The sequence below is a fragment of the Bradyrhizobium sp. SZCCHNS2022 genome, from assembly GCF_032377575.1.
GTDB lineage: Bacteria > Pseudomonadota > Alphaproteobacteria > Rhizobiales > Xanthobacteraceae > Bradyrhizobium > Bradyrhizobium aeschynomenes.
Map to the genome: position 1 here is coordinate 683,825 of NZ_JAUHHZ010000001.1, position 115,343 is coordinate 799,167.

The 115,343-nt window shown below is 65.8% G+C and carries 89 protein-coding genes and 1 pseudogene (1 of these 90 cut by a window edge); 51 read left to right on the forward strand and 39 right to left on the reverse strand.

What is annotated here, in order from left to right:
• Positions 1–261: 261 nt before the first annotated feature.
• Both QXZ94_RS02990 and QXZ94_RS02995 read right to left on the reverse strand, forming a co-directional pair.
• Positions 262–474, reverse strand: a complete 213-nt coding sequence (locus QXZ94_RS02990) for a hypothetical protein (protein ID WP_315719171.1) — start codon at positions 472–474, stop codon at positions 262–264.
• A gap of 23 nt (positions 475–497) precedes the next feature.
• A complete protein-coding gene (locus tag QXZ94_RS02995; RefSeq protein ID WP_315719172.1) occupies positions 498–1,160 on the reverse strand; it encodes an aldolase in 663 nt (220 codons plus the stop codon).
• A gap of 128 nt (positions 1,161–1,288) precedes the next feature.
• On the opposite strand from QXZ94_RS02995, the gene ltnD reads away from it, so the two are divergent.
• The 11 genes and pseudogenes from ltnD (at position 1,289) to QXZ94_RS03050 (ending at position 16,108) form a co-directional block, all read left to right on the forward strand.
• The gene (gene ltnD / locus QXZ94_RS03000) at positions 1,289–2,203 is read left to right on the forward strand and encodes an L-threonate dehydrogenase (RefSeq protein WP_315719173.1); all 915 of its coding nucleotides are present in this window, start codon (positions 1,289–1,291) and stop codon (positions 2,201–2,203) included.
• Between the two features lie 30 nt (positions 2,204–2,233).
• Complete coding sequence (gene otnI / locus QXZ94_RS03005) at positions 2,234–3,016, forward strand: 2-oxo-tetronate isomerase (protein ID WP_315719174.1); 783 nt, start codon at positions 2,234–2,236, stop codon at positions 3,014–3,016.
• Positions 3,013–4,290 (forward strand): 3-oxo-tetronate kinase, encoded by a 1,278-nt coding sequence (gene otnK, locus QXZ94_RS03010; protein WP_315719175.1) that lies wholly within the window; start codon positions 3,013–3,015, stop codon positions 4,288–4,290. Before otnI ends, otnK begins: the two co-directional genes overlap by 4 nt.
• 278 nt (positions 4,291–4,568) lie before the next feature.
• Positions 4,569–6,596, forward strand: coding sequence for a HAMP domain-containing methyl-accepting chemotaxis protein (locus tag QXZ94_RS03015; protein WP_315719176.1), 2,028 nt, complete (start codon positions 4,569–4,571; stop codon positions 6,594–6,596).
• Positions 6,597–6,888: 292 nt separating this feature from the next.
• The gene (locus QXZ94_RS03020; protein ID WP_315719177.1) at positions 6,889–8,913 is read left to right on the forward strand and encodes a HAMP domain-containing methyl-accepting chemotaxis protein; all 2,025 of its coding nucleotides are present in this window, start codon (positions 6,889–6,891) and stop codon (positions 8,911–8,913) included.
• A 27-nt stretch (positions 8,914–8,940) separates the two neighbouring features.
• Positions 8,941–9,369 (forward strand): annotated as a pseudogene (locus QXZ94_RS03025) (methyl-accepting chemotaxis protein); the annotation flags it as partial.
• A 283-nt stretch (positions 9,370–9,652) separates the two neighbouring features.
• Positions 9,653–11,281, forward strand: a complete 1,629-nt coding sequence (locus QXZ94_RS03030; RefSeq protein WP_315726059.1) for a methyl-accepting chemotaxis protein — start codon at positions 9,653–9,655, stop codon at positions 11,279–11,281.
• 252 nt (positions 11,282–11,533) lie between these two features.
• The gene (locus QXZ94_RS03035; protein ID WP_315719179.1) at positions 11,534–13,225 is read left to right on the forward strand and encodes a methyl-accepting chemotaxis protein; all 1,692 of its coding nucleotides are present in this window, start codon (positions 11,534–11,536) and stop codon (positions 13,223–13,225) included.
• A 310-nt stretch (positions 13,226–13,535) separates the two neighbouring features.
• A complete protein-coding gene (locus QXZ94_RS03040) occupies positions 13,536–14,498 on the forward strand; it encodes an MBL fold metallo-hydrolase (protein WP_409998541.1) in 963 nt (320 codons plus the stop codon).
• A 39-nt stretch (positions 14,499–14,537) separates the two neighbouring features.
• Positions 14,538–15,653, forward strand: a complete 1,116-nt coding sequence (locus QXZ94_RS03045; protein ID WP_315719180.1) for a J domain-containing protein — start codon at positions 14,538–14,540, stop codon at positions 15,651–15,653.
• A 116-nt stretch (positions 15,654–15,769) separates the two neighbouring features.
• Positions 15,770–16,108 (forward strand): antibiotic biosynthesis monooxygenase, encoded by a 339-nt coding sequence (locus QXZ94_RS03050; RefSeq protein WP_315719181.1) that lies wholly within the window; start codon positions 15,770–15,772, stop codon positions 16,106–16,108.
• 37 nt (positions 16,109–16,145) lie between these two features.
• Here QXZ94_RS03050 and QXZ94_RS03055 read toward each other — a convergent pair whose 3' ends face one another.
• A complete protein-coding gene (locus QXZ94_RS03055; RefSeq protein ID WP_315719182.1) occupies positions 16,146–17,657 on the reverse strand; it encodes an acetyl-CoA acetyltransferase in 1,512 nt (503 codons plus the stop codon).
• Positions 17,658–17,823: 166 nt separating this feature from the next.
• On the opposite strand from QXZ94_RS03055, the gene yghU reads away from it, so the two are divergent.
• Positions 17,824–18,714: a glutathione-dependent disulfide-bond oxidoreductase gene (gene yghU, locus QXZ94_RS03060; protein WP_315726063.1), complete on the forward strand. Its 891-nt coding sequence runs from the start codon at positions 17,824–17,826 to the stop codon at positions 18,712–18,714.
• 257 nt (positions 18,715–18,971) lie between these two features.
• On the opposite strand, the gene QXZ94_RS03065 is transcribed toward yghU, so the two are convergent.
• Complete coding sequence (locus QXZ94_RS03065; protein WP_315719183.1) at positions 18,972–19,583, reverse strand: flavin reductase family protein; 612 nt, start codon at positions 19,581–19,583, stop codon at positions 18,972–18,974.
• A gap of 182 nt (positions 19,584–19,765) precedes the next feature.
• Between QXZ94_RS03065 and QXZ94_RS03070 the strand changes: the two genes are divergently transcribed.
• A complete protein-coding gene (locus tag QXZ94_RS03070) occupies positions 19,766–20,059 on the forward strand; it encodes a hypothetical protein (protein ID WP_172112019.1) in 294 nt (97 codons plus the stop codon).
• A 114-nt stretch (positions 20,060–20,173) separates the two neighbouring features.
• On the opposite strand, the gene QXZ94_RS03075 is transcribed toward QXZ94_RS03070, so the two are convergent.
• Positions 20,174–21,007 carry an alpha/beta fold hydrolase gene (locus QXZ94_RS03075; RefSeq protein WP_315719184.1) on the reverse strand — a complete coding sequence of 278 codons (834 nt, stop codon included), beginning with the start codon at positions 21,005–21,007 and terminating at the stop codon, positions 20,174–20,176.
• 167 nt (positions 21,008–21,174) lie between these two features.
• A complete protein-coding gene (locus QXZ94_RS03080) occupies positions 21,175–21,954 on the reverse strand; it encodes an SDR family oxidoreductase (protein ID WP_315719185.1) in 780 nt (259 codons plus the stop codon).
• A gap of 178 nt (positions 21,955–22,132) precedes the next feature.
• On the opposite strand from QXZ94_RS03080, the gene QXZ94_RS03085 reads away from it, so the two are divergent.
• From QXZ94_RS03085 to QXZ94_RS03095, 3 genes are read left to right on the forward strand one after another with little or no spacing between them, the layout of a single operon-like run.
• Positions 22,133–22,927 carry an enoyl-CoA hydratase/isomerase gene (locus QXZ94_RS03085; RefSeq protein ID WP_315719186.1) on the forward strand — a complete coding sequence of 265 codons (795 nt, stop codon included), beginning with the start codon at positions 22,133–22,135 and terminating at the stop codon, positions 22,925–22,927.
• Positions 22,924–23,913 carry a phosphotransferase family protein gene (locus QXZ94_RS03090; RefSeq protein WP_315719187.1) on the forward strand — a complete coding sequence of 330 codons (990 nt, stop codon included), beginning with the start codon at positions 22,924–22,926 and terminating at the stop codon, positions 23,911–23,913. Before QXZ94_RS03085 ends, QXZ94_RS03090 begins: the two co-directional genes overlap by 4 nt.
• Positions 23,913–24,299 carry a DUF6285 domain-containing protein gene (locus QXZ94_RS03095; protein WP_315719188.1) on the forward strand — a complete coding sequence of 129 codons (387 nt, stop codon included), beginning with the start codon at positions 23,913–23,915 and terminating at the stop codon, positions 24,297–24,299. The genes QXZ94_RS03090 and QXZ94_RS03095 overlap by 1 nt, the downstream gene beginning before the upstream one ends.
• Positions 24,300–24,546: 247 nt before the next feature.
• Here QXZ94_RS03095 and QXZ94_RS03100 read toward each other — a convergent pair whose 3' ends face one another.
• Complete coding sequence (locus tag QXZ94_RS03100; protein WP_315719189.1) at positions 24,547–25,326, reverse strand: enoyl-CoA hydratase-related protein; 780 nt, start codon at positions 25,324–25,326, stop codon at positions 24,547–24,549.
• A gap of 157 nt (positions 25,327–25,483) precedes the next feature.
• Here QXZ94_RS03100 and QXZ94_RS03105 point away from each other — a divergent pair, with 157 nt between their 5' ends.
• Positions 25,484–26,758, forward strand: coding sequence for an acyl-CoA dehydrogenase family protein (locus QXZ94_RS03105; protein ID WP_315719190.1), 1,275 nt, complete (start codon positions 25,484–25,486; stop codon positions 26,756–26,758).
• Positions 26,759–27,069: 311 nt separating this feature from the next.
• On the opposite strand, the gene QXZ94_RS03110 is transcribed toward QXZ94_RS03105, so the two are convergent.
• Both QXZ94_RS03110 and QXZ94_RS03115 read right to left on the reverse strand, forming a co-directional pair.
• Positions 27,070–28,650 carry a fatty acid--CoA ligase gene (locus QXZ94_RS03110; protein WP_315719191.1) on the reverse strand — a complete coding sequence of 527 codons (1,581 nt, stop codon included), beginning with the start codon at positions 28,648–28,650 and terminating at the stop codon, positions 27,070–27,072.
• Positions 28,651–28,769: 119 nt separating this feature from the next.
• On the reverse strand, positions 28,770–29,645 hold the full coding sequence (locus tag QXZ94_RS03115) for an SDR family oxidoreductase (protein ID WP_006613814.1): 876 nt from the start codon (positions 29,643–29,645) through the stop codon (positions 28,770–28,772).
• A gap of 102 nt (positions 29,646–29,747) precedes the next feature.
• Between QXZ94_RS03115 and QXZ94_RS03120 the strand changes: the two genes are divergently transcribed.
• The 3 genes from QXZ94_RS03120 (at position 29,748) to ppc (ending at position 35,150) form a co-directional block, all read left to right on the forward strand.
• Positions 29,748–30,557, forward strand: a complete 810-nt coding sequence (locus QXZ94_RS03120) for a crotonase/enoyl-CoA hydratase family protein (RefSeq protein WP_315719192.1) — start codon at positions 29,748–29,750, stop codon at positions 30,555–30,557.
• A 126-nt stretch (positions 30,558–30,683) separates the two neighbouring features.
• Positions 30,684–32,228 (forward strand): acyl-CoA synthetase, encoded by a 1,545-nt coding sequence (locus QXZ94_RS03125; RefSeq protein ID WP_315719193.1) that lies wholly within the window; start codon positions 30,684–30,686, stop codon positions 32,226–32,228.
• 138 nt (positions 32,229–32,366) lie between these two features.
• Entirely contained in the window at positions 32,367–35,150 is a 2,784-nt protein-coding gene (ppc, locus tag QXZ94_RS03130) for a phosphoenolpyruvate carboxylase (RefSeq protein ID WP_315719194.1), read from the forward strand.
• A 1,015-nt stretch (positions 35,151–36,165) separates the two neighbouring features.
• Here ppc and QXZ94_RS03135 read toward each other — a convergent pair.
• The 4 genes from QXZ94_RS03135 to QXZ94_RS03150 form a co-directional block, all read right to left on the reverse strand.
• Positions 36,166–37,281 carry an SMP-30/gluconolactonase/LRE family protein gene (locus QXZ94_RS03135; protein ID WP_315719195.1) on the reverse strand — a complete coding sequence of 372 codons (1,116 nt, stop codon included), beginning with the start codon at positions 37,279–37,281 and terminating at the stop codon, positions 36,166–36,168.
• 127 nt (positions 37,282–37,408) lie between these two features.
• Complete coding sequence (locus QXZ94_RS03140; RefSeq protein WP_315719196.1) at positions 37,409–38,323, reverse strand: SDR family oxidoreductase; 915 nt, start codon at positions 38,321–38,323, stop codon at positions 37,409–37,411.
• A 113-nt stretch (positions 38,324–38,436) separates the two neighbouring features.
• A complete protein-coding gene (locus QXZ94_RS03145; protein WP_315719197.1) occupies positions 38,437–39,576 on the reverse strand; it encodes a thiolase C-terminal domain-containing protein in 1,140 nt (379 codons plus the stop codon).
• 4 nt (positions 39,577–39,580) lie between these two features.
• A complete protein-coding gene (locus QXZ94_RS03150; protein WP_315719198.1) occupies positions 39,581–39,994 on the reverse strand; it encodes a Zn-ribbon domain-containing OB-fold protein in 414 nt (137 codons plus the stop codon).
• 191 nt (positions 39,995–40,185) lie between these two features.
• Here QXZ94_RS03150 and QXZ94_RS03155 point away from each other — a divergent pair, with 191 nt between their 5' ends.
• From QXZ94_RS03155 to QXZ94_RS03175, 5 genes are all read left to right on the forward strand, one after another.
• Positions 40,186–40,509 (forward strand): hypothetical protein, encoded by a 324-nt coding sequence (locus QXZ94_RS03155; RefSeq protein ID WP_315719199.1) that lies wholly within the window; start codon positions 40,186–40,188, stop codon positions 40,507–40,509.
• 6 nt (positions 40,510–40,515) lie between these two features.
• Positions 40,516–41,868 (forward strand): amidase, encoded by a 1,353-nt coding sequence (locus QXZ94_RS03160; protein ID WP_315719200.1) that lies wholly within the window; start codon positions 40,516–40,518, stop codon positions 41,866–41,868.
• A 176-nt stretch (positions 41,869–42,044) separates the two neighbouring features.
• Positions 42,045–42,788 (forward strand): 2OG-Fe(II) oxygenase, encoded by a 744-nt coding sequence (locus QXZ94_RS03165; protein WP_315719201.1) that lies wholly within the window; start codon positions 42,045–42,047, stop codon positions 42,786–42,788.
• Positions 42,789–42,793: 5 nt separating this feature from the next.
• Positions 42,794–43,447: a DNA oxidative demethylase AlkB gene (gene alkB, locus QXZ94_RS03170; protein WP_315719202.1), complete on the forward strand. Its 654-nt coding sequence runs from the start codon at positions 42,794–42,796 to the stop codon at positions 43,445–43,447.
• A 74-nt stretch (positions 43,448–43,521) separates the two neighbouring features.
• Complete coding sequence (locus tag QXZ94_RS03175; protein ID WP_315719203.1) at positions 43,522–44,748, forward strand: MFS transporter; 1,227 nt, start codon at positions 43,522–43,524, stop codon at positions 44,746–44,748.
• A 6-nt stretch (positions 44,749–44,754) separates the two neighbouring features.
• Here the strand turns inward: QXZ94_RS03175 and QXZ94_RS03180 are convergent, their stop codons facing one another.
• From QXZ94_RS03180 to hpaH, 5 genes are read right to left on the reverse strand one after another with little or no spacing between them, the layout of a single operon-like run.
• Positions 44,755–46,389 carry a thiamine pyrophosphate-dependent enzyme gene (locus QXZ94_RS03180; protein WP_315719204.1) on the reverse strand — a complete coding sequence of 545 codons (1,635 nt, stop codon included), beginning with the start codon at positions 46,387–46,389 and terminating at the stop codon, positions 44,755–44,757.
• A 15-nt stretch (positions 46,390–46,404) separates the two neighbouring features.
• Positions 46,405–47,277: a fumarylacetoacetate hydrolase family protein gene (locus tag QXZ94_RS03185; RefSeq protein WP_315719205.1), complete on the reverse strand. Its 873-nt coding sequence runs from the start codon at positions 47,275–47,277 to the stop codon at positions 46,405–46,407.
• A gap of 12 nt (positions 47,278–47,289) precedes the next feature.
• Positions 47,290–48,828: a 5-carboxymethyl-2-hydroxymuconate semialdehyde dehydrogenase gene (gene hpaE, locus QXZ94_RS03190; RefSeq protein WP_315719206.1), complete on the reverse strand. Its 1,539-nt coding sequence runs from the start codon at positions 48,826–48,828 to the stop codon at positions 47,290–47,292.
• Positions 48,829–48,843: 15 nt separating this feature from the next.
• Positions 48,844–49,236, reverse strand: a complete 393-nt coding sequence (locus QXZ94_RS03195; protein ID WP_315719207.1) for a 5-carboxymethyl-2-hydroxymuconate Delta-isomerase — start codon at positions 49,234–49,236, stop codon at positions 48,844–48,846.
• Positions 49,237–49,260: 24 nt separating this feature from the next.
• Positions 49,261–50,067 carry a 2-oxo-hept-4-ene-1,7-dioate hydratase gene (hpaH, locus tag QXZ94_RS03200; RefSeq protein ID WP_315719208.1) on the reverse strand — a complete coding sequence of 269 codons (807 nt, stop codon included), beginning with the start codon at positions 50,065–50,067 and terminating at the stop codon, positions 49,261–49,263.
• A gap of 118 nt (positions 50,068–50,185) precedes the next feature.
• Here hpaH and hpaR point away from each other — a divergent pair, with 118 nt between their 5' ends.
• From hpaR to QXZ94_RS03220, 4 genes are all read left to right on the forward strand, one after another.
• The gene (gene hpaR / locus QXZ94_RS03205; protein WP_172134215.1) at positions 50,186–50,701 is read left to right on the forward strand and encodes a homoprotocatechuate degradation operon regulator HpaR; all 516 of its coding nucleotides are present in this window, start codon (positions 50,186–50,188) and stop codon (positions 50,699–50,701) included.
• Positions 50,702–50,868: 167 nt separating this feature from the next.
• Entirely contained in the window at positions 50,869–51,954 is a 1,086-nt protein-coding gene (locus tag QXZ94_RS03210) for a malate/lactate/ureidoglycolate dehydrogenase (RefSeq protein ID WP_315719209.1), read from the forward strand.
• A 130-nt stretch (positions 51,955–52,084) separates the two neighbouring features.
• The gene (locus QXZ94_RS03215) at positions 52,085–52,864 is read left to right on the forward strand and encodes an HpcH/HpaI aldolase family protein (RefSeq protein ID WP_172112050.1); all 780 of its coding nucleotides are present in this window, start codon (positions 52,085–52,087) and stop codon (positions 52,862–52,864) included.
• Between the two features lie 111 nt (positions 52,865–52,975).
• On the forward strand, positions 52,976–54,499 hold the full coding sequence (locus QXZ94_RS03220; RefSeq protein WP_172134217.1) for a UxaA family hydrolase: 1,524 nt from the start codon (positions 52,976–52,978) through the stop codon (positions 54,497–54,499).
• Positions 54,500–54,683: 184 nt separating this feature from the next.
• Here QXZ94_RS03220 and QXZ94_RS03225 read toward each other — a convergent pair whose 3' ends face one another.
• The gene (locus QXZ94_RS03225; RefSeq protein WP_008964013.1) at positions 54,684–54,881 is read right to left on the reverse strand and encodes a hypothetical protein; all 198 of its coding nucleotides are present in this window, start codon (positions 54,879–54,881) and stop codon (positions 54,684–54,686) included.
• Between the two features lie 434 nt (positions 54,882–55,315).
• Between QXZ94_RS03225 and QXZ94_RS03230 the strand changes: the two genes are divergently transcribed.
• From QXZ94_RS03230 to QXZ94_RS03250, 5 genes are all read left to right on the forward strand, one after another.
• Positions 55,316–58,630, forward strand: coding sequence for a transglutaminase family protein (locus tag QXZ94_RS03230; protein ID WP_315719210.1), 3,315 nt, complete (start codon positions 55,316–55,318; stop codon positions 58,628–58,630).
• Between the two features lie 30 nt (positions 58,631–58,660).
• Positions 58,661–61,192 (forward strand): circularly permuted type 2 ATP-grasp protein, encoded by a 2,532-nt coding sequence (locus QXZ94_RS03235; RefSeq protein WP_315719211.1) that lies wholly within the window; start codon positions 58,661–58,663, stop codon positions 61,190–61,192.
• Positions 61,189–62,067, forward strand: coding sequence for a transglutaminase family protein (locus QXZ94_RS03240; RefSeq protein WP_315719212.1), 879 nt, complete (start codon positions 61,189–61,191; stop codon positions 62,065–62,067). Before QXZ94_RS03235 ends, QXZ94_RS03240 begins: the two co-directional genes overlap by 4 nt.
• A 101-nt stretch (positions 62,068–62,168) precedes the next feature.
• Positions 62,169–62,549 (forward strand): hypothetical protein, encoded by a 381-nt coding sequence (locus QXZ94_RS03245; RefSeq protein ID WP_315719213.1) that lies wholly within the window; start codon positions 62,169–62,171, stop codon positions 62,547–62,549.
• Between the two features lie 519 nt (positions 62,550–63,068).
• On the forward strand, positions 63,069–63,611 hold the full coding sequence (locus QXZ94_RS03250; RefSeq protein WP_315719214.1) for a DUF2867 domain-containing protein: 543 nt from the start codon (positions 63,069–63,071) through the stop codon (positions 63,609–63,611).
• A 39-nt stretch (positions 63,612–63,650) separates the two neighbouring features.
• On the opposite strand, the gene QXZ94_RS03255 is transcribed toward QXZ94_RS03250, so the two are convergent.
• The 9 genes from QXZ94_RS03255 to QXZ94_RS03295 form a co-directional block, all read right to left on the reverse strand.
• On the reverse strand, positions 63,651–64,547 hold the full coding sequence (locus tag QXZ94_RS03255) for an SMP-30/gluconolactonase/LRE family protein (protein WP_315719215.1): 897 nt from the start codon (positions 64,545–64,547) through the stop codon (positions 63,651–63,653).
• Between the two features lie 310 nt (positions 64,548–64,857).
• On the reverse strand, positions 64,858–66,939 hold the full coding sequence (locus QXZ94_RS03260; protein WP_315719216.1) for a PQQ-dependent sugar dehydrogenase: 2,082 nt from the start codon (positions 66,937–66,939) through the stop codon (positions 64,858–64,860).
• 13 nt (positions 66,940–66,952) lie between these two features.
• Positions 66,953–68,236, reverse strand: coding sequence for a sodium:proton antiporter NhaD (nhaD, locus tag QXZ94_RS03265; RefSeq protein ID WP_315719217.1), 1,284 nt, complete (start codon positions 68,234–68,236; stop codon positions 66,953–66,955).
• Positions 68,237–68,348: 112 nt separating this feature from the next.
• Positions 68,349–69,875: a cryptochrome/photolyase family protein gene (locus QXZ94_RS03270; protein WP_315719218.1), complete on the reverse strand. Its 1,527-nt coding sequence runs from the start codon at positions 69,873–69,875 to the stop codon at positions 68,349–68,351.
• Between the two features lie 8 nt (positions 69,876–69,883).
• Positions 69,884–70,486 (reverse strand): sigma-70 family RNA polymerase sigma factor, encoded by a 603-nt coding sequence (locus tag QXZ94_RS03275; RefSeq protein WP_315719219.1) that lies wholly within the window; start codon positions 70,484–70,486, stop codon positions 69,884–69,886.
• Between the two features lie 158 nt (positions 70,487–70,644).
• Positions 70,645–71,295 (reverse strand): ChrR family anti-sigma-E factor, encoded by a 651-nt coding sequence (locus tag QXZ94_RS03280; RefSeq protein WP_315719220.1) that lies wholly within the window; start codon positions 71,293–71,295, stop codon positions 70,645–70,647.
• The gene (locus QXZ94_RS03285; protein WP_315726065.1) at positions 71,292–71,837 is read right to left on the reverse strand and encodes a sigma-70 family RNA polymerase sigma factor; all 546 of its coding nucleotides are present in this window, start codon (positions 71,835–71,837) and stop codon (positions 71,292–71,294) included. The genes QXZ94_RS03280 and QXZ94_RS03285 overlap by 4 nt, the downstream gene beginning before the upstream one ends.
• A gap of 205 nt (positions 71,838–72,042) precedes the next feature.
• Positions 72,043–72,663: a GTP cyclohydrolase I FolE gene (folE, locus tag QXZ94_RS03290; RefSeq protein WP_315719221.1), complete on the reverse strand. Its 621-nt coding sequence runs from the start codon at positions 72,661–72,663 to the stop codon at positions 72,043–72,045.
• A gap of 106 nt (positions 72,664–72,769) precedes the next feature.
• Positions 72,770–74,506, reverse strand: coding sequence for a methyl-accepting chemotaxis protein (locus tag QXZ94_RS03295; protein WP_315719222.1), 1,737 nt, complete (start codon positions 74,504–74,506; stop codon positions 72,770–72,772).
• Between the two features lie 437 nt (positions 74,507–74,943).
• Here QXZ94_RS03295 and QXZ94_RS03300 point away from each other — a divergent pair, with 437 nt between their 5' ends.
• Together QXZ94_RS03300 and QXZ94_RS03305 are read left to right on the forward strand one after the other, a co-directional pair.
• Positions 74,944–76,530: a B12-binding domain-containing radical SAM protein gene (locus tag QXZ94_RS03300; protein ID WP_315719223.1), complete on the forward strand. Its 1,587-nt coding sequence runs from the start codon at positions 74,944–74,946 to the stop codon at positions 76,528–76,530.
• Positions 76,531–76,923: 393 nt separating this feature from the next.
• Positions 76,924–79,281, forward strand: a complete 2,358-nt coding sequence (locus tag QXZ94_RS03305; RefSeq protein ID WP_315719224.1) for an efflux RND transporter permease subunit — start codon at positions 76,924–76,926, stop codon at positions 79,279–79,281.
• 235 nt (positions 79,282–79,516) lie between these two features.
• Here QXZ94_RS03305 and QXZ94_RS03310 read toward each other — a convergent pair whose 3' ends face one another.
• Complete coding sequence (locus QXZ94_RS03310) at positions 79,517–80,011, reverse strand: hypothetical protein (protein WP_172112066.1); 495 nt, start codon at positions 80,009–80,011, stop codon at positions 79,517–79,519.
• Between the two features lie 482 nt (positions 80,012–80,493).
• On the opposite strand from QXZ94_RS03310, the gene QXZ94_RS03315 reads away from it, so the two are divergent.
• The 5 genes from QXZ94_RS03315 (at position 80,494) to QXZ94_RS03335 (ending at position 85,114) form a co-directional block, all read left to right on the forward strand.
• A complete protein-coding gene (locus QXZ94_RS03315) occupies positions 80,494–80,727 on the forward strand; it encodes a hypothetical protein (protein ID WP_172112067.1) in 234 nt (77 codons plus the stop codon).
• A gap of 223 nt (positions 80,728–80,950) precedes the next feature.
• Positions 80,951–81,829 (forward strand): squalene synthase HpnC, encoded by an 879-nt coding sequence (gene hpnC, locus QXZ94_RS03320; protein WP_315719225.1) that lies wholly within the window; start codon positions 80,951–80,953, stop codon positions 81,827–81,829.
• Positions 81,826–82,665 (forward strand): presqualene diphosphate synthase HpnD, encoded by an 840-nt coding sequence (gene hpnD / locus QXZ94_RS03325; protein WP_315719226.1) that lies wholly within the window; start codon positions 81,826–81,828, stop codon positions 82,663–82,665. Before hpnC ends, hpnD begins: the two co-directional genes overlap by 4 nt.
• The gene (gene hpnE / locus QXZ94_RS03330) at positions 82,665–83,909 is read left to right on the forward strand and encodes a hydroxysqualene dehydroxylase HpnE (protein ID WP_315719227.1); all 1,245 of its coding nucleotides are present in this window, start codon (positions 82,665–82,667) and stop codon (positions 83,907–83,909) included. The genes hpnD and hpnE overlap by 1 nt, the downstream gene beginning before the upstream one ends.
• A gap of 440 nt (positions 83,910–84,349) precedes the next feature.
• A complete protein-coding gene (locus tag QXZ94_RS03335) occupies positions 84,350–85,114 on the forward strand; it encodes a phosphorylase (protein ID WP_376698580.1) in 765 nt (254 codons plus the stop codon).
• Between the two features lie 277 nt (positions 85,115–85,391).
• Here the strand turns inward: QXZ94_RS03335 and hpnH are convergent, their stop codons facing one another.
• Positions 85,392–86,540, reverse strand: coding sequence for an adenosyl-hopene transferase HpnH (gene hpnH / locus QXZ94_RS03340; protein WP_315719228.1), 1,149 nt, complete (start codon positions 86,538–86,540; stop codon positions 85,392–85,394).
• 34 nt (positions 86,541–86,574) lie between these two features.
• Complete coding sequence (gene ispH / locus QXZ94_RS03345; RefSeq protein ID WP_315719229.1) at positions 86,575–87,501, reverse strand: 4-hydroxy-3-methylbut-2-enyl diphosphate reductase; 927 nt, start codon at positions 87,499–87,501, stop codon at positions 86,575–86,577.
• A 479-nt stretch (positions 87,502–87,980) separates the two neighbouring features.
• Here ispH and QXZ94_RS03350 point away from each other — a divergent pair, with 479 nt between their 5' ends.
• The gene (locus QXZ94_RS03350; protein WP_315719230.1) at positions 87,981–90,569 is read left to right on the forward strand and encodes an MMPL family transporter; all 2,589 of its coding nucleotides are present in this window, start codon (positions 87,981–87,983) and stop codon (positions 90,567–90,569) included.
• A gap of 73 nt (positions 90,570–90,642) precedes the next feature.
• Here the strand turns inward: QXZ94_RS03350 and QXZ94_RS03355 are convergent, their stop codons facing one another.
• Positions 90,643–91,269, reverse strand: a complete 627-nt coding sequence (locus tag QXZ94_RS03355) for a DUF2147 domain-containing protein (protein WP_172134228.1) — start codon at positions 91,267–91,269, stop codon at positions 90,643–90,645.
• Positions 91,270–91,370: 101 nt separating this feature from the next.
• Here QXZ94_RS03355 and hpnO point away from each other — a divergent pair, with 101 nt between their 5' ends.
• Positions 91,371–92,762 (forward strand): aminobacteriohopanetriol synthase HpnO, encoded by a 1,392-nt coding sequence (gene hpnO / locus QXZ94_RS03360; protein ID WP_315719231.1) that lies wholly within the window; start codon positions 91,371–91,373, stop codon positions 92,760–92,762.
• Positions 92,763–93,135: 373 nt separating this feature from the next.
• Here the strand turns inward: hpnO and QXZ94_RS03365 are convergent, their stop codons facing one another.
• From QXZ94_RS03365 to QXZ94_RS03380, 4 genes are all read right to left on the reverse strand, one after another.
• Entirely contained in the window at positions 93,136–93,918 is a 783-nt protein-coding gene (locus tag QXZ94_RS03365) for an anti-sigma factor (RefSeq protein WP_315726067.1), read from the reverse strand.
• The gene (locus QXZ94_RS03370; protein ID WP_315719232.1) at positions 93,918–94,469 is read right to left on the reverse strand and encodes a sigma-70 family RNA polymerase sigma factor; all 552 of its coding nucleotides are present in this window, start codon (positions 94,467–94,469) and stop codon (positions 93,918–93,920) included. The genes QXZ94_RS03365 and QXZ94_RS03370 overlap by 1 nt, the downstream gene beginning before the upstream one ends.
• A 97-nt stretch (positions 94,470–94,566) precedes the next feature.
• Positions 94,567–94,893: a cupredoxin family copper-binding protein gene (locus tag QXZ94_RS03375; protein WP_315719233.1), complete on the reverse strand. Its 327-nt coding sequence runs from the start codon at positions 94,891–94,893 to the stop codon at positions 94,567–94,569.
• 11 nt (positions 94,894–94,904) lie between these two features.
• Positions 94,905–95,849, reverse strand: coding sequence for a metallophosphoesterase family protein (locus QXZ94_RS03380; RefSeq protein WP_315719234.1), 945 nt, complete (start codon positions 95,847–95,849; stop codon positions 94,905–94,907).
• A gap of 217 nt (positions 95,850–96,066) precedes the next feature.
• On the opposite strand from QXZ94_RS03380, the gene QXZ94_RS03385 reads away from it, so the two are divergent.
• Positions 96,067–97,239 carry an acyltransferase gene (locus QXZ94_RS03385; RefSeq protein ID WP_315719235.1) on the forward strand — a complete coding sequence of 391 codons (1,173 nt, stop codon included), beginning with the start codon at positions 96,067–96,069 and terminating at the stop codon, positions 97,237–97,239.
• Between the two features lie 437 nt (positions 97,240–97,676).
• Here the strand turns inward: QXZ94_RS03385 and QXZ94_RS03390 are convergent, their stop codons facing one another.
• Positions 97,677–99,296, reverse strand: a complete 1,620-nt coding sequence (locus tag QXZ94_RS03390) for a GMC family oxidoreductase (RefSeq protein WP_315726069.1) — start codon at positions 99,294–99,296, stop codon at positions 97,677–97,679.
• 185 nt (positions 99,297–99,481) lie between these two features.
• Between QXZ94_RS03390 and QXZ94_RS03395 the strand changes: the two genes are divergently transcribed.
• Positions 99,482–100,651: a M20 aminoacylase family protein gene (locus tag QXZ94_RS03395; RefSeq protein ID WP_315719236.1), complete on the forward strand. Its 1,170-nt coding sequence runs from the start codon at positions 99,482–99,484 to the stop codon at positions 100,649–100,651.
• Between the two features lie 68 nt (positions 100,652–100,719).
• Here the strand turns inward: QXZ94_RS03395 and QXZ94_RS03400 are convergent, their stop codons facing one another.
• Both QXZ94_RS03400 and QXZ94_RS03405 read right to left on the reverse strand, forming a co-directional pair.
• Positions 100,720–102,201, reverse strand: a complete 1,482-nt coding sequence (locus QXZ94_RS03400) for a UdgX family uracil-DNA binding protein (protein WP_315719237.1) — start codon at positions 102,199–102,201, stop codon at positions 100,720–100,722.
• A gap of 109 nt (positions 102,202–102,310) precedes the next feature.
• Entirely contained in the window at positions 102,311–103,549 is a 1,239-nt protein-coding gene (locus QXZ94_RS03405; RefSeq protein WP_315719238.1) for a putative DNA modification/repair radical SAM protein, read from the reverse strand.
• Positions 103,550–103,732: 183 nt separating this feature from the next.
• On the opposite strand from QXZ94_RS03405, the gene QXZ94_RS03410 reads away from it, so the two are divergent.
• The 6 genes from QXZ94_RS03410 to QXZ94_RS03435 form a co-directional block, all read left to right on the forward strand.
• On the forward strand, positions 103,733–104,521 hold the full coding sequence (locus QXZ94_RS03410; protein ID WP_315719239.1) for a DNA repair protein: 789 nt from the start codon (positions 103,733–103,735) through the stop codon (positions 104,519–104,521).
• Positions 104,421–106,010, forward strand: a complete 1,590-nt coding sequence (locus tag QXZ94_RS03415) for a DNA polymerase Y family protein (protein ID WP_315719240.1) — start codon at positions 104,421–104,423, stop codon at positions 106,008–106,010. The genes QXZ94_RS03410 and QXZ94_RS03415 overlap by 101 nt, the downstream gene beginning before the upstream one ends.
• A 364-nt stretch (positions 106,011–106,374) precedes the next feature.
• The gene (locus QXZ94_RS03420) at positions 106,375–109,989 is read left to right on the forward strand and encodes an error-prone DNA polymerase (RefSeq protein WP_315719241.1); all 3,615 of its coding nucleotides are present in this window, start codon (positions 106,375–106,377) and stop codon (positions 109,987–109,989) included.
• Positions 109,990–110,091: 102 nt separating this feature from the next.
• A complete protein-coding gene (locus QXZ94_RS03425) occupies positions 110,092–110,820 on the forward strand; it encodes a hypothetical protein (protein ID WP_315719242.1) in 729 nt (242 codons plus the stop codon).
• An 829-nt stretch (positions 110,821–111,649) separates the two neighbouring features.
• Positions 111,650–112,897 carry an efflux RND transporter periplasmic adaptor subunit gene (locus QXZ94_RS03430; RefSeq protein WP_315719243.1) on the forward strand — a complete coding sequence of 416 codons (1,248 nt, stop codon included), beginning with the start codon at positions 111,650–111,652 and terminating at the stop codon, positions 112,895–112,897.
• Between the two features lie 41 nt (positions 112,898–112,938).
• Positions 112,939–115,343: the 5' portion of a CusA/CzcA family heavy metal efflux RND transporter gene (locus tag QXZ94_RS03435; RefSeq protein WP_315719244.1), read on the forward strand. It continues 718 nt past the right edge of the window; the window shows 2,405 of its 3,123 coding nt (coding positions 1–2,405); its start codon is at positions 112,939–112,941; its stop codon lies off the right edge, out of view.

A 115,343-nucleotide genomic window follows, 5' to 3' on the forward strand; every position in this document is an offset into this window, starting at 1 on the left:
GCGTGACGCCACGGCAGGCGCCGCGATCTCGCGGTCACCCTCCCCTGGAGGGGGAGGGTCGCTCGCGCGCGAAGCGGGCGAGCGGGGTGGGGTGTGAGCCGCGGAAACCGGTGCAAGCGGAGAGATCACCCCACCCCGGCTCACATTCCGCTGCGCTCCATGTGAGCCGACCCTCCCCCTCCAGGGGAGGGTGACAGCGGGGCTCGCCTCAACGGTGCGCGCCGCGAAGCGCGAACGTGCGCCAGAGTTCTTTCGCTTCAGCTAGCGCAATCTTGTTCCCAGCTTGGCGTGGGCAGCCGCCATCAGCATGCGCTCGGCAATGCCGCGCAATTCGGCGGCGCCGACCCGGTCGGACTCGGCGAAGATCTCATAGGACTCGGTCGTGATCGGAAACCAGCGATAGAACCTTGCCTCGTCGAACAGCACGCGGGTGGCGGCTTCGATCTCGGCGGGCGATGGTGCAGGGTACTGCATGCGCTTCCACGGGACCGCTGCGATCAGGGATGATCGGCGTGTTCGGGCAGACTGAGGCCGAACACCTTGACGAGGTCGGCGACCTGCTGCGGCGACAGATGACGCGGGTTGAGCCCGCGTAGCAGCAGATAGAGCCTTGCGGTCTCTTCGAGCTCTTCCATCGCGAACACGGCGGCCTCCAGCGTATCGCCGGAGACGACGGGACCGTGATTGGCCAGCAGCACCGAGGCGTATTTGCCGGCGAGGCCCTTGATGGCGTCGGCCACGGCCGGATCGCCCGGGCGATAATAGGGCACCAGCGCCGTCTGCCCGCAGCGCATCAAATAATAAGGTGTCAGCGGTGGCAATGCGGCGCGGGGGTCGATCTCCGGCAGCATCGAGATCGCGACTGAATGGGTCGAGTGCAGATGCACCACGGCGCGTGCCGCATCGCGCGTCTGGTAGAGCGCGGTGTGCAGCGGCACCTCCTTGGTCGGGGCATCGCCCGACATCAGTCGGCCCGAGGCATCGAGCCGCGACAGCCGGGCGGGATCGAGGAAGCCGAGCGAAGCGTTGGTCGGCGTCACCAGCCAGCCGCCGTCCTCCAGCCGCACGCTGATATTGCCGGAGGAGCCGGGCGTCAGCCCGCGCTCGAACAGCGAGCGGCCGAACCGGCAGATGGCCTCGCGAATCGCAGTGTCCGCCACGCGTCTTTCCTCATCGTCGCCGTTGTGCCGCTTTGTCTCACGCTTTGGCAACCCGGCCAAGCCGTGTTACCCAAGGTCCAGTCCGGGCCAACCGGACATCACCAGGAAACGCTTCAGGGATCTGCCGCATGTCGTCGCCATCGCAATTGAACGTCGCCGTGATCGGGCTCGGCTCGATGGGATTTGGCATGGCGACCTCGCTCAAGCGCGCGGGCTTTGCGGTGACCGGCTGCGACGTCTCGGCGGATGCGGTGGCGCGGTTCGTGGCCGACGGCGGCAAGGGGGCGAGCAGTCCGGCCGAGGCGGCTCGAGGCGCCGACATCGTGGTCAGCGTCGTCGTCAATGCGGCGCAGACCGAAGCGATCCTGTTTGGCCCCGTCGGCGCCGCCGAAACGATGCCGAAGGAGGCCGTGTTCGTGTCCTCCGCGACCATGGACCCAGATGTCGCACGCCGGCTCGCCAAGCAGCTCGAAGCCACCGGGCGGCATTATCTCGATGCGCCGATCTCTGGCGGTGCGCAGCGCGCCGCGCAGGGCGAGCTGACGATCCTGGCCTCCGGCAGCCCGGCCGCCTTCGCCAAGGCGCGGCCCGCGCTCGATGCGATGGCCGCCAAGCTTTACGAGCTCGGCGATGAAGCGGGGCAGGGCGCCGCGTTCAAGATGATCAACCAGCTGCTCGCCGGCGTGCACATCGCCGCCGCCAGCGAGGCGATCGCCTTTGCCGCCAAGCAGGGGCTCGATATCAGAAAGGTCTATGAGGTCATCACCGCCTCGGCCGGCAATTCCTGGATGTTCGAGAACCGCATGCCGCACGTGCTCGACGGCGACTATACGCCGCGCAGCGCGGTGGAGATCTTCGTCAAGGACCTCGGCATCATCCAGGACATGGCGCGCAATCACCGCTTCCCGGTGCCGGTCTCGGCCGCCGCGCTGCAGATGTTCCTGATGACATCGGCCGCCGGCATGGGCCGCGACGACGACGCGTCGGTCGCCCGGATGTATGCGCAGGTGACCGGCACCAAGCTGCCGGGCTCTTCCAAGTGATAGCAAAGTAACAGCACGAGTTCTCACGCCATGCCCCGCTTCGCCGCCAATCTCTCGATGATGTTCACCGAGCATCCCTTCCTCGACCGCTTCGCCGCCGCCGCCAAGGCCGGCTTCACGGCGGTGGAATTCCTGTTTCCCTACGATCATCCGGTCGAGGAGGTCGGCAAGCGGCTGCACGGCAACGGCCTGACCCAGGCGCTGTTCAATCTTCCGCCCGGCAATTGGGATGCCGGCGAGAAGGGCTTTGCGGCGCTGCCGCAGCGCTTCGACGATCTCAAGGCGAGCCTCGAGACCGCGCTGCCCTACGCCAAGGCCACCGGCGTGAAGCGGCTGCACATGATGGCGGGGATCGCCGAGCGCAGCGATGCGAAGGCGGTCGAGGCGTACTACAAGTCGGTCGCGTGGGCGGCGGAGTTCTTCGCGCCCCATGGCCTGGACGTCGTGATCGAGCCGATCAATGCGCGCAACGTGCCCGGCTATTTCCTCAACGATTTCGGCTTCGCCCGCGATCTGATCCGCGAGCTCAAGCTTCCGAACCTGAAGCTGCAGTTCGACATCTATCACTGCCAGATCATCCACGGCGACGTCACGATGCGGCTGCGCGAGATGATGGACATCACCGGCCACATCCAGATCGCCAGCATCCCCTCGCGCAACGAGCCTGACGGCGAGGAGCTGAACTATCCGTTCCTGTTCGCCGAGCTCGACCGGCTCGGCTATGCCGGCTTCGTCGGCTGCGAGTACAACCCGCGCGGCCGCACCGAGGACGGCCTCGGCTGGTTCGCAGCCTACAAGGGAGTGAAGCCGTGACCCTGAAGCTCGGCTGCATAGCCGACGATTACACCGGCGCCTCCGATCTCGCCAACACCCTGACCCGCGCCGGCCTGCGCACGGTGCAGACGATCGGCGTGCCGGCCGCCGATCTCGCGCTGCCGGAGGTCGATGCGGTCGTGGTGTCGCTCAAGAGCCGTTCGATCGAGGCCTCCCTTGCCGTGGCCCGCTCGCGCGAGGCCGATACGTGGCTGCGCGGGCGCGGCGCCCGGCACGTGCTGTTCAAGATCTGCTCGACGTTCGACTCCACCGACGCCGGCAATATCGGCCCGGTCATGGATGCGCTCGCCGGCGATGCCGGTGACGGCATCGTCCTGGTGACCCCGGCCTTCCCGGAGACCAGGCGCACGGTCTATCAGGGCAACCTGTTCGTCGGCGCCGTGCCGCTCAACGAGAGCCCGCTGAAGGATCATCCGCTCAACCCGATGCACGATGCCAATCTGGTGCGGGTGCTGGCGCGGCAGAGCCAAAGGAAGATCGGGCTGGTCGATCTCGCGACCGTGGTGCACGGCCCCGAGGCGATCGGCCATCGGCTCGCCGAGCTGGCGGGGCAGGGCATTGGTGCTGCCATCGTCGACGCCGTGTTCGATGCCGATCTGACGGCGATCGGCGCAGCCGCTCTGAACAACCGCGTCTCCGTCGGCGCCTCCGGCATCGGGCTCGGCCTGGCGCGGGCGCTGGTCGAGGGCGGTCACGTACAGTCGCACGGCCTCGCCCATCATGCGGATGCGCCGGTCGGCGGCCTGGCGGCGTGTCTCGCCGGCAGCTGCTCGCAGGCGACCTTGCAGCAGATCGCACAGGCCGAGACCATCATGCCGGTGCTGCATCTCGACGCGGCGGGCCTCATCGCCGGACCCGACGAGACGCGGCGCGCGCTCGCCTGGGCGCGTGAACGCATCGGCAAGGGGCCGGTGCTGATCGCCTCCAGCGCCACGCCGGATCAGGTCGGCGCACTGCAGGCGAGGCACGGCCGCGACGCCGCGGGACACGCCATTGAGCAGGCGATGGCCGATCTGGCGGAGGGACTGATCGGCGCCGGTGTGAGGCGACTGATCGTCGCGGGCGGTGAGACCTCCGGCGCGGTGGTCGACCGGCTGAAGATCCCCGGCTTCCTGGTCGGGCCGGAGATCGCGGCCGGCGTGCCGGTGCTGCGCGCGATCGGCGCCGAGGCGAGGGATATGCTGCTGGCGCTGAAGTCGGGCAATTTCGGCGGCCCGCAGTTCTTTGCCGATGCGCTGGGGCTGATGCGGTAGCAGCGCATCGGCCGCCGGCCGGCTGCATCAGGGCGTGCCGGATTTTGGAACGCCCTGCAAGGCCTGGAGCCTGATTTCCTCATCTGCATAGTTTGTGAGCCGGAGGATTGCCGGGAGGCATGACTGTGCCGCCATAAGCGCCGTCACGCACACAGAAAAAGCAGAAGTTTTTCGCGTGTAATGCACGTCGACTCCCGTAAATTAACGGTCTCTAGGGACCTCACCTGTATACCGCCGATACGGAGCGTCGCGTGACGCGTCCATCTGTGGGTGGGGCAATGAAACTGAATCGGATCGGCTACAAACTCGGGCTCGCTGGCGCCATCGGCGCAACTCTGGCCGTCGGCATGATCGCAAATCAGATGATCGCAGAGACGGCGGTCAACCGCGCCAATGAGCAGGCCGAGCGCGCCCGGCGCGTGGTCGAGAGCGTGATGTCGGCGAGCATCAACATGCAGCAGAGCCAGCTTGCGGGCCGCTCGGCGCGGCTGGCGCGGCTGCCGGCCGACGCCGAGAAGGCGGCCAGCGACATTCAGCAATTCTCGACCGCCATGGTCACCGACATCGACGGCGCGCTCGCCAATGTCACGACCAGTGAGAACCGCACCCGCCTGACCCGGCTCAAGGAGCTGATGACGAGCTATGCCTCGGGCGCGGTCGAGCTGGCGCAGGCGCAGAAGACGCTGCTGCTGCAGATCGACAAGCGCAGCGCCGTCTCCAACGAATGGACCAAGGGGCTGCAGGCGGTGCTGAGCTCGCCGACGCTGCCGAACCTCGCCTTCCGCGAGCGCGTCGAGCGCCAGCTTCATGCCGCCGACGCCAAGCTGAACTATGTGCGATCGCAGGCGTGGCGCTTCGGCGTGACCGGCGACGCCGCGACGATCACGCTGGTCAAGCAGACCGTGCCGGTGCTGAAGAGCTCGCTCACCGATGCGCGCATGCTCGCCGACGACCGCGAGATTCAGGCCGCGATCACCCGGCTCAACGGCATCGCATCCGAGTTCGTCGCCGCCAACGACGAGGTGGTGAAGACCGAGGGCATCAAGGAGGCGCTGCTGCGCGACCGCACGCTCATATATCTCGGCGAGGCCGGCGAGCTCATGACCGCATCGATCCAGGATGCCCGCGCGCGCAACGCCAGCGCCCGCTACGATGCCAACGAGGTGGCGGCGCAGGCCAGCCGCATCACGCTGATCGTCGGATTGGCCGTTCTCGTCTCGGTGATCTCATCGGTCGTGTTCTCGTTCTTCGGCATCGCCCGGCCGTTGACGCGTCTCAATGCCGCGCTCGGCGAGATGGCGCGGGGCCGGCTCGACATCGCAATCCCCGGCGCATCGCGCGGTGACGAGATCGGCGACGTCGCCAAGACCGTGACCGTGATCCAGAGCAATGCCGAGGACAAGGCGCGCGCCGAAGCGGAGACGAAGAGTGCGCAGGATGCGACCGCCGCGCGCCAGCGCAAGGCCGACATGCAGCGGCTCGCCGAGCAGTTCGAGGCGGCGGTGGGCGAGATCGTCAACACCGTCTCGTCGGCGTCGAGCCAGCTCGAGCAGTCCGCGACAACGCTCACCCAGGCGGCCGAGCGCTCGCAAGGCCTGACCACGGCGGTTGCCTCCGCCTCCGAGGAGGCCACCACGAACGTTCAGTCGGTGGCGTCCGCGACCGAACAGATGGCCTCGTCGGTCACCGAGATCAGCCGCCAGGTGCAGGAATCCGCGCGCATCGCCAACGATGCCGTCGGCCAGGCCCGCAGCACGACCGGCCGCGTCAGCGAGCTGTCCAAGGCCGCGACGCGGATCGGCGACGTGGTCGAGCTGATCAACACCATCGCCGGTCAGACCAACCTGCTGGCGCTCAACGCCACCATCGAGGCGGCGCGCGCCGGCGACGCCGGCCGCGGCTTCGCGGTGGTCGCCTCCGAGGTCAAGGCGCTGGCGGAGCAGACCGCGAAGGCCACCGGCGAAATCGGTCAGCAGATCTCCAGCATCCAGGTCGCGACCCAGGAATCCGTCGGCGCCATCAAGGAGATCTCTGCCACGATCGAGAAGCTGTCGGAGATCTCGTCGGCGATCGCTGCCGCCGTGGAGGAGCAGGGCGCGGCGACGCAGGAAATCTCGCGCAACGTCCAGCAGGCCGCGCATGGCACCCAGCAGGTCTCCGCCAACATCATCGACGTCGAGCGCGGCGCGGCCGCGACCGGCTCGGCCTCGGCGCAGGTGCTCGCCGCGGCGCAGGCGCTGTCCGGCGACAGCAGCCGTCTCAAGCAGGAGGTCGCGAGCTTCCTCGGCTCGGTGCGGGCGGCGTAGCAAAACAAGCGGGACAACGGGCGAGTACTGGTCCGAGACGTAAATGAAAGGCCGGAGCGGCAACGCTCCGGCCTTTCACCTTTGCGGGGGGCGCAGCCTCCGAAGGGGCGTAGTTCTACGTCATTCGCGTCAATCTGCCGCAGCGCGGCTGCTGAACTCCCGTAGATCTCCGGTGCTGTCCGTTAAGGGTTCCCCTACGCGCGAGTTCCAATTTGCACATCTGAATTCTTGCAAATTGGCGCGGCGTTTCCCAGCGATCGGACTTTGCAGCGCCTCACCGGGAAGCGGAGACATGAAGCTCAATCGTATCGGCTACAAGCTGGGCCTCGCCGGCTTGATCGGCATGCTGCTGGCCGTCGCAGCGCTCGTCAACCAGCAGATGTCGCAGAGCGCCGTTGAAGAGGCCACCAAGGCGTCCGATCGCCAAGTGGTGATCAGCAGGCTGACGATGACTGCGGACGCCGACCTGCGCAGCCTTCAACTCGCCAACCGCGGCGTGCGGCTGGCGCGAAGCGTGGCCGAGGTCGACAAGCTTCTTGCCGACGAGCATCAGATCGAGGCACGCGTGAAGTCGAGCCTCGAGAATGCGCAGAACACGGCGGTCCGTCCGGCCAGCAAGGAGCGCTTCGGCAAGGTTCTCGCGCTCACGGTCGACTACAAGAACGGCGCCGAGGAGATCGTCCGGATGCAGAAGGAGCTGCTGGCGACGAACGCGCTGCGCGACACGGAGGCTGCCAGCTGGACCAAGCAGTTCGATCACCTGATCAAGCTGCCGGCGCTGAAGGAGGCGGCGGACGCCACCGCGCTCGAGCGCGATCTGCATGAGCTCAACGCCGCGGGCATCGGGATCCGCACCCATGCGTGGCGCTATCTGGCGACCGGAGACGTGAGATCCAAGGAGACCATGATGGCCCGGGCCAAGGAGCTTGACCAGAGCTTCGTCCAGATCATGGCGCGGGTGCCGCAAGCGGCGAAGACGGACATCGAGAAGCTGCGCGAGGATCTCAAGACCTATATCGAGTCCTCGACCAAGGCGGCCTCCCTCGAGGAGGCCAAGACGAAGCTGCTCGCCGAACGCATGTTTCCCGCGGCCGATCAGGCCGGCAAGCTGATGGCGGAGGCCGTCCAGGCGGCGGACAAATTCGCCAAGGAAGCCAAGGAGGCGGCCGAGGCGACGATTGCGAGCGCAACGCGGGTGAACTTCACGCTCTCGGTCGTGCTCGTCCTCGTGCTGGCCGGCTCCGTGGCGTTCGGCTTCATGGGCATCTCCCGCCCGATCGTCGCGCTGAACGGTGCGTTGGGCCGCATGGCCTCCGGCGATCTCGATATCAAGGTGCCCGGCGCGAACCGCGGCGACGAGGTCGGCGACATGGCCAAGAACGTCGTGATCATTCGCGAGAACGCCGAAGCCAAGGCGCGCGCCGAGGCCGAGCAGAAGGCGCAGGCGGATGCGATCGCCGCCGAGCAGCGCAAGCGCGACATGCGCGAGCTCGCCGACTCGTTCGAGCGCTCGGTCGGACAGATCATCGAGACCGTGTCGTCGGCCTCGACCGAATTGGAGGCCTCGGCGGGCTCGCTGACTTCGACCGCCGAACGCTCGCAGCAGATGGCCGTGACCGTTGCCGCGGCCTCCGAGCAGGCGACGACCAACGTCCAGTCGGTCGCCTCCGCCACCGAGGAGCTGTCGTCGTCGGTGACCGAAATCAGCCGCCAGGTGCAGGAGTCGGCGCGCATGGCGAGCGGTGCGGTCGACCAGGCGCGCATCACCAACGACAAGGTCAGCGAGCTGTCCAAGGCAGCCGCCCGGATCGGCGACGTCGTCGAGCTGATCAACACCATTGCCGGCCAGACCAACCTGCTGGCGCTCAACGCCACCATCGAGGCGGCGCGCGCCGGCGAAGCCGGCAAGGGCTTTGCCGTCGTCGCCACCGAGGTCAAGGCGCTGGCCGAGCAGACCTCGAAGGCGACCGGCGAGATCGGCCAGCAGATCGCGGGCATCCAGGCGGCAACCCAGGAGTCGGTCAGCGCCATCAAGGCGATCTCCGGCACGATCGAGCGGCTCTCGGAGATCTCGTCGACGATCGCCGCCGCCGTGGAGGAGCAGGGCGCGGCCACCCAGGAGATCTCGCGCAACGTTCAGCAGGCCGCGCAGGGCACGCAGCAGGTCTCGTCCAACATCACCGAGGTTCAGCGTGGCGCGAGCGAGACCGGCTCGGCGTCCTCGCAGCTGCTGTCGGCCGCCCAGACCCTGTCGACGGACAGCAACCGCCTGAAGCTGGAGGTCAGCCGCTTCCTGCAGACGGTGCGCGCGGCGTAGCACCGTTCACATCAGCCTCTCCGAATGCGGTCCGGCGAGGCCGGCCGCGGCTTTGCCGCGGTCGCTTCCGAGGTGAAGGCGCCGGCCGAGCCGACCGCCAAGGCCACCGGCAAGATCGGCCAGCAGATCGGCAGCATCCAGGCGGCGCCGCAGGAATCCGTCCGCGCCATCTGCGAAATCTCCGGCACCATTGAGAAGCTGTCGGAGATCTCGTCGGCCATCGCCGCCGCGGTCGAGGGGCAGGGCGCGGCGACGCAGGAGATCTCGCGCAACATCCAGCAGGCGTCGATCGGCACCCGGCAGGTGTCGTCCAATATTGCCGAGGTCCAGCGCAGCGCCAGCGAGACCGGCTCGGCGTCGTCCCAGGTGCTGTCGACGGCGCAGATGCTGTCCGGCGACAGCAACCGGCTCAAGCTCGAGGTCGTTCGATTCCGCGATAGGGTGCGCGCGGCCTGATAGCGGCGCACAAGCTCTCGACGAGATCAGGGCGTGGCCGGAAAGCCGCGCCCTTTATTCATGCGCCGATGGTTTCCCGAGGAGCGGTCGCGCCGATACCCGTGGATCTACTGCCACAATTGTTAACGCCTGCTTTAATTGTCATGGGGAATTGTCGTCACGCCATGTCAAGTCGCCTTCTGCCTGCTGCGGGGGGACCCCAACTCCTTAGAGGATTCGCATGCTCTCGTTTCTGCTGAACATGAAGACGTCGCGCAAGCTTGCCGCCGCCTTCCTGATGACGATGGTCGTGTCCGTGATCGCCAGCATGATCACATGGCAGAACCTGTCCACGCTGGCCCAGAACAATCAATGGACGGTTCATACCTATCAGGTGATCGATCAGACGAAGGCGCTCGTCTCCGCGATGGTCGATGCCGAGACCGGCGTGCGCGGCTTCCTGGTCGGCGGAACCGACAACTTCCTCGAGCCCTACAAAAATTCGGATGCGGCCTTCAAGAAGGCGGTGGCTGAAGTGAAGCGCTTGACGTCCGACAATCCGGCTCAGCAGCGCCGCTTCGAGCAGATCGAGAAGGCGGCGGCCGCCTGGCGCCAGGACGTGGCTGAAAAAGAGATCGCGCTGATGCGCAATCCGCAGACGGTGGCCGAGGCACGCAACCTCGAGGCCTCCGGCGCCGGCAAGAAGTACATGGACGGTCTGCGCGGGCTGGTGAAGGAGGTCATCGACGCCGAAGCGTCCCTGCTGCAGGCGCGCGCGGATGCCGCCGACGCGGCCCTGGCCTCGTCGCGGACGGCGATCGTCACCGGCGGCATCGTCATGGCCGCGATCGCGGTGATCGCGCTATTCGTCCTCAACGGCGCGGTCACGCGCGGTATCACCAGCATGACCGCCGCGATGGGACGTCTCGCGGCCAACGATCTCAGCGTCACGATTCCCTATTTCGATCGCCGCGACGAAGTCGGCGACATGGCGAAAGCCGTGCAGATCTTCAAGGACAACGCGATCCGGGTCCAGGCGCTCGAAGCCGAGCAGAAGGAGACGGAGCGACGTCAGGCCGAGAATCGCCGCCGCGACATGATGGATCTTGCCGGGCGCTTCGAGCAGACCGTCGGCGACATCGTCAACGCCGTCTCCAGCGCATCGGGACGGCTGGAGACCTCGGCCAATATGCTGAGCCGCTCCGCCGATCGTGCGCAGGAGCTGACCACGACCGTGAGCTCGGCCTCGGAGCTCGCCTCGAGCAACGTGCAGTCGGTCGCCTCCGCGACCGAGGAGCTGTCGTCGTCGGTGACCGAGATCAGCCGTCAGGTGCAGGAATCGGCGCGCATGGCGGGCGAAGCCGTCAACCAGGCACGCCGGACCAATGAGCAGGTGAGCGAGCTGTCCAAGGCCGCGGCGCGGATCGGCGACGTGGTCGAGCTCATCAACACCATCGCGGGCCAGACCAATCTGCTGGCGCTCAACGCCACGATCGAGGCGGCGCGCGCCGGTGAGGCTGGCCGTGGCTTTGCGGTGGTCGCCACCGAGGTCAAGGCGCTGGCCGAGCAGACCTCGAAGGCGACCGGCGAGATCGGTCAGCAGATCTCCGGCATCCAGAGTGCGACCCAGGAATCGGTCGGCGCCATCAAGGAGATTTCGGGCACCATCGAGCGGCTGTCGGAGATCGCTTCGACCATTGCTGCTGCCGTGGAGGAGCAGGGCGCGGCCACGCAGGAGATCTCGCGCAACGTCCAGCATGCCTCGCAGGGCACCAAGGACGTTTCCACCAACATCATCGAGGTTCAGCGCGGGGCCAACGAGACCGGCTCGGCCTCGTCGGAGGTTCTGTCCGCGGCGCAGGCGCTGTCGTCCGACAGCAATCGCCTGAAGGCCGAAGTCTCGCGCTTCCTGCAAACGGTTCGCGCGGCCTGATCCACGGCAGCAGCCCATTCGGCTCACGGCGGCAACATGGTTGCCGCCGTTTTTCTTTGGCTGGATCCTCGTGACGGCTGGGTGCTGACTCAACCTATGGGAACCTACCCGAAAAACCGTAGTTTCGCGGTTGTACCGTTTTATCTTGGGTTAATCAGCGGCTGAGACAATTTGCAGACCGATTGCTGAACAATTAATCATGCCAGTGCGGGCATGACCTCCTGGCCATCATTACAAACTGGAAGCCGCGCCATGCGTAAGAACCTGCCCGTCACCAATGTCGAGTATCCGATCACGGATGACACCCTGATCGTGTCGAAGACCGACGCGAAGGGGAAGCTGACATTCTTCAACCAGGATTTTGTCGACGCCGCTGGCTTCACCGAGGCCGAGCTGATGGGGCAGCCGCACAACATCGTGCGCCATCCCGACATGCCGCCGGAGGCGTTCGACAATCTCTGGACCACGCTGAAGGCGGGGCGGCCCTGGGTCGGCGCGGTCAAGAACCGCCGCAAGAACGGCGACTATTACTGGGTGCTGGCGACGGCGTCGCCAATCCGCAAGGACGGCCAGGTCGTCGGCTACACGTCGGTGCGCACCAAGCTGCCGTCCGACCAGCGCGCCGAGGCCGAGCAGGTCTACGCGGCGATCCGCGAGAAGAAGCCGCATGGCTACAAGATCGATGACGGCATCGTCCGCCGCCGCTCGGTGTTCGATCACCTTACAATGTTCACCGGGACGATTGCGTCCCGGCTGCGGACGCTGCTGGGTCTGCAGACCCTGTTCCTGATCGTGCTCGGCGTGATGTCGTTCGGCGGCGGCGGGCTCGCCGGCATGACCGGCGCGGGCATCGCGGCTGCCGGCGTGCTGCTCTGCGGCCTGGTCGGCTTGCGAACGATGCAGGTCATCGTGGGTCCGCTCGATCATGTCAACGAGACCATGGAGAGCATCACGCAGGGCAAGCTCGACACCCGGATGCGCATCGAGCGCGACGACGAGATCGGCCGCGCCTTGCGCAATCTGCAGACCGTGCAGACGATGGTGCGCTTCAATGCGCGCGAGCTCATGGAGCAGGAGAAGCGCGCCGCTGTCTCGCGCAAGCAGGAGATGTCGCGGCTCGCCGACAGCTTCGAAAGCGCCGTCGGCAACATCGTGGAGACCGTCTCCTCGGCATCGAGCGAGCTGGAGAACTCGGCCAACTCGTTGTCGGGCACCGCGACGCGCGGGCAGGAGCTTTCGACCACGGTGGCCGCGGCCTCGGAGGAAGCCTCCGCGAACGTTCAGGCCGTCGCCTCGGCGACCGAGGAGCTGACCTCGTCCGTCAGGGAGATCAGCCGCCAGGTGCAGGAATCGGCGCGCATCGCCTCCGATGCGGTCGAGCAGGCACGCCGCACCAACGATCGTGTCGGCGAGCTGTCCAAGGCCGCCACCCGGATCGGCGACGTCGTCGAGCTGATCAACACCATCGCAGGCCAGACCAACCTGCTGGCGCTCAACGCCACCATCGAAGCGGCGCGCGCCGGTGAAGCCGGCCGCGGCTTCGCGGTCGTCGCCTCCGAGGTGAAGGCGCTGGCCGAGCAGACCGCCAAGGCGACCGGTGAGATTGGCCAGCAGATCGGCAGCATCCAGAGCGCGACCCAGGAGTCGGTGACGGCGATCAGGGAAATCTCGGTCACGATCGAGCGGCTGTCGGAAATTTCGGCCACCGTCGCCGCCGCCGTGGAGGAGCAGGGTGCGGCGACCTCCGAGATCTCGCGCAACATTCAGCACGCTGCGGCCGGCACCCAGGAGGTCTCGTCGAACATCACCGACGTCCAGCGCGGCGCCAGCGAGACCGGCGACACCTCGGGGCAGGTTCTCACCGCCGCCCGCCAGCTGTCGGGCGACAGCCAAAAGCTCAAGCAGGAGGTCAGCCGTTTCCTGCAGTCGGTGCGCGCCGCCTGATCGAACGCGCCGCTTCCATGACGACAGATGACAGCGGCCGGGAACGGCCGCTGTTTGCGTTCGATGCTCGAACGAGGCGTTGGCCCCGGCGCTGCTGCGGATCTGCAAAATCAGTCGCAACGTCTGACACGGTCTGTGTGCGCTGCACCGTTGCAAACATCTCACACAGGACGGACCGGCCACAAACGCCGTCATCGCGCCATAATCCCGCTAAGGTGCAAAGCTTCCTTGTATCCGAGATTTGTTCAACCAGCGGTGCAAATACGTGGCGGGCAATGTGATCGCGTGCGACCCCACGCGCAGGACCTTGGTGCTGTCGGCTGCGATCGCCGCCGCGGCCTTCGGTCTCGATGCGCCGCTCGCCGTCGCCGCCAAGCCACGACGCCGCACCCAGGATCCGGAGCGCGGCTTTCGCCGGATCGCCATCGGCGATGCCGAGGTGATCGCACTCTATGACGGCATCTGGGAGAAGCCGCATGAGGCGGGCTTCCTGAGCAATGCCGGCGTCAATGACGTCAAGGCGGCGCTGCGCGCGGCCGGCCTCAGCCCCGCTTTCGTCCCCGTCCCGATCTGCACCTATGTGGTGCGGCTGAAGGGCAAGACCGTGCTGTGCGACGCCGGCGGCGGCGGGCAGGTGCAGGGCTACAATTCCGACTCGATCTTCGTGTCGGGCCGCATGCTGGACAATCTGAAAGCGGCCGGCCTTCGTCCCCAGGACATCGACACCATCCTGATTTCGCATTTCCATCCCGATCATATTTTCGGACTGCTCGGCGAGGACAGCAATGCGCCCGTATTTCCCAATGCGGAGATCATCGTGGCTGCGGCCGAGTACAAGTTCTGGACCGATCCGTCGCTGACCAGTCGCCTGCCGCCGTGGCGCCAGGCGCTCGCCCGCCGCATCCAGAGCGTCATCCCCGGCTGGAAGAACGTGCTGCCGGTCGACGGGCAGGACGAGGTGGTGCCCGGCATTCATTTCGTCAGCGTCCCCGGTCACACGCCGGGACATACCGCCTTTCATCTCGGCTCCGGCCAGGAGCAGCTGATGATCTCGGGCGACACGGCCTATGTGCCGGCGCTCAGCCTGCGCCATCCCGGATGGCACGGGGCCTATGACCAGGACGGTCCGGCTGCCGAGGTCAGCCGGCGCAGATTGCTCGACAGGGTGGTCGCAGACAGCATGCTGATCTGCGGCTCGCATTTTCCATGGCCCGGATTTGGCCGGCTCGTTCGCGATGGCGCCCATTATGCGCTCGACATGCTGTCCGCATGATTCCGAACGGAGCGCGGGAGGGGGCCGCGAGGCTGAATTATGAAAACCCATTACGAGGTGCTCGGGGTTTCGCCGCGCGCCGATCTCGGTACGATCAAGCGCGCATTCCGGCAGGCCGCGAAGGCGCATCATCCCGATCTCAGAGGGGGGGGCGATGCGGCGTCGGAGCACCAGCTCAAGATCATCATCCTTGCCTACAAGATCCTGAGCGACCCGGGCCTGCGCGCCGATTATGACGATGAGCTTGCCTCAGAGCGCGCGCGCATCCGCCGCGAGCGCTGGGACGCGGTGCTGCAGTTCATTGCAGCGACCACGGTGCTCAGCGCGATCCTGATCGGGATCGAGATCCTGCTGTTTCCATCGCTCGCCGATTGGACGAGCCGACCGGAGGCCACGCGCTCCGTCGCACTGCAGCCATCCCCTCAATCCCGATCGGAGCCGCTTCTCGATGCGGCGTCCGCGGCGCAGGACGCAACCGGCGCGGTGCTGCCGGCATCGCCGCCGGTGGCCGCGAGCAGCCCGGCGCCGGTGCCGGCACCGGCAACGGAGGCCACCGCAGGAGAGCGGGGCTTGCCGGCGTCTCCGACCACTGCCGCAGGCTTCGTCAGGCGCGGTCTGGAGCGCAGCCAGCAAGGTGATCTCGACGGCGCCATTGCCGATTTGGACGAGGCGATCCGGCTCGCGCCGCGAAATGCCGACCTCTACCGCTATCGCGCCAGGGACCTCGGCCGCAGGGGGCGCTGGGACCGCGCCGTGGCCGACTATGAGCGGGCGATCCGGCTCGATCCGAACAATCCGGCGCTGCTTCACGATCGCGCGCTGGCGCTGCAGCGGACGGGCGAGCTCGACGAGGCGCTGGTGGATCTCGATCGGGCCGTGCGCATGAGCTTCAGCGACGCCGAGCTGTATAGCGACCGCGGCGCGGTCTGGCTCGCCAAGGGGCGCTACGATCGTGCGCTCGCCGATTTCAACCAGGCCCTGAAGCTGAACCCGGAGCTTGCGACCGCCGTGGCTCGCCGCGACGATGCGCTCGCGCGTCGGCGCGACCAGCAACTCGCCGGCGACAGCGATCCGCGGCAGCCCAGCCCCGAGACGACCGGCGCGTTGCCCGCCGACGCGGCGCCGAGATCCGCTCCGGCAGCCGCGCGGCGCTGAGCCGGCACGCTGCTGACCAGGCCGAGGCATCCAATCGGTGCCCAGCATCGTTTGCTCCATGACCCGCCGCCCGGGCGGCCGGGCTGCGCGGCGGCTCGCGATCCCAGGAGCGCGCGATGGGCGTCTATGTCTCCGTCACCGGCTTCCGTCCACATCGCGGCGTGCTGCGCCTGGCGCGGTTCTGGTGGCACACGCTGCGTGCCGTCCGGCAGGCGCGCAGCGCGCCCGGCAATCTGCGCGTCGTGCTGCGACCGGTCGATGGCGTGTATCATACGCTGACGGTCTGGACCGACGAGGCCAGCATGCGCGCCTATGTGAGAAGCGGCGCGCATCGTCGCGCCATGCTCGGCTTCCGCGATCTCGGCGGCGGCAGGACGCTCGGATTTGCAGCTGATACAGAACCCGATTGGGACACGGCTTACGCTCGCTGGCAGCGCGAGGCGCGGGAGGTGTGAACTGCAATCTGACGGCGTATGCCGGAGGCCGTGCTAGCTAGTTCGCCCGCCACTGCGGGACGCCATCGGCAGCCATGGTGACGGTGCCGACCGTGCCGACGGGCGTTCTGTCCAGATCCATCAGCCGCACGAGCGTCGCCTTGTCCTGCGCCGACACGCGCGCGAGCGTGCGCGTGTCCTGCTCCGTGCGTAACATCACCACGCCATGCTCGACCTCGCCGTTGCGATCGTGAAGCGCGGTGAAGCTCTCGACCTTGGCATTGCCGCCAGCCTCGCTGACGAACTCCGGCGCGGCGCTGCGGTGACGATCGGCCTCCGCCTGCACGCTCACCTCCTGCGACAGCGACGAGGGCGGCTCGCGCGAGATCACCAGCGCATGATGCTTGGTGACGAAGCCGCCCTGGCCGTACAGCAGGCCGCGCCTGGCGCCGCCGCGGAGCCGCCGCACCATCGCGCAGGCGGCGTGCGTCATGTAGGTGTTGAGCGGCGCGCCGAAGAAGGTCAGGCCGCCGGTGACGGTCGGCTCGACGTCGGCGCCGAGCCCGAGGGTTCGCCGCGCCATCTTCGGCACGCAGGGAAAGCAGCTGTAGAGCTCGATGACGTCGAACGCCGCGCCTGTGCCGCCGACCAGGTTCATTGCCGCCTGCAGCACCGCGTTCTGCGGATGGCTCTCGGCGAACTGATCACGGGTCAGATAGTCCCGCGGATCCTCGGCCGACGCGCCGCCGAGCGGATAGATCATCCGGTTGTCGGCAATGCCGGCGGCGCGGGCCTTCGCAAGGCTGGTGAGGATCAGCGCCGCGCCCATGTTGACCATGGGATTGGCCACCATCAGCTTGGTGTAGGGCCAGGCGATCGGGCGGTTGTCCACCGACGCCGTCGTGATCTCCTCGGGGGCAAAGTGCCGCTTCAGCCAGGCATTCGGATTGTAGGCCGCGACCGCGGAGAAGCGCGACCACAGCTCGCCGGATTCGGCGAGCGCCTGCCGCGGCGTCTGGCCCCATTTGGCGGCGCTCGCGACCTCGTAGAACGGATAGACCGAGACCGGGCGAAACACGCCGAGCTTCACCGCGAGCGGCTTCTGGAACGCGGCGCCGCGCTTCGGCTCCTCGACGTTATGGGCGAATGGAGTCCACGGCAGCTGTACGCCCGCGCGCTCGGCCTTGGTTGCGGTGGACTGCGCCTCCGCGCCGCAGACCACGGCAACCTGGCATTCGCCGCGCGCGATGCGCAGGGCTGCCTCGTGCAGGAACCGGATCGGGCTCTCGCCGCCGACCGGCCCGTAGTGACAATGCGACGGGCTGATGCCGAGCCGCTGCGCGAGCAGCCGCTCCGGATCGCGATAGCGCCAGCTCAGGAAGTTGACGACGTCGAGCGAGCCGGCGTCGTGAATCAGCCTGGCGCCGGCGTCGTTTTCCGCGCGGCGGGTCGCCTGTTCGAGCAGCGCCAGCGGCTCGAGGCCGTCACGGATCTCCTTCGGGCGATCGACGATCTCGCCCACGCCGACGATGACGGGAATGCGGTCCGGAGGCAGGGCACTTGCAGTCATCGGCGTTTCCAGAGGCCGGCCCGCCACGGACCGTCATTGTTGTCTTGTCTCCGTTCTGTCATCGCAGGTTCGACCGCGCAATGCAGAAAATGCGGATGGCGCCCGCGCGCGGCATGGCTTCCGCTTCACGGCATATGCGCCTAGAACCTTCATTCCCTTGCCGCTCATGCCGGAGTTTCTCGTGTCCGAACAGAACAGCTACGTCCCGCCCAAGGTCTGGACCTGGAACAAGGCCAGCGGCGGTCGCTTCGCCAATATCAACCGCCCGATCGCAGGTCCCACGCATGACAAGGAATTGCCTGTCGGCCGTCATCCCTTGCAGCTCTATTCGCTGGGAACGCCGAACGGCGTGAAGGTCACCGTGATGCTGGAGGAGCTGCTGGCGCTCGGCCACGCCGGCGCCGAGTACGACGCGTGGCTGATCCGCATCGGCGAGGGCGATCAGTTCGGCTCCGGCTTCGTCGCGATCAATCCGAACTCGAAGATCCCGGCGCTCTTGGACCGCAGCGGACCCGAGCCGATCCGCGTGTTCGAGTCCGGCGCGATCCTGGTCTATCTCGCCGAGAAGTTTGGCGCCTTGCTGCCGACCGAGCCGGCCAAGCGCGCCGAGTGCCTGTCCTGGCTGTTCTGGCAGATGGGCGCCGCGCCCTATCTCGGCGGCGGCTTCGGCCACTTCTATGCCTATGCGCCGACCAAGATCGAATACGCGATCGACCGTTTCGCGATGGAGGTGAAGCGCCAGCTCGACGTGCTCGACCGGCGTCTTGCCGACAGCGAGTATCTCGCCGGCCCCGACTACACCATTGCCGACATCGCGGTGTGGCCGTGGTACGGCGCGCTCGCCAAGGGCCTGCTCTACGAGGGCGGCGAGTTCCTCTCGGTGCAGGACTACAGACACGTGCAGCGCTGGACCGATCAGATCGCGCAACGTCCAGCCGTCAAGCGCGGCCGCATGGTCAACCGCGTCTCCGGGGATCCCAAGAGCCAGCTCCACGAACGCCACGACGCGAGCGACTTCGACACCAAGACGCAGGACAAGATCGGGCAAGCCTCTTAGGGCTGCGCTCTCGCCCCTCACTCGGCTGTCATGCCCCGCCACCGGGTCTCGCCTTCGGCGGACCCGATGAGGCTCCGGCGGGGCATCCAGTACAGCGCGGCCTCTCGTTCAGGCACGCTGCAGCAACAATCGTCATTGCGAGGAGCCCCCGGGTCTCGCCTACGGCGAGCCCGAGGGCAGGCTCCGCGACGAAACAATCCAGAGTCTCGCGCGCGGCTCTGGATTGCTTCGCTGCGCTCGCAATGACGGAGCGCTTCTCATCCCATTCCCTTCGCCGGCGGGAAGTCCATCCGGTCGTTGGTTCGGCAATAGCGATCGGCGAACATGCGGCCCACCGGGTGGAACAGCTCCATCTCCACCCGCATCTTCTCGGTGTCCCAGAGCTCGTCGCGGATGTGAAAGGCGAGGCCTTCGCCCAACACCAGCACGCGATCGCCGTTGACGTCGATCAGCTGCCAGATCTTGCACTCCATGGCGAACGGCGCCTCGGCCAGCCGCGGCACGCCGATCGTGCGCGATGGCTTCAGCTTCAGGCCGAGATGATCCGGCTCGCTGACGTCCGGCGGAAAGTCGCCGCCGGTCTCGTGCATCGCCTGCGCCAGCGGCTCGTCGGTGATGTGCACCACGAATTCGCCGCTGCGGCGGATGTTGACCAGGGTGTCCTTGACCCGGCCGTCCGGCCGCAGATTGATTGCGAACACGCAGAGCGGCGGGTCCTCGCCGAGCACGTTGAAGAACGAGAATGGCGCGGCATTGACGACCCCATTCTCGCCTCTCGTCGTCACCCAGGCAATCGGCCGCGGCAGCACGAAGGAGGTCAGGATCTTGTAGCGCTCGCGCGGGCTGAGATCGGTCGAGAGGTATTCCATTGTCGCGGCCTTTGTTGCGGTTGGGCACGGCAGCGTAGTTGGACGTGATGCAACGCGAAAGCCGATAAAGCGAGCAGGGCTGCGTGCTGCTGCGGCGGCGCACTCCGCGAAATTCGGTGTTGCCTGGAACGGCTCCGACGGCGCCACGTTCGAACAGCACAACGACAAATGGAGGTCACGCCATGAAACCCATCGTCAGTCTGATCGCATGTGCGTTCATCGTCTCGGCCACGTCAGCCCTGGCCCAGGGCACGCAGCAGCAGACCACGTCACCGCCGAGCGCGCAGAATTCCGGAGCCGGCATCCAAGGGGCGCCCGGCAACAAGAACGGACCGTCGGCGACCGACACCGGCACGGTCGGCTCGTCCTCGACCATCAACCGGCAGAACCCGGACGTCAGCGCGCAGGATCCGTCAAACATCAAGGGTATGCCGGGCAACAAGAATGGCCCGCCTGCCAAGAAGCCGCAGGACTGAACGTGAATCGACGGGGGCGGCCGCGCGCTTGCGCAGCCGCCCCCTTCATTGTGCCGTGGTTATTCGACGCTCTCCGCAAGCCAATCGTCACAGGCAAGGTTCAGCTCGATCGTGTCACGGCAGCGCGGCCGCTCCGTTGGTGACGATCAGATTGTCCGTGTCCGCCGGCGCCAGCTGACTGGTGGAATCGCCGCCGAGATATTTGTCGAGCGTCGCCTGGATCCGCTCCCGCGCCGTGTAGGGGCCGCGGTCGCTCATCCAGGTATGCTGAAACTCGGTCTTGATGATGTCAATGCCGCTCTTCTTCCCGAGCTGCTTGGGCAGCACGTCCGGATCGGTCTTGAACTCGGGATCGTCGGAGCGGAACGACAGGATCTTCAGCTTGTCCCTGATGACGAAGGGAACGCGCAGATTGTCCAGGGTGACCACCTGCGTGACCAGGTTCGGATGCTGCTGGGCGAAATACATCGCAGTGTCGCCACCATTGGAATGACCGACCAGCGTCAGATGATCATAGTCGGCATTCGGATGGCGCTTCTTCATCTCGCCAAGCACGCAAAGGATATTGGCTTCGCCCTTCTTGTAGACGTCGAGGCGGCCGACATAGGGCATCCCGACCTTGGTGACGAGCGGCGGGTCGGTCGGCAGGTCCTGCTGCACGCTGGCGACGAGATAGCCGCGGGCCGCAAAGACGTTGGCGAGGAACGAATACTCGGTATTCTTCACCGTGTTGCCGTTGCTGATGATGGCGACCGGCAGGCGCCACAGCCCGGCATTGGCCTTCATCTCATAGTCCTTGCGCACGGCGACGTCGACATTGATCGGTCGCTGCCGCGCCGCGTCGAAGAACTCGCGGCTCTCGTGCTGGATGCCCCATTTGGCCATCGCAAAGTAGCCGGCTACAGCCAGAGCAGACACACATGCCAAAACCGTCACACCGCGCTTCATGGCGTCCTTCCCTTGGAAGTCTCCCCGTCATGTGATGAGGGACAACGCCATAGTCACGGGGGCGTGGCAGCCGACACCGGATTAAATTTCGGAAATCTTGCAGCGCGGAACGGGAACAAATTTGCGGGCAGTGAACCGGCATACCGGTTCACTGCCCGCATCGAGAGTCAGAACGCCGTGTAGCCGCCGTCGATCACGAAGCAGTCGGCGGTGTGATAGGACGACGCCTTGCTCATCAGGTACACGGCAATGCCGCCGAAGTCGGACGGTTCGCCAAATCGGCGCACCGGGATGCGCGGCATCACGTTGGCGACAAACTTCTCGTTGCCCATGATGCCCGCCGTCATGTCGCTCTTGATCCAGCCCGGCAGGATCGCATTGGCGGTGACGCCGTAGCGGGCAAGCTCGACCGCGAGCGCCCGGCACAGCGCGTTGAGGGCGGCCTTCGTCCCGGCATAGTGCTCGTTGCGCGCCGTGCCGAACAGCGAGGCGAGGCTCGAGGTCGCAACCAGCCGGCCGAATGCATCGCCGGCTTCCGCCCGCGCCGTCATGTGCTTCGCGGCGGCCTGGAAGGCGTGGAAGACGCCGTCGAGATTGGTGGCGAACATCGTGCGCCATTCCTCCTCGCTGCGCTCGATGAAGGGCTTGCGGCCGCCACCGCCGATGCCGGCGTTGGCGAAGCAGCCGTCGACGCGGCCGAACGTATCGAGCGTCGCCTTCATCGCCTCGGCGACGGAAGCGGGGCTGGTCACGTCGCAGATCCGGGTGTCGACCTTGCCGGGACCTGCGGCCATCGATGCCGCGGCGGCCTTGTTCTTCTCGGCGTTGCGGCCCCAGATCGAGACGTTGCAGCCACTGGACGCAAGTGCCTGGGCGATGCCGAGGCCTATGCCTCCATTGCCGCCGGTGACGACGGCCACGCGGCCGGTGAGATCGAACATGCTCATGGTGCTCTCTTGGGTGTTTCCGTGATGATCTGAGCGCGCTGTGCGTCGCTTCGATTGTTTGGATGTCGCAACCATGGACAAGCGAAGCACAAAAATCAAATATGCTGCACGAACCGGGCGGCGCTTCGAATTTCCGCCGCGAAGAATGCCGCCTTCGAAAAGCTCTTGAGAGGAAACCATGCAGTTCAAGCACGTCACGCTCGATTTCGACGGGGCCGTCGCCATTCTTACGCTCGATCATCAGGAGGTGATGAATGCGGTCTCGATGGACATGCTCGGCGGGCTCGCCGAGGCGCTTGACGAGATCGAGGAGCGGAAGGCCGAGGTGCGTTGTCTCGTCGTCACCGGCGCGGGCCGCGCGTTCTGCACCGGGGCCAACCTCCAGGGGCGCAACGCACAGGCCAAGCCCGGCCGCAGCAATGCCGGAGCCGCGCTCGAGACCGCCTTCCATCCCTTCCTGCGACGCCTCCGCAACCTGCATTGCCCGATCGTGACGTCTGTCAACGGCCCGGCGGCCGGCGCCGGCATGAGCTTCGCCCTGATGGGCGACATGATCCTGTGCGCCAAGTCCGCCTACTTCCTGCAAGCTTTCCGCCGCATCGGCCTGGTGCCGGATTGCGGCTCGACATGGCTGCTGCCGCGCCTCGTCGGCAAGGCGCGCGCGATCGAATTGTCGCTGCTCGGCGAAAAGCTGCCGGCGGAGACGGCGCTGCAATGGGGGCTCGTCAACCGCGTCTATGACGACGCGGCGCTGAAGGAGGAGACGATGAAGCTCGCCCATGAGCTCGCCAACGGGCCGACCGTGGCGCTGGCGCAGATCCGCGGGCTGTATTGGGACAGCCCGGAGAACTCGTTCGAGGAGCAACTCAACGCGGAATTCCAATCGCAGCGGATCGCCGGCAGCACCGCCGATTTCAAGGAAGGTGTGAGCGCGTTCCTCGAGAAGCGTCCCGCCAAGTTCAAGGGCCAATGATCGAGACCGAGCTGTCCCGCTGCGTCGCCTCGTTCATGGCGGGGGCGACCGGCGTGCGTGGCGCCGCAAAGCTCTCCGGCGGCGCCAGCCAGGAGACGTGGCGCTTCGACATCGTCCATCCCGACGGCGATGTCGGTGCCATCCTGCGCCGCTCGCCGAAGGGATATGGCGCGGCGCCCGGCCGCGCTGCCGGGCTCGACAACGAGGCCAGCTTGATGCGGCTCGCACACGCCGCCGGCGTGCCGTCGCCCGAAGTGTTGCATGTGCTGAGCCCCGAGGATGATCTCGGCACCGGCTTCATCATGCGCCGCGTCGAGGGTGAGACCATCGCGCGCAAGATCCTGCGCGATGGGGAGTACGCGCAAGCACGGCCGCGGCTGGCGCGTCAGCTCGGCGGCATCGCGGCCGGCATCCACGGCATCGCGCGCGCAGAGCTTCCTGAGCTACGCGAGATGAACGCGATCCGGGAGATCGCGGAGCTCGCGCGCGAATATCACAGCTTCGACTGGCCGCGCCCGGTGTTCGATCTGGCGCTGCGCTGGCTGTCGCAGAATGATCCCGGCCCCTCGGCCGAGGTGACGCTGGTGCACGGCGATTTCCGCAACGGCAATCTGATTATCGGCCCCGATGGCGTGCGCGCCGTGCTCGACTGGGAACTCGCCCATCTCGGCGATCCCATGGAGGACCTCGGCTGGATCTGCGTCAATTCCTGGCGCTTCGGCGAGATCGACAAGCCCGTCGGCGGCTTCGGCTCGCGCGAGGAGCTGTTCGCCGGATACGAGGCCGCGGGCCGCAAGGTCGATGCTGACCGGGTGAAGTTCTGGGAAGTCATGGGTACGTTGCGCTGGGGCGTGATGTGCTGCGGCATGATGCAGCGGTTTCGGATCGGTCCCGACCATTCGATGGAGCGCGCCATGATCGGCCGCCGCGCCTCGGAGACCGAGATCGATCTGCTGCGGCTCTTGGCACCGCGAGGAGAGAGTTGATGCAGGACGAACCGACACCGACCGAGCTGGTGCAGGCCGTGGCGGACTTCCTTCGCAACGACATCGCGCCGCTGATCTCGGGCAATCAGGCGTTCAAGCTGCGCGTGGGCATCAACGCGCTCGATCTGGTGGTTCGGCAGCTGGAGCAGGCGGCTGCCGCGGACGCGGCGGAGCATGCGCGGCTGAAGCAGCTGCTGGGGCAAGACGGTGACTTGCTGGATCTGAACCGTGTGCTTGCATCCCGCATCGCCGACGGACAAGTCGATCTCACGACGCCGGGATTGAAGGAGCACCTCTGGCAGACCACGCTCGCCAAGCTCGCCGTCGATCAGCCGAACTACGCATCCTACAAGCGCGAGGCGGGGAGGGGCGCGGATGAACCGTAGCTCTCCGTCGTCATTGCGAGGAGCGTCAGCGACGAAGCAATCCAGACTGTCTCTGCGGAGGCAGTCTGGATTGCTTCGCTTCGCCCGCAACGACGGTGGTGAGAGCGGACCAGGTCGATTGATCACCTCCGCTGTCATTCCGGGATGCGCCGTCAGGCGCAGGCCCGGAATCCATACTCCCGATCGTGGTTATGGATTCCGGGCTCGCGACTGCGTCGCGCCCCGGAATGACGACCTCGATTGGCGCTCACCGCCCCAACCACTTCGGCGCCCGCTTCTCCGAAAACGCTTTGGGCCCCTCGATGTAGTCCTGCGAATGGATCATCGCCTGGACCGCGGGGTAGTCGCGCTGTTCGGTGATGGCCTGCTCCAGCGACACCGCCAGGCCCTTCTCGATCGCCTGCTTGGAGGCGCGGATCGACATCGGCGAGTTCTTGGCGATCGTCTCGGCCCAGCGCTCCGCCGCCGCCAGCGCCTCGCCCTGCGGCACCACCTCGTTGACGAAGCCGAGCTCGTGGCCCTCGCGGGCGCCGACATGGCGCCCCGTGAGGATCATGCCCATCGCGCGCTTCATGCCGATCTGGCGCGGCAGCCGCTGCAGGCCACCGGCCAGCGCGGCGAGGCCGACGCGCGGCTCGGGCAAAGCAAACGTCGCATTCTCCGAGGCGATGATCAGGTCGCAGGCCAGCGCAATCTCGAAGCCGCCGCCCATCGCGACGCCGTTGACCGCCGCGATCAGCGGCTTGTCGCAGTCGAAGCGCGAGGTCAGACCGCCGAAGCCACTTCGGCCCCAGCCGCGCTTGCCGCCGGCTGCCTGCCATTTCAAATCGTTGCCGGCGCAGAACGCCTTGTCGCCCTCGCCGGTGACGATCGCGACCCATTGCTCGGGATCGGCGGCGAAGCCGTCGAACACCGCCTCGAGCTCGTAATGGGCATCGGTATGCAGGGCGTTGTAGACCTCGGGCCGGGCCAGGGTGACGATCGTGATCGGTCCCTTGCGCGTGATCTTCGAGAACTTCAGCTCCATCGGCCGTTCCTCCTGGTTTCTGATTGGCAACGTCACGCGAGCTTAGCGTCTGCGCCGCGTGCGCGGTCATCCAAATACGCAACCGCGCTGCGCGCCACAAGCACGCGGCGCAGGTCCAAGATCAAGAACAACAACGATACGTACAGGGAGACACGCCATGGATTTTTCCTTGCCAAAGGATCTGGTCGCCTATCTTGACGAGCTCGACCGCTTCATCGCCGCCGAGATCAAGCCGCTGGAAGACGCCGACGACAACATCAGATTCTTCGATCATCGCCGCGAATGGGCGCGGACCGATTTCGAGAATGGCGGGCTGCCGCGGCATGACTGGGAGCAGCTGCTGCGCAAGGCCAAGGACCGCGCCGATGCGGCCGGGCACCTCCGTTTCGCAATCCCGAAGCGCTATGGCGGCAAGGACGGCTCCAACCTCTGGATGGCCGTAATCCGCGAGCATTTCGCCTCGAAGGGCCTCGGCCTGCACAATGATCTGCAGAACGAACATTCCATCGTCGGCAATCTGCCGATCGTCACCATGCTCGACCGCTACGGCCGCGACGACCAGAAGGCGATGATCGACGGCTCGATCACCGGAAAATACCGCATCACCTTCGGCCTCACCGAGCCGCATCACGGCTCCGACGCGACCCACATGGAGACGAAAGCTGTTCCCGCCACCCGCGACAACGTCAAGGGCTGGCTGATCAACGGCGAGAAGATGTGGACGACGGGCATGCACGTCGCCACCCATTGCGCACTGTTCGCGCGCACCTCCGGCAATGACGGCGATGCCCGCGGCATCACCTGCTTCCTGGTGCCGGCGAAGAGCGAGGGCGTGAAGGTTGAGGAGTATCTCTGGACCTTCAACATGCCGACCGACCATCCCCGCGTCAGCTTCACCGACGTGTTCGTGCCCGAGGCCGCGCTGTTCGGTGAGGTCGGGCGGGGCCTGTCGCTGGCGCAATGCTTCGTCCACGAAAACCGGATCCGGCAGGCGGCGAGCTCGCTCGGCGCCGCGGTCTTCTGCATCAATGAGAGCGTCAACTACGCGCGGGAGCGCAAGCCGTTCGGCAAGGCGCTGGCGGAGAACCAGGCGATCCAATGGCCGCTGGTGGAGCTGGCGACGCAGGCCGAGATGCTGCGGCTGCTGATCCGCAAGACCGCGTGGGAGATGGATCAGCTCACCCAGGCGCAGGTCGAGCACACGCTGTCCGACAAGGTGTCGATGTGCAACTACTGGGCTAACCGCCTGTGCTGCGAGGCCGCCGACCGTGCGATCCAGGTGCACGGCGGGATGGGCTATTCGCGCCACAAGCCGTTCGAGCACATCTACCGCCACCACCGCCGCTACCGCATCACCGAAGGCAGCGAAGAGATCCAGATGCGGAAGGTGGCGGGGTTCCTGTTCGGGTATATGGGGGTGAACAAGAGGTGAGTTCGTCGTAGTTCAGCCATCGAGAGCGTCAGCGCAGCAATCCAGACCTGTCCACCTGGCCCCTGGATTGCTCGGCGCAAGGCGCCTCGCAATGAGGGGGGGAGAGCGCGCAAACTCTCTCCGCCGTCATTCCGGGGCGTGCGCAGCACGAGCCCGGAATCCATAACCACGACCGCCCGCGTGACGAAGACCAGCGCCACAACCAGATCGCGCCCCACCCGGTTTCGTGAGTATGGATTCCGGGTTCGCCCCGCTGCGCGGCGCGCCCCGGAATGACTCGTGGAGCGGGCACGCTCCCAGCCCGCCAATAGTCAATTCACCTGCCGGTCCTTTCCCGCCCAATACGGATCGCGCAGATTCCGCCGCAGGATCTTGCCGGAGGGATTGCGCGGCAGGGCGTCGAGGAAGTCGACGGTCTTCGGCGTCTTGAAGCCGGCGATGCGGGTCCGGGTGAAGTTGATGATGTCGGTCTCGGTGGCGCGCTTGCCTGGCTTCATCACCACGATCGCCTTGACCGCCTCACCCCATTTGTCGTCGGGAATGCCGATCACGGCGGCTTCGGCGACATCGGGATGATCGCAGATTGCGCTCTCGACCTCGGCCGGATAGATGTTCTCGCCGCCGGAGATGATCATGTCCTTGATGCGGTCGTGGATGTAGACGTAGCCGTCCTCGTCCATGTAGCCGGCGTCACCGGTGCGCAGCCAGCCGTCCTTGCCGAGCGTGCGCGCGGTCGCCTCCGGCAGATTCCAGTAGCCCGTCATGTTGGAGCCGGAGCGCGTGGCGATCTCGCCGACTTCGCGCGGCGGCAGCGGATTGCCGTTGACATCGATGATCGCGACCTCGATGCCGGGCAGTGGCTTGCCGGCCGAGCGCATCCGCTCGAGGCCCTCGACATGGTCCTCCGGCGGCAGCGCGATGATGGTGCCGGTGGTCTCGGTCATCCCGTACATCTGCACGAAGCCGCATTTGAACACGTCGATGCATTCCTTGAGCAGCGCTGCCGGAATCGGCGAGGCGCCGTAGAGCATGTATTTGAGCCGCGAGAAATCGACCTGCCGCGCGCGCGGCTGCCGCACCACGAACTGCATCGCAGCGGGCACCATGAACAGTTTGGTGATGCCGGACTGCTCGAAGAAATCGAGGATCCTGGTCGGATCGAACTCGCGCGCGATGACGCCGCGGGCGCCGTGATACAGGCTCATCAGGCCCCAGCCGGAGCCGCCGATGTGGAAGATCGGCATCGCGATCAGCGAGACGTCGTCGGTGGACCATTTGTTCCAGTCCGGCTTCTCCTCCGGATTGCCGGTGTTGACGAGGTTGAGGAAGTTCGCATGCGACAGCATTGCGCCCTTCGGCTTGCCCGTGGTGCCGGAGGTGTAGAGCTGCAGCGCGATATCCTTCGGCGTGATTTCGACGCCAGGATCATCGGCGCTCTGTGCGTCGCGCCAGGCGGTGTAGTCCTGCCATTCCGGCGCGCCGCCCTCCGTGGTGATGATGTGCCGCACGCTCGGCAACTGGTCGCGGATCTGTCGGATCAGCGTGATGAATTCGGGCCCGACGAACAGGGCAGGGGCCCTGCAGTCCTCGACGATGAACGCGACCTCAGGACCGGCCAGCCGCCAGTTCACCGGCGCCATCACGACGTTGGCCTTCATGGCGCCGACCAGCAGCTCGAAATAGACGTCGCTGTTCTTGCCGAAATGGGCGATCCGCTCACCCGGCTCGATGCCCAGCGCCTTCAGCGCATTTGCGACCTGGTTGGTCTTGCGGTCGAATTCGGCAAAGCTGGTGATGCGGCCTTCGAACTCATAGGCGGTGGCGGAGCCGAGTGCCTGCGCTTGGCTGCGCACGACGTCGACGAGCGTCGACACTGCCGTCGTGACGGACATGTTTCCCCTCCGATTGTGCCGTGTTCTTCGTTTCTTTTTTAAACATCCCGCTCCGGATTGCGCCGGAGCGAGCATCTTGCGTCAGTCTACAGGGCACGCGCCGCCAATCAACAGCGCCGTCAGCTCGTGCGCGTCGCGCGGTCCTTCTCGTTCTGCGCCTTGATCGACTCCTTGGCCTTGGTCCAGTCGTCGTCGCTCCAGTCGCGCAGCTGATAGAAATTGCCGCCCATGGCGAGCGCCTGCGCGCCGTCCATCGCGATGGTCTCGCCGTTGATCCAGTTGCAGCCACCGGAGATCAGGAACACGGCGAGGTTCTGCAGCTCCTCCATGGTGCCGACGCGTCCCATCGGGTTCATCGCCTTGGTGCGCGCGCCGGCCTCGTCGCCCGGCTTGATGCGCTTGCTCATGCCCTCGGTCGGAATTTCGCCGGGCGCGATGGTGTTGAGGCGGATGCCATAGCGGCCCCATTCGGTGGCGAGCGACATCGTCATGGCGTGAATCGCCGATTTGCTCATCGCCGACGGCACGACATAAGGCGAACCATTGCGCACCCAGGTCACCGTGATCGACACGACATTGCCCGGCTGCTTCGCCGCGATCCAGCGCTTGCCGACGGCATGCGTCACGTAGAACGTGCCGTGCATGACGATGTTGGCGACTGCGTCGAAACCGCGCGGGCTCAATTCCTCGGTGCGGGAAATGAAGTTGCCGGCGGCGTTGTTGATGAGATCGGTGAGGCCGCCCTCCTGGAAGATCGCCTCGATCATCTCCTCGACCGCCATCGCGTTGCGGATGTCGACGCCGTGGCTGGTGACGCGGCCACCATAGAGATCCATCAGCTCTGTCGCGGTCTCGTCGCAGACGATTTTCCGCCGTCCGCAAATATGCACTTCCGCGCCGAGCTGCAGGAAGCGCGCAGCCATCGCCTTGCCAAGGCCGGTGCCGCCGCCGGTCACCAGAATGCGTCGACCTTCGAGGAGATTGTCCTTGAACATGGGAGTTTCCGCCTGACATCTTGTGAGTTAATTGGTCGATTGACTAAAACGCTCCAACAGCCTTCTGTAAAGTCACAAAGACATTCGTAGGGAGACCGCTCGATGGACAACCGCATCGCGATCGAGATCAAGGACGGCGTCGCCGATGTCCGCCTGGTCCGCGCCGACAAGATGAATGCGCTCGATCAGGAGATGTTCGCGGCGCTGGTGGCGGCCACCGAACGGCTGTCGAAGGAAAAGGGGCTGCGCGCGGTGGTGCTGTCCGGCGAGGGCCGTGCGTTCTGCGCCGGGCTCGACATGGGCCGCTTTGCGGCGATGAAGGAGTCCGGCGGCAACGGGATCGCTGGCGGCGAGAAGCGTGACCTCACCGTTCGCACCCACGGCAAGGCGAACTTCGCCCAGCAGGCGGTATGGGGCTGGCGGCAGCTGCCGGTACCGGTCATTGCTGCGGTGCATGGCGTGGCCTATGGCGGCGGCTTCCAACTCGCCCTCGGCGCCGACATGCGCTACGTCGCGCCCGACACCAAGATGTCGATCATGGAGATCAAATGGGGCCTCGTGCCTGACATGGCCGGCACGCCGATCCTGGCGACCTTGATGCGCGATGACATCCTGCGGGAGCTGACCTATACCGGCCGGGTGTTCTCGCCGGAGGAAGGCCAGGCCTACGGCCTCGTCACCCGCATCTGCGCCGATCCGCGCGCGGCCGCGCTCGAGACGGCGCGTGAGATCGCCGGCAAGAACCCCGATGCGATCCGCGCCGCGAAGCGGATGCTGAACAACCTCTCCGTCGATCCGGGCCCGGCGCTGCTCGCCGAATCGGTCGAGCAGCAGAAGCTGATCGGCAGCCCGAACCAGCTGGAGTCGGTGCGGGCGAACATCGAGAAGCGTGCGCCGAAGTTTGCGGACTAGCACGGTCATTCCGGGATGCTCCGAAGGAGCAGGCCCGGAATCTCGAGATTCCGGGTTCGATGCTGCGCATCGCCCCGGAATGACCGCGATGAAATAGAACCGACGACAGATCGGATAGACAAGAAAATGGAAACGTCCTCTTTGTTCTCGGGCATCATCTCCGGCGATCGTCGCCGTACTCACGCCGAGATCGCCGACCGCGCCGCGCGGATCGCCAGCGGCCTGGTGCAGCTCGGCGTGCGCCAGGGCGATTGCGTCTGCATGCTGATGCGCAACGACATCGCCTTCATCGAGGCGGCCTATGGCGCGATGCGGCTGGGCGCCTATGGCGTGCCGGTGAACTGGCACTTCAAGCCGGAGGAGATCGACTACATCCTCAAGGACTCCGCAACGCGGGTGCTGATCGGTCACGCCGATCTCCTGCACCAGTTGCGCGGTCTGATCCCATCCGGCGTCACCGTGATCAGCGTCCCGACGCCGCCCGAAATCCTGTCCAACTACAAGATCGATTCCGATCTGCTCGAAACGCCCGACTTCGCCGTCGCGCTGGAGGATTGGCTCGCCCGGCAGAGCCGTTACGAAGGGCCGCAGGTGCCGCAGCCGCAGAACATGATCTACACCTCGGGCACGACCGGCCACCCGAAGGGCGTGCGTCGCAACGCGCCGACGATCGAGCAGGCGGCCTCGGCCGAGCGGATGCGGGCGCTGATCTATGGCCTGCAGCCGGGCGCGCGGGCGCTGTTGCCGGGGCCGCTGTACCATTCGGCGCCGAACGCCTTTGGCCTGCGGGCCGGCCGCCTCGGTGGCGCCCTGGTGCTGATGCCGCGCTTCGAGCCGTTGGAGTTTCTCGCGATCCTTCAGGCGGAGCGGATCGATACCATCTTCATGGTCCCGACCATGTTCATCCGGTTGATGAAGTTGCCCGAGGAGGTGCGCCGCGGCTACGACGTGTCGTCGCTGCGCCATGTCATCCACGCCGCCGCGCCGTGCCCCGCCGACGTCAAGCGCGCGATGATCGAATGGTGGGGCCCCGTGATCTACGAGTTCTACGGCTCGACCGAGTCGGGCGCCGTGACCTTCGCAACCTCCGAGGACGCGCTGAAAAAGCCCGGCACTGTCGGCAAGGTCTCGCCGGGCGCCGAGTTGCGCTTCCTTGGCGAGGACGGCCGCGTGCTGCCGCAGGGGGAAATCGGCGAGATCTATTCGCGCATCGCGGGCAACCCGGATTTCACCTATCACAACAAGCCGGACAAGCGCGCAGAGATCGATCGCGACGGCTTCATCACCTCCGGCGACGTCGGCTACATGGACAAAGAGGGCTACGTCTTCCTGTGCGACCGCAAGCGCGACATGGTGATCTCCGGCGGCGTCAACATCTATCCGGCCGAGATCGAGGCCGTGCTGCATGCGGTGCCCGGCGTGCATGATTGCGCTGTGTTCGGCATCCCCGACGCGGAGTTCGGCGAGGCGCTGATGGCCGTCGTCGAGCCGCAGCCCGGCGCCACGCTGGATACGGGCGAGATCAAGGCGCGGCTGAAAGCGTCGTTGGCCGACTACAAGGTGCCCAGGCAGATCGAAATCCACGACAAACTGCCGCGCGAGGATTCCGGCAAGATCTTCAAGCGGCGGCTGCGGGATCCCTATTGGGAGCGGGCCGGACGGAAGATCTAGCGCGAGGGCGGCATTCGATGGCGAGCGGAGACGAAACCCGCATCGAATAGGGCAGGCGACGCCTCTTTCTTGATCTTGCGCTGCAATACAGATACGGCAGACTGACCCGTAAATGGGCAGCTGCTGGAGAGCGCATCCATGTCGCCGCAAGCCATACCAGAGGAAATCCGCCCCAATCGCGCCGCCGAGGCGCAGGCCATGGAGGAGGACGCGCGGCTCCGGGACGATATCCGGCTGCTCGGCCGCATCCTCGGCGACACCGTCCGGGACCAGGAGGGCGCAGACGTGTTCGATCTCGTCGAGCGCATACGCCAGACGTCGGTGCGCTTTCACCGTGACGAGGACCGCCAGGCCAGGCGCGAGCTGGAGCAGATCCTGGACGGCATGTCGACCGCGGAGACCGTCCGCATCGTCCGCGCCTTCAGCTATTTCTCCCACCTCGCCAACATCGCCGAGGACCAGAACAACATCCGCCGGATGCGCGCCAGGACCGATGCGAACGGCGGCGCCGGCATGCTGGCGGCGACGCTCGCGCATGCCAAGTCGGCCGGGTTCGAGGCTGCAGAGCTGCGCAAGTTCTTTTCCACCGCGCTGGTCAGCCCGGTCCTCACCGCCCATCCGACAGAAGTGCGGCGCAAGAGTACGATGGATCGCGAGATGGAGATCGCGATGCTGCTCGACCGCCGCGAGCGGATGCAGCTGACGCCGGACGAGCGCGAGGCCAATGACGAGGCGCTGCGCCGCGCCGTGCTGACCCTGTGGCAGACCAACCTGTTGCGCCGGACCAAGCTCACGGTGCTCGACGAAGTGACGAATGGCCTGTCGTTCTACGACTACACCTTCCTGCGCGAGGTGCCGCGGCTGTTGTGCGCGCTGGAGGATCGGCTCAATGAGGGCGCCGAGGTCGCGGGTGACCTGGCGTCGTTCCTGCGCATGGGCAGCTGGATCGGCGGCGACCGTGACGGCAACCCGTTCGTGACTGCCGAGGTGATGCGGGGAACGCTGAAGCTGCAATCCAGCCTGGCTTTGCACTACTATCTCGAAGAGCTGCATCTGCTCGGCAGTGAGCTGTCCATTGCAGCCCATCTCGCCGACGTGTCCGAAGAGCTGCGCGTGCTCGCCGAGCGCTCGCCCGATACCTCCCCACACCGCAGCGGCGAACCCTATCGGCTGGCGGTGTCCGGCATCTATGCGCGCCTGGCGGCCACCGCGAAGAAGCTCGGCATCCAGATCAGCCGTCTGCCGGTGGCGGCGGTCGCGCCCTATGACGGCTTCAAGGAGCTGCAGGACGATCTCGACGTGCTGCATCGCTCGCTGATCGCCAACAATGCCGAGGTGATCGCGCGCGGCCGGCTGCGGATGCTCCGGCGCGCCGTGGACTGCTTCGGCTTCCATCTGGCGCGGCTCGACATCCGCCAGAACTCGGCGGTGCATGAGCGCACCGTGGCCGAGCTGATCGACACCGCGATGCCCGGCATGTCCTACATGGCGCTGAGCGAGGACGCCCGCGTCGGCCTGCTCGTGAGCGAGCTGCGCAACACCCGCCCGCTGGTGTCGCAGTTCGTGAAATACAGCGACGAGACCGTCGGCGAGCTCAATCTGTTCCGCGCCGCGGCCGAGGCGCACGCCACCTTCGGCGCCGACGTGATCACCCAGTGCATCATCTCGATGTGCAAGGGCATGTCGGACATGCTCGAGGTCGCGCTGCTCTTGAAGGAGGTCGGCCTGATCGACCCGGCCGGCCGCTGCGCCGTCAACATCGTGCCGCTGTTCGAGACCATCGAGGACCTGCAGGCGTCCAGCGGCATCATGGACCGGATGCTGGCGCTGCACGATTATCGCCGCCTGGTCGACAGCCGCGGCGCCGTGCAGGAGGTGATGCTCGGCTATTCCGACAGCAACAAGGATGGCGGCTTCGTCACCTCGGGCTGGGAGCTCTACAAGGCCGAGATCCATCTCGTCGAAATCTTCGAGCGTCATAACGTCAGGCTGCGGCTGTTCCATGGCCGCGGCGGTTCGGTCGGCCGCGGCGGCGGCCCGAGCTATGACGCCATCATCGCGCAGCCCGGCGGCGCCGTGAACGGTCAGATCCGCATCACCGAGCAGGGTGAGATCATCTCCAGCAAATATTCCAACGCCGAAGTCGGCCGCAACAACCTCGAGATTCTCGCGGCGGCGACGCTCGAGGCCAGCCTGCTGCATCCGCGGCAGCCGGCGCCGAAGCGCGAATACCTCACCGCGATGGACCGGCTCTCCGAGCTGGCTTTCAAGGCCTATCGCGGCCTGGTCTATGAGACCGACGGCTTCGTCGATTATTTCTGGGCCTCGACCGTCATCAACGAGATCGCGACCTTGAACATCGGCAGCCGTCCGGCCTCGCGCAAGAAGACCCGCGCGATCGAGGACCTCCGCGCCATTCCCTGGGTGTTCTCCTGGGCGCAGTGCCGGCTGATGCTGCCGGGCTGGTACGGCTTCGGCAGCGCGGTCGAGACCTGGATCGCGGAGAACCCGGAGCAGGGCATGCCGTTCCTGCGCGAGCTCTATCAGGAATGGCCGTTCTTCCGCATGCTGCTGTCGAACATGGACATGGTGCTCGCCAAGAGCTCGATCGCGATCGCCTCGCGCTATGCCGAGCTGGTGCCCGACGAGGCCCTGCGCGAAAAGATTTTTGGCCGCATCCGGCGGGAATGGAATCTGGTGATCGAGACGCTGCTCGACATCACGGGACAAGAGCGGCTCCTGCAAGGCAACCCGCTGCTGGAGCGCTCGGTGCGCAACCGGTTTCCGTATCTCGATCCGCTCAACCATGTTCAGGTCGAACTGTTGAAGGCGCACCGCGCGCAGAACCCGGACGAGCAGGTGCTGCGCGGGATCCAGCTCACGATCAACGGCATCTCGGCAGGGTTGAGGAATACGGGGTAGCCCACGATAGCAGCCGCAGCCTCGCCGTCGTCCCGGCCTAGTGCGCAATTGCGCACGCGGCGCCGGGACCCATACCCCCAGGGAGCGTTTGAGGCACGCTGGTCGTTGGCCTTTTTGCCCACCACGATCGCCGCGGCGTGGGTCCGGATCGGCGCCACGCCGCGCTTCGCGCGTCGCGGCTTGTCCGGGACGACGGTGGTGGATGCGACGGATTCACGGCTCTAACAGCGGTCGGAAAAAACGGGACGTAAGCTGACGCTCTCGCGGCACTTCATGCCCGAGCTGTTGCCATCGGTACGGCCCTCGCAAACGAGCAAGGGCGCAGGGAATGCCGGGTGAAGGCCTCACCCATGGCCCGCCTGCAGAAAGATAAGCAGGCGGCAGTCACCACAGGTTCAGCCGAACATCCGGCATTCCCCGCGCGATGTCTTCACGCTTATACGCGATCTCCCCGGTGTGCCGGCTCGTAGACACCGTCGCCCGTGCGATGCTGGGCATCACAACGGACTTGACGCCTGCTTCGGGGCGCCAGGACCACGCGATTTCACGTCCGCAACAAAGCCGTTCGTCCGCGCATCCGTGAAGACACGCTGCGGCTCCATCGCGGCCATCGCATCCCCGCCTCGCGTGTCGTGACGATCGCGCGCTACGCCCCTTGCTTGAGGCGGGATGGAGGGAGGAAAGCACGAATGCTGAAAAAACGCAAGAAGATTTTATTTTTTAGAAGATGAGGACCTATTCAATGTGGCAGCTTAGCTAAGTCCACCGTCATTCCGGGGCAAGGCCGAAGGCCTTGAACCCGGAATCCAGATGTTGTCTTGCGTTCTTTTTCAGGAAGCTCGAGATTCCGGGTTCAATCGCCAACGCGCGCCGCTTTGCGGCGTCGCATTGACGATCGCCCCGGAATGACGGAGAGCTGCAGAGGAAGGCGAGGCTGCGATCGCGTGGCGGCTGATGGGGCATGAGAACCGACGTCCCGCTACGCGGGACGCCGCGTGACGAGGCAGGGTCCGACCTAACAAATATGCGCGCCCTGCGTCTCCACATACACCGCGTACAGCGACTGGCTCGCGGTCATGAACAGGCGGTTGCGCTTCTTGCCGCCGAAGCAGACGTTGGCGCAGATCTCCGGCAGCTTGATCTGGCCGATGCGCTGGCCGTCCGGTGCGAAGATGTGGACGCCGTCATAGCCTTCGCCGACCCAGCCGGCACCGACCCAGATGTTGCCGTCGATGTCGACGCGCAGGCCGTCGGGGAAACCCGACTTGCCGTCGAGCGTCATGTCGATGAACGGCTTGGGGTTCGACAGCTTGTCGCCGTTGATGTCGTACTGCCACACCACGTTCTTGGCGTTCGGATAATGGGTGATGCCGGTGTCGCAGACATAGAGCTTCTTGTAGTCGTGGCTGAAGGCGATGCCGTTCGGCTTGAACGGCTCGTCGGCCACTTTGGTGACTGCGCCCGATTGCGCGTCGACGCGATAGACGGCCTCCTTCTGGAACGGCTGGTTGGAGCCGTTGCGGACGTTCTGACCCTCGTAGAGGTTGATCGCGCCGTAGCCGGGATCGGTGAACCAGATCGACTTGTCGGCGGGATTGACGACCATGTCGTTCGGGCCGTTCAGCGGCTTGTCGTTGGCCTTCTCGGCCAGCACCGTCACCGTGCCGTTGTGCTCGAAGCGGACCAGACGCGTGCGCTCCGCGGTGATCTGCCGTCCCTCGTAGTCGAAGGTGTTGCCGTTGGACTCGTTCGAGGGCTTGCGGAACTGCTGCGAGATGTGGCCGTCGTCGTCGAGATAGCGCAGTTGCCGGTTGTTCGGGATGTCGCTCCAGACGAGATACTGGCCCTGCGTATTCCACGCCGGTCCTTCCGCCCACAGACATCCGGTGAACAGGCGCTTGATGACGGTGTTGCCGACCTTGGCCTTGAAGCGCTTCTCGTCGATCACGACGATGTCGGGATCGGGATAGCGCTGCGGCTGCGCGCCCGGTCCGAAATCCCGCGCCATCGCCGGCGAGACCGCTGCTGCCGCGGCGGCAAAGCCGGCGACACCCTTGAGGAGCGTGCGCCGGTCGAAGCGGTCGGCTTCGGCCGGCAAGTCCTTGAGGGTGTCGTGCCGTGAATTCGTCATGGTTTCCTCCGAACGTTTTTTGTTGGGAGGCGACCATACGACGGAATCGTGGCTTTCAGCGGGTTGTTCGGATAAAAAACAACTTGAGATAGTTTGCGCTGCGAGACGATTTTGCGCGCTGCAAATCTCAAATCGGATCCCAGCCGAACACATCGGCGGAGCGATCGAGCTTGTAGAACGACGGCTTCAGCGCCGGCATGCCGTGCTCGGCGATCGTCTGCGGCGTCCATCCTTCGCCGCGATGCACCGAGCGCAGCGGACGCGACTGGCCCATCAGGAAGATCTCGTTCATGCGGACAGCGAAGATCTGGCCGGTGACGTCTTTCGAGGCATCGCCCAGGAGATAGGCGACGACCGGCGCGATCTTTTCCGGCCCCATCCGCTTCATCCGCTCGACGCGCTCCTTCTCGGCCTCGGTCTCCGCCGGGATGGTGCCGATCATGCGGCTCCAGGCGAACGGCGAGACGCAGTTGGAGCGGACGTTGAAGCGGCCCATGTCGAGCGCGATCGACTTCGACAGGCCGACGATGCCGAGCTTGGCGGCGGCGTAGTTCGCCTGGCCATAATTGCCGATCAGGCCGGAGGTCGAGGTGAAGTGCACGAAGGAGCCGCTCTCCTGCTCGCGGAACAGCCGCGCCGCGGAGTGCGACACGTAGAACGAGCCCATCAGATGCACCTTGATGACGGCCTCGAACGCCTCGATGCTCATCTTGTGGAAGATCATGTCGCGCAGGATGCCGGCATTGTTGACGACGCCGTCGAGCCTGCCGAAGTGATCGGTGGCGGCCTTCACGATCTTGCTGGCCGGGATCGCTTCGGACACGCTCTCGAAATTGGCAACCGCCGTGCCGCCGGCCTTGCGGATCTCCTCGACCACTTCTTCCGCCGGCGCTGCGCTGGTGCCCGAGCCGTCGGAGGCCACGCCGGGATCGTTGACCACGACCTTGGCGCCCTCGGCGGCGCACAGCAGCGCGATCTCGCGCCCGATGCCGCGGCCCGCGCCGGTGACGATGATGACTTTGTCCTGGAGCGATTTGGCCATGAGAGGTTCTCCTTGTTGGGCTCCGTCATTCCGGGATGGTGCGAAGCACCAGACCCGGAATCTCGAGATTCCGGGTTCGGTCCTGCGGACCGCCCCGGAATGACGGAAGCTGACTATCTTTCGTTGGTGAAGATGATCGTGCCCGACGCGGCGAACATGCCGCCGACGCCGTGGCACACGGAAATCTTGGCATTCGGCACCTGCGCCGGAGCGATGCCGCGCATCTGTCGGACGCTCTCCTGCAGCGCGTACATGCCGTACATGCCCGAATGCATGTAGGACAGGCCGCCGCCATTGGTGTTGAGCGGCAGCTTGCCGCCGGGTCGCGTGTGGCCGGCGGCGATGAAGGGCCCGGTCTCCTCATGCGGCATGAAGCCGAGATCGCCGAGGCCGAACAGCGGCAGATGCGCGAAGGCATCGTAGATCATGAGGTGATCGACATCGGCATGCGTGATGCCGGCCTCCTTGAAGGCGAGGGGCCCTGCGACCTTGAAGGCGCGCGACGAGGTGAACGTCTCCATCTGGCTGACCATCGGCGTCTCCACGCTCTCGCCGGTGCCGAGAATGTACACCGGCTTGCGTGGGAAGTCCTTGGCGCGGTCGGCCGAGGTGAGGATCAGCGCGCCGCCGCCGTCGGTGACGAGGCAGCACTGCAAGAGGCGGAATGGATAGGCGATCATGCGCGAGTTCAGCACGTCCTCGACCGTGATCGGGTCCTTCATCATGGCGCGCGGATTCTTCGCGGCCCATTCGCGCTGCACGACGGCGACCATCGCGAGCTGCTCATGGGTGATGCCGTAGGTCTTCATGTAGCGCAGCACGGGGATCGGAAACATGCTGGGCGGGCCGTAGACGCCGAACGGCGCCTCGAACTGGCCCTGCAGGCTGTCGGCCGGAATCGAACGCGGCAGCTTGCCGATCATCGACTTGCCGCTCTCGGCATGGGTGATCAGCACGGTCTTGCACAGCCCGGCCTCGATCGCCGCCGCCGCGTGCCGGACGTGCAGCATGAACGAGCAGCCGCCGACCGAGGTGCCGTCGACCCAGGTCGGGGTGATGCCGAGATAGTGGCACATCTGCTGCGGCGTCTCGACCGCAGTGGCGAAGCCGTCGATGTCCGACAGCTTCAGCCCGGCATCGGCGATCGCATTCAGCGCCGCATCCGCATGCAGCTGGATCTGCGACATGTTGGGAATGACGCCGAGCTCGGTGGTCTCGGCCGCGCCGACGACGGCGACCTGGTTGCGACGCATGGCGCTATCCTTTCGCCGGCCGGAACAGGGGCAGGGTGATCTGGTCGTCGAGCGGCTCGAAGGTGACTTCGAGCGGCATGTCGAGCTCGAGCGCCTCCGGTGTCTGCGGGCAGCCGGTGATGTTGCTCATCATCCGCGGACCTTCCGCCAGCGCGACGACGGCGATCGCGTAAGGCGGCGTGAAGCCTGGCGCGGCCGGGCGGTGATTGATCACGTAGCTGTACAGCGTGCCCTTTCCCGACGCCTTGAACACGGTGACCTTGCGGCTGGCGCAGGACGGGCAGAACGGCCGCGGCGGAAAGTAGACGTGAGCGCAGGCGTCGCAGCGCTGCAGGCGCAACTCGCCGGCGCGTGTGCCGTCCCAGAAATGCTGCGTCTCCGGCGTCGGCTTGGGGCGTGCGCGCATCGGCTCGGCCATCCCGGTGATCCTCCCGTGAGGCGGGCTCCGTCGCCCGCTGCTTTGCCGTTTTGATGCGCCATTTGGCGAGGGGGCGTCAACGGTCCATCGCGCTGCGCATGCGGCCCTCCTGGTGGTGCAGAGGTGTCTTGGCGGCAATTGCCGCCCGATGAAAATTGGTCTTTGATGCTTTCAACATGATCGGAGACGAGATGAAGCTGCGTGACATCGCCCATTCCAGGACCGGCGACAAAGGGGACACTTCGAACATCTCGGTCATCGCCTATGATCCCAGGCACTATCCGCTGCTGCTCGCAGAGGTGACGGCGGAGCGGGTCAGGGCGCACTTTGCCGGCATTGTCTGGGGGGAGGTGGTCCGCTATGAGCTGCCCAACATCGCGGCGCTGAACTTCGTGATGAGCCGGGCGCTCGGCGGCGGGGTCACCCGTTCGCTGGCGCTGGATGCGCACGGCAAGTCGCTGAGTTCCGCGCTGCTCGATCTCGACATTTCGGCCGATGCCGCTCACCCTCGATAGGATGCCATGACCGCTGCCAATCCCACCCTCGCCGCGCTCGCCGACGATCTCGCCGCGGGACGCACGACCTCCCGCAAGCTCGTCGAGGACTGTCTCGCCCGCATCGCCGATCCCGCCGGCGAGGGCCAGCGCGCCTTCATCCACGTCGACAAGGAGGCGGCGCTTTCGGCCGCCGACGGCATGGACGCGCTGCGCAAGGCCAATGCGGCGCCGTCGCCTCACGCGGGCATTCCGATCTCGATCAAGGACCTGTTCGACATCAAGGGCCAGGTGACCCGCGCCGGCTCGCGTGCGCTGGAGGATTCCGCGCCGGCCGACGCCGATGCACCCGCGGTGGCGCGGCTGCGCAAGGCGGGCTTCGTCGTGATCGGCCGCACCAACATGACCGAGTTCGCCTATTCCGGCATCGGCATCAATCCGCATTACGGCACGCCGAAGAGCGCCTGGAAGCGCGACGTCGGCTATGTGCCCGGCGGCTCGTCCTCGGGCGCGGCGGTCTCCGTCGCCGACCGCATGGCCTATGGCGCGCTCGGCACCGACACCGGCGGCTCCTGCCGCATCCCCGCGGCGTTCAACGGCATCACCGGCTACAAGCCGACCCAGTCGCGGGTGCCGCTCGACGGCGGCGTGCCGCTGTCGACCACGCTGGACAGCTTTGGCCCGCTCGCCAACACGGTGGCCTGCTGTGCGGTGCTGGATTCCGTGCTCGCCGACGAGCCGATCCGGCCGCTGGCGCCGCGCCCGGTGAAGGGCCTCCGGCTCGCGGTGCCGACGACGATCGTGCTCGACGAGCTCGATGCCGAGGTGGCCGCGACGTTCGAGCGGTCGCTGGAGACGCTGGCGAAGCAGGGCGCGCTGATCGAGCGCATCGCATTCCCCGAGTTTCTCGACGTCGGCATCATCGGCGCCAAGGGCGGCTTCGCCGCCGCCGAGAGCTACGCCTGGCACCGCGTCCTGCTCACCGCGAAGGGCGACGTCTACGATCCGCGCGTCTCCGTCCGCATCATGCGCGGGGAGGCAATCACCGTGCCCGACTACATCGAGATGCTCAACGCGCGCCGCTCCCTGGTCACGCGCGCCGCCGCGCGCATCGCGCCCTATGATGCGCTGGTGATGCCGACCGCCGCGAACGCGCCGCCCAAAATCGCCGATCTCGCCGACGACGCCGCCTTCGCCCGCGAGAACATCCGCGCATTGCGCAACTGCACATTCATCAACATGATCGACGGCTGCGCCATCTCGCTGCCGGCCCATCGCCACGGCGAGGTCCCGGTCGGCCTGATGCTGGCGCAGGCCGGCGGCCACGACCGCAAGCTGCTGGAGATCGCAGCGGGCATCGAGGGCGTGGTGCGGGGCTGAGGCGGAGCAAGACGAGCCCGGAAATCGGGTGGCCGTCGGCCTGCATTCTGTCGCATCCTCGTCATTCCGGGATGCGCGCCCTTGCGCGCAGGCCCGGAATCCATAACCACGATCGAGCGTATGGATTCCGGGCTCGTCGCTGCGCGCCGCCCCGGAATGACAGCTGGGATTGATCCATGGCCAGACTCACACGGGCAGCGCCCCTTATCGATTCTCCCGTCGCGACCGGGATCGATGCGATCGATTGGGCGATGGTTGAACGCGACCTCGACGCCAGCGGCTGCGCGGTGTTGCCGCAGCTGGTCTCGCCCGAGGCGTGCCGCACGCTGGCGTCGCTCTATCCGGAGGACGGCCACTTCCGCAGCCGGGTGGTCATGGCGCGGCACGGGTTCGGGCGCGGCGAGTACAAGTATTTCGCTTATCCGTTGCCGCAGCCAATCGCGCGCTTAAGGCCGCAGCTCTATGCGCAGCTTGTTCCGATCGCCAATCGCTGGAACGCGACGATGGGGATCGACATCCAATACCCCGCTGAGCATGATGAGTTCCTCGCCCGCTGTCATGCCGCCGGCCAGGTCAGGCCGACGCCGCTGCTGCTGCAATATGACGAAGGCGACTACAACTGTTTGCACCAAGATCTCTATGGCGAGCACGTGTTTCCGCTGCAGGTGGCGATCCTGCTGTCCGAGCCCGGGCGCGATTTCGACGGCGGCGAGTTCGTGCTGACGGAGCAGCGGCCGCGGATGCAGTCGCGCGCCGAGGTGGTGCCGCTGCGGCAGGGCGATGCCGTGGTGTTCGCGGTCCACAATCGCCCCGTCCAGGGCACGCGCGGCAGCTACCGCGTCAACATGCGCCATGGCGTCAGCCGGCTGCGCGCCGGCCGGCGGCATACGCTCGGCGTGATCTTTCATGATGCGAAGTGAGGCGTATGACGGCTGATCTGTTCGATGCTCTCGAGGCGGGCGGGCCAGCGCGCGAGCAACTCGCGCCGGGCGCGACGATGCTGCGCGGCTTTGCGCGGCCGCATGAGATGGAGTTGATCACCGCCATCGAGGCGATCACAGCGGAGGCGCCGTTCCGCCGCATGATCACGCCCGGCGGCCATCAGATGTCGGTCGCGATGACCAATTGCGGGCCGCTCGGCTGGGTGACGGACCGCAGCGGCTATCGCTACGATCCCGTCGACCCGGAGAGCGGGCAGCCCTGGCCGGCGATGCCGCCGCTGTTGCGTGAGCTTGCCGAGAATGCCGCGCGCGAGGCCGGCTTTGCCGGCTTCGCGCCCGATGCCTGCCTGATCAACCGCTACGAGCCCGGGGCCAAGATGTCGCTGCACCAGGACCGCGACGAGCGCGACGTCGGCGCGCCGATCGTTTCGGTCTCGCTCGGTCTTCCCGCGACATTCCTGTTCGGCGGCCTCAAGCGGACCGACAAGACGCAACGCTATCGGCTCGTTCACGGCGACGTCGTCGTCTGGGGCGGGCCGGCGCGGCTCGCCTTTCATGGCATAGCTCCGCTCGCCGATGGCGAGCACGCGCTGCTCGGCCGCCGGCGCATCAACCTGACGTTTCGCCGCGCGCGGTAGTCCCGGCCGCTCTGTGACCTCGCGCATTTTGCAATGCGCCGCCCGCGCTCTATGCTGCGCCCGGGAGAGGGGCCATGAGCACTGTCGAACTTGCGGACGAGCGCGCGCCGGCGGCGACGCGGCTCGGACTTCACCTCGCGCTGCTGCAGCTGGTGTTCAGCCTGCTGTGGACCACCTACGTGATCTATCTGCCGAAGCTCGCGGCGCAGGCCGGCATCGCGCCGTCCGCCGTGATCCTGATCCTGATGCTGGACCAGGCGGTGTTCACGCTGTCGGATACGGCGATGGGCATCGCCGCCGATCGCATCGGGCCGCTCGCCAGCCGCTTCGGCGTCTTCATCGGTCTCGTCACGGCGGTATCCTGCGCCGCTTTCGTCGCGCTGCCGTTCGTGGCGGCGACCGCCGGTCCGGCCGTGTTCATCGGACTGATCGTGGTGTGGGCGCTGACGTCGTCGGTGCTGCGGGCGCCGCCTCTCACTCTGCTCGGGCGTCATGCGGCGCGGCCGGCCGTGCCGTTCCTGATGGCGCTGGTGATGCTCGGCTATGGCGTGGCCGGCGCGGTGTCACCGTATCTCGGCGTGATCATGCGCGACTATGATGCGCGGCTGCCCTTCATCATCTCCTCGGCCGTGCTGCTGCTGACCGCGCTCGGACTTTCACGCGTCGCGCAAGCCGGTGGTCCGGCCGCAGCGCCGGCGGCGGCCAAGGCCGAGCCGAAGCCGCTGCGCGGGCTGCCGCTGCTGTTCATCGGCGCGATGGTGGTCCTGGCGCTCGGCTATCAGCTGCATTTCAGCATCAACAGCTCGGCGTTCTATCTCCGCTTTGCCAAGCCGGAGGATCTGCCGTGGCTGATGCCGGTGTTCTGGATCGGCTTCAATCTCGTGCTGTTTCCGGCGAGCGTGGTGGTCAAACATCGCGGCGGCCTGATCGTCATGGGCATCGCCGGGCTGCTCGGCGCGATCGCGATCGTGATCGCCGAGCTCGCGGGCGCGCTCACGGTGCTGATCGTGGCGCAGTTCATCGCCGGTGCGGCCTGGGGCTGCATGATGATGAGCGCGATCTCGGCCGCGCTCGCGATCGGGACGACCGGTGCCGAGGGCAAGGTGACCGGGCTGGTGTTCTCGGCGCTGGCGCTGGCCACGTTCGCGCGGATCGCGGCCGTTGCGGGCGGCCTGCAGAAGCTGCCGGACTATGCGCCGCTGGTGCAATGGGCGCCGGTCGCGTGCTGGTTCGTGGCCGGCGCCGGCCTGCTGGTGATGGCCGCCGCCGGATGGCAGGGACGCCGCGCGTCCCCGCCGTGAGACCGGTCAGACGCCCGCAGGCTTCGCCGGGTGGATGAAGGCCCAGGGCGAGACCTCGCTGTCGCGGGGCACCTCGATGTCGATCAGATAGGGGCCGCCATGAGCGAGCGCCTTTTCCAGCGCTGCCTTGAACTGATCCGGCGCAGTGACCCGGCTCGCGGCAACACCGAACGACTCCGCGAGCTTGACGAAGTCCGGATTGACGAGATCGGAGGCGACGACGCGGCCGTCGAAGCGCTCGCGCTGGTCGCGCCGGACATTGCCGTAGGAGTTGTTGTTGAACACCAGGGTGACGACGCCGATGTTGTATTGCACGGCGGTCGCCAGCTCCTGCACCGCGAACATGAAGCCGCCATCGCCGGTGATTGCCACCACGGGCTTGTCGGGATGCGCGACCTTGGCGCCGAGCGCGGTCGGGAAGCCCGCGCCGAGCGTGCCCTGATAGCCCGAGGTGATGAAGGTGCGCGGCTCGTACACCGGAAAGCCGTACCAGGAGGCGAAACCGACCTGCGATAATTCGTCGGTGACGATGGCGTCCGGCGGCAGCACCTCGCGCAGCACGTTCAGATAGGCCATCTGCGGCTGCACCTTCTGGATCTCCTGCAAGGTCGCGGCGCTGGCCTCGCGAATGGTCGCGCGGCGGCCGGAGGTCTTGCGGGTGCCCGCCTTGCCGACGGCCGCCGAGAGCGCGGCCGTCCCGGCCTTGGCATCGGCGACGATGCCGGCATCGACGATCAGGCGCCGCATTTCCGCGGGGTCGATGTCGATGCGGATCGACTTCAAGCCGTCCGGCTTGAACGGCCAGCGGAAGGTGGTCGGCAGTTCCATGCGCGTGCCGATGCCGATCATCAGATCGGTGGTCGGCCAGAGCTTGTAGGCCGCGGCCATGGTGAGGCCGAGCTCATGCGCGTTGGAGACGATGCCGCGCCCCGAACGGAACGCGACGACCGGCGCGTCGATCATCTCGGCGAGTTCGAGGATCTCCTCGCGCGCCTCGATCGCGCCGGAGCCGACGAAGATCATCGGCGCCTTGGCACCTGAGATCAGCGCGGCCGCCTTGGCGATGCGGTCGGGATCGGGCTGCGGCGGCGTGAACGGCGCGAGGGGCTTCGCTGCTGACGTCTCGGCCTTCTGCGTGAACACGTCCCACGGCATCTCCAGCGCGGCCGGACCGCGCCGTCCCGACAGCATCTCCTGGAAGGAGCGCGACACGAGCGTCGGCGCGCTGTCGGGATATTCGATGCGCTCGGCCCATTTGACGAAGGTGCGCAAGGTGGCGAGCTGGTCCGGCATCTCGTGCAGATGGCCACGGCCGCGGCCGAGATAATCCGTCGGCACCTGGCCGGTGAGGCACAGCACCGGCTCGTTGCAGCCGAATGCGGTGAGCAGCGCCGCACCGGCATTGAGCACGCCGGGGCCGGGGACGACGCTGAACACGCCGGGCTTGCCGCTGGCGCGGGCATAGCCGAATGCCATGTAGCCGCAGGCCTGCTCGTGGCGTGCGCCGACGACCTTCAACTGCGCCTGGTGGAAGGCGTCGAACAGTCCGTAGACCTGCGCGCCGGGCAGGCCGAACACGGTGTCGACGCCGTGGGCGACGAGCCCGCTGACGATGGCTTCGCCGCCGGTCATGATGGTCATGCTGTTCTTCCGTTTCTACTCTGCTTCGTCGATGACGCCGTTGCGCAACAGGCCGACGCCCTTGGCCTCGATCTCGATGACATCGCCGGGCTTGAGATAGCGCGGCGGGTCGAACCGCGCACCGGCGCCGGTCGGGGTGCCCGTCACGATCACGTCACCGGGCACCAGCGTCGTGAAGGTCGAGATGTAGTTGATGAGATAGCGGAAGCCGAAGATCAGCCGCGACGTGCGATCGTCCTGGCGCAGCTCACCATTGACGTGCGTCGTCAGCCGGACATCGGCGATCTGGCTCTCGCTGGTGTAGGGCACGATCCAGGGCCCAAGGCTGCCGGTTGAGTCGAAATTCTTGCCCTGCGTCACGTTGAACTTGGCGTGCCGCACCCAGTCGCGGATCGTGCCTTCGTTACACAGCGTCAGCGCGGCAATGTGATCCAGCGCCTGGGCCTCCGGGATGTGCCGGCCAGCCTTGCCGATGACCAGCACCAGCTCGCCTTCGTAGTCGAGCTGCGGCGAGGCGCGCGGGCGCACCAATGGCGTCTCATGGCCGACGAAGGAACGCGGCGTCCGCATGAACATCGACGGATACTTCGGCGCGTCCTGACCGTCCTTGTACTCGGCGTTGCGGTCGGGATAGTTGACGCCGATGCAGATGATCTTCTCCGGCGAGGGGATCGGCGGCAGCCAGGTGATCGCATCGAGGCCGTGATCCGGCGACAGGCCGGCGGCGGTCTCGATCAGCCGGGGCAGGGCGCCCGCGGCAATGACTTCGCGCAAGGTCGGATAGTCCTTCGTAAAGCGCGCGGAGAGATCGACGAGACCTTTGTCAGTGACGAGCCCGTAGCGGACAGAACCATTGGCAGAGTAGGTCGCGAGGCGAGGGGAGGTCATGGGCATCTCTCCTTACACGCCGAGCCGCTGGATCTTGTGGGTGCCGCGCGCCAAGGAGACGTGCTTGGTCTCCATGTAGAAGTCGAACGAATAGTCGCCGCCGTCGCGGCCGATGCCGGACGCCTTCATGCCGCCGAAGGGGGTCGGCAGATGGCGGACGTTCTCCGAATTCAACCAGATCATGCCGGCCTCCAGCGCGTCGGCGACGCGCAACGCGCGGCCCATGTCGCCGGTCCAGACATAGCCGGTGAGGCCATACTGCACGTCATTGGCGATCGCGATCGCGTCGGCCTCGTCGCGGAACGGGATCACGGTGAGGAACGGCCCGAACACCTCCTCCTGCGCGACGCGCATGGTCTGGCTCGCGCCGGTCACCAGCGTCGGCTCGACATAATGGCCGCCGCCTGGACCATCGAACCGCTTGCCGCCGACGGCGATGATCGCGCCGTCCTGCCGGGCAACGTCGGCATAGGAGCAGACCTTGGCGAGGTGCCGCTCATGGATCAGCGGCCCGATCTCGGTCGCGGGATCGAGCGGATGACCCACTTTCAGCGCGCGCACGCGGGCGGCGAGCCTGGCGGTGAAAGTCTCGGCAATGCTTTGCTGGACCAGCAGGCGGCTGGACGACGTGCAGCGCTCGCCGTTGAGCGAGTAGATCATGAACACGACCGCATCGAGCGCACGCTCGAGATCGGCATCGTCGAACACGATCACCGGGTTCTTGCCGCCGAGCTCGAAATGCACGCGCTTCAGGGTCGGCGCGCCCTGCGCCATGATCGCGGAGCCGGTCGAGCTCTCGCCGACGAATCCGATCGCCTTGATGGCGGGATGCTCGGTCAGCGCCTTGCCGGCCTCCTCACCGAAGCCATGCACCGTGTTCAGCACGCCGTCGGGAATGCCAGTGTCCTTGGCGAGCTTGGCCAGCCACTGCGCCGTGACCGGCGACCACTCCGCCGGCTTGTGCACGACCGTGCAGCCGGCCGCGAGCGCCGGCGCGATCTTCCAGGTCGACAGCATGAACGGCGTATTCCATGGCGTGATCACGCCGACCGGGCCGATCGGCACCCGGGTCGAGATGTTCCAATGCTCGTCGCTCGGCGTGCTCAGCCCGTCGCGGGCCTCGGTGCATTTGTCGGCGAAGAAGCGGAAATTCTCGGCGGCACGGATCGCGGCCTTGGCCATGAAGCGATAGGCCTGCCCGGTGTCGATGCATTCGAGCACGGCGATGTCGTCGGCATGATCCTCGATCGCGTCGGCCACCCGATGCAGCAGCTTGCGCCGCATCGAAGGCGCCATGTCGCGCCAGGATTTGAAGGCGAGCGCCGCCGACGTCGCCGCCCGGTCGATATCCTCCGCATTGCCGCGCGCGACCTTGGCCAGCACGGTATTGTCGATCGGCGACTTCGTCTCGAACGTCGCGCCCGAGATGGCCGGCACCACCTTGCCGTCGATGAAGTGGCCGATGCCCTCGTCCTTCAGCTTCGCGAGCAGGGGCGCAGCACGATCGAGATTGGCCTTGTAGATATCGGCTTTGGGGCTGGCCTTATCCATGGGATGCCTCCGCTTTCAGGGCGTTGTGGCTTTCAGGGCGTCGTGGATGTTGTTGCGCTTCCAACTGGTCGCGGCGTCGTTGATCTGCATGTCGAAGGACAGTGCGAACTTGCTGCTGGCGAACACCGGATCGAGGTAGTCCGAGAGCGCCTTGAACACGTGCGCGCCGGCCTTCTGCCGCGCCGGCAGGTCGCGGCCTTCACCGAGCCGCAGCAGCATGGCGAGGAAGGCGGCGTCGGGCTTGCCGTCGGCAATCGCGTAGTGCTCGCAGCGGATCGCGCGCACGCGGATGCCGCCGATCGGGAATATCCCGGTCTCGCTGGCGGCTTGGCGGACCACCTCGCAGACGTTGTCCATCCTGACAAAGCCGTCGAGATTGGCGGAGTATTCGATGCTGAAATGCGGCATGGTGCGACAGCTCCGGTGCAGGCGTCAGGCGAAGTAGCAGCTCACCGTTCCATACGGGCCGTAGTCGGCCTGGATCGTGTCGCCCTTGCGCGCCTCGATCGGCCGGATGAACGAGCCGGCGAGGACCACCTGGCCTGGTTCGAGGGCAAGCCCGTGCGCCGCGATCTTGTTGGCGAGCCAGGCAACGGCCGTCGCCGGGTTGTTCAGGACGCCGGCAGCCAGACCAGTCTCTTCCAACTGGCCGTTCTTATAGCAGAGTGCGCCGATCCAACGCAGGTCGGCGTCGAGCGGTCGCAATGGCCGGCCGCCGAGCACGATGCCGGCATTGGCCGCATTGTCCGCGATCGTGTCGAAGATCTTGCGTGTCGCTTTGGTCGCGGGATCCACCCGCTCGATCCGAGTATCCAGGATTTCCAGCGCGGGCACCACGAAGTCGGTTGCGTTGAGCACGTCGAACAGCGTGCAGTCCGGTCCCGACAGGCGGTGCTTCATGACGAAGGCCAGCTCCGCCTCGATCCGTGTCGCGATGAAGCGATCGGATGGAACGAGCCCGCCATCCGCAAAGAACATGTCGTCGAGCAGCACGCCGGAGTCGGGCTCGTCGATGTTGAGCGCGCTCTGCATGGCCTTCGACGTCAGCCCGATCTTGTGCCCCTTGATGATGCGTCCCTCGCCGACCTTGATGTCGATCCAGGCCTTCTGAATCGCATAGGCATCCGCGATCGTGATGTTCGGATGCTCCTGGGAGATCTGCCTGATTTGGCGACGGCTCTTCTCAGCCAGATCCAGGCGTTGGGCGCAGGTGCTGATTTGGTCGCTCGACAGGGGCATGAACAAACCGTGCGAAAAAGGGATGCCGGCGAATGATTAACATGTTAAGTTTTGGCGGGCAAATCGAAAGCAGGTTTGCTGCAGTGCGAATATCCGGGTGGGGAGCACGGGCGCCGCTATGAGCCAACGCAAGGCCAGGACCGTGAAGCCGGTCGCCAGGGAGGCGCGGCAGGTGCCGATGCGCGACTTCTCGCAATCATTGCCGATGGCACTGTTGCGGGCGCGCGAGGCGGTGATGCGGCAATTCCGGCCGAGCCTGCGGCAGCATGGCTTGACCGAGCAGCAATGGCGTATCCTGCGTGCGCTGGCAGCGGTCGACGCCATCGAGGTGACGGAGTTGGCGCGGGTCGCCTTCCTGCTTGGTCCGAGCCTGTCGCGTATCCTGCGCGACCTCGAGGCGCGCGGTCTGATCCAACGCGAGGCCGACGTCCGCGACCTGCGCAGAGGGGTGCTGTCGATCTCCACGAAGGGTTTGAAGCTGATTGCGCAGGTGGCGCCGAACTCGGAGGCGATCTACGCGTCGATTGCGCGGCGCTTTGGCGCACGCAAGCTTGCCGCGTTGCACAAAATGCTGGATGAGCTGGAGCGCAGCATGGGGAGCGATGTCGCGCTCGGCAGTGATACCGACGAATGAGGCGGTGCAAACATCACGCAATTTCGTCCTGATGCGGCCGTCCTGCTTGGCAGGCTGTTCGACAGTTTGATAAGAAGCGATGCAATGGAGCGGAGATGGCGTGCGTCGCAGGCATGGCAAACCATGCTAACTCTGTTTTCGCATGCTGATCTAACCCGCGAGTTGTCATGGTCACTATCAAGGTTGCGCACCTCATCGATTTCGTCGCCGACGTCTTCGAGCATGCCCACTCCTCGCCCGAGGAGGCGCGCCGGATCGCAACCTATCTCACCACGGCCAACCTGACCGGGCACGACAGCCATGGCGTGATCAGGGTCCCGGTCTACATCCGCTGGCAGAAAATGGGCTCGATCGTGCCCAACCAGACCGCGGAGATCGTCGTCGATACGCCGTCATTGGTGGTGGTCGACGGCAAGTTCGGTTACGGCCAGACGGTGACGCCGCAGGCGGTGAAGATCGGCATCGAGCGCTGCAAGAGCAGCGGGCTCGCGGCGATGGCGCTGCGCAATTCCGGCCATCTCGGCCGCGTCGGCGACTGGGCCGAGATGGCGGCGGCAGAAGGGCTCGTCTCGATCCATTTCGTCACGGCCGCGGGCTCGCTGCTGGTTGCGCCCTACGGCGGCGTCGAGAAACGGTTCTCGACCGCGCCTTATTGCGTCGGCATCCCGCGCCAGGGACAGGATCCGATCGTGCTCGATTTCGCGACCTCGATCGTCGCGGAAGGCAAGGTTCTGGTGGCGAGCCGCGGCGGCAAGAAGCTGCCCAAGGGGGCGTTGATCGATGCCGACGGCACGCTCAGCGAAGATCCGGCGGTGCTCTATGGTCCCTACGAGGCAGAGGGGACGCGCGACCACACCAAGGGGACCGGCGCGATCCGCGCCTTCGGCGAGCACAAGGGTTCGGGCCTTGCCTTCATCTGCGAGCTGCTGGGCGGTGCGCTGACCGGCACCGGGGCGACCTCGGCGGGCCGGCGCTTCGCCAACGGCATGCTCGCGATCTACATCGATCCCAAGGTGGTCGATCCCGCCAATTTCTTCGATGGCGAGATCACGCGCTACACCGATTTCATCCGGGAGACCAAGCCTGTCTCGGGCGTCGATCAGGTGCTGGTGCCGGGTGACCCCGAGCGCAAGATGCGGGCCGAGCGCACGGCCAACGGTGTGCCCTTGCCCGATGACACGTGGGCGGCGATCGTGAGCACGGCCCGCGAGGTCGGCGTCAGCGAAGCGAGCATCCAGCGGGCGACATCGTGATGGCCGTGTGACCGCCGACGGCGTGATGCAATCCGCAGCCGGACGTTCGGGATTGCATCGTGCTGCACGATCGGCGAGAACGAATTCAACAACACAGATCGATTGAACAACAAGGGAAGGAAACGCAGTCGTGGCGAACAACAAGGTCAAGCAGCTCTGGGCCGAAGGCAAGACGGTGGTGAATGCCTGGCTCGCGATCCCCTCGGGATTCTCCGCGGAGGTCGTGGCGCAGTGCGGCTTCGACAGCGTCACCGTGGACATGCAGCATGGCGTGCAGGATTATCTGTCGATGGTGCAGTGCTTCCAGGCGATGCACGCTCATCCGGTGACACCGATGGTGCGCGTGCCGTGGAACGAGCCCGGCATCATCGGCAAGGTGCTCGACGGCGGCGCCTATGGCGTCATCTGCCCGATGGTCAACACGGCGCAGGAAGCGCGCAACCTCGTCTCCTATTCCAAATATCCGCCGAAGGGCGTTCGCTCCAACGGCCCGATCCGCTCGGGCATGTATGGCGGCGCGGGCGAGTACCAGAAGACGGCCAATGACGAGATCGTGCTGCTGCCGATGATGGAAACCCGGACGGCGGTCGAGAACATGGAGGCCATCCTCGACGTCGAGGGCATCGACGGCGTCTATATCGGCCCGTCCGACCTCGGCTTCTCCTATGGCCTGGTGCCGAAGCTCGACCGTGACGAGCCGGAGATCCTCAAGATCTATGAGAAGATCGTGAAGGAATGCGGCAAGCGCGGCCTCAATCCCGGCATCCATTGCAGCGGCGCCGAAGGCGCGGTCCGGGCCATCAACATGGGCTTCAAGCTGGTCACGCTGTCGAACGAGGTCGGCTTGATGCAGGTCTATGCCCGCCAGCAGGTCGCGCAGACCCGCAACGAGTCCGGCGGCAAGGCCTGAGGGCGAATTGCGAATAGGGAGTAGCGAATAGGGGACTCATCCATTCGCTATTCGCGACTCGCTATGCGCATTTCTGGTTGCGACCGATCGACCCAAACGAGAGAGACTGCCATGGCTCCCGCCCCCGTCATCCGGCTTCATCCCGAGGATAGCGTGCTGATCGCGCGCGCGAGCCTGCCGCCGGGGCTCGCGGTTGCCGATGGGGTGATGACGGTCGACAGGATTCCGGCGGGGCATAAGGTCGCGGTGCGGCCGATCGCGCAGGGCGAGCCGATCCGCCGTTATGGCCAGATCATCGGCTTCGCCACCGCGCCGATCGCGCCCGGGCAGCATGTTCATACACAGAACTGCGGCATGGGCGATTTCGCCAAGGACTACGCCTATGGCGTCGACGTCAAGCCGACGCCGAACTTCGATCTCCCCGCCACGTTCGAGGGCATCCGCCGCCCGGACGGGCGGGTCGCGACCCGCAACTATATCGGGCTGCTGACCTCGGTGAACTGCAGCGCGCATGTCGCGAGCCTGGTGGCCGACGTCTTCAAGCGGAATCCGTTCACCGGCGACGATCCGCTGGCCGACTACCCCCATGTCGACGGCGTCGTCGCGCTGACGCACAAGACCGGCTGCGGCATGACGCTCGACGAGCCGCTCAAACTGTTGCGGCGAACGCTCGGCGGCTACGCGCGGCACGCGAATTTTTCTGCGGTGATCGTCCTTGGCCTCGGCTGCGAGGCCAATCAGATCGGCGGATTGATGGAGGAGCAGAAGCTCGCCGGCCGCCTGCGCGCCATGGACATTCAGGAGGTCGGCGGTACCCGCAAGACCGTCGAGGCCGGCATCGCCTTCGTGAAGGAGGCGTTGACGGATGCCAACAAGGTCAGACGCGAGACGGTTCCGGCGAGCGAGTTGACGGTCGCTCTGCAATGCGGCGGCTCCGATGGCTATTCCGGCATCTCGGCCAATCCAGCGCTCGGCGCCGCCAGCGATCTCCTGGTGCGGCATGGTGGCACGGTGATCCTGTCGGAGACGCCCGAGACCTACGGCGCCGAGCATCTGCTCACGCGCCGCGCCGTCAGCCGCGACGTCGGCGAGAAGCTCGTCTCCCTGATGCGCTGGTGGGAAGAGTATACGGCGCGCGAGGGCGCGGAGATGAACGCAAATCCCAGCCCGGGCAACAAGGCCGGAGGCCTGACCACGATTCTCGAAAAGTCGCTCGGCGCGATGGCCAAGGCCGGCAGCACCAATCTGGTGGATGTGCTGCATTATGCCGAAGCCGTCACCAAGAAGGGCTTCGTGTTCATGGATACGCCCGGCTACGACCCGGTTGCAGCGACCGGGCAGGTGGCTGGCGGCGCCAATCTCGTCTGCTTCACCACCGGACGTGGCAGCGTGTTCGGCTGCAAGCCGGCGCCGTCCATCAAGCTCGCGACCAACACGCCGATGTACAGGCGGATGGAAGACGACATGGACGTCAACTGCGGCACCATCCTCGACGGCGAGGAGACGGTGCAGGAGTGCGGGCAGCGCATCTTCGAGCTGATGTTGAAGACCGCCTCGGGGCAGCCGACCAAGAGCGAGAGCTTCGATTTTGGTGGGGCGGAGTTCGCACCCTGGGTGCTCGGCGCGACGATGTAGCCGGCATCGCTCAGCTATTCAGCTGCTTTGCATCGTGTTGCCGGACGTTTCCGTGCCGGCATCTGATCGCAGCTGAGATCGTCACCGTGCTGAGACTGGATCGCAACTGAGATCAGATGACAGGTCGGGAGCGCCGCCGTGGGCTGGCCGCGCTGACGCGCGCGCGACAGCGGCGCCGAACAATTTACCGCTGGTGGCCGAGGCCGATGCCGAGCGCCAGGGCCTTCTGACGGAGCGAGCCTTCAGTCCGCTTCATCGCCTTGGCGATCTTGGCAACCGGGGTCTTGGACTTCGAGTGCTGCTTCAGCAGCTTGATGTCGGCGGGCGTATAGGGTTTCCGCGCCAACTTCTTGGTAGCTGCCTTCTTAGCTGTCTTCGCCACTTGATTCTCCTTTTGGCAATGTGGGCTCTAAATAGCACGTGTAGTCGAGCTATCAAGCGATTGCGGCAAATGCAACGCTATTAGTTCTTGTTAGTTCATCATTGGGGGTTAATCCCGTCTTTGACAAACTGGTCAATCTTCCGTGAGCCTGCGGTGCTCGCCTGTGGACAAGTATGGGGAATGCCGCTGTCGCGGGTTGTTTGTTCCTCTCTCGTTCTTCATGCGGGCTCGAATTGGGGCGCGCGCCGGCCGGAAAAGCGACCGGTACGTGCAGTCGAGACACATGATCGGCGCCTGATAGGACCCTGAGTCCGTCGGTGAATGCCGTGTGTCGGGCCTTAGGATGGTTCAATAGGCAGCTCTGCCCTTTGTTAGTGCTTGATCCCTGGGCATGGCAATGGTCTGCTTAAAAAAGTTGCTGGAGCGCCGAACACGTGTCAATCTACGTCGCATTACATCACGTCACCCATTACAAATATGATCGTCCGGTCGAGCTGGGCCCGCAGACCATCCGCCTGCGCCCTGCACCACATACCAGGACGCCGGTGCTGAGCTATTCGCTCAAGGTCACGCCGCCCAATCATTTCGTAAACTGGCAGCAGGACCCGCAGGGAAACTGGCTTGCGCGCTATGTTTTCCCGGAGAAGGTGAACGAACTCAAAATCGAGGTCGATTTCACGGCACAGATGACCGTGATCAACCCGTTCGACTTCTTCGTCGAGCCTTATGCCGACAGTTTTCCGTTCGCTTACCCCGACGGTCTCAAGGTGGAACTGGCGCCTTATCTGGAAACGATCGAGCCGGGGCCGTTGTTCGCCGAATACTTGAAGTCGATTCCCCGCGAGGCCGACAACACCGTCAACTATCTCGTCGAGCTCAATGCACAGTTGCAGAAAAAGATTCGTTATATCATTCGGATGGAGCCCGGCGTTCAGACTCCGGAGGAGACGCTGTCGTCCGGAGCCGGCTCCTGCCGCGACTCGGCGTGGCTACTGATCCAGACGTTGCGTCATCTCGGCCTCGCCGCTCGTTTCGTCTCCGGCTATTTGATACAGCTCCGTCCCGACATCGATCCGGTCGAGGGCCCGGTGGAGGTCGAGAGCGACTTCACCGATCTGCATGCCTGGGCCGAAGTCTATCTTCCTGGCGCCGGCTGGATCGGCTTCGATGTGACCTCGGGCATGCTCGCGGGCGAGGGGCATATCCCGGTGGCGGCGACGCCGCACTATCACTCGGCCGCGCCGATCAGCGGCAGTGCCGGCATTGCCGAGGTCGAGTTCGCCTTCGAGATGAATGTGCGGCGCATCCGCGAGGCGCCGCGCATCACCCGGCCTTTCTCCGATGAATCCTGGGACAAGCTCGATCAGCTCGGCGAAGCCGTCGACGCCGATCTCGTCGCTCACGACGTGCGACTGACGATGGGGGGCGAGCCGACCTTCGTGTCGATCGACGACATGGAATCGGCAGAGTGGAATACGGCCGCGGTCGGTCCGGCCAAGCGCGGTCTTGCCGACAGCCTGATCAGGCGGCTGCGCGCGCGGTTCGCGCCGGGCGGCCTGCTGCATTATGGCCAGGGCAAATGGTATCCCGGCGAAAGCCTGCCGCGCTGGGCGTTCGGTCTGTATTGGCGCAAGGATGGCGAGCCGATCTGGCGCAATCCGGATCTGATCGCCAGCGTCGATGGTCCGCGCATGGCGACGATCGCGGACGCCCAGCGTTTCCTCGACACGACGGCGGAGACGCTGGGGCTCGAGCCCGACTACGTGATGCCGGCGTTCGAGGACCCCGCGCACTGGCTACAGAAGGAAGCTGCGCTGCCCGAAAACGTCGACGCGCTCGATTCCAAGCTCGCCGATCCCGAGGAGCGTGCGCGCATGGCGAGGGTGTTTGACGAAGGGCTGCACATTCCGCGCGGCTTCGTCCTGCCGATCCAGCGCTGGAATGCACAGCCGCGGCGCTGGCGCAGCGAGCGCTGGGGCCTGCGGCGCAAGCGGCTGTTCTTGATCCCCGGCGACTCGCCCCTCGGGCTCCGGCTGCCGATCGGCTCGCTGGTCTACATTCCGCCGGAAGATTTCCCTTATGTCCACGAGCAGGACCCGATGGAGCCGCGCGGCCCGCTGCCGTCCTACACGCAGGGACGTCCGGTCATCGTGCCGCAGGTCCCGCCGTTGAAGGCGCTCGACCGCCCGCCGCAACCGCAGCAGGATGTGCAGTATCAGTACTGGGGCGGGCTCGGCGTGCGCACCGCGATGTCGGTCGAGATCCGCGACGGCATTCTCTGCGTGTTCATGCCGCCGGTCGAAACTATCGAGGACTACCTCGAGCTGATTGCATCGGTCGAAGCGACGGCCGAGGCGATGCAGATCAAGGTTCATGTCGAAGGCTATGCGCCGCCGTTCGATCCGCGCATCGACGTGATCAAGGTGACGCCCGATCCGGGCGTGATCGAGGTCAACATTCAGCCGGCCACGAGCTGGCGGCAATCCGTCGACATCACCTTCGGACTCTATGAGGATGCGGCGAAGGTGCGGCTCGGCGCCAACCGCTTCCTGATCGACGGCCGTCACACCGGCACCGGCGGCGGCAATCATGTCGTGGTCGGCGGCTCTTCGCCGCCGGATTCGCCATTCCTGCGCCGCCCGGATCTGTTGAAGAGCCTCGTGCTCTATTGGCAGCGGCATCCGGCGCTGTCCTATCTGTTCTCGGGCATGTTCATCGGACCGACCAGCCAGGCCCCGCGCATCGACGAGGCGCGGCATGACAGCCTTTATGAGCTGGAGATCGCGCTGGCCAATGTGCCCCATGTCGGGCAGAGCGTGCCGCTATGGCTGGTCGACCGGCTCTTCCGTCACCTGCTGGTCGACATCACCGGCAACACCCACCGCTCCGAGATCTGCATCGACAAGCTGTATTCGCCGGAAGGGCCCACGGGCCGTCTCGGCCTCGTCGAATTCCGCGCGCTCGAAATGCCGCCCGATCCGCGCATGTCGCTGGCGCAGCAACTGCTGATCCGCGCGCTGATCGCCAAATTGTGGCGCGAGCCGCAGGAGGGCAAGTTCGTGCGCTGGGGCACGGCGCTGCATGACCGCTTCATGTTGCCTCACTTCATCTGGGAAGACTTTCTTGATGTGCTGGATGAGCTCCGGTCGTCCGGCTACGACTTCTCGCCGGACTGGTATCAGGCGCAGCTCGAGTTCCGTTTTCCGACCTTCGGCCGCGTTCAGCATGGTGGGGTGACGCTGGAGCTGCGGCAGGCGCTGGAGCCATGGCACGTGCTGGGCGAGGAGGGCGCCGCCGGCGGCACCGTCCGTTACGTCGATTCCTCGGTCGAGCGGCTTCAAGTGAAAGCTGAAGGCTTCATCGAAGGCCGCCATCTCATCACCTGCAATGGTAGGAGGATGCCGATGACGGCGACGGGCCGGTCTGCCGAGGCGGTCGCCGCCGTTCGTTTCAAGGCATGGCAGCCGGCCTCCGGCCTGCACCCCACCATTCCCGTGCATTCGCCGCTCACCTTCGACCTGATCGACACCTGGAACGGCCGTTCGCTGGGCGGCTGCGTCTATCACGTGGCCCATCCGGGCGGACGCAACTACGACACCAAGCCGATCAACTCCTATGAGGCGGAGGCCCGGCGGCTGGCCCGATTCCAGGATCACGGCCACACTCCCGGACGAATCGCCATGCCGCCCGAGGAACGCACAAATGAATTCCCGATGACCCTCGACTTGCGCAGGCCGCTCCTGCATTGATGAAACGGAGTTGGTGCGGAGGACCAGGGTATGGACGGCCCGAGTGGCCAGGACCAGAGAGCGAGCGCCGCCGGTCGGCCGGCGGCACGTCCTCCTCTGCGCCGGGCCGCGCACTGGGCCCGCGACTATGCCCGGCTGCCCGGAATTCCGGATGAGTTCATCGGCGCCGACGGCGAGCCGCGCCCGGTCTGGAATCGCTTTGCCGATACGTTCGCCGCGCTCGCGCCGACCGACATCGACCGCCGCTTTGCCTCGGCCGATCGTCATCTGCGCGAGGCCGGCGTCACTTACCGCTCGCCGGGCGACAATGCCGAGCGCTCCTGGCCGCTGAGCCACCTGCCGCTGCTGATCGACGAGACCGAGTGGACGCAGCTGTCTCAGGGGATCGTTCAGCGCGCCGAGCTGCTCGAACGCGTGCTGCAGGACATCTACGGCGCGGGCCGGCTGGTGGCGAGCGGCGCGCTGCCGGCCGCGGCCGTCGCCGGCTCCAGCGAATATCTGCGCCCGGTCTGCGGCGTCAAACCACCCGGCGGCCGCTTTCTCAGCATCTATGCCGCCGACATCGGCCGCGGTCCCGATGGCCGCTGGTGGGTGCTCAGCGATCGCACCCAGGCGCCGTCCGGCATGGGCTATGCGCTGGAGAACCGGCTGGTGCAGTCGCGCGCCTTCTCCTCGATCTACAAGTCGATGAACGTCGAGCGGCTCGCGCCGTTCTTCGAGGCGTTCCGCGATGCGCTGCGCGCCAGCGCCGATCGCGACGAGCCGCGCATCGGCGTGCTGACGCCGGGCACGTTCAGCGAGACCTATTTCGAGCACGCCACGTTGGCGCGCTATCTCGGCTTCCTGCTGGTCGAAGGCGACGACCTCGCCGTCAGCGGCGACCGCGTGCACATCCGCACCGTCGCCGGGTTGAAGCGCGTCGACGTGCTGCTGCGGCGGCTGGATTCCAACTCGCTCGATCCGCTCGAGCTCGATGCCGCCTCGCGGCTCGGCGTCGCCGGGCTGATGGACGTGGTGCGCAAGGGCGGCGTCGTGCTCGCCAACATGCCGGGCTCCGGCGTGCTCGAGGCGCGCGCGCTGCTCGGCTTCCTGCCGAGCCTGTGCCGGCGCGTGCTCGGCGAGGATCTCAAGATTCCGCATATCGCGACCTGGTGGTGCGGCCAGAAATCGGCGCGCGACGAGGTGCTGTCGCGGCTCGACGAGTTCGCCATCGAAGGCGCCTATGGCCGCGCCGTGCCGGGATTCGCTGCAGGCGGCCCGGTGCTGGCCAGCGAGCTCTCGGCCCCCGAGCGCGAGCGGCTGCGGGCTGCGATCAGCCAGCGCGGCATCGACTATGTCGGCCAGGAGGTGGTGCGGCTGTCGACCACGCCGGTGTGGGAGGATGGCAGGATCGCGCCGCGTCCGTTCGTGCTGCGCGTGTTCGCCGCCGCCACGCCGGACGGCTGGACCGTGATGCCCGGCGGCTTCTGCCGCATCGCCGACAAGCTCGATGCGCGCGCGGTGTCGATGGGCGACGGCGCGCGGGCGGCCGACGTCTGGGTCGTCGCCGACAAGGCGGTGGCCGCGCGGACGCTGTTGCCGGGCTCCGACAATGTCCGGATCCGCCGCATCGCCGGCGTGCTGCCGAGCCGCGCCGCCGACAATCTGTTCTGGCTCGGCCGCTATCTCGAGCGCGCCGAGGCGACGCTGCGATTGATCCGCGCGCTCGCCGCCCAGCACCGCGATCCCGGCAAGGGGTCGCCGGCGCAGCTCAACACGGCCGAGCGCATCCAACGGCTGCTGCTGGCCTGGGGCGCGATCGCGCAGACCTCGCGCACGCAGGGGGCGCGCGTCGCCGACGAGGCGCTGCAGTCGGAAGATCAATTCGGCTCGGCGCTGTCGCTGCTGAAGTCGGCGCAGCGCACCGCGATCTCGCTGCGCGAGCGGTTGTCGCCCGATGCGTGGCAGGTCATCACCGAGATGTCGAACCGGCTCGCCCAGGACATCGATGATGACGACGCTGTCGTCAGCACGGCCGAGCTGCTGCTCGAGAAGCTCGCGAGCTTCGCCGGCCTCGCCCAGGAGAACATGAACCGCGCCGCCGGCTGGCGCTTCCTCGACATGGGGCGGCGCGTCGAGCGCGCCATCAACACCGCGCGCTTCGCGCGCCAGTTCGGCTATGACGAGGCAACGCCCGAGGATCTCGACGTCCTGCTCACATTGGTCGACTGCCAGATCACCTATCGCTCGCGCTATCTGATCGGCCCGTCGCTGGCGCCGATCCGTGATCTCGTCGTGCTCGACCTCTACAATCCGCGATCGGTCGCATTCCAGATCGAGGTGCTGAACGAGCACATCGCGGGGCTGCCGGTGCTGAAGGAGAACGGCCTGATCGAAAGGCCGCAGCGGCTCGCCATCTCGCTCGGCGCGCGGCTGACGGCTGCGGAGGCCGCCCATCTCGATGGTCGCACCTTGTTTGCGCTGGAGCAGGACCTGCTCAATCTGGCAGAAGCGATCGGACAGCATTATTTCCCGCACGGCCCGAATGCGACTCGGCCGGAAAAGCTCACGGGCCTCGCGTGATCTACGACATCCGGCATGTCACGACCTATGAGTATGAAAGCGCGGTCAGCTTCGCGCGCTGCTCGCTCCGGCTGGAGCCGCTCAGCGGCGACGGCCAGGAGCTGATCTCGCACAGCGTCGACATCCGGCCCCGCCCATCGGAGCGAACGGCGCGGCGCGACTTCTTCGGCACGCTGACCGAGAGCGTCGTGATCGACACCCAGCACCGCCATTTGCGCATCGACTCGCGCTCGCGGGTCAAGCTGATGCGCACACCGCCCGAGCGCGACGCGACCAGCGCGAGCTGGGAAAGCGTTCGCGACGATGCCTTCGAGGCGACCAGCCTCGGCCCGGCCTCGCCGATCGGCTACGTGTTCGCCAGTGCGCTGGTCCCGGTGCTGCAGCCGGTGACCGATTATGCAGCCGCGAGCTTCAAGGCGGAGACCGGCATCGTGGCCGGTGCCGCCGACCTGATGCGGCGCATCCGCAACGAGTTCAAATACGACCCGAAGGCGACGGTGATCTCGACGCCGCTGCGCGAGGTGTTCGACAATCGCCACGGCGTCTGCCAGGATTTTGCCCATGTCATGATCGCGGGCCTGCGGGGCCTCGGTCTGCCCGCGGCCTATGTCAGCGGCTATCTGAGGACGATTCCCCCGGAGGGCGAGAAGCAGCTGCAGGGCGCCGATGCCACCCACGCCTGGGTGTCGCTGTGGTGCGGCGAGGCGCTCGGCTGGATCGGCTTCGATCCGACCAACGATCTCGTCGTCGGCAACGATCACATCATCCTCGGCATGGGCCGTGACTTCTCCGACGTCTCGCCGATCGACGGCATCATCGTCGGCTCGCCGAAGCAGAAGCTCGGCGTCGCCGTCGACGTCGTGCTGGTCGAGTAGGGCAGTTCCCCGCCGGGAACGTCCGGAACATTTTTCTCGCATCGCACTTGATCCGCCCGAGGGGCCCGAATGGGGGCTGGCTGACCCTTTCGAGCGATGGAGTGATCGAGATGAAACGCGTTGCAATCCTCATTGGCTTCGTCGGCGCCTGCGTCGCCGGCTCTGCCTCGGCCCAGCCGAGCGCCAACCTCACCGGCACCTACCGCTGCATCCAGATGTGCCGCGACGGCATGATCGGCGCGCCGGCCTTCGTGACGCAGAACGGCGATTCCGTGAACCTGACCACCGAGACCGGCGAGTCCCTGCAGGCCTGGCCGGACTGGAATGCGCCCAACAGCCGGCTCTGGATCGATGCGCGTGACGAGAGCGCGGTGTATTCGCCCGACGGCATGCGCATCCAATTCGATGACGGCCGCGTCTGGCAGCGCGACCTGCCGCCGCCGCTGATCGTCCAACGAGCGCCGGTGGTGTACGGGCGGTAAGCGGTCGCTGTTAGGAAGGCCCTCGTGCACGCGGGGGCTTTCCGCTTCCAGTGAGTTGGAATGTGCCCCGCCAAAAAATCAGTGTGGTCCCGGCGAACGCCGGGACCCATAACCCCAACTGTCTGTTGGGCGGCAAACTGGTTGCCACATCCTGCTCATCACTCCCGTCGCGGAGTCTGGGTCCCGGATCGGTGCCGCACCAACGCTGTCGCGTTGGCGCCGCTTGTCCGGGACGACGGCTGTGGTTGTTGCGCTGTCTTTCCACGAAACATGCTACACATTCTCTCCACGATTGCGCTGTGGCGTACGCTTCCGCTGTCATCGTCCGCGAAGGCGGACGATCCGGCATCCGCAGGCAGCGGTGATGAATGGAGGAGCCGCGGCGTACTGGATGCCCGGCTGCGCGGGCATGACAGGTGGGTGTGTGTGCGTTCTCGCCCCGGGCGTTCCCTGAAGAGGCTTGTACACGCACTGCGAGATTGCTTGTATGGGAAAGGCCGGCCGACCGAAGAACGAGACATGACGCCAGGGCGATCCTCAACCTCGATCCAGGAGACATCGCTACCCGTTGCATCGCTCATCGATCGTGCGTTGCTGCTGCGGAGCGACTATCGTGAGTCGATGGCGATGGAGCTCAGTCGCTCTGACCTTTCGACCATCGATATCTTCTTCGCCATTTTCGGCCATCGGCCTGGCTGGATGAAGGCGGTTCTGATCCTTCGTAACACCTTCGCCGCTCCCTTCGGGCTGGAGGTCTCCCGCTGCCGTGACATTCTGTCCATCCGGCGCAAGCCCGCTTATTCGATAGGCGACCGCATGCTCGGGTGGACAATCTTCGTTCACACGGCCGATGAACTGATCGTCGGACGCGACAACGCGCACCTCGATTTCCGGGTGTCCCTTCTGCGCGAGCATTCCATTGGGCAACAGCGCATCGTGATTTCCACGATATGCGATGCTCACAATGCCTTCGGCGTCGCCTATTTGAAGGCAGTACTTCCGTTTCATAAGCGCGGGTTCCGGTGGCTGATCACGAGGGCTCGCGCTTGCGGGCGCCTCTAGCCGTGGGCGACCAGAGCACCTGTCGGTCGCCCGCGAGCGTCAACACCCGCGGTGCTGCAGGCAATGCTCGCGGCCTTCGACATCCGTGCGGAACGATTCGATGAAACCGCCCTGGCGCTGGGTCACATACACCGTCTTGCCGTCGCTGCCGCCAAAGGCGAGGTTGGTCGGCTCCTTGGCTTTGAGTGCGACCTCGCGGATGGTGCGGCCGTCGGGCGTCAGAATGGTGATCGCCCCTTTCAGAATGCGCGCGACGAGCAGGCGGCCGCTCGCGTCGGTGCGCAGGCCGTCGATGGTGTTCGGCCCGAATTTCGCGATCAGCCTGGGCTGGGCCAGCGCATCGTTTTGCATCGCATATGACCAGATCTCGCCGCTGTTGGATTCGCCGACATAGAGCGTGCGGCCGTCGGGGCTGAGATCGATGCCGTTGGTGGTCCCCATGGCACGTGGGGACGTCATCGCGACGCCTTGCATCGTTCCATCAGGCCCCTTCGCGATCCGCCAGATGCGGCCGCTGCGCGCCTTCCAGCTCGGATCGCTCGCATAGACGGTGCCGTCGCGCGCCAGGGTGATGTCGTTGGGTTGGCTCATCTCGTCGGCATGGAAGACGAGGCGGGGTTCGGTGGTGCCGGGCGAGATGGCGAAGATGTTGTGCTTCTTGTAGTCGGCGATGAACATCGTGCCGGTGGCGTCGATGCGGATCGCGTTGCCGATGCTGCCCTCGGGCAGCTCGGTGAATTTCTCCGACGCGGTCGCTTCGGGAGCAAGCCGGCCGATGGTGCCGGGCTTGCCGAGATTCACGACGTAGAGATTGCCGTCGCGGTCGACGGCCGGGCCCTCGATGCCGAAGGTATATTCGCCTGACGGCGTAAGCTGGCTGCTCTCGAACAGCTTGGGAGCGGCGAGTGCGGGCGCAACGGTGAGCATTGCGATCATCACCCAACGCGAGATGCGTAGGGTGGGCAAAGGCGCAAGACGACGCATCCAGCGTCCAAACGCGGTCTCCTGCGCGGCCTGCCCACCATCACGACCGCCGACGTTCGCGGCCGGTTCGCACGCGCCGCCGGTGGCGGTCGCTTTGCCCATCCTACGATCTGTGGCCTCATGGTTCGAGACGCGCCGCGCGCGGCGCTCCTCACCATGACGATCATCAGAGGCGCCGCGCACGACACCTTCATCCTGAGGAGCCCGCCGGAGGCGGGCGTCTCGCAGGATGGGCCGCGGCGGAAACGGGCGCAGCCTGCTGTCAGAGCGGCACCAGGAACTGCTGTTGGATGTAATAGCCATTGTCGTCCGTGCAGGCGCCGTTGAGATGGGTGTCGGCCGGCCGGAAGAAACGGCTGAAGCCGGGCTTATTGACGGCAGACCTTTCGGTCACCACGACGACCTTGCCGAATGGAATCTCGCCGCATTCGCGGCCGTTGGCGGCAAAGAACTTGCGATGCGGCGGGCCGCCGGGCTTGATCCGCATCCGGGTGCCCGGAACCATGCGCGCGACGAGGTCGTCGGCGACATCAAGCAGCCTGGCGTAGCCCGGTTCCGTCTTGACGAGATTTGTGCCCGGCGGCATCTGCCGCTCGCTACCGAGGCCGCGCAGGCGCTGCCGCAGCCGGCCGGCGGCGGGATCGCCAGGATAGATCCAGCCATCCTGCGCCAGCAGGAAGCGCAGCAGCGCTTTGTCCTTTTCGGCTTCGGATTGGCCGGCCTCGAGACCGAAATCCGAATGGCAGCCGCTGCAGTGTTTCTCGACCAGATCCTTGCGAACCGTCGTCAGCCGCGCGCGGCTCGCGGCATTGTCCATGACCAGGGCTGCCAGCCGATCGATCAGGTGATCGCTCCTGGTCTCGCACGGCAGCGGATCGGGCGCCGCCGCGCTGGAGCGGTCGATGCGGATCACGGTCTGGTTCTTGTCCTCGACCAGCCAGAGCGCGCCATCGCTGGCGATCGTCAGGCCGACGGGCGCGCCCTGCGGTCGGATGCCGTTGACGCGGTGCCAGCCGGAGATGATCTCGTCGAAGGCGGCAGCAGGCGCGGGGCCCGACGCCGTCTGGAAGGCGCGGGTCGGCTCGGCCGCGCAGCTGACGTGATAGCGCACCGGCGCCGGGCTCACTTTCGGCAAGCCGTTCTCGTCGACGTCATAGGCGAGCAGCCGGCTGCCGGTCGGCCGGTAGCCGTGCAGGCCGACGAGCAGCTTGCCCTTGAGGTCCTGAAAGCGGTCGCCGGTGTAATAGAGCATGCCGAGCGGCGCGCCATGCGGCGGCAGCAGCGACCAGGGCTGCTTGTAGAGCGCATTGTCGTTGCAGAGGTTCTTCAATGGGCCCGACTGCAGCACGCGCCTGAACTCGGGGCTCTGGGTGGCGAGATCGTAGCAATAGGGCCAGCCATAGTGACGGCCTTGCTCGATCGCGTTGATCTCCTCGTTCGGTGCGAAGACGTCCTGGAGATCGCGCGCGTTCTCGCCCTGCAGGAAGGCCATGCCCGGATCGGGAAAGCGCGGATGCAGCGCCAGCGCCATCGAGTTGCGCAGGCCGCGCGCGAACACCTGATGCGGCGGATCGGGCGCGCCGGATTTCAGCGCCGGAAAGACGCCGCCAGCGGGGGGCGTGAACAGCCAGATCGCGGCCAGCGGAGAGGCGCCTTCGCCCGCGGCGCAAGGCCGCGTGATCGGCGCCGGCGAGAGGCAATTGTCGTTGTGCGAGCCGATGTTCACGAACAGCCGGCCGGTGCGATCGAAGGCAAAGGCCTTCAGCGGATGGGCGCTCTCGGTCACCCTGGTGCCGTCCGGCGAGGTGAGCTTGCGTCCGGGCAGGTCGCGGATGATGGTCTCGACCGTTGCTCTTGGATTGGGGGCGAGCGGATCGACGCGGAAGATCGAGGTGTCGGTGGCGGCGTAGATCTTTCCATCAGGACCGACCGCGAGACCGAACGGATAGGACAGCCGCGTGAGTGCCTCGCGGATGCGCTGGCCGGCGGGCGCTGCGGGATCGAGGATCAGCAGCCGGCCGTCGTCATGGCCCCAGCCGCCCATGTCGGCGACCACGAACAGCGGCTTGCCGGGAATCTGCACGATGCTGCGGGGAAATTTCAGGCCGTCCTCGCGGCTCGCGACCAGCCCGGCGCAGAAGCCGGCCTTCATGTCGATCTGCAGGCGCGGAAAGGCGAGGGCCCCTTCGCCGCAGCTGGCGGAGCTCAGCGCGTAGCCGCTTCGGAGCGTCGCATCGTCGGCGCGGCCCAGGCTTGCGCCGAGCAGGAAGATAGCGCCGAGCACGACAATTGCGCCGAGCAGGACGGTCGCGACGTTTGCAGGGATGCGCCACGACCGTCGCATGCCATCAATCCGCTCAATGCAGCAGATTGTACTGGACGATATACGCCGCGGCACCGGCGAAATAGCCGAGCAGTGCGATGCCGCTGATGCGGCGCACGTACCAGAAGAAGTGGATGTTCTCGAGCCCCATCGCAGCGACGCCTGCCGCCGAGCCGATGATCAGGATCGAGCCGCCGGTGCCGGCGCAATAGGCGACGAACTCCCACAGGAAGCTGTCCGGTGGAAACTGGCTCAGGCTGTACATGCCCATCGAGGCGGCCACCAGCGGCACGTTGTCGATCACGGCGCTGGCAAGCCCGAGAACGATCACGATGAGGTCGAGCCGGCCGACGGTGCGGTCGAGCCATTGCGCCAGCGCCTGCAGGATGTGGGTGTGCTCGAGCGCCGCAACGGCCAGCAGAATGCCGATGAAGAACACGATCGAGGGCATGTCGATGCGGGTCAGCGCGTGGACGAGCGTCAGGCGCTGCTTCTGCTCGGAGGCCTTCTCGCGATGGATGATCTCGCCGACCATCCACAACAGGCCGAGGCCGAACAGGATGCCCATGAACGGCGGCAGATGTGTCACCGCCTTGAAGACCGGCACCGCGACCAGGATGCCGAGGCCCATGAAGAACATCAGATTGCGCTCGAACGGCAGGATCGGGCTGATCGAGGCAAGGCCTGCGCTTGCCGGCGGCACGAGCTGCTTGCCGCGCAGGGTGAAGCCGACGACGGCGAGCGGCACAACGAGATTCAGCAGCGACGGGATGAAGACGGATTTCATGATCGCAAGCGGCGTGATCTGGCCGCCGATCCACAGCATGGTCGTCGTGACGTCGCCGATTGCCGACCAGGCGCCGCCGGCATTGGCGGCGATCACGATGATCGCGGCGAACACCAGCCGGTCCTCGTCGCGGCCGGACAGCTTCTTCATCAGCGAGACCATCACGATCGCGGTGGTGAGATTGTCGAGCATGGCGCTGAGGAAGAAGGTGACGAAGCCCACCAGCCAGACCAGGGTGACCTGGTTGCGGGTGCCGATCAGCGAGGTCACGACCTCGAAGCCGTTATGGGCATCGATGACCTCGACGATGGTCATGGCGCCGATCAGGAAGAAGACGATCTGCGCGGTCGAGGCTACGGACTCGTTGAGCTCGGCCGCCACGGCCGGAGCCGTGGCGCCCATGACGGCATAGATGGTCCACATCAGCCCGGCCCCGACCAGGGCGGTCGCTGCCTTGTTGATCCGGAACGGATGTTCGAGCGCCACCACGGCATAGGCGAGCGTGAAGACGGCGACGATGGCGGCGGTCATTTGCGGGACATTCCGGGCTGGATCGGCGGGGCAGGAAGGAACTGCCCAAGATATGACCGATCGCCCGCCCTCCAGCAAGCCGTGAGCGTTGTTTGGGGCGGGAAGGGGCGGATCACAGCATCGCGGCGGCGATGGTGTCCGCGTGGCTGCGGATGGCGCGGATTTCCGCGGCGCTGCGGCGCTCCAGATTGACGTACTGGTTGCGCATCCGGCCGTTGTTGGCGAAGCGGCGGCGGTGCTTGGCGAGGAAGCTCCAATACAGCGTCGTGAACGGGCAGGCCCTGTCGCCGGTCGCCTGCTTGGGGTCGTAGCGGCAGTTGCGACAATGGTCGCTCATGCGGTCGATGTAGTGGCCCGACGCCGCATAGGGCTTGGTGCCGACCACGCCGCCGTCGCCATGCTGGCTCATGCCGAGCGTGTTGGGCAGCGACACCCAGTCGATGGCGTCATGGAACATCGACATGTGCCACTGATGCACCTCATAGGGGCGCACGCCGAGCAGCATCGCGAACAGGCCCAGCACCATCAGCCGCTCGATGTGATGGGCGTAGGCGTGATCGATGGTGTGGCCGATCGCCTGCGCCAGGCAGCGCATCTCGGTCTCCCCGGTCCAATAGAAGCGCGGCATCGGCAGATTGGCGTCGAGCGCGTTCTCGTCGGCGTAGTCAGGCATGCGCTGCCAATAGATGCCGCGCACGAATTCGCGCCAGCCGATGATCTGGCGCACGAAGCCCTCCAGCGCGTTCAGCGGCGCGTTGCGGTTCGCGAGCGCGGCCTGGACCACCTCGCGCGGATCGAGCATGTGCAGGTTCAGCGCCCCCGACAGCCGCGAATGATACAGGAAGGGCTCGTCGGTCAGCATCGCGTCCTGATAGGTGCCGAACAGCGACAGCCGCCAGGCGACGAAATCCGACAGCTCGGTCAGTGCATCGACGCGCGACACCGGAAGGTCGAAGCGGTCCAGCTTGCCGGGGCTGTTGGAGAAGCGTGCCGACACCAGCTTGAGCACATCTCGCGTGATGGCGTCGGGCGCGTAGGACCGCGCGGCCGGAATCGGCGGACGCGACTTGCCGAATCCCTTGCGGTTCTCGGCGTCGAAATTCCAGCTGCCGCCGACCGGCCGCCCGCTCTCGTCGAGCAGAAGACCGGTCTTGCGCCGCATCGCGCGATAGAACGTCTCCATGATCGGGCGGGGATGGCGCTCGGTGAAGGCGTCGAATTCGTCCGCCGTGCATAGAAAGTGACGGTCGGCGCGGAATTCGAGTTGCTGCGGCAGCTTGCGCAAGCCCTCGCGCACGCGCCAGTCGCCGGGCTCGAGCACGATCGTGGCCTGCGGCTGCAGCGCGGCCTGATGACGCGCGACCTCGCTGTCGAGCGCGCCGGTGTTGGCGGGATCGTCGAGCCGCACGTAGTGGACGACGCGGCCGCGGCTCTCGAGATCGGCACGGAAGTGGCGCATGGCCGCGAAGAAGAAGGCGATGCGCATCTTGTGCTGCGGGACATAGGTCGCCTCGTCGGTGACCTCCATCTGCAGCACGGCATCCTGCTCCGGATCGAAGCCGTCGAATGCAGCCGAATCGGCGTCGAGCTGGTCGCCCAGCACGACGACGAGATGTCTGACCTGACGTGTGCGAGCCATGCGATTAATCACGCCGCCGCAGCCGTGACGGTGTTGTGGGCGTGGCCGGCGCAGTCCTTGCGCACTGCGGCCAGGCTGCGATGCAGCCAGGTCTTGATCGTGCCGACCGGCACGCCAAAGCGCTCCGACAGCCGCGTCCGGCTTTCGCCCTCGAGATAGGCGAGCGCCAGCAGTTGCCGGCGCTCCTCCGGTAGCCGCTCGAGCGCCTCGCGGGCGATCGGCTCCGCCTGTGCGTAGTCGAACTCGTCGTCGGCGGCGCGGTCGGCGGGATCAGGGATCGCCAGCGCTTCGTCGAGCTCCGATGTCGGAATGCCGGTCGTACGCAGCGCGTCGATGGCGGTGTTGCGCATGATCGTGCACATCCAGGTGATGGGCGACGCGCGCGCCGGATCGAAGCTTGCCGCGTGACGCCAGATCTTGAGATAGCCGTCCTGCAGGATGTCATCGAGATCGGCCGTCGACGGCAGCAGGACGCGGACCGTCTTCCGCATCTTCACGACCGTTGCAGCATGGAGTTCGGCGAAGGCTTGCTCATCATTGCGTCCGGCGCGGGCCAGCAGGCTGCTGAGATGCGTGACGTAAGACTTCTGATCCGCGCGTGCTGATCGCATCATTCTCCTCCGTGCGCTCTGTGAGCGGAAACGGGTCAGAGTCGGATGCGGATCACCGCCAGCGTGCGGTCGTCCTCGCGGCGAGGCAAGTGGCAAATCATCCAGCGGATGGGTGTCTCGGGATGGCTGCACCCGACCGCAATGACGTGCCGAGATGCTTAGAGCCGAACGAACGGGCTGATCAGGCGGCCGAGCAGGCCGTGCATGCGCAGATCGCCGGTCATGGCCACGAGGCACAGGCAGGGGCCCTCGTCGCCGACCACGGGACGATGATCGACCTCGTCGTCGCCATAGTCGAAATCGCCGGGACCGTAATAGCCGCCGAGATGACTGAAGCTTCCCTTCAACACGCAGGTCAGCTCATTGCCGGAATGCGTATGCTCCAGCATCCGCGCGCCGGGCTCCGAGCGCAGCAGGAAGGCGCGCGACCTGCCGGCGCCGGAGAGCATGATCGGGCGCATGCTGATGCCCGGCGCGACGCGCCGGCGCTTGCCGATCTTGCAGCGCTTGACCATCTCGGGCAGGTCGGCGAGCTCCGGGTCGATCTCGGCCACCTCGCTGACAACAGGGGCGTCCTGCGGGCGCCGGTCGATGCGCGCCATGATGGCGTCGAAAGCGTCCGCGCCCATCGCGACCGGCTCGGCCTGATCGAGCGAGGCGCCGGCCAGCTGCTCGACGGCGCGCACGAAGCGACGGCAGCGGCCGCAGCCGGCGACGTGGACGCCGACGACGAGACGCTCGGCCTCATCGAGCGTCCCCGTGGCGAAGTCGGCCAGCAGGTCTTCCGGCGGGTGATGGCTGATCGTCATGTCGCGTCGTCCAACAGGTCTCTCAGGCGATTCATCGCCAGTCTGATTCGTGATTTTACCGTACCGAGCGGCAGGCCGAGCACTGCCGCGATTTCCGAATGCGGTCGCTCCTCGATGAACGACAAGCGGATCACGGTGGATTGCTCCACCGACAATCTTTCGATCGCCGCGGCCACCCGTGTGGCATCCTCGACACGCGACATGATCTGGTCGGCGGCGAGCGTCGGATCGGCCTCCTCGTCGAGGACGACCTCCTTGCTCAGACGCCCCTCACGGATCGACTTGCGGGCGGCATCGATGCGCTGGTTGCGCGCGATGGTGAAGATCCAGGCTGCAACACCCGCCGTCGAGGGATCGAACTGGGCCGCCTTGGTCCAGACCGCCACCATCGTGGATTGGGCGATTTCCTCGGCATCGTCAGCATTGCTGCCGGTCTTGATCAGGAAGCCTTTGATGCGCGGCGCGAAATGCGCGAAGAGGGCCTTGAACGCCTCGCGGTCGCCGCGCGCGGCGACGCGTCCGATCAAATCCGCCCAGTCCACAGTCGCCTTAGGCCCTCTGCTCGCATTCACCCGAGAACGGGCTCCGGATGCCCGCGCAAGTCTCTGCCGGGACGATGCCACGTTCCATGGCGCTAATCTAGCCGCTCTCAATCGCGTGGTCATGGTTCCCGGCAAATATCGTCCATGCCGAAAAACGCCGGCGATGGCGGGCTGGATCACAGGCGGGGGCTCATTTTTCGCGACCTCAATCCTTCAGGTCGGAATTGACCATCGCCAGGAACTCCTGCCGGCTCATCGGATCGGTGCGGAAGCAGCCGAGCATGCGGCTGGTGGTGAGGTCGACCCCGTGCTTCTTGACCCCGCGGGAGCTGATGCAGTGATGCGCGGCCTTGATGACGACGGCCACGCCCTGCGGCTGCAGCACCTCGTCGATGATGTTGGCGATCTCCGCCGTCATGCGCTCCTGGATCTGCAGCCGGCTGGCATAAGCCTCGACGACGCGGGCGAGCTTGGAGATGCCGACGACGCGGCTGTGCGGGACGTAGCCCACCCAGGCTCGGCCGATGATCGGCGCCATGTGGTGCTCGCAATGGCTCTGGAACGGGATGTTCCGCAGCAGCACCATCTCGTCGTAGCCTGCAGTCTCCTCGAACGTCTTGCGCAGGTAATCTTCCGGGTTCTGGTCGTAGCCGGCGAAGTAGCTCTTGTAGGCGCGGGCGACGCGGGCCGGCGTCTCGGAGAGACCTTCGCGCGACGGGTCCTCACCGATCCAGGTCAGGATGGTGCGGATGGCGTCCTCGACGTCATCCTGGGTGACGGGGACCGGGTCGCAGGCGAAGGGGAGTTTCTTGGCTGTGTTGCGCACGGGGGCTCTCCGAAAATCAGGAAACGGTTCCCGTTCCCGACTGGATCACCCCGCGGCGTCGATCGCGGGCGGCGCTGCGGCCTTGGCCGCCGCGGTCGCCCGCCGATCAACCGGCCTTGCGCAGACCCTCTTGCCCGGAGGGACCCGAGCGCAGGTTCTGGAAGAACTTCTCGACCTCGTGGGCGAGCGTCTGTGCGGTCGAGTTGAGGTCGCCGGAGGCCGACAGAACGGAGGAGGCGGCGGTCGAGGTCTCGCCGATCGCGTCGCGCAGCGAGCCGATGTTCATGACCAGCGTCTGGTTGCCATGGGCGGTGGATTGCGCGTTGGCCGAGATCTCCCGGGTCGCCTGATCCTGCTGCTGGATGGCGTTGGAGATGTTGGAGGTGATCTCGTTGATGCCGCGCACCGCCTGGCCGATCTCGCGAACGGCATCGACCGCGGTCTTGGTCGAGGCCTGGATCAGGCCGACGTTCTGGCTGATCTCCTCGGTCGCCTTGGCGGTTTGTCCGGCCAGCGCCTTCACCTCGTGGGCGACCACCGCAAAGCCGCGGCCGGCCTCGCCTGCGCGCGCGGCTTCGATGGTCGCGTTCAGGGCGAGAAGGTTGGTCTGCTCGGCGATGGTCTGGATCAGCGTCAGCACGCCGTCGATGCGCTGGGTGGCGGCGGCGAGGCCTTCGATCTCGGTGATCGACTTCTCGGTGCGCTGGCCGGTCTGCTCGACGGCGCCGGCCGACTGCCGGATCTGCCGGCCGATCTCCTCGACCGAGGCTGAAAGCTCCTCGGCCGCGCTGGCGACGGCGGAGACGTTGGTCGACGCTTGCGAGGTGGCGCCGGCCGCGGTGTCCGCCCGCTCGTTGGCGTTGGCGGTCAGCCGCGTGATGGCCTCGGCGGTGCTGCGCATCGCCGCGGCGTTCTCGGTGACGGTCCGCATGACGCCGCCGATGGCCGTCCGAAACTCCTCGACGGCGCTTTCGATGTGGCGGGCACGGGCTTCGCGGATTTCGGAGTCCTGCGAGACCTGGACATTGAGGTCGCGGTTATGGGCCATTGCCTGCTGGAACACGCCGATGGCGCGGGCCAACTCGCCGACCTCGTCGCCGCGCCCGGCATAGGGCACCTCGACGTTCTCGGCGCCGGTGGCGACGCGGCGGATCGTATCGGTGATCTGCGACAGCGGCCGAGCGATCAAACGGGCGATGATCACCACGCCGGCTGCGACCAGAATCAACATCAAGCCGCCGAGTCCGGTCAGCATGAGCGAGAGCTTGTTGTTCAGCGCCGTTTCCTCGGCGATCTTTGTTCCGCGCTCGACATAGACCTTGGACAGCGCTTCGAGGTCCGTGTTGAGCGCCTTGCGCACCGAGCGATTGGCGTCGTTGTCGCCCCACTCGCGTCCCGCAGCCGGGCTGATTTCATTGGCACGGCGCACCAGTTCGGCGCGGAATTCGACGAACTGCTCGATCCGCTTCTTGAAGGTTGCGAATTGCTGGGCGTCGTCGGCCTGGACGATCGCCTTCCATTTGTCGACGACCTTCAGAATCTCGGCATTGAACTTGAGCAGGCCGTTGCCGTATTGCTTCACGACGGCCGGGTCCGTCGACATATAGACGCCGCGCGACTCCATGACGACGGCGTAGACGAGTCCGTTGACCAGCTGAACGTTGTGAGCGGCGAGATTGGCCGTCTCGATGGCTTTGATGAGCTCCGTGGCCCGCCGCGAATTGTAGTCGGACAGCCAGGTGATCGCAGCGGTCAGCAGGGCAAACAACGCGAAGATGGCGTAGAGCTTGACAGCGATGGACTGGCGCGTGGCCGTCTTCGTCGACGTCGGACGTGGGGTCATGAGAGCGAATACCGCAGGGTTTGGCAACAACGCCGGAACGCTTGATGATTAGTAGTTATGCAAAAGCTTCATGGAAAAAGCGTTAAGTGGACGCTGTCAGTATGATGCAACCCCCGCGTACTTCGTCTGATATTTCAATCGATTAGTAGGTGCTTCGCAGCGCGGTTGGGCCCTGCCGCATCCGTTCGACTACGGAGGGCGGATGCCGTCTTCCAGTGTTCCGTTACCTTGCAAACGCATTGCAACTGGTGCGTGGCGAGAACCTCCAGGCTCTCGATCGCCCGTGGAGCCGCGTGGAACTTTGCAACGCCGCCGGCATTTGCGCCGACCGGCCTCGACGCAAGGCGTGGCTGCGGCTCAACTTTTCCGGAAGGGGTGGCGAAGCTGCGTCTGTCGCCGTAAGGTAACGGGATAACAGTTTGTTGCGAGGACAATCGATGAGATTCGCACGCATCGAAACCAAGCGCCGCATCCTTTGTGTGTTTCCGCGCTACACCTCCTCGTTCGGAACCTTCGAGCACGCCTATCCGCTCACGGACGGTATCCAGGCCTTCATGCCGCCGCAGGGGCTGTTGCTGATCGCCGCCTATCTGCCCAGCTCCTGGGAGGTGCGCTTCATCGACGAGAACATCCGCCCCGCGCAGCCTGAGGACTTTGACTGGGCGGAAGCGGTGTTCGTCAGCGGCATGCACATCCAGCGCCAACAGATGAACGACATCTGCCGGCGGGCGCATGAGTTCGATCTGCCGGTCGCGCTCGGCGGTCCGTCGGTGAGTGCCTGTCCGGACTACTATCCCGACTTCGACTACCTGCATGTCGGCGAGCTCGGCGATGCGACCGATGCGCTCATCGCGCGCCTGGCCGAGGACGTCTCGCGGCCTGCGAGCCAGATCGTGCTGCGCACCGGAGAGCGCGTTGCGATGACCGACTTCCCGGTGCCGGCCTACGAGCTGGCCGAGGTCAGCAAGTACTTCCTGGGCAGCATCCAATATTCCAGCGGCTGTCCCTATCAGTGCGAGTTCTGCGACATCCCCGGCCTTTACGGCCGCAACCCGCGCATCAAGACGCCGCAGCAGATCATCGCCGAGCTCGACAAGCTCCGGGAATGCGGCGTCACCGGCTCGGTCTATTTCGTCGACGACAACTTCATCGGCAACCGCAAGGCCACGATGGAGCTGCTGCCGCATCTGATCGAATGGCAGAAGCGCACCGGCTATGTGATGCGGCTCGCCTGCGAGGCGACGCTCAACATCGCCAAGCGTCCGGAGATCCTGGAGAAGATGCGCGAGGCCTATTTCATCACCATCTTCTGCGGCATCGAGACGCCCGATCCGGACGCGCTGACGGCGATGCAGAAGGACCACAACATGATGGTGCCGATCCTGGAGGGGATCAGGACCATCAACAGCTACGGCATGGAGGTCGTCTCCGGCATCATCATGGGACTGGACACGGATACGCCGCAGACGGCGGATGCGCTGCTGCAATTCGTCGAGGAAAGCCGGATTCCGCTGCTCACCATCAATCTGCTGCAGGCGCTCCCGAAGACGCCGCTGTGGGATCGCCTCGAGCGCGAGGCGAGGCTCGTTCATGACGACGGCCGCGATTCGAACGTCAAATTCCTGATGCCGTATGACGAGGTGGTTGCGGCGTGGCGGCGTTGCATGGACGTGGCCTATGAGCCGGAGCGGCTCTATGCGCGCTACCAGCATCAATGCGACCATACCTATGCCAACCGCATCAAGGTCCCGGTCAGCGACGAGATGAAGAGCTGGCCGAACATCAAGCGCGGGCTCGTGATGCTGGGGAAGATCATCTGGAAGGTCGGCGTGCTCGGCGACTACAGGCGGCCATTCTGGCGCTTCGCCTGGGGCCAGCTGAGCCGGGGCAATGTCGAGAACTTCATCGCGGTGGCCATGATCGCGCACCATCTGATCATGTTCGCGCGCGCCGCCTCGCGTGGCCATCAGAACGCGTCGAACTACTCGATCCGGCTGCGCGAGGCGGCCGTTCCGGCGGGGTGACGATCACCCCGCCGGCCGGAGGAAGCCCGGTTGGCGCGGCTGCCTGCGGCAGTGCTAGGCAGCGTGTGACGTTTGACCCCGATTGAGTGAGCAAGTCAGGCATCCGCCTGGGACTTGCGACGACGGCGCGCGCACGAGGTCTTTTCAAGCGCGGCAGAATCGTGGCGTGATCGGCGGCAGATGCTGGCTCGCCGTGTTGTGTGGCCGCGCATGGTTGCGGCCGGGGTGTGAACCCTGCTAGACCCGGCTCCGACAAATTTCTGCGTGTTTTCAAGGATTAGCTTCGGCTGCGGGCCACAATGCGGTCATCTCTGCTTCGCCGAGCGGCCTTATTTCTGCCCTATGCGCTCAGGCCTCCCGAATTGGGCCACGCCGTAACCCACTGGACCCCGTATGCTGGAAGTCAGGCACGACAACGAAGTCCATGTCGAGAAGGTCGAGCACCGGCCGGCCGACAGCATCGCCTTTGGGATCGAGCGCGTCGGCCTGCTCGCAGTCAAGGTGCCGATCCTTTCCTGCATCGTCCTCCTGGTCCTGATCGTGGCCGCGGTCTTCGGCATCAAGCGCATCCAGATCGACGATTCGCTCAGCCAGCTGTTCCGCTCCGACAGCAAGGAATTCCATCAGTACGAGGAGGTCACGAAGAAGTTCCCGGCCGAGGAGTTCGACGTCCTCGTCGTGGTCGAAGGCAAGACCCTGCTCGCCCGGCCCAACCTCGAGAAGCTCCGCGACTTCGTGACCGACCTGCAACTGGTCGAGGGGACGCGCGGACTGGTTTCGCTGTTCTCGGCCCGCCAGGCGCCGGCGCCCGGCAAGCTTCCGGCCGCGCTCTTCCCGTCGGATCTCCCCGAGGGCGAGGCCTATGACAAGTTCATCGAGACGGTGAAATCCAACGAGATCATCCGCGGCAAGCTGTTGTCGGAAGACGGGACGCTCGCTTTGATCGTGTTGTCGCTGGAGCCGAAGGTGGTCGCCTCGAACGACCTCGGCAAGGTGGTCGGCGAGATCAGAAAGCTGATGGCCGATGACCTCGCCAGTACCGGGCTCAATGTGCAGCTGTCCGGCGTGCCGGTCATGCAGCTCGAGATCCGCAACGCGGTCGAGCGCGACGGGCTGACCTACAACGTGCTCGGCATTCTCGCCGGCTGCATCATTGCCATCATCTTCTTCCGCAAGGTCTCCTTCATGATCGCGGCGGCGTTTCCGCCCCTGATCGCGATCCTGCTCGCGCTCGGCGCGCTCGGCTGGGCCAATTTCAACCTCAACATGTTCCTGAACGTGATGACGCCGCTCATCATGGTCATCAGCTTCTCCGACTCGATGCAGCTCACCTTCGCGGCGCGCGACCGCCTGATTGCGGGGCAGGACAAGGTGACGGCATTCAAGAACGCCGTGCTGGTCGTCGGCCCCGCCTGCGTGCTGACCCACGCCACCGCCGGCATTTCCTTCATCGCCCTGCAGTTCTCCGACAGCGACCTGATCCGGAAGTTCGGCGAGGCGGGGCTCGCCGCCACCATCATCGCGCTGCTGGCGGTGCTGTCGCTGGTGCCGGTGTTCGGCGTGCTGCTGGTGCGCAACGAAAAGACGTTCGCGGTCAAATTCCAGGGTGCCGATGCCGGCGTCCAGGCGCTGCGCAATTTCTGCTACTGGATCGCGGTGCGCATGGTCGGCCGCCCCGGCCTGTTCAGCCTGATCGCGGTGGTGTTCGTCGGCGGTCTGGCGGTGGTCTATGCGAGCCTGGAGCCGCGCTACCGTCTTGCCGACCAAGTGCCGGACAAGCAGCAGGCCGTAGCGGCGAGCAATCGTCTCGACGCCAAGCTGACCGGCGCCAACCCGGTCAACGTGCTGATCCAATTCCCCAAGGGCGCCTCCCTGTATTCGCCGGAGACGTTGCAGACGATCGCCGACGTTCACGCCACGGTCGAGAAGACGGCGGGCGTCGGCAACGTGTGGTCGGTGGAAACGCTCCGGCGCTGGCTGGCAGAGAAGGCCGGCTCGTCGGATACCGCGACCCTGCAGGAATACGTCAACCTGATCCCCGAGCATCTGGTGCGCCGCTTCATCGACAAGGAGCAGGACGCCGTGGTCGTTGCCGGCCGCGTGCCGGACCTCGATTCCAGCCAGCTGCTGCCGGTGGTCGACAAGCTCGATCACGAGCTCGACGCGGTGCGCAAGAAGCACCCCGGCTATGAGGTCGCGGTCACCGGTCTTGCCGCGATCGCCGCGCGCAACTCCGCCAGCATGATCCAGAAGCTGAACCACGGGCTCACCATCGAGTTCGCCCTGGTGGCGATGTTCATCGGTCTCGCCTTCCGGTCCTGGGTGGTGATGCTCGCCTGTATCCTGCCGGGGATCTTCCCGGTCGTGATGTCAGGAACGCTGCTATGGGCGATGGGGGAGGGGCTGCAATTCGCCAGCGTCGTCGCGCTGACGGTCTCCTTCGGCCTCGGCCTGTCGGCGACCATTCACTTCCTCAACCGTCTGCGGATGGAGAGCGCGCCGGGCGTGAGCGCGGCCGTCGCGGTGGAGCGCGCCACCGTGCTGGTCGGTCCGGCGCTGATCCTCACCACGGTGGTGCTGGCCTGCGGCCTCGTCGTCACCGTGTTCTCGGACCTGCCGTCGCTGCGGCTGTTCGGCTGGCTGAGCGCGTTCTCGATGGTGGCTGCGCTGTTCGCGGATCTTTTCATCCTCCGCCCGACGGCGATGTTCCTGATCAACCTGTCGCAGAAGCTGAAGCGCAAGCCGGTGTGAGAGGGCAGGCTGTGGGCTCCACACACAACTGTCATCGCCCGGCTTGACCGGGCGATCCAGTACGCCGCAGCCAATCGGCCCTATCACAACCGCCTCTGGAATACTGGATCGCCCGGTCAAGCCGGGCGATGACAGCGGAGATGGGATCGGCGACTGATTGCTACGCAGGCACGCAAAACAAAACGGCCCTGACATCGTCAGGGCCGTTGGCGTATTCAGCTGCTGATAAAGCGGCTCAGGTCTTCGACATCGTGATGTTGACGCCGCGGATCTCGCCCTTCGAGGAGATCTGCACGACCTGCTTGTTGCCGCTGGTCTTCAGGGTGATGCTGGCGGCGAAACCGGCGGCCTGAACGAACACGTCGATCTGGCCGTTGCCGGCGGTGCCCTGCAGTTCGCCGTTCACGTTGCGGCTCGATTCGCTCCAATTTCCCGAGATGCGGTCACCCTGGCTGGTGACGTCGCTGGACAGCAGGAACTTGTAGCTGTCGCTGGCGCATTGCAGACTCTGCTTCAGATTGGCGCCGGCTACCTTGTAGCTGGCTTTGCAGCGGATGCGCTCGGTGGTGCCGTCGGACAGCGCGACCGTGCCGTTGCCCGACCACGATCCGTCGAAGCCGGCGAACGGGCCTGACTGCGCATGGACGGCCGTCGCCGAGATGACCAGCGCTGCGCCGAGACCGGCGGCCCTGACGAGGCGCCCGGAGAAAGGTGAGCCGAACAGTTTCATATCGAGTTTCCCATCCAAAATGACACCGTTGTGCCGGCGTGTGACGCCGCTTCGAACACTTTGGTGTTCTCGCCGAAGGTTAGGTTCAAATGACGGCCGGTCGGGCGGTGCGACCGGATGCCATGATGTCAACACGCCTGCCCGCAGGTGCGATGGGTCGGGCCAAAGGCCTTTCGTCGCAAAACCGCTGCAACCGCAGCCCCCGGCGGCCGCCGCATCTAACGGTGGCCGCGGCATGCTTGCAACAGCCAAATGCGAAAAACGCGGCCTCAGAATAATGCCCTAGTATCAACGCCTTGTTTGTGCCAAAGCTGTGATGGCCGAGCTTGAACTGCTCGGACCATAGGGCGCGAATTTGGCCGCATTTGGCAGCGTACCTCCGGCGCTGGGGGGCTTGCGGTCCTTGCCAAACCAAACAGGTTTTTCCCGGGCAGCGACGGCGATCCGGGAGGTGACCTCTGCTGTCAAAATGAAGGAACACGATGCGTAAGATTTTCCTGGCACTTTCCCTGCTGTCGCTGACCGTTTCCACCGGGGCCTTCGCGCAAGGCGCGCGTGGGACTGCCGAGGAGCAGGCGGCGTGCACGCGTGACGTTCAGAAGTTCTGCCGTGCTGTGATCGATCAGGGTGACTTCACCATCCTGGCGTGCCTGAAGGAGAACCGCTCCAAGATCAGCGCGGATTGCGACAAGGTGCTGAAGACCCACAACCAGTAAGCGGTTGCCGTTCGGAGCCGTTGCTTCCGAGCTGTTTTGGTTAACGGCCGCCGGCTTGCCCCGTCAGGGGAAGCGGCGGCCGGGCCGTATGGGCTGTCCGATATCGATTGCATTGGTTTTGGCTGGATCTTCGCCTATATGGAGGCCAGCAATCCGTTCGCATGAGCGAAGCGGCGGGCATTGTTTTCCGTAAGCCCCTTTCAACCTGATAGCTGTTTCGTCCATGACCACCGCGAGCGATTTGCGATCCGGCAAGACACACCGGGACGAGAACTTTCCGGTGGCCTCCTGGATCATCCGTCCGGAGCATCGAGGGCTGATCCTCGCCTTCTACAATTTCGTGCGCACGGCCGACGACATCGCCGATCATCCCAGTCTGCCGGGTGACGAGAAGTTGCGGTTGCTCGATGTGCTGGAAGCCGAGCTCACCGGGGCAGGCGAGACCCAGGATGTCGCCGTCAATTTGCGTCGCGCGCTGGCTACGCGCGGAATGCCGCCGCGTCACGCGCTCGATCTCCTGGTCGCCTTCCGCATGGACGTGACCAAGCTGCGCTACGAGAACTGGGACGAAGTGATCCACTACTGCCGTTATTCGGCGATGCCGGTCGGCCGCTTCATGCTGGATGTGCACGGCGAGTCCACCGCGACCTGGCCGGCATCGGACGCGATCTGCGCCGGCTTGCAGATCAACAACCATTTGCAGGACTGCGGCAAGGACTACAAGGCGCTCAACCGCGTGTATCTCCCGCGCGATGCGTTGGCCGAGGCCGGCGCCACGGTCGAGATGCTCGGCGAGGCCAAGTCGCCGCCGCCGCTGCTGACCTGCCTGCACAAGCTCGCCGTGCGCAACGCGGCGCTGCTCGAGGAGGGCAGGGACCTCAACAGCGGCGTCAAGGATTTCCGCTTTGGACTGGAGATTGCCGTGATCCAGGCTTTCGCCGACCGTATCGTGGCGCTGCTCCAGGTGCGCGATCCGCTCAGCCAGCGCGTCCATCTTTCGCCCACGGGCATGCTCGGCCTCACCTTCACCTCGGTCATGGGCGAGATCGGCCGCCGCGTGGCCGGTCGTCATCCCGTCAGCAAATCGGCGGCCGGCGCATGACCCTCGAGGCGACCGCAGACAACGTCGATCACGGCACCGCTGCGTCCGGCAGCTCGTTCTATGCCGCCATGCGTATCCTGCCACGCGCCCAGCGTGATGCGATGTTCCAGGTTTACAGCTTCTGCCGCGAGGTCGACGACATCGCCGATTCCGACGGCCCGCGGCCCGAGCGGCTGGCGGCGCTGCAGAAATGGCGCGACGACATCGATGCGCTGTACCAGGGCAACCCGCCGCCGCGGCTGCGCGACTACGTCAGCTCGGTCAAGACGTTCGGGCTGAAGCGCGAGGATTTCCTGGCCATCATCGACGGCATGGAGATGGACGTGCCGCAGGAGATCCGCGCGCCGGATCTCGCCACGCTCGACCTGTATTGCGATCGGGTGGCGAGCGCGGTCGGCCGGCTCTCGGTGCGCATCTTCGGCATGCCCGAGGAGGACGGCATCCTGCTCGCCCACCATCTCGGCCGCGCGCTGCAGCTGACCAACATCCTGCGCGACATCGACGAGGATGCCGGCATCGGCCGCCTCTATCTGCCGCGCGAGGCGCTGCTGTTCGCCGGCATCACCGGCGACGATCCGGTCAAGGTCATGCAGGAGCGCGCGCTGCCCAAGGTCTGCAACTCGGTTGCGGTCAGGGCCAAGACGCATTTCGAGAAGGCCGACGAGATCATGCGGCGAAATCGCCGGCGTGCCGTGCGGGCGCCGCGGATCATGTCGAAATATTATCGCGCCGTGTTCGATCTCTTGCTCGAACGAGGCTTCGCGCTGCCGCGCGAGCCCGTCCGCGTGAGCAAGCTCACGAAGATCGGCATCATCCTCCGCTACGCAATCATCTGATGCAGAAGACAGCTCACATCATCGGCGCCGGCGTGTCCGGCCTTTCCGCCGGCGTGCGGCTCGCCAATGCGGGCTACATCGTCCATGTCCACGAGGCGACGCAGCAGCTCGGCGGCCGCTGCCGCTCCTATTACGACGCCGCGACTGACTTGGTGATCGACAACGGCAACCATCTGCTGCTGTCGGCCAATCATCACGTGCTGTCCTATGCCCGTGCGATCGGCTCGGAGGCCGGGCTGGTCGGGCCGGAGAAGGCGCAGTTCGCCTTTGCCGACATCAAGACCGGGCAGCGCTGGCTGCTCGATCTCGGCAGCGGCCGGCTGCCGCTGTGGGTGTTCGACGAGAGCCGCCGCGTGCCTGACACCGGGCTCGGCGACTACCTCGCGCTGTCGCCGCTGATCTGGGCCGGCACCTCCAAGACCATCGGCACGACCATTCCCTGCAAGGGGACGCTGTACGACCGCCTGGTGCAGCCGCTGCTGCTGGCGGCGCTGAACTGCGATCCACCGGAAGGCTCCGCCGGGCTCGCCGGCGCCATCGTCCGCGAGACCTTGCTCGCGGGAGGGCAGGCCTGTCGTCCCCTGATCGCGCGCGACGGCCTGTCGGGTGTGCTGATCGATCCGGCCGTGAAATTCCTGGAAGGCAACGGCGGCAGCGTTCGGATCGGCCGCGAGTTGCGCGGGCTGGAGAGTGCGGCCGGCCGTGTGACCGGTCTCAAATTCGGCGGCGACGAGACCGTCGCGCTCGGGTCGTCCGATGTCGTCGTGCTGGCGGTGCCACCGCGGCCCGCCATGGCACTGCTGCCGGGATTGACCGGGCCGACCAAGTATCGCGCCATCGTCAATGCTCATTTCCGCATCACGCCGCCGAAGGATTCGCCGCCACTGCTCGGCGTCGTCGGCGGCCTGGTCGAATGGCTGTTCGCCTTCCCGCAGCGGCTCTCCGTCACCATCAGCAATGGCGACCGCCTGGTCGACATGCCCAGAGAGGAGCTCGCCGCCGCGATCTGGTCCGACGTCTGCAAGGCCGCCGGGATCTCGGGCGAGCTGCCGCCGTGGCAGATCGTGCGCGAGCGCCGGGCCACCTTTGAGGCGACGCCGGAGCAGAACGCGCTACGCCCGGGCACCAAGACAGCCTTCAGCAACCTCGCTCTCGCCGGCGACTGGACCGACACCGGCCTGCCGGCGACGATCGAAGGCTCTGTGCGATCGGGTGATCGCGCGGCCGATCTGCTGCTGGGCTAGGGATCGTCCGGCCCATCTGCGCATCGGGATCGAGCCGGCGCTCCACCCTCGGTGTGGTCCCGGATCGGCGCCCGCCAACGCTTTCGCGTTGCCGGGCTTGTCCGGGACGACACCGATTGTTTTTCGCGAGAGTGAGGTGAATGACGCGAGTCTCACATCTTCGTGGCGCAGTTTTTGCTTAAAGTTCCATCGCGGGTGATGCTTCCGTCGGTCTGTTCCAGCGCGGAACAGCAATGGGCGGGACCAAATGGCAACACCGGGCAAAAAACGCATCGTGTGCGGGTGCAGTGCGGCGCAAACAGGGTTTCCTCGCGGATTTTTTCTGCGTAATCCTCGGTTTGTTAAGGTCTTTCCGCTCTGGCGCCACCGCGATTGGGGCTTGGAACAATGACGAAGCGACGTCGGCAAGTGATGTCGAATAAGGTGTCAGGGGTCGGATTGTGAAGTTGGGGATGGGGGACGAAACGTCCGCGGATCGCCCGATTGATCCGCGGCCGGTCTTGGTCGTGACGGGATTGGTGCAGGAGGCCCGCATTGCGGCTGGGCCCGGCATGATGGTCATCTGCAGCTCGAGCGATCCCAAGCAATTGCGCTCGCTGCTCACCGTGTTCGATCCCACCTCGATCCGCGGCGTCGTCAGCTTCGGCGTGGCCGGCGGCCTCGATCCGAGCCTGAAGGCCGGCGACATCGTCGTCGCCACCGAAGTGACCGCCGGTGACGCCCGCTGGCTCTCGGGCCTGTCGCTGCGCGAGGAGCATATTGCCCGCGCCGCCCTGAAAAAGCGCCGTGTCGTGCGCGGCGTGCTTGCCGGCGCCGAGGAGGTGGTGGTGGCGCAGGCCCGCAAGGCCGCGCTGCGGATGAAGACCGGTGCGGCCGCCGTCGACATGGAGAGCCACATCGCCGCCGCCTATGCCGCCGAATACGGGCTGCCCTTCGCCGCGCTGCGCGTGATCTCCGATCCTGCCCATCGCACGCTGCCGTCGCTCGCCAAGGACGCGATCAAGCCGAACGGCGACATCGACCTGCCGATGATCCTGCGCGGCCTCGCCCGCAATCCGACCGTGTTGGGCGGCCTGGTGTCGACCGGCATCGAGTTCAACCGTGCCCTCCGCTCGCTTCGCGGCGCCCGGGACCTGCTGCTGAGCGGTCTGCTCGCGGCCGAGCATTTCCTCGAGTCCGAGACCCTGGCCGCCGCCGAGGCGTGAGGCCCGGACTCGCGAACGCTCGCTGATTTTATCGGCGAGGTTCTCCACTCATTCAGCTTGCTCCGTCATTGCGAGCGCAGCGAAGCCATCCAGAGTGGTGCGCGGAACCCTGGGTTGCTTCGCTGCGCTCGCAATGACGCGTGGAGAGAGCTTCGCCACAAGGTGGGGTGTCCGCGCTGTAGCTTAGTCTCCGATCGCTCCCGACTATCATCGCAAACGAAACGGCCGCCGGTTGCCCGGCGGCCGCTTTGCTTTTGGTTGGTATCTATCAGTCGGATCAGGCCGCGGTCGACGCCTTCTGCTGCGCCTCGACGGCCTCGTCGCGGCGGATCTCGGAGAGGCGCTTCTGCACCTCGGAAGAGAACACGTACTGCGCCGGGCGCTGCTTGGAGAGGTCGATCTCCGGCGCCATGGGGCCCTCGGTCTTGATGCCGCGCATCGAGACCATCATCGCCTTGATCGGGTTGCTCAGCGCCGCGTTCGCCGCAGTGGCTTCGTAGCCGCAATGCGCCATGCAGTCGGCGCACTTCTCGTACTTGCCGGTGCCGTAGGAGTCCCAGTCGGTGGTCTCCATCAGCTCCTTGAAGGTCTTGGTATAGCCTTCACCGAGCAGATAGCAGGGCTTCTGCCAGCCGAAGATGTTGCGGGCAGGCATGCCCCAGGGCGTGCACTCGAACTCCTGGTTGCCGGCGAGGAAGTCGAGGAAGAGGCCGGAATGCATGAAGTTCCACTTCTTGCCCTTGCCGAGCTTGAAGACGTCGCGGAACAGCTGCTTGGTCTTGGTGCGGTTCAGGAAGTGCTCCTGGTCCGGCGCGCGCTCATAGGCATAGCCGGGCGACATGGTGACGCCGACGCCGAGCTCGGTGGTGAAGTCCAGGAACTTGGCGATCTCCTCGGCCGGGTGGCCGTCGAACACGGTGGCGTTGACGTTGACCGTAAAGCCGCGCGCCTTGGCGGCCTTGATCGCCGAGACGGCGCGGTCGAACACGCCCTTCTGCGACACCGCCTTGTCGTGATGCTCGCGCAGGCCGTCGAGATGCACCGAGAAGAACAGATAGGGCGACGGCTCGAACAGATCGAGCTTCTTCTCAAGCAGCAGCGCGTTGGTGCAGAGCGAGACGAACTTCTTGCGGGCGACCAGGCCGCGCACGATCTCGCCGATCTCCTTGTGGATCAGCGGCTCGCCGCCGGGGATCGCCACCATCGGCGCGCCGCACTCGTCGGCCGCATCCCAGCACTCCTGCGCGCTCATGCGGCGGTTGAGGATCGCGTCCGGATAGTCGATCTTGCCGCAGCCGGCGCATGCCAGATTGCAGCGGAACAGCGGCTCCAGCATCAGAACGAGGGGATAGCGTTTGCGGCCGAGAAGCTTCTGCTTCATCAGATAGGCCCCGATACGCAGTTCCTTATGGAAGGGGATTGCCATTACGTCTCTTCTTTCTGGACCAAACGAGGACCGATCAGCCCGCGACCAGCTCGGCCGGCAGGCGGAATTCAATGTTTTCTTCCCGCCCCGGGACCACCGCGACCTCAACCGGTCCAATGCGCCGCAAAGCCTGTATCACGTCGTCGACGAGCACTTCAGGGGCCGAGGCGCCGGCGGTGATGCCGACGGCCTTGGCGTCCTTCAGCCAAACCGGATTCAGCTCGCTCCCGTCTGCGATCAGATAGCTCGCGATCCCGGCCTCGGTGCCGATCTCGCGCAGTCTGTTCGAGTTGGAGCTGTTGGCGGCGCCCACCACCAGGATGACGTCCACCAGCTTGCTCAAGTCCCTTACCGCAGATTGCCGGTTCTGTGTCGCATAGCAGATATCCCGGATATCGGGACCTTGAAGGTCTGTAAAGCGGGCCTGGAGGGCTGAAATGATGTCCTTGGTATCGTCCACGCTCAGCGTGGTCTGGGTGATATAGGCCATCGGGGTGTCCAGCGGCAGGGGCAGGGCCGCCACATCGGCGGTGTTCTGCACCAGGTATACCGGTCCGGGAACTTGTCCCATGGTTCCCTCAACCTCCGGATGGCCGGCATGGCCAATCAACACCAGGGTACGGCCCCTGGCCATGTAGCGCTTGCCCTGGTTGTGAACCTTGGTCACCAGCGGGCAGGTGGCATTGAGGACCGGCAGGCCGCGGGCGGCTGCCTCTTCTTCGACCGTTCGTGCCACGCCGTGGGCGCTGAACACGGTCACAGCGCGCGGTGGCACTTCCGAAAGGTCCTCGACGAAAACAGCGCCCTTGGCCTTCAGGCTCTCGACCACGTGCTTGTTGTGCACGATCTCGTGGCGCACATAGACCGGCGGGCCGTACTTCTCCAGCGCGCGCTCGACGATCTCGATCGCGCGCACCACGCCAGCACAAAACCCGCGCGGTTGCGCGAGATACACCTGCAAGGGACGTCCGTCAGCCACGTTGCCTCACTTTCGACCTGCCACCTCCGTGCGTGCGAGTGGGGTGCAATATCCGCACCAGGGCGAATGCCCCAATTTGCCCGCATGACCATGGAAGCGCAGGGCTTTGTGTCAAAAATCGAGCAGAGAGGAAAGCCGGTTTGCAACTCGATCGCATGTGACCGCCGGCACACAGCGATCCAGGCCTCGAAGGTAATTTAGTAATTATAAATTAATTCAGTTAACTGAGCTACTTATGCTCTCACTCGTTCGTCACTTTACCGCCGAGAACAGCCGCTATATCAGCCGCCCCGACGGTTCCGCGCATCGTTCGACCTGATCCGCCGTCCAGGGACCATCCTCGTCTCCGAAGGCTGGGCCAAACCGGGCTGGGGCTTGCTCCGAGCCCTGGCGCTGGCCACGGAACTCCGCCATGAAGCGGACGTTTCCGCCCAGCTCTTTAAACATTAGAAAGTCACGAAGTGCTGACCACGTTTGTCGTCTCGATCGTCAAGGCCTGCACCCGGTTCGCCTGGCCGACATTGATTGCGGGCCTGCTCTTGTCGGTAGGCGCGGGGGTCTACACGGCCCGCCATTTCTCCATCAACACCGACATCAACAAGCTGATCTCCCCGGAGCTCGACTGGCGCAAGCGCGACCAGCAGTATGAGCAGGCGTTCGATCGCGACCGCATGATCCTGGGCGTGGTCGAGGCGGCGACCCCCGAGCTGACCGGTGTGGCGGCGGACGCGCTCGCCAAGAAGCTGAAGGGCGACACCGCCAACTTCTCGTCCGTGGAGCTGCTCGGCGGCGGCGAGTTCTTCGCCCGGAACGGCCTGCTGTTCCTGCCGACCGAGGAGGTCAAGCAGCTCACCGAGCAGTTCACCGCGGCGGCGCCCCTGGTCGAGATCATGGCCGGCGATCCCTCGATCCGCGGCCTGACCGGCGCGCTCGAGACCGGCCTTGCCGGCGTCAAGCGCGGCCAGGTCAAGCTCGACAACGCCGCGCGTCCGTTCGACTACATCTCGCAGACCGTCGAGACCGTGCTCGACAAGGGCGATGCGACCTTCTCCTGGCGTCAGCTGATCTCCGACAAGCCGCTCGAAGACAGCGACAAGCGCGCCTTCATCCAGTTCAAGCCGATCCTCGACTACCAGGCATTGGAGCCCGGCAAGGCCGCGACCGATGCGATCCGCCAAGCCGCGGCCGAGCTCGATTTCCCGAACCGCTTTCACGCCCGCGTGCGCCTGACCGGGCCGGTGCCGATCGCCAACGAGGAATACGCCACCGTGCAGGAGGGCGCCGTCGTCAACGGCATCGGCACCGTGGTCGTCGTGCTGATCATCCTGTGGCTGGCGCTGCATTCGGCCAAGATCATCTCGGCGGTGTTCATCAACCTGTTCATCGGCCTTGCCCTCACCACGGCGGTCGGCCTGATGATGGTGGGATCGCTCAACCTGCTGTCGGTGGCGTTCGCCGTGCTGTTCATCGGCCTCGGCGTCGATTTCGGCATCCAGTTCAGCGTGCGCTATCGCTCCGAGCGCTTCAAGAATGACGACCTGCCCGAGGCGCTCGCCGAAGCTGCGCGGCGCTCCGCCGTGCCGCTGTCGCTCGCGGCGATGGCGACGGCTGCCGGCTTCCTGTGCTTCCTGCCGACCGACTACAAGGGCATTTCCGAGCTCGGCGCCATCGCCGGCGCCGGCATGATCATCGCCTTCCTGTCCTCGATCACGGTGCTGCCGGCGCTGCTCAAGATCCTCAATCCGCCCGGCGAGAAAGAGCCGGTCGGCTACGCCTTCCTGGCACCGCTCGACGATTTCCTGGAGAAGCACCGCGTGCCGATCATCGTCGGCACGCTCGGCCTCGTCATCGCCGGCCTGCCGCTGCTCTATTACATGAAGTTCGACTTCAACCCGATGAACCTGCGCAATCCCCACGCCGAGTCGATTGCGACCTATCTCGATCTGCGAAAGGATCCGAACACCGGGGCGAACGCGATCGACGTGCTGACCCGCTCGGAGAGCGAAGCGAAGGCAATCGAGGCCAAGCTCGAGAAGCTGCCGGAAGTGGCGCGCGTGATGTCGCTCGACAGCTTCGTGCCCCAGGACCAGCCGGCCAAGCTGAAGCTGATCGCACAGGGCGCCAAGGTGCTGGGACCGGCGCTCAATCCCGATCAGGTCGATGCGGCACCGAGCGACAAGGAAAACATCGACGCGCTGAACTCGACCGTCGACAATCTCCGGCGCACGGCGGGGGAAGACAAGGGCCCCGGCGCTGCGGCGGCGCGGCGCCTCGCAGACGCGCTTGCCAAGCTCGCGGGCGCGAGCGAAGCGGTGCGGAGCAAGGCCCAGGCCGTGTTCGTCGAGCCGTGGAAGATCACGCTCGCGCAACTCAGCGCCACGTTGCAGGCGCAGCCGGTCACCTTGGCCAATCTGCCGCCTGAGCTCGTGTCGCAGTGGAAGAGCAAGGACGGCCTGATTCGCGTCGAGGCGCAGCCCAAGGGCGATCCGAACGACAACGACAATCTCAGGCGGTTCGCGAATGCCGTGCTGACGGCGGAGCCCAATGCGATCGGCGGCCCGGTCTCGATCCTGAAATCGGGTGACACGATCGTGAAGGCGTTCATCCACGCCGGCATCTACTCGCTGGTCGTGATCAGCCTGCTGTTGTGGGTGACCCTGAAGCGCTTCTCCGACGTGCTGATGACGCTGGTGCCTCTCCTGGTTGCCGGCGCCGTCACGCTCGAGATCTGCGTCCTGATCAAGCTGCCGCTGAACTTCGCCAACATCGTTGCGCTGCCGCTGCTGCTCGGCATCGGCGTCGCGTTCAAGATCTACTACGTGGTGGCGTGGCGCGGCGGCCGCACCAATTTGCTGCAGACCAGCCTGACCCGGGCGATCTTCTTCAGCGCGCTGACGACGGCGACCGCTTTCGGCAGCCTGTGGCTGTCGAGCCATCCCGGCACATCCAGCATGGGCAAGCTGCTGGCGTTGTCGCTCGTCACCACGCTTGCCGCCGTGCTGCTGTTCCAGCCGGCCTTGATGGGCAAGCCCCGCGAGGTCCACGAATAGCGGCGAGCGAGTCGCAAAAGGAAAAAGCGGCCGATGCACTCGGCCGCTTTTTTATTGATGGGTATCGGACGACTTAGCGGGGCCGTGCCACGTCGGGCAGCAGGCAGATGTCGCCGATTTGATCGGCGGGCTTCGGCGCCGGTCTGGCCGCGGCAACCGTGCCGCTGCTGTGGCCGGCTGCCGCTTTCGGAGCCGGAGCAGGGGCGGGTGCAATTGGTTTCTGTGTACCTTTGGCCATGCTGTTGACGGGGCTCGACGGGATCGGCGGGCCAACCCGCGTCCAGGTCTCGCCGCCGCACAGGAAGCCGAGCACACAGCCCTTGATTTCCAGATGGTCGGCGTCGGTCGGCGTGATCGTCGAACTGTAGAGCTGGCCGTCCTTGGCGTTGTAGACTTGGCCTTCCCACGCCTCGGCGCCCGGCTTCTTCTTCATGTCGATCAGGATCGGCATGCCGAGCGTCGGCCGGCTCTGCCGGGCCGGATCGGGATTGTTGGCGTCCCGGCCGCCCGGGGTCTTTTCCCAGGCCACCACGCCCCACATGCTGCCATTGCATTGTGCGACTCGGATGTTGGCGACGCCGTCGGCGACCCGCCAGTCGCCTGTGGGATCAGCCGCGAGCGCAGAAGAAATTCCTGCTGCGAACACCACTGCGGAGTATGCTATCGTTGTCGACATGAGAGATCTAAGGCGATGCAACATTGGCAGAAACCCGTGCTTGCTTTGATGGTGCGAATGAGGGCAAAACGCCGCATTGCGCGTTTTCAGTTGACGTCACGTCCATCAACCGAAGTATGTAGCCGATGGTAAAACCCAATCTAGACGTTTCCGAGATGTTTGTGGAGCGCCAAGCGCAGCGCAGCACGATGCACTCTCGGCATCTGAACGAGCAACTGGTCCGGGTTCTCAAAACGATTGGATATGATGTCGGGTTCCAGAAGGGACAAGGGCAGTATCTCTACGATCGTGACGGGGCCCGCTATCTTGACCTGCTCAGCGGTTTTGGTGTCTTCGCCATCGGGCGCAACCATCCGACTCTCCGTGACGCGCTGAAGAGCGTTCTCGACAGCGACCTGCCGAACCTCGTCCAGCTCGATGTCTCCACACTCGCGGGCGTTCTTGCCGAGCGGCTGCTGGAATATGTCCCGTACCTGGACAAGGTGTTCTTCGCGAATTCGGGTGCCGAGACCGTCGAAGCCGCAATCAAATTCGCGCGGGGCGCGACGGGGCGGCCTGGCATCGTCTATTGCGGGCACTCCTATCATGGCCTGACCTATGGCGCGCTGTCGCTGACCGAGGATCCAAACTTCCGCAACGGCTTCGAGCCGCTGCTGCCGGGCTGCACGGCGGTTCCGTTCAACGATCTCGCTGCGCTTGAGCAGGCGCTGTCGTCACGCGAGATCGCCGCCTTCATCGTCGAGCCCATCCAGGGCAAGGGCGTCAACATGCCCTCCGACGAGTTCCTGCCCGGCGCTGCTGCGCTCTGCAAGAAATACGGCACCATCTTCATCGCCGACGAGATCCAGACGGGGATGGGCCGGACCGGTCGGTTCCTCGCGGTGGAACACTGGAATGTCGAGCCTGACATGGTGCTGCTGTCGAAGGCACTGTCGGGCGGTCACGTTCCGGTCGGCGCGCTGCTCACGCGCAAGCAGATCTTCGACAAGATCTTCAACCGCATGGATCGCGCGGTCGTGCATGGCTCAACCTTCGCCAAGAACGATCTGGCCATGGCCGCGGGCATCGCGACCCTCGAGGTGATGAAGGCGGAGAAGCTGGTCGAGGCCGCCGCCAAGCGCGGCGCCGAGCTGCGGTTGGCGCTGACGCGGATGGTGCCCGGCTACGAGCTGCTCAAGGAAGTGCGCGGCAAGGGCCTGATGATCGGCGTCGAATTCGGTCCGCCGAAATCGCTGCGCCTCAAGGCGTCCTGGACCATGCTGGAAAGCGCCAACAAGGGCCTGTTCTGCCAGCTGATCACGGTGCCGCTGTTCAAGGATCACAAGATCCTGACCCAGGTCGCCGGCCACGGCCTGCACACCATCAAGCTGCTGCCGCCGTTGACGATCACGGAAGAGGACTGCACCTGGATCGAACGGGCCTTCGACGACGTCATCGCCCAGAGCCACAAGGTCCCCGGCGCGATCTGGTCGCTCGGCAAGACCCTGGTCGACAACGCCATCCGCAAGTCGGCGTGAACCGAGCGGCTTGTAAGTACAACGAGCGGCTGGTCAGTACAAAGAGGCACCCTCGCGGCATACTCACTGTCATCGCCCGGCTTGACCGGGCGATCCGGTACGCCGAGACATGTGATCACCTCGATGGGCCGCGGCGTACGGGAGGCCCGCCTGCGCGGGCATGACAGCGGGGATGCGGCTGCGAGGGAGAGGCAAAGGCGGGGAGCGCCGTGCCCACCATCTGATTGCTCGTTCGTTCGCGGCGGGCACCCTTCGCTTTGCCGCCCTACGGTTTCAGATAAAATCTCCGTCATTGCGAGCGCAGCGAAGCAATCCAGGGCTGCGCAAGGACTCTGGATTGCTTCGCTGCGCTCGCAATGACGAAGCGAGAGACTCAGCTGCTCCCACCCATCGCCCGCTCGAACCGTTCGCCGAACTCGTTGAGCTCGTCGACATTGATGTCGCTCACAGCCCAGTAGCTCAGGCCGCGGTCGCGCCACGAGCGGATGTTGAAGCCTTGCAGAGCATCGAGCCGGGCAGTCCGGCGCTCAGTTGACGACGTCTGCGCTACGAACAGATTGATCACATGCTGACGGCGGCGATAGACCACGGCACCGATCGCGCGCGCATCGACGTAATCGAGCCGGCCGCCGATCAGGGTGAATCCCTGCGCAGTGAGATCGATCACCGGTGGTGCGACATCGAGCTTGCCGTTGAACCACGGCTTCACCGTGTGTTGATCGGTCGAGATCACATCGGTCAGGTGTCCGGCCTGCAGCGAGCGCAGATGCGCCGAGACGATCTCGGCCTCGATGCGCTGCTGATCGTCGTTGCGCAGCACGATCGCGACGAGGCCGGTCGCGGCCAGCGCCGACACGACTGAGCCGATGGCGAAGCCTTTCAGCAACGATCGGCGGCTCGGCGCCGCCGCGAGCGCCGTCACGTTCGAGATCTGCGCGGGCGGCAACTCGGCCTCGATCCGCTGGCGCAAGGCGGCGGGCGCCTCGTAAGTCAGGTCAGCGCCGGCCAGTGCCCGCTTCATTTCATTGATGGCCGCGAACTCCGAGGCGCAGCGCGGGCAGCTCGCCACATGGGCCTCGACCTCGCGCGCATGGCCGGCGTCGAGCTCGCCGTCGGCGAGCGCGTGGATCAGGATCTCGGCTTCATCGCAGGTCATCATTGTGGCTCCTCCTGCGCGAGCCAGGCGGCGCGCAGCATCGCACGGGCGCGCGCCAGCCGCGACGTCACGGTACCGACCGGAACGCCGGCAGCCTCCGCGACTTCGCGATAGGACAGATTGTTGATCTCGCGCAGCACCAAGGTTTCGCGAAACGGCTCGGGCAGCGTGGCGATCATCGCTTGTATCGCCGACGCATCGTGCTCGCGGAGGACGGTGCCCTCCGGCGTCTCGGCGCTCTCCTGCCAGATCGGCGCCTGCTCGGCAGCCTCGGGCGTATCGTCGAGCATCTTGACCGGCGCGACGGCGCGCCTGGCAAACTCGGCGTGGCAGACGTTGCGCAGGATCGCGAACAGCCACGGCTTCATCGCCGGGCCGCGATAGGTGTCGAAGTGCTTCAGCGCGCGCAGATAGCATTCCTGCACGGCGTCCTCAGCGTCTGCGGGATTGCGCAGCAGATAGCGCGCCAGCGTGTAGACGTCGTCCAGATAGGGCAGCGCCGCCTCGCGGAAGCGCCGCGCTCTCTCGGGATCGTCTTGCGATGGGGACACCGCCGTCCTTTCCGGTTCGGTTCGTGGCGTCACCGCCGGGGCGACAGCTCGCTGCCGGCCCGGCCACGACGCAATGCTCATGCCCTGGTTTGCGAAGCTACTCAACCTTGACCATCCCCGTCATGTGCGGATGCAGCGAGCAGAAGTACTTGTAGTCGCCGCGGGACACGAAAGTGAACGAGAAGCTGTCGTCGGTATCGAGTGTCTTCGAGCGGTACTTGCCCGCTGACACCACCGTATGTGGGATGTCGTCGTGATTGGTCCAGGTGACGGTGTCGCCGACCTTCACCGTCACCTCTGCCGGCGCGAAGGTGAAGTTGTCGATCGCGACCTTGATGGTCTCGGCGTGCAGCGGCGCGATGCCGAGCGTGGCGGCAGAGAGAGCGAGGCGAATGCTCCGCCCCAGCGATACTGATATCGTCATGCGATCGATCCTCAGCCCGCCAGCGGTGTGTCGATGATCGCGAGCCGCTCGTCGCCGACCTTGAAGTCGATGCTGGCGATGCCGAGCAGGCTGCGCAGCCGGGCATCCTCGACCTTCATCGGCCCAGGCGAGGGCGCCGTGCCCGGCGCCGGCTGCGGGAACGCGGTCGAGCGCGCGGTGTGGAAGGTGACGTTGCCCTCGACCTTCTGCATCACCTGATGGATGTGGCCATTCAGCACCGTCACCGAGCCGAAGCCCTTGAGCATGTCGAGCGCCCGGCCGCCATCCTCGGTGCCCCAGCCCCATTGCGGATACACCGTCCACAGCGGGATGTGCGCGAACACCACGATCGGCGTCGATTTCGAGCGACCCTTCAGGTCCTGCTCCAGCCAGGCCAACTGTTCAGCGCCGAGATTGCCGAGCCCGCCGGCCTTGAGATCGACGACGTTGACGAGCCCGATGAAGTGCACGCCGCTTGCATCGAACGAATACCAGCCCGCGCCGCGCGTGCCCTTGCCGTAGCGCTCCTTGTAGAGCTTGACGTCCTCGTCGAGGAAATCATGCTCGCCTGGGACGTAGTGCACGTCGAGCCGCGTCTGCGAGATGATGCGGTCGGCGTCGTCGAACTCCGCCGCCTTCGACAGGTGCGAGATGTCGCCGGTGTGGATCATGAAGGCCGGCTTGGCCGGCATCGCCTTGATGCGGTTGACGGCTTCTTCCAGCGTCCCGATCGCGTTCGGATTGGCCGGCTTGTCGAAGCCGACATGGCTGTCGCTGATTTGCAGGAAGGAGAGGCCCTGCGCCCGCTGTTCGGCCGCTTGCGCCGCATCGATCAGGCCCAGCGACCGTGGCACGCCGCCTGCGATCGTCCACAGCACGCCGGTCCCGGCCCAGGTCATGCATTCCAGGACCTTGCGGCGGCTGGCGCCTCGGTCATCGTGATTGTCGAAGCTCATGGTGCTCTCCCATCGCCCGCACGGGGCTGACAAGCGAGGAGAGCGGAGCAGGCGACGATTTATTCCCGGCGAATGCAGGTCTTTGCGAGATGACGCGTTCGTGATCATGCCTTTGATGGCACGCGGTTCGCATACTCAAGCATGATATCGGCCGGGCAGCGCATGGACCATAGAACGGCCAGCGGCAGCGTGGCTGCTGATGTTGGATGCAAAGCCAATGCATGACCGCCTGACTCCGAATATCCAGCAGGCCGACACGGCCAGCGGCCGCATCGTGCCGCTCGACCGCGCCCGAACCTTCATCACGCTGTCGGTCGTGCTGTATCACTCCGCCATCAACTACACTTATTTCGGCCAGGGCGGCGACCGCATGCACTGGCTCGGCTTCGATCTGGTCGCGCTGTTTAACGACAGCTACTTCATGTCGTGCATGTTCTTTATTTCCGGTCTGTTCGTGCCGGCGAGCCTGGAGAGGAGGGGCGCCGGAGGCTATCTCGGCCGCCGCACGCTGCGGCTCGGCGTGCCCTACATCGTGTCGATCTTCGTGATCATGCCGATCGCCTATTACCGTTACTACGTGGCGGAAGACCAGTTCACGACGGTGTGGGAACGAATGATCTCCACGGGCCCGTGGCCGTCGGGCTCGGCATGGTTTCTCGGCGTGCTCTTGATCTTCGACCTGTTCGCGGCCCTCGCTTGGACTCTGGCGCCGCGGGCGATCCCGGCGCTCGGGCGCTTCGCCGGCACGCTGCTGCGCTCTCCACTGACGGGTTTCCTGGTCTTCCTGGCCATCGCCAACGCCGCCTATCTGCCGCCGCATCTCATCTTCGGCGACGGGTTGTGGTTCATGCCCGGCCATTTCCCGCTGCCGCTGCAGGCCAGCCGCGCGCTGCTCTATCCGACGTTCTTCGTGGCCGGCATCGCGATCGGTGCCGCCGGCCTGCGCACCGGCCCGTTCGCGCAGGACGGCGCGCTGGTGCGGCGCTGGGCGGTCTGGTTCGGTCTGTCCTACGCCTGCTATGGCCTGATCCTGTTGCTCGCTTACGCCCACCACAACTGGATCGCCGATTTCGACTCGCCGCCGCTGTGGTGGCGGGCGGCCTATGGGGGCGCGGTCGCAAGCTTCTGCGCGTCGATGGCGTTCGGCGTGCCGACCTTCTTCCTGCGCTGGGCGAGGGCGCCGCTTTCGATGATGGACCGCATGCAGCCCTCGGCCTACGGCATCTATCTCCTGCACTTCCTGCCGCTGCTCTGGTTGCAATATCTGGTGTTCGATCCCGCGTGGCCCGCCGCGGTGAAGTTCGCCATCGTGCTAGTGGGGACGCTGATCGTGAGCTGGGGAGCGGCTGCGCTGTTGCGGCGAGTGCCGTTGGTTGCGCGGATCATCTGAAAGCAGAGAGTTGGGTTGGGGCCCTGGATTGCTTCGCTTCGCTCGCAATGACGATTGTGGCGGGCACCGAGCGCCGCCACGAACGCCGTCATCGCGAGCGTAGCGACGCGATCCAGGGGCCACGGACGCGACTGTTGAATGCGTCCGGCGCTTCGTCGCCGTGGCAATCATCTGCCGTACGATGGTGGGCACGCGCCGCTTTTCGGCGTCGCTTTGCCTACCCTACGTATTCGCTGCATGAAGTGACGACAGGCGGATGACGGCTCAGACGTTATTCCCACTGTGCTGTATCGCGTCCGATGGTCGCGTGCTGTCAGAGACGTGTCAGCTTGGACGGCTAAATCTCTGCAGGTTCGCGCGGCGTAAGCGTACAGCCCATCGTCAGGAGTTCGATCTCGCGTCATGCCGCCCGTGACAGGCGGGCGGCATGGAGATCGTCAGCGCCCATCCTCCAAAATCATCCCCGCCGCTTTCTCCGCGATCATCGCCGTCGGCGTGTTGGTGTTGCCTGAGGTGATCGTCGGCATGATCGAGGCGTCGGCGATGCGCAGGCCGTCAAGGCCGCGGAAGCGCAGCCGTTCGTCGACCACCGCCATCGGATCGTCGGCGGTGCCCATCTTGGCCGTGCCGACGGGATGAAAGATCGTGGTGCCGATGTCGCCGGCGGCCTTGGCGAGCGCGGCGTCGTCGTCGCCGACAGCGGGGCCGGGGAGATACTCCTCCGGCTTGTACGCCGACAGCGCGCTCTGCTTCATCAGCCGCCGCGTGACGCGGATGGCGTCCGCCGCCACCTGGCGGTCGTCCGCGGTGGCCAGGTAGTTCGGCGCGATCGACGGAGCCTCGTCGATCCTGGCGGATCTGATCCGCACCGTGCCGCGCGAACTCGGCCGCAGATTGCAGGCGCTGACGGTGATCGCGGGGAAGCGATGCAGGGGATCGCCGAACTTGTCGAGCGACAGCGGCTGCACGTGGAACTGGATGTTGGCGCGATCGCGCCGGGGATCCGAGCGCGTGAAGATGCCGAGCTGCGACGGCGCCATGGTCAGCGGGCCACGCCGGCGGAAGGCGTAGTCGAGACCCATCAGGCCGCGCCGCATCAGCGAGTAGTAGGTCTCGTTGAGCGTCTTCACGCCGGACACCTTGTAGATCGCGCGCTGCTGCAGATGGTCCTGCAGGTTGCGACCGACGCCGGGCTTGTCGATGACGACATCGATGCCGAGTTCGCCGAGCCAGTCCGCCGGCCCGATGCCCGAGCGCTGCAGCACCTGCACCGAGCCGATCGAGCCGGCGCTCAGGATCACCTCGCCCTTGGTGCGCGCCTCGATGGTTTCGCCGTTCTGCCGGAAGCGCACGCCGACCGCGCGGCCGTTCTCGACGATCAGGCGATCGACATGGACATTGGTTTCGAGCCGGAGATTTGGCCGGTTCAGCGCCGGCTTGAGGAATCCCCGCGCCGACGACCAGCGCCGGCCGCGCTTCTGGTTGACGTGGAAATAGCTGATGCCTTCATTGTCGCCGGTATTGAAGTCCGGGATGCGGCGGATGCCCATCTGCTCGGCGGCGTCGCCGACCGCGTCCAGCACCGCCCAGGACAGCCTGGGCGCCTCGATCCGCCAGCCGCCGCCAACGCCGTGGTGCTCGCTCTCGCCGAGGAAATGATCCTCCAGCTTGCGGAACACCGGCAGCACGTCGGAATAGGACCAGCCGGCCAGCCCGAGCTGGCGCCAATGGTCGTAGTCGGCGGCCTGGCCGCGCATCGAGATCATGGCGTTGATGGCCGAGCAGCCGCCGATCACCTTGCCGCGGGGATAGGCGAGCGAACGGCCGTTCAGGCCGGGCTCGGCCTCGGTGCGGAACATCCAGTCGGAGCGGGGATTGCCGATCGCGAACAGGTAGCCGACCGGAATATGGAACCAGATCCAGTTGTCGTGGCCGCCAGCCTCGAGGATCAGGATCCGGGTCTTCGGATCGGCCGACAGCCGGTTGGCGAGGATGCAGCCGGCGGTGCCGGCGCCCACCACGATGTAGTCGTATTCCCCGTCGAGCTGGCGTCCCATCGGCATTCCCTTCCCGTCTTTGCGAGGCTTTTAGTCAGCCGGGCTGGTCGCGGACAAGCGCCACGTTCATGGCTGGTTGACCGAGCCATGAGACAGGCGCAGCCCGGATCATGCTCAGATCTTGGGCGGTGCGACTTTTGCATGCTAGAACGGCTCAAATCCCTTCTGGAGTTACGAGATTTCCCATGCCCATCGTCAACCGCGTCGCCGATCTGCAGCCCGATATCCAGGCCTGGCGGCGGGATATCCATTCGCATCCCGAGCTGCTCTATGACGTGCACCGGACCGCGGCCTTCGTGGCCGACCGGCTGCGCGAGTTCGGCTGTGACGAGGTGGTGACCGGTCTCGGCAAGACCGGCGTGGTCGGCGTCATCAAGGGCCGCAAGCCCGGCAATGGCGATGTGAAGGTGCTCGGCCTGCGCGCCGACATGGATGCGCTGCCGATCGAAGAGATCACCGGGCTGCCTTATGCCTCCAAGACTCCGGGCATGATGCACGCCTGCGGCCATGACGGCCACACCGCGATGCTGCTTGGAGCCGCGCGCTATCTCGCCGAGACCCGCAACTTCGCCGGCGAGGTCGCCGTGATCTTCCAGCCGGCCGAGGAGGGCGGCGGCGGTGCCGATGCGATGATCAAGGACGGCCTGATCGAGCGCTTCAAGATCGACCAGGTCTATGGCATGCACAACGGCCCGGGCCTTCCGGTCGGTGCCTTCGCGATCCGCCAGGGGCCGCTGATGGCTTCGACCGACTCGGTCGACATCACCATCGAAGGCCATGGCGGCCACGCCGCCAAGCCACATAATTGCATCGACTCGCTGATGGTCGGCGCCCAGCTCGTCACCGCGCTGCAGCAGGTCGTCGCCCGCAACGTCGATCCGCTCGAGGCGGCCGTGCTCTCGATCTGCGAGTTCCACGCCGGCAATGCCCGCAACGTGATCCCGCAGAGTGCGGTGCTGCGCGGCACCGTCCGCACGCTGACGCCGAAGGTGCGCGAGCTGATGGAGAAGCGCGTGCGCGAGGTCGTTTCCGGCGTGGCGCAGATGACGGGCGCCAAGATTGACCTGGCCTATACCCGCGGCTATCCGGTGGTGGTCAATCACGCCGAGCAGACCGAGATCGCGATCCGCGCCGCCAAGGAGGTCGCAGGCGATGCCAACGTGCACGAGATGCCGCCGATGATGGGCGGCGAGGACTTTGCCTACATGCTCGAAGCCCGCCCCGGCGCCTTCATCTTCGTCGGCAATGGCGACTCGGCCGGGCTGCATCACCCCGCCTACAACTTCAACGACGAGGCGATCGTCTACGGCACCTCGTTCTTCATCAAGGTGGTGGAGAACACGCTGGCGGCGTGAGCTTCGGCCAGGAACGCTCTCGTCGAATGGCCGGGCTCGACCCGGCCATTTGCGTTTACGCCGTAGCGTCAGGCCGCGTGGGCGCGCTTGAGCGCGGCCGCGGCGATCTTCAGGTCTTTCACGAACAGCGCGTATTCCCGCGCCTTGGCCTCGGCGTCGGGCAGGCGGAGCAAATAGGATGGGTGCACGGTGATCATCGCCTGGGGACCGTCGGCCAAGTCAACGATGTGGCCGCGGTTCTTGGTGACCTGCGTGATCTTGCCGAACACCGCCTGCGCGGCGGTTGCACCCATCGCCACGACCAGAGCGGGCCGGACGGCGGCGAGCTCGCGCTCGTACCAGGGACGGCAGGCCTTGATCTCTGGCGTCGCCGGCTTCTGGTGCAGCCGGATCTTGCCGCGCGGCACGAACTTGAAATGCTTCACGGCATTGGTGACGTAGACTTTGGTCCGGTCGATGCCGGCCTCCTCTAGAGCGCGGTCGAGCATCTGTCCGGCCGGGCCGACGAAGGGATGGCCGGCGAGGTCCTCCTTGTCGCCGGGCTGCTCGCCGACCAGCATCAGGGGCGCATGCTCCGGGCCTTCGCCGAACACGGTCTGCGTCGCGTCCTTCCACAGCGGGCAGGCGCGGCAGGCGGCAGCCTCTTCACGCAAGGTCTCAAGATCGGTCGCCTCGACATCACGTGAGGTCTGAGCAGCAGGCGCGTGCACCTTCGGCTTGCGGGTCATCGCGGTCTCCTCGACGCGTTTCTGCGGCTTGTGCGGCTCGGTGCCTTCATCGGCGATCATCATGGATGTGCGCCGGCTGGCTTCCGCGATCAGCGGCTGGATCAGCTTCGCCTCGGGCAGGTTCTGCCAATATTTCTTCGGCATCTCCTTTTCCATCGCCTTCACTTTCAGCCGTGCCGGATTGAAAATGCTGGCGTAATAGCGCAGCCACACCTCTTCGAGTCGGTCTTCGGTCGGCGCTTCAGCCTTGCTCACCCCCGGTGTGAAGGACACGCGGCTGCCGTCCCAATGCGCGCAGAGTTCGGGCGTCAGGATCGACCACGGCATGTCGGCGAAGCGGCGGGCGAAGAACGGCGCGGCGCGTTCGACGATGTGATGCTCCGGCTCGAACCACGCGACGTAGCGCGCCTCGCGCTCGCGGCCGACCTCGCGGAAGCGGACGAAGGCGTGCATCTTGTGGACGTCGCGGCGCACCGCGCGCGCCAGCGCATTGGCCTGCGCGACGTCGGGATCGGTCGCGATGTCCATCAGGTCGTGGTTGGTGCGCAGACGCCACAGCAGCCGGTAGAGCAGGGCGAAGCGGATGGGATCGCTGTGCAGGATCGCGCTCTCGGCCAGCTCCATGAAGCTCGCGGGCACGGAGAATGCGCCCTTGGGGACGTCGGGCAGCCGTGTCTCCGACTGATCGTCGAACAGATCAGCCGCCGCGCCCTTGACCCGCCAGCTCACATCGGCGACCCTGACGTCGTTCATCGCCAGCGCCCGCGCCGCCCGACGCCAGCCGTCGAAATCGGTGTCGCTGTCGAGGGTTACGACGTGCATTTGGCACATACTCTCCGCGTCGTCATGCCCGGCCCCCGTGCCGGGCATCCACGTCGTGCCTCAAACAAGGACGTGGATGGCCGGGACAAGCCCGGCCATGACGGGTCAATTAGAATCCAAATCCCAGCTGTCGCGGTTTCGGCCGCAGCCGGGCTCTGAGGCTGGCGCCGTCCAGCAGTGACGGCGACGGCCGGTGGTCGGAGAGAACGATGAACGGCAGCGCCTTGTTCCGGATGACGTTGAGCTGGGCGAGATCCGCGAAGCGGATCGTCGTGGTGCGTCGGGTGGCGAGGATGCGCTGCACGGTGCGGGTGCCGAAGCCGGGCACACGCAGCAGCTCTTCGCGGCTGGCGGTGTTGATGTCGAGCGGGAAGCGGTCGCGGTGGCGCAGCGCCCAGGCGAGCTTGGGGTCGATGTCGAGCGGCAGCATGCCTTCGCCTTCCTCGACAATCTCCTCGGCGTCGAAGCCGTAGAACCGCATCAGCCAGTCGGCCTGGTACAGCCGGTGCTCGCGCACGAGCGGCGGGGCCCGCAGCGGCAGCGCGCGGCTGGCATCGGGGATCGGGCTGAAGGCCGAGTAATACACGCGCTTCAGCTTGTAGGCGCCGTAGAGATTGGCCGAGGTCGACAGGATGGTCCGGTCATTGGCGGCGTCCGCGCCGACGATCATCTGCGTGCTCTGGCCGGCCGGCGCGAAGCGCGGCGGCCGGGCGCGGCGCACCGTCTTCTTCGCCTCCGCCGTCTCGTCGAGCTTGAGCCGGAGGCGACCCATGGTGCGGCGGATCGCGCGCTGGTCCTTCTCCGGCGCCAGCCTGGTCAGGCTGTCCTCCAGCGGCGTCTCGATGTTGATGCTGAGCCGGTCGGCATATCTGCCGGCCTCCGCGATCAGCGCCTCATCAGCCTCCGGAATCGTCTTCAGATGGATGTAGCCGCGGAAGCGATGCTCCTCGCGCAATTTGCGCGCAACCGAGACGACCTGCTCCATCGTGTAGTCGGGACTTCGGATGATGCCCGACGACAGGAACAGCCCCTCGATGTAGTTGCGGCGATAGAAGTCGATCGTGAGCTTCACGACCTCGTCGACCGTGAAGCGCGCGCGCGGCACGTTGGAGGAGGCGCGGTTGACGCAATACAGGCAGTCGAAGTTGCAGGCGTTGGTCAGCAAAATCTTGAGCAGCGAGATGCAGCGTCCGTCCGGCGCATAGGAGTGGCAGATGCCCATGCCCGGCGCCGTCGAGCCGAGCCCTTTGCCGTCACGGGAATCCCGCATCTCCGTACCGCTGGAGGCGCAGGACGCGTCGTACTTGGCGGCATCGGCCAGGATCTCCAGTTTGCGCAGCAGCTCCATGCTTTTGAATCCCTTTGATTCCACTCGTTGAATCCGCACCGGGTCAATCCCGATTGACTCTCTCGGACGCGTTAGCTTTATATTAGAACGTATCATGAACAAAGAGGTTCGTCGCGGGTTCATTGCCTGCGTTCACAAAGAGAACGGCAGCACCCGCACGATGGATGAAAGGAGCGGCGACGGATGACCGGCGCACGCATGGATACGCTCGCGCGTCTGCGCGGCCGCATTGCCCGTCTCGAGGCGGCCGATGGCGCGCATGATCTGCGCCGGGTCGCGCTCGGCCATGACGAGGCGGACGCGGTGCTGCAGGGCGGGCTCGCCACCGGCGCGCTGCACGAGGTGTTCGCGGAAGGCGGCCGCCAGGCAGCGGCCGCGACCGGCTTCGTGTGCGGCTTGGCCGCGCGCGTCGCCGCACGGAAGCCGCTGATCTGGATCCGGCAGGACTTTGCCGAGCGCGAGGCCGGCGCGCTGTCGATGAGCGGGCTTGCCGAGCTCGGCCTCGATCCGCGCCGTCTCGTGGTCGTCCGCGCGCCCGATCTCGATCACGCTTTGCGCACCGCGGCCGACGCGCTCGCCTGCGATGCACTGGGCGGCGTGATGCTGGAGGTGTGGGGCGAGACGCAAAAGCTCGATCTCGTCGCCAGCCGCAAGCTCACCCTGGCGGCGCAGGAATCCGGCGTGACCGCGCTGCTGCTGCGCGTCGCCGCGACGCCGGAGCCCTCCACCGCGGAGACGCGCTGGATGGTGCGCACCGCGCCGTCGCCGGCGGTGGCGCCATGGATGGCGTGGGGCGCGCCGCGTCTCGATGCCGAGCTCATTCGCAACCGTCACGGCCAGACCGGACGATGGATCATGGAGTGGATGCCCGATGCGTGCCGTTTCAGCGAACCGGCGGCGGATCCTCAGCCTGTGGCTGCCGCGCCTGCCCATCGAGCGCATCAAGCGGAGCCACGGCGCCGATCCGCTTGAGCAAGGCAAGCCGCAAGTCGTCGTCATCAAGGACGCCAATGCGCTCTCGATCCATTCGCTGGACGAGGCGGCGGCGCGTCACGGCGTGTCGCTCGGCCAGCCCTTGGCGAATGCCCGCGCGGTCTGTCCCGATCTCGTCGCGCATGAGGCCGATCTCGCGGCCGATGCCAGGCTGCTGGAGAGCATCGCCGACTGGTGCGACCGCTTCACGCCGCTGGTGGCGCTCGATCCGCCGCATGGCTTGTCGCTCGACATCACCGGCTGCGTGCATCTGTTCGGCGGCGAGGCGAAGCTGATGCAGTCGGTGTGCGATGCGCTGACCGCGCATGGCCTCACCGTGTCGGCCGCAATCGCCTCCAACGCGGTGTGCGCGCGGACGCTGAACCGGCAGGTGCACGGCCGCATCGTGCCCGATGGCGAGGAGGCGGCCGCGGTCTCGGCCCTGCCGGTGGCCGCGCTCGGCGGCAGCGACGCCATCACGCTCGGCCTGCGCCGCGCCGGCCTCAAGACCATCGGCGACGTCGCCTCGCGCGGCCGCAACGAGATCACGGCGCGGTTTGGCGCTGCCTTCACCCGCGTGCTGGCCCAGGCGCTGGGCGAAGCCGATGCGCCGATCAGCCCGCGAAAGGTCCCGCCGGACTACATCGTCGACAAGCGCTTTGCCGAGCCGGTCGCGACCGACACCGTGATCGCGGCGAGCCTCTCCAGCTTGGCCGCGATGCTGGTGGCGGCGATGGCGCAGCAGGGCAAGGGCGCGCGGCGGCTGGAGGCCTGCTTCTTCCGCACCGACGGCTTGGTGCGTGTCATCGCGGTCGACACCGGCCAGCCGGTGACGGACGCCGTCGTCATCGACCGGCTGTTCCGCGACCGCCTGGAGGCCTTGAGCGATCCGCTCGATCCCGGCTTCGGCTTCGACATGATCCGGCTCGCCGCCGGCCGCAGCGAGATCGTGGTGCAGCAGCAGCGCGATCTCGACGCCCATGTCCACGACAATGACGAACTGTCGGCGCTGATCGACCGCATCGCCGCGCGCATCGGAGGAAAACGCGTCGTCGTGCATCTGCCGGTCGACACCCACGTTCCCGAGCGCGCGGCGCTGCCGCTGCCCGCGCAGCACAATCTCGCAGCCACCAGCACCGCCGCCTGGCCCGAACGCACCGACGGCGAGCCGCCGCTGCGCCCTTTAAGGCTGTTCGCGCGCCCCGAGGCCATCCAGGTCATCGCCGGCGTCCCCGACGGCCCGCCCGCCCGCTTCGTCTGGCGCCGCGCCGCCCATGCGGTCGTCCGCGCCGAAGGCCCCGAGCGCATCGCCATGGAATGGTGGCGCCCTGACGGCCAGGGCCTCACCCGCGACTATTTCCGCGTCGAGGACGAGCACGGCCTGCGCTTCTGGCTGTATCGCGATGGTCTGTACGACCGCGAGTTCGAGCAGCCGGAGAACGGCCCGCCGGTGCAGCCTCTCTGGTACATGCATGGACTATTCGCATGAGGGCAGGGGACCGGGATATTTGCAGTACGGACGGTGCGCTCCCTCTCCCCGTTCTTCACGGGGAGAGGGTTGGGGTGAGGGGCGGCGGCACGGGAAGTGCTGGCGGAAAGACCTGTACCGTCTCACTACGCACCGAGCTCCTGGAAAGTCTTACTCTACTCGCAAACGTCAAAGCCGTCTCATATGAGGCGAGCGGGCTGTGTCAACGAGCAACCTCGTTAATGAGTTGCTCCGTCATGCCCGGGCTTGTCCCGGGCATCCACGTGGTTCCCGGGATGACGCACGACGTGGATGGCCGGGACAAGCCCGGCCATGACGACAGAGGGGCGCCCGCCGCTATCAGTCCAATACTGGTAGCAGCGTCATGAAACCCGCCTACGCCGAGATCGGCATCACCACCAACTTCTCCTTCCTGCACGGCGGCTCGCATCCGCAGGCCTATGTGCACCAAGCCGCCGATGACGGCCTCACCGCCATCGGCATCGCCGATCACAACACGCTTGCCGGTATCGTGCGCGCCTATAGCGAGTTGAACAACGACCGGCTGAGCTACAAGCCAAAACTGCTGTACGGCGCGCGGCTGGTGTTCACCTGCGGCACGCCGGATATTCTGGTCTATCCGCGCGACCGCGCCGCCTACGGCCGGCTGTGCCAGCTGCTCACCCGCGGCAAGCGCGGCAGCGACCTCGACAAGGTCGCGAAGGGCGATTGCCGCCTGAGCTTCGAGGATCTGTTCGATTTCATCGATGGCCAGCTCCTCGTCCTGATGCCGCCGCATCGCTTTGAAGAGAACGCTCTCGGCAAGATCCTGGCTCGCCTCAAAGACAGCGCCGCCGAAGGCGTATGGCTCGCCGGGAGCCTGTTGTATCGCGGCGACGACCGCCGCCGGCTGGCGCGGCTCGCGCGTCTGGCGGCTTCCGCCAAAGTGCCGCTGATCGCCACCAATGACGTGCTCTATCACCATCCGCAGCAGCGCATGCTTCAGGACGTGCTGACCTGCATCCGCGAGAAGGCCTCGATCGAGAGCATCGGCCGCCGCCTTCAAGCCAATGCCGAGCGCCATCTCAAGCCGGGACACGAGATGGCGCGGCTGTTCCGCGACCACCCGGACGCGATCACCGAGACGCTGCGCTTCACCGACCGCATCAGCTTCTCGCTCGACCAGCTCAAATACCAATATCCCGACGAGCCGGTGCCGCCGGGCAAGACGGCGCAGGGCCATCTGGAGGACCTGACCTGGGCCGGCGCCAAGTCCTATTTCGGCGATGCCCTCGATGACAAATTGCGCGCGGTCCTCAACAAGGAGCTGGCGCTGATCGCCGAGCTTAACTACGCGCATTACTTCCTCACCGTCCACGACATCGTGCGTTACGCGCGCAGCCAGGGCATCCTGTGCCAGGGGCGCGGCTCCGCGGCCAATTCGGCCGTGTGCTACGTGCTCGGCATCACCTCGGTCGACCCGACCAAGATCGACCTGCTGTTCGAACGCTTCATCTCCAAGGAGCGGCTGGAGCCGCCGGATATCGACGTCGATTTCGAGCATTCGCGGCGCGAGGAGGTGATGCAATATGTCTATCGCCGCTACGGCCGCCACCGCGCCGCGATCATCGCCACCGTCATCCATTATCGCCCGCGCAGCGCCATCCGCGACGTCGGCAAGGCGCTGGGCCTGACCGAGGATGTCACCTCGGTGCTCGCCGACACCGTGTGGGGCAGCTGGGGCGACGGCCTCTCCGACATGCAGGTGCGCCAGGCCGGGCTCGATCCTGCCAATCCGATGATCCGCCGCGCGGTCGAGCTGGCCTCGGAGTTGATCACCTTTCCGCGCCATCTGTCGCAGCATGTCGGCGGCTACGTGCTGACGCAGGACCGGCTCGACAGCTACGTCCCGATCGGCAACGCCGCGATGGACGACCGCACCTTCATCGAGTGGGACAAGGACGATGTCGACGCGCTCAGCATGATGAAGGTCGACGTGCTTGCGCTGGGCATGCTGACCTGCATCCGCAAGAGTTTCGACCTGATCGCCGATCACAAGGGTAGGCGCTACGTGCTCTCCGACATCAAGTCCGAGGACGACAACGAGGTCTACCAGATGCTGCAGCGGGGCGAGTCGCTCGGCGTGTTCCAGGTCGAGAGCCGGGCGCAGATGAACATGCTGCCGCGGCTGAAGCCGCGCACCTTCTACGATCTCGTCATCGAGGTCGCGATCGTCCGGCCCGGTCCGATCCAGGGCGACATGGTGCATCCATACTTGCGCCGTCGCAACAAGCTGGAGAAGGTCACTTATCCCTCGCCGTCACCGGATCATGGTCCGTCCGACGAGCTCTACAAGGTGTTGCACAAGACGCTCGGCGTGCCCTTGTTCCAGGAGCAGGCGATGCGGATCGCGATCGAGGCCGCGAAGTTTTCGCCCGAGGAGGCGAATGGCCTGCGCCGCGCGATGGCGACGTTCCGCAATGTCGGCACCATCGGCTCCTACGAGGAGAAGATGGTCTCGAACATGATCGTGCGCGGCTATGACCCGGCCTTCGCCAAGAGCTGCTTCGACCAGATCAAGGGCTTTGGCTCCTACGGCTTCCCGGAAAGCCATGCCGCGAGCTTCGCGCAGCTGGTCTATGTCTCGTCCTGGCTGAAATACTTTCATCCCGATGCGTTCTGCTGCGCGCTGTTGAACTCGCAACCGATGGGCTTCTACGCGCCGGCCCAGATCGTCGGCGACGCCCGCAAGAACGGCGTCGAGATCCGCGACATCGATGTGTCCCACAGTTTTGCCGACAACACGCTGGAAGAGACGAATGGCAAATATTGCGCCGTCCGCCTCGGCTTCCGCCAGATCGACGGCTTCCGCTGGATCGACCGCGACGAGGAGCGGATCAGGAAGTTGTCGGAGGCGGTGCGGAGGGAGGCGATGGCTGTTTCCACACATTCCTTGCCAGCCATCCCCTCGGTGTCATTCCGGGGCGCGCGGAGCGCGAGCCCGGAATCCATAACCCCGGATCGTGGTTATGGATTCCGGGCCTGCGCCCAAGAGGGCGCATCCCGGAATGACGGCGTGGAGGGAGACGTTTCTCACTCGCAAACGCTTGGTGCATTTGGAGAGCACGAAGCGTCGCCCCGGAATGATAACGAGAAACAAACTGATAGCTCACTCCCAAATATCGACCGCGAGGACGACTGGGCCGACCGCATCATCCGCGCGCGCGAACGCCGCCCGTTCACCTCGCTGGAGGACTTCGCTCGCGACACCGCGCTGCCCAAGCGCGCGCTGCTGCTGCTGGCCGATGCCGATGCGTTCCGCTCGCTCGGGCTCGATCGCCGCGCTGCGCTATGGGCCGTGCGCCGGCTGCCCGACGACGTACCGCTGCCGCTGTTCGAGGCCGCGATCGCCCGCGAGCAGCCGGACGAGGGGGCGCAGCCGCTTCCCGAGATGCCGCTGCCGGAGCATGTCGTCGCGGACTATCAGACCATCCGCCTGTCGTTGAAGGGGCACCCGATGGAGTTCCTGCGCCGGCGCTTCGCCGCCGAAGGCGTGCTGGCCTGCCGCGACGTCAACGATGCCAATGACCGCCGTCGCGTCCGGTGCGCCGGCGTGGTGCTGGTGCGGCAGCGGCCGGGCAGCGCCAAGGGCGTCGTGTTCATGACGCTGGAGGACGAGACCGGCATCGCCAACATCGTGGTGTGGCCGAAGGTGATGGAGACCTTCCGCAAGGAGGTGATGGGCGCACGCCTCGTGCTGGTCGAAGGCCGCATCCAGAGCAGCCCCGAGAAGGTCGTGCATCTCGTCGCCGAGCGCCTGGTCGACCGCACTGCCGATCTCGCGCTGCTGTCGGACGACCGGCTCGGCGCCATCCCGCAAGGTCAGATGCCGGCCGAGCCCTTGAACGACGACCGCCGCGACCACCCCGAAAACCCCTCCCAGCGCGTCAGCCACCCCCGCAACGTCCGCATCCTGCCGCGTTCCAGGGATTTTCACTGACGTTTCCCGAGGCAGTCCGTAACGGGTCCGACGACATCTTGCGGCCTTCATCGTCGGGCTATCAAATCGTCCGTTCCTTCCCTCCGCGACCAAGCTTTCACCATGCAGCTTTCCGACCGGTCTCTCTTCCTGCTGAACATGGCGTTCGTCGTCATTGGCGTGCTCATGCTGTCCTCCAAGCCCGACGTCGGAATCGTCACCATCGCGTTCTTCGGATCGGGCGCCGTCTTCGCGGGCAGCGTCATCCTGCGCAAATGGCGCTCCGCACCGAAGGCCGAGCGGGTCATGATTTCCGGCGGCGTTCCCATTCGCCCCTCGCGCATGCTGATCGGCGGTCTCGGCGCCTGGCTTGCAGCTCTCGGCGTGATATTGACGGTGTTCGGCTGGTCCTACGGCATCGTGTTTCGAGGTCTGTCGATCGCGTCCCTGATCTTCGGATGCTACCTGCTGACCGCCGTGCTGGTCGGCTGGCTGCCGAGCACCTACATCCAGTTCGACGCGTCCGGGATCACGTTCGGTCATCGCGGCTTTTCTTATGTCGTGGCGTTCGACAACATTGCGGGGCTGGCCGTGGCCGAGATGAACCGCAATCCCTTCCTGTGCATCCGGCTGCATCAACCCGACATCGTCGTGGTGACGCCGCCCGAAAAGCATGTCGATGCTCTCAAGCAGATCGCCAGATCCGAAGCTCTCCTCGGCGCTCACATCGCCATTCCGGCCCAGCAGTACCTGATGGATGCCACGCTCCTCGCGCAAGCCATCGGGCGATACGTCAGCGAGCCGGCGGCGCGCAGCGAGCTTTCGGTGAGGTCGCTGACGCCGGCAGCATGACGTGCTGTCGGCCCGACCGTGCTCTCACAAAAAAAAGACTTTCTTTTTTTCAGAATTCATGATCTATTCCTGCGCATCCCGCTCCATCGAGAAGGGGCGTAGCGCGCGATCGTCACGACACGCGGGGCGGGGAGCGATGGCTGTGTTCATGCCGCAGCGTAGCCTGGCTACGTGGACGAACGGCATGACGCGGACGCGAAAGCGTGTGGTCCTGGCGCCCCGATGCTGGCGCCAAGTCCGCGGGTGATGATCCCGCAGGACGACGGTGGCTAACGAGCCGGACACCGGGGAGAGCGCGCCATAAGCGTGAAAACCATCGCGCAGGGAAGGCCGGGTGATCTCGGCTGCACCTGTGGTACCTGCCGCCTGCATTCTTTTCGCAGGCGGGCCGCAGGCGTCAGTCGACGCCTGGCCTGCCCTGCGCCCTCCTCACGAGAGGGTGAAACGATCCGCACAACTCGGGCGCATCTGCGCCGCGAGACTGCGTTCGAATGTCTCGAGGAATTGCGATCGCTCGGAGACGCAGCACGTGGGGAACGTGGTTCGAGCCCAGGAGTAGGCGCTTACCCGCAAAGGTTGGCTTGTGAAGCCACGACATCGTCCGCGGGATTCATGACAGCAGGATGACATCATGGTGCGTCGCGAAGAAATCAGCGATTGCCAAGAACGAGCTGAATACAAGCTGAACGGCCATCATTGAAGTTTCAAATTTTTAAAGCAAAACAGAGGCGAGTTGGGCGATTTTTAGGTTGTTTAAAGCTCCAGTTCCGCACTATTAGCGCAACGATGAGCCCGCCAATGCCGGAATCGTCGACGGATCAAACGAGCCATGGCGTCTGACACGAACCCACTTCCGCAGATGATCAGCACCAAACGGCTGGTGATGGGCTTGGCCGCTCTGGCGATCGCCGGAGCGGGCGCCTATGGCTACACCAAGCTGGGATCCTCGCCGGCCAAGGACAACATCGAGCTCTCCAGCCAGTCCAAGCGCAACGGTACCACCTTCACCCCGTCGGCGGCCGAATGGGCGACGCTGACGATCGAGCCGGTCTGCGAAAAGATATTCCGCGCCGAGCACATCACCGAGGGCAAGGTTGCCGTCGACGAAGATCGCTCGACGCCGGTGTTCTCCCCCTATGCCGGCCGTGTCACCAAGCTGCTCGCCCGGCCTGGCGAGACCGTGCGTCAGGGCCAGCCGCTGTTCGTGATCGAGGCTGCCGATACCGTGCAGGCCCAGAACGATTTCATGGCCGCCATCGCGGCGATGAACAAGGCGAAGTCCGCCCTCGATCTCGCCGACATCCAGTACAAGCGCGCCAAGGATCTGTTCGAAGGCCGGGCAATTCCGCTGAAGGATTTCCAGCAGGCCGAGGCGACATCCGTTCAGGCTCAGAACGACATGCGGTCGTCGCAAACGGCGCTCGAGGCCGCGCGCAACAAGTTGCGCATTCTCGGCTTCACCGATGCCGCGATCACCGACTTTCAGAGCAAGGGCGCGATCGACCGGGAGATCACGATCCACGCGCCGATCGGCGGCACGGTCGTGCAGCGCAAGGTCGGTCCCGGTCAGTACGTCAACTCCGGCGCGAGCGATCCGGTGTTCGTCATCGGCGATCTCTCGACGGTCTGGCTGACCGCCTTCGTCCGCGAGAGCGATGCGGCGCTGGTGAACATCGGCGAGGAGATTCTCGTCAACGTGCTGGCGCTGCCCGGCCGTCCGCTGAAGGCCAGCATCAATTATGTGGCCACCTCGATCGATCCTGCGACGCGGCGACTTCTGGTGCGTGCCACCATCGATAACAAGGACGGCCTGCTCAAGCCCGAGATGTTCGCCAACGTCACGATCTATTCGCCCGGCGAGCAGCCCGCTGTCGCGGTTCCCCGGCAGGCGCTGATCTATGAAGGCAACCAGGTTCGCGTCTGGGTCGCCCGTCCCGACAAGTCGATCGAGCTTCGCAAGATCAAGGTCGGCTTGATCAATGGCGACCAGGTCGCGGTCGAAAGCAATCTGAGCGCGGGCGAGCAGATCGTGACCAAGGGCAGCCTGTTCATCGACCGTGCCGCGTCGGGCAGCTGAGATGCCATCCGCCTGCCTGACGTTCTGAAAGTTCCGACCTGATGGATCGCCTCGTTGCCATCGCCGTCCAGCGGCGCTTCCTGATGGTTGGACTATTCGTCGCCATCCTCATCGGCGGCCTGATCGCCTTCCGCCAGCTCAACATCGAGGCCTATCCCGATCCGACGCCGCCGATGGTCGACATCGTGACCCAGAGCCCGGGGCTCTCGGCGGAGGAGATCGAGCGCTACATCACCATCCCGATCGAGACCCAGGTCGCCGGCATCAAGAACCTGCGCACCATCAGAACGATTTCGCTGTACGGCCTGTCGGACGTCAAGCTGCAGTTCTCGTTCGACTACACCTACGACGAAGCCTTGCAGCAGGTGCTGAACCGGCTGTCGCAGCTCTCGCCGCTGCCGGGCAACGTCACGCCGCAGATCTCGCCGCTCAGCGCGGTCGGCGAAATCTATCGCTACCGGCTGCGCGGTCCGCCCGGATACAGCGTGCTCGACCTCAAGACCTTGCAGGATTGGGTGCTGCAGCGGCGCTTCCGCGCCGTGCCGGGCGTGATCGACGTCACCGGCTGGGGCGGCAAGACCAAGACCTATGAGATCCAGGTCGACTTCAACAAGCTGGTCGCCAACGGCCTGACCCTGCCGCAACTCTTGCAGGCGGTCGGCAACTCCAACATCAATGTCGGCGGCAACACGGTCGAGATCGGCACGCAGTCCGCGGTGGTGCGCGGCGTCGGCCTGATCCGTTCGATGGAGGATCTTGCCAACACTATGGTGTCGCAGAGCGGCGGCAATCCGGTGCTGGTGAAGGACGTCGCCAACGTCACCGTGGCGGAGAAGCCGCGGCTCGGCATTGCCGGCCTCAACAACAATGACGACATCGTCCAGGGTATCGTGCTGATGCGGCGCGGCGAGCAGAGCTCGCCGACCATCGCCCGCGTCGAGCAGTTGGTCGAACAGATCAACAGCTCGACCATCCTGCCGCCGGGCGTGCGGATCGAGCGCATCTATGACCGCAAGGACCTGATCGACACCACGACCCACACCGTGCTGCATAACATGGTGGTCGGCATTGGCCTGATCGTGCTGCTGCAATGGATTTTCCTCGGTAATCTCCGGAGCGCGCTGATCGTCGGCGCGACGATTCCGTTCGCGCTGTTCTTTGCCGTCATCATCCTGGTTCTGCGCGGCGAGTCGGCAAACCTGCTGTCGGTCGGTGCGATCGATTTCGGCCTGATCGTCGATGCCACCGTAATCATGGTCGAGGCGATCTTCCGTCGGCTGACGCAAACCACGCCATTGTCGGAGGCGGAGGAGAGCCACATCTCGCCCGAGACGATGATGGGCATGAAGAGCCACGCGATCCTCTCGGCAGCCGCCGACGTGTCGCGCTCGATCTTCTTTGCCGCGGCCATCATCATCGCCGCCTTCCTGCCGCTGTTCACGCTCAGTGGCGTCGAGGGCAACATCTTCGGACCGATGGCGCGCACCTATGCCTATGCGCTCGCCGGTGGCCTGCTCGCGACCTTCACGGTCACCCCGGCGCTGAGTGCCATCATTCTGCCGTCGCATGTCGAGGAGACCGAGACGCGGCTGATGCGCCTGTTGCATGCGATCTACGGGCCGGTGCTGCGCTGGGCCGTCGGCAACCGCAATCTGGTGATGACCGGCGCGATCGGGCTCGTGCTTTTGACCGTGGTGGTCGGCCGGCTGCTCGGCCTGGAATTCCTGCCCAAGCTCGAAGAGGGCAATCTCTGGATTCGCGCGACCCTGCCGCCGACGATCTCGCTTCAGGAAGGCAACGCCTACGTCAATGAGATGCGCAAGATCATCCGCGCCCGGCCGGAGGTCGAGTCCGTGGTCTCGCAGCACGGCCGCCCCGACGACGGCACCGACGCCGCCGGCTTCTTCAACGCCGAGTTCTTCGCGCCCCTGAAGCCGGTGAAGGACTGGCCGGGCACCAAGGACAAGGACCAGCTCACCGCCGAGCTGTTGAAGCAGCTCGACGATCGCTTCCCCGGCGTGGAGTTCAACTTCTCGCAATATCTGCAGGACAACGTCTCCGAGGCCGTGTCCGGCGTGAAGGGCGAGAACTCGATCAAGCTCTACGGCAACGACCTGCAGGCGCTGACCGACACCGCCAACAAGATCAAGCAGGTTCTTTCGACGGTGCAGGGCGTCACCGATCTCGCGGTGTTCACCTCGCTCGGACAGCCGACGGTGCAGATCGACATCGATCGCGCCAAGGCCGCGCGCTACGGGCTCGCTCCCGGCGACATCAACGCCACCATCAAGGTCGCGATCGGCGGTGATACCGCGGGCGATCTCTACGAGCCGGGCTCCGACCGGCATTTCCCGATCATCGTTCGGCTGGCGCCGGAATATCGCAAAAGCGCCGAGGCGATCGAGAACCTGCGCATCGGCGCGCAGGGACCGAACGGTATCACGCA

Excerpts from the sequence above, each read along its gene's own strand:
- QXZ94_RS03410 (WP_315719239.1), top strand. The coding sequence starts at position 103,733 with ATGACCGGCGCACGCATGGATACGCTCGCGCGTCTGCGCGGCCGCATT.
- QXZ94_RS03275 (WP_315719219.1), bottom strand. The coding sequence starts at position 70,486 with ATGCGATCAGCACGCGCGGATCAGAAGTCTTACGTCACGCATCTCAGC.
- QXZ94_RS03235 (WP_315719211.1), top strand. The coding sequence starts at position 58,661 with ATGGACGGCCCGAGTGGCCAGGACCAGAGAGCGAGCGCCGCCGGTCGG.
- hpnO (WP_315719231.1), top strand. The coding sequence starts at position 91,371 with ATGGTAAAACCCAATCTAGACGTTTCCGAGATGTTTGTGGAGCGCCAA.
- QXZ94_RS03125 (WP_315719193.1), top strand. The coding sequence starts at position 30,684 with ATGGAAACGTCCTCTTTGTTCTCGGGCATCATCTCCGGCGATCGTCGC.
- hpnC (WP_315719225.1), top strand. The coding sequence starts at position 80,951 with ATGACCACCGCGAGCGATTTGCGATCCGGCAAGACACACCGGGACGAG.
- QXZ94_RS03430 (WP_315719243.1), top strand. The coding sequence starts at position 111,650 with ATGGCGTCTGACACGAACCCACTTCCGCAGATGATCAGCACCAAACGG.
- hpnE (WP_315719227.1), top strand. The coding sequence starts at position 82,665 with ATGCAGAAGACAGCTCACATCATCGGCGCCGGCGTGTCCGGCCTTTCC.
- QXZ94_RS03160 (WP_315719200.1), top strand. The coding sequence starts at position 40,516 with ATGACCGCTGCCAATCCCACCCTCGCCGCGCTCGCCGACGATCTCGCC.
- QXZ94_RS03155 (WP_315719199.1), top strand. The coding sequence starts at position 40,186 with ATGAAGCTGCGTGACATCGCCCATTCCAGGACCGGCGACAAAGGGGAC.
- QXZ94_RS03030 (WP_315726059.1), top strand. The coding sequence starts at position 9,653 with ATGGTCGTGTCCGTGATCGCCAGCATGATCACATGGCAGAACCTGTCC.
- QXZ94_RS03020 (WP_315719177.1), top strand. The coding sequence starts at position 6,889 with ATGAAGCTCAATCGTATCGGCTACAAGCTGGGCCTCGCCGGCTTGATC.
- QXZ94_RS03300 (WP_315719223.1), top strand. The coding sequence starts at position 74,944 with ATGAGATTCGCACGCATCGAAACCAAGCGCCGCATCCTTTGTGTGTTT.
- QXZ94_RS03280 (WP_315719220.1), bottom strand. The coding sequence starts at position 71,295 with ATGACGATCAGCCATCACCCGCCGGAAGACCTGCTGGCCGACTTCGCC.
- QXZ94_RS03310 (WP_172112066.1), bottom strand. The coding sequence starts at position 80,011 with ATGAAACTGTTCGGCTCACCTTTCTCCGGGCGCCTCGTCAGGGCCGCC.
- QXZ94_RS03120 (WP_315719192.1), top strand. The coding sequence starts at position 29,748 with ATGGACAACCGCATCGCGATCGAGATCAAGGACGGCGTCGCCGATGTC.
- QXZ94_RS03380 (WP_315719234.1), bottom strand. The coding sequence starts at position 95,849 with ATGAGCTTCGACAATCACGATGACCGAGGCGCCAGCCGCCGCAAGGTC.
- QXZ94_RS03110 (WP_315719191.1), bottom strand. The coding sequence starts at position 28,650 with ATGTCCGTCACGACGGCAGTGTCGACGCTCGTCGACGTCGTGCGCAGC.
- QXZ94_RS03255 (WP_315719215.1), bottom strand. The coding sequence starts at position 64,547 with ATGATCGCAATGCTCACCGTTGCGCCCGCACTCGCCGCTCCCAAGCTG.
- ltnD (WP_315719173.1), top strand. The coding sequence starts at position 1,289 with ATGTCGTCGCCATCGCAATTGAACGTCGCCGTGATCGGGCTCGGCTCG.
- alkB (WP_315719202.1), top strand. The coding sequence starts at position 42,794 with ATGACGGCTGATCTGTTCGATGCTCTCGAGGCGGGCGGGCCAGCGCGC.
- hpnH (WP_315719228.1), bottom strand. The coding sequence starts at position 86,540 with ATGGCAATCCCCTTCCATAAGGAACTGCGTATCGGGGCCTATCTGATG.
- QXZ94_RS03260 (WP_315719216.1), bottom strand. The coding sequence starts at position 66,939 with ATGCGACGGTCGTGGCGCATCCCTGCAAACGTCGCGACCGTCCTGCTC.
- QXZ94_RS03090 (WP_315719187.1), top strand. The coding sequence starts at position 22,924 with ATGATCGAGACCGAGCTGTCCCGCTGCGTCGCCTCGTTCATGGCGGGG.
- QXZ94_RS03415 (WP_315719240.1), top strand. The coding sequence starts at position 104,421 with ATGCGTGCCGTTTCAGCGAACCGGCGGCGGATCCTCAGCCTGTGGCTG.
- hpaE (WP_315719206.1), bottom strand. The coding sequence starts at position 48,828 with ATGGATAAGGCCAGCCCCAAAGCCGATATCTACAAGGCCAATCTCGAT.
- QXZ94_RS03305 (WP_315719224.1), top strand. The coding sequence starts at position 76,924 with ATGCTGGAAGTCAGGCACGACAACGAAGTCCATGTCGAGAAGGTCGAG.
- QXZ94_RS03185 (WP_315719205.1), bottom strand. The coding sequence starts at position 47,277 with ATGACCTCCCCTCGCCTCGCGACCTACTCTGCCAATGGTTCTGTCCGC.
- QXZ94_RS03395 (WP_315719236.1), top strand. The coding sequence starts at position 99,482 with ATGCCCATCGTCAACCGCGTCGCCGATCTGCAGCCCGATATCCAGGCC.
- QXZ94_RS03075 (WP_315719184.1), bottom strand. The coding sequence starts at position 21,007 with ATGAAGCGCGGTGTGACGGTTTTGGCATGTGTGTCTGCTCTGGCTGTA.
- QXZ94_RS03420 (WP_315719241.1), top strand. The coding sequence starts at position 106,375 with ATGAAACCCGCCTACGCCGAGATCGGCATCACCACCAACTTCTCCTTC.
- QXZ94_RS03270 (WP_315719218.1), bottom strand. The coding sequence starts at position 69,875 with ATGGCTCGCACACGTCAGGTCAGACATCTCGTCGTCGTGCTGGGCGAC.
- QXZ94_RS03085 (WP_315719186.1), top strand. The coding sequence starts at position 22,133 with ATGCAGTTCAAGCACGTCACGCTCGATTTCGACGGGGCCGTCGCCATT.
- QXZ94_RS03070 (WP_172112019.1), top strand. The coding sequence starts at position 19,766 with ATGAAACCCATCGTCAGTCTGATCGCATGTGCGTTCATCGTCTCGGCC.
- ppc (WP_315719194.1), top strand. The coding sequence starts at position 32,367 with ATGTCGCCGCAAGCCATACCAGAGGAAATCCGCCCCAATCGCGCCGCC.
- QXZ94_RS03390 (WP_315726069.1), bottom strand. The coding sequence starts at position 99,296 with ATGGGACGCCAGCTCGACGGGGAATACGACTACATCGTGGTGGGCGCC.
- QXZ94_RS03195 (WP_315719207.1), bottom strand. The coding sequence starts at position 49,236 with ATGCCGCATTTCAGCATCGAATACTCCGCCAATCTCGACGGCTTTGTC.
- QXZ94_RS03080 (WP_315719185.1), bottom strand. The coding sequence starts at position 21,954 with ATGAGCATGTTCGATCTCACCGGCCGCGTGGCCGTCGTCACCGGCGGC.
- QXZ94_RS02990 (WP_315719171.1), bottom strand. The coding sequence starts at position 474 with ATGCAGTACCCTGCACCATCGCCCGCCGAGATCGAAGCCGCCACCCGC.
- nhaD (WP_315719217.1), bottom strand. The coding sequence starts at position 68,236 with ATGACCGCCGCCATCGTCGCCGTCTTCACGCTCGCCTATGCCGTGGTG.
- QXZ94_RS03145 (WP_315719197.1), bottom strand. The coding sequence starts at position 39,576 with ATGCGTCGCAACCAGGTCGCCGTCGTCGGCGCGGCCGAGACCACCGAG.
- QXZ94_RS03315 (WP_172112067.1), top strand. The coding sequence starts at position 80,494 with ATGCGTAAGATTTTCCTGGCACTTTCCCTGCTGTCGCTGACCGTTTCC.
- QXZ94_RS03180 (WP_315719204.1), bottom strand. The coding sequence starts at position 46,389 with ATGACCATCATGACCGGCGGCGAAGCCATCGTCAGCGGGCTCGTCGCC.
- otnI (WP_315719174.1), top strand. The coding sequence starts at position 2,234 with ATGCCCCGCTTCGCCGCCAATCTCTCGATGATGTTCACCGAGCATCCC.
- QXZ94_RS03065 (WP_315719183.1), bottom strand. The coding sequence starts at position 19,583 with ATGGAATACCTCTCGACCGATCTCAGCCCGCGCGAGCGCTACAAGATC.
- QXZ94_RS03165 (WP_315719201.1), top strand. The coding sequence starts at position 42,045 with ATGGCCAGACTCACACGGGCAGCGCCCCTTATCGATTCTCCCGTCGCG.
- QXZ94_RS03210 (WP_315719209.1), top strand. The coding sequence starts at position 50,869 with ATGGTCACTATCAAGGTTGCGCACCTCATCGATTTCGTCGCCGACGTC.
- QXZ94_RS03400 (WP_315719237.1), bottom strand. The coding sequence starts at position 102,201 with ATGCACGTCGTAACCCTCGACAGCGACACCGATTTCGACGGCTGGCGT.
- hpaR (WP_172134215.1), top strand. The coding sequence starts at position 50,186 with ATGAGCCAACGCAAGGCCAGGACCGTGAAGCCGGTCGCCAGGGAGGCG.
- QXZ94_RS03135 (WP_315719195.1), bottom strand. The coding sequence starts at position 37,281 with ATGACGAATTCACGGCACGACACCCTCAAGGACTTGCCGGCCGAAGCC.
- hpnD (WP_315719226.1), top strand. The coding sequence starts at position 81,826 with ATGACCCTCGAGGCGACCGCAGACAACGTCGATCACGGCACCGCTGCG.
- QXZ94_RS03355 (WP_172134228.1), bottom strand. The coding sequence starts at position 91,269 with ATGTTGCATCGCCTTAGATCTCTCATGTCGACAACGATAGCATACTCC.
- QXZ94_RS03140 (WP_315719196.1), bottom strand. The coding sequence starts at position 38,323 with ATGGCCAAATCGCTCCAGGACAAAGTCATCATCGTCACCGGCGCGGGC.
- QXZ94_RS03015 (WP_315719176.1), top strand. The coding sequence starts at position 4,569 with ATGAAACTGAATCGGATCGGCTACAAACTCGGGCTCGCTGGCGCCATC.
- QXZ94_RS03150 (WP_315719198.1), bottom strand. The coding sequence starts at position 39,994 with ATGGCCGAGCCGATGCGCGCACGCCCCAAGCCGACGCCGGAGACGCAG.
- QXZ94_RS03375 (WP_315719233.1), bottom strand. The coding sequence starts at position 94,893 with ATGACGATATCAGTATCGCTGGGGCGGAGCATTCGCCTCGCTCTCTCT.
- QXZ94_RS03115 (WP_006613814.1), bottom strand. The coding sequence starts at position 29,645 with ATGTTCAAGGACAATCTCCTCGAAGGTCGACGCATTCTGGTGACCGGC.
- QXZ94_RS03055 (WP_315719182.1), bottom strand. The coding sequence starts at position 17,657 with ATGACTGCAAGTGCCCTGCCTCCGGACCGCATTCCCGTCATCGTCGGC.
- QXZ94_RS03425 (WP_315719242.1), top strand. The coding sequence starts at position 110,092 with ATGCAGCTTTCCGACCGGTCTCTCTTCCTGCTGAACATGGCGTTCGTC.
- QXZ94_RS03405 (WP_315719238.1), bottom strand. The coding sequence starts at position 103,549 with ATGGAGCTGCTGCGCAAACTGGAGATCCTGGCCGATGCCGCCAAGTAC.
- QXZ94_RS03385 (WP_315719235.1), top strand. The coding sequence starts at position 96,067 with ATGCATGACCGCCTGACTCCGAATATCCAGCAGGCCGACACGGCCAGC.
- QXZ94_RS03175 (WP_315719203.1), top strand. The coding sequence starts at position 43,522 with ATGAGCACTGTCGAACTTGCGGACGAGCGCGCGCCGGCGGCGACGCGG.
- QXZ94_RS03105 (WP_315719190.1), top strand. The coding sequence starts at position 25,484 with ATGGATTTTTCCTTGCCAAAGGATCTGGTCGCCTATCTTGACGAGCTC.
- QXZ94_RS03050 (WP_315719181.1), top strand. The coding sequence starts at position 15,770 with ATGGGCGTCTATGTCTCCGTCACCGGCTTCCGTCCACATCGCGGCGTG.
- QXZ94_RS03365 (WP_315726067.1), bottom strand. The coding sequence starts at position 93,918 with ATGACCTGCGATGAAGCCGAGATCCTGATCCACGCGCTCGCCGACGGC.
- QXZ94_RS03220 (WP_172134217.1), top strand. The coding sequence starts at position 52,976 with ATGGCTCCCGCCCCCGTCATCCGGCTTCATCCCGAGGATAGCGTGCTG.
- yghU (WP_315726063.1), top strand. The coding sequence starts at position 17,824 with ATGCCGGAGTTTCTCGTGTCCGAACAGAACAGCTACGTCCCGCCCAAG.
- QXZ94_RS03250 (WP_315719214.1), top strand. The coding sequence starts at position 63,069 with ATGACGCCAGGGCGATCCTCAACCTCGATCCAGGAGACATCGCTACCC.
- QXZ94_RS03035 (WP_315719179.1), top strand. The coding sequence starts at position 11,534 with ATGCGTAAGAACCTGCCCGTCACCAATGTCGAGTATCCGATCACGGAT.
- hpaH (WP_315719208.1), bottom strand. The coding sequence starts at position 50,067 with ATGCCCCTGTCGAGCGACCAAATCAGCACCTGCGCCCAACGCCTGGAT.
- QXZ94_RS03045 (WP_315719180.1), top strand. The coding sequence starts at position 14,538 with ATGAAAACCCATTACGAGGTGCTCGGGGTTTCGCCGCGCGCCGATCTC.
- QXZ94_RS03100 (WP_315719189.1), bottom strand. The coding sequence starts at position 25,326 with ATGGAGCTGAAGTTCTCGAAGATCACGCGCAAGGGACCGATCACGATC.
- QXZ94_RS03295 (WP_315719222.1), bottom strand. The coding sequence starts at position 74,506 with ATGACCCCACGTCCGACGTCGACGAAGACGGCCACGCGCCAGTCCATC.
- QXZ94_RS03095 (WP_315719188.1), top strand. The coding sequence starts at position 23,913 with ATGCAGGACGAACCGACACCGACCGAGCTGGTGCAGGCCGTGGCGGAC.